The sequence below is a fragment of the Hydrogenophaga borbori genome (genome assembly GCF_003417535.1).
Classification (GTDB): Bacteria; Pseudomonadota; Gammaproteobacteria; order Burkholderiales; family Burkholderiaceae_C; genus Hydrogenophaga; species Hydrogenophaga borbori.
Genome location: NZ_QVLS01000010.1, coordinates 1 through 108,426, shown reverse-complemented (window position 1 = coordinate 108,426; position 108,426 = coordinate 1). Strand labels below are relative to the sequence as shown.

At 70.3% G+C, this 108,426-nt stretch carries 113 protein-coding genes and 3 pseudogenes (1 of these 116 only partly in view); 73 read left to right on the top strand and 43 right to left on the bottom strand.

What is annotated here, in order from left to right; all coding sequences use genetic code 11:
* On the top strand, positions 1–26 hold the 3' portion of the coding sequence (locus DY262_RS15675; protein WP_070399803.1) for a MarR family winged helix-turn-helix transcriptional regulator. It extends 451 nt beyond the left edge of the window; 26 of the gene's 477 nt are visible here — the last part of the coding sequence; its start codon lies off the left edge, out of view; its stop codon occupies positions 24–26.
* A gap of 21 nt (positions 27–47) precedes the next feature.
* On the opposite strand, the gene DY262_RS15670 is transcribed toward DY262_RS15675, so the two are convergent.
* Both DY262_RS15670 and DY262_RS15665 read right to left on the bottom strand, forming a co-directional pair.
* Positions 48–935 (bottom strand): alpha/beta fold hydrolase, encoded by an 888-nt coding sequence (locus DY262_RS15670; protein WP_116960040.1) that lies wholly within the window; start codon positions 933–935, stop codon positions 48–50.
* A gap of 71 nt (positions 936–1,006) precedes the next feature.
* Complete coding sequence (locus DY262_RS15665; protein WP_070399805.1) at positions 1,007–1,609, bottom strand: TetR/AcrR family transcriptional regulator; 603 nt, start codon at positions 1,607–1,609, stop codon at positions 1,007–1,009.
* 116 nt (positions 1,610–1,725) lie between these two features.
* On the opposite strand from DY262_RS15665, the gene DY262_RS15660 reads away from it, so the two are divergent.
* Both DY262_RS15660 and DY262_RS15655 read left to right on the top strand, forming a co-directional pair.
* Positions 1,726–2,217 (top strand): hypothetical protein, encoded by a 492-nt coding sequence (locus DY262_RS15660; protein ID WP_245981043.1) that lies wholly within the window; start codon positions 1,726–1,728, stop codon positions 2,215–2,217.
* 10 nt (positions 2,218–2,227) lie between these two features.
* Positions 2,228–3,598, top strand: a complete 1,371-nt coding sequence (locus tag DY262_RS15655; RefSeq protein WP_116960038.1) for a GAF domain-containing protein — start codon at positions 2,228–2,230, stop codon at positions 3,596–3,598.
* A gap of 8 nt (positions 3,599–3,606) precedes the next feature.
* Here DY262_RS15655 and DY262_RS15650 read toward each other — a convergent pair whose 3' ends face one another.
* From DY262_RS15650 to DY262_RS15635, 4 genes are all read right to left on the bottom strand, one after another.
* Entirely contained in the window at positions 3,607–4,350 is a 744-nt protein-coding gene (locus tag DY262_RS15650; protein WP_116960037.1) for a hemerythrin domain-containing protein, read from the bottom strand.
* A 175-nt stretch (positions 4,351–4,525) separates the two neighbouring features.
* Positions 4,526–4,936 carry an alternative ribosome rescue aminoacyl-tRNA hydrolase ArfB gene (gene arfB, locus DY262_RS15645; RefSeq protein ID WP_116960036.1) on the bottom strand — a complete coding sequence of 137 codons (411 nt, stop codon included), beginning with the start codon at positions 4,934–4,936 and terminating at the stop codon, positions 4,526–4,528.
* A 35-nt stretch (positions 4,937–4,971) separates the two neighbouring features.
* Complete coding sequence (locus DY262_RS15640) at positions 4,972–5,502, bottom strand: cytochrome b/b6 domain-containing protein (RefSeq protein ID WP_116960035.1); 531 nt, start codon at positions 5,500–5,502, stop codon at positions 4,972–4,974.
* Positions 5,499–5,762: a PepSY domain-containing protein gene (locus DY262_RS15635; protein WP_116960034.1), complete on the bottom strand. Its 264-nt coding sequence runs from the start codon at positions 5,760–5,762 to the stop codon at positions 5,499–5,501. Before DY262_RS15635 ends, DY262_RS15640 begins: the two co-directional genes overlap by 4 nt.
* 127 nt (positions 5,763–5,889) lie before the next feature.
* On the opposite strand from DY262_RS15635, the gene mnmA reads away from it, so the two are divergent.
* Both mnmA and DY262_RS15625 read left to right on the top strand, forming a co-directional pair.
* Complete coding sequence (mnmA, locus tag DY262_RS15630; protein WP_116960033.1) at positions 5,890–7,107, top strand: tRNA 2-thiouridine(34) synthase MnmA; 1,218 nt, start codon at positions 5,890–5,892, stop codon at positions 7,105–7,107.
* A gap of 178 nt (positions 7,108–7,285) precedes the next feature.
* Positions 7,286–9,304, top strand: a complete 2,019-nt coding sequence (locus DY262_RS15625; protein WP_181936528.1) for a sensor histidine kinase — start codon at positions 7,286–7,288, stop codon at positions 9,302–9,304.
* On the opposite strand, the gene DY262_RS15620 is transcribed toward DY262_RS15625, so the two are convergent.
* Complete coding sequence (locus DY262_RS15620) at positions 9,191–9,664, bottom strand: NUDIX hydrolase (protein WP_116960031.1); 474 nt, start codon at positions 9,662–9,664, stop codon at positions 9,191–9,193. The two genes, DY262_RS15625 and DY262_RS15620, sit on opposite strands and share 114 nt — an antisense overlap.
* 88 nt (positions 9,665–9,752) lie before the next feature.
* Between DY262_RS15620 and DY262_RS15615 the strand changes: the two genes are divergently transcribed.
* The 6 genes from DY262_RS15615 to DY262_RS15590 are packed head-to-tail and all read left to right on the top strand — an operon-like array spanning position 9,753 to position 15,508.
* Positions 9,753–10,898, top strand: a complete 1,146-nt coding sequence (locus tag DY262_RS15615; RefSeq protein ID WP_116960030.1) for a Re/Si-specific NAD(P)(+) transhydrogenase subunit alpha — start codon at positions 9,753–9,755, stop codon at positions 10,896–10,898.
* Positions 10,895–11,269, top strand: a complete 375-nt coding sequence (gene panD, locus DY262_RS15610) for an aspartate 1-decarboxylase (protein ID WP_116960029.1) — start codon at positions 10,895–10,897, stop codon at positions 11,267–11,269. Before DY262_RS15615 ends, panD begins: the two co-directional genes overlap by 4 nt.
* A gap of 9 nt (positions 11,270–11,278) precedes the next feature.
* Positions 11,279–11,599 (top strand): NAD(P) transhydrogenase subunit alpha part 2, encoded by a 321-nt coding sequence (locus DY262_RS15605; RefSeq protein ID WP_070399816.1) that lies wholly within the window; start codon positions 11,279–11,281, stop codon positions 11,597–11,599.
* Complete coding sequence (locus tag DY262_RS15600; RefSeq protein ID WP_116960028.1) at positions 11,596–13,017, top strand: NAD(P)(+) transhydrogenase (Re/Si-specific) subunit beta; 1,422 nt, start codon at positions 11,596–11,598, stop codon at positions 13,015–13,017. Before DY262_RS15605 ends, DY262_RS15600 begins: the two co-directional genes overlap by 4 nt.
* A gap of 38 nt (positions 13,018–13,055) precedes the next feature.
* A complete protein-coding gene (locus DY262_RS15595; protein ID WP_116960027.1) occupies positions 13,056–14,741 on the top strand; it encodes a long-chain-fatty-acid--CoA ligase in 1,686 nt (561 codons plus the stop codon).
* A gap of 14 nt (positions 14,742–14,755) precedes the next feature.
* Positions 14,756–15,508 (top strand): 5'-methylthioadenosine/adenosylhomocysteine nucleosidase, encoded by a 753-nt coding sequence (locus DY262_RS15590; RefSeq protein WP_116960026.1) that lies wholly within the window; start codon positions 14,756–14,758, stop codon positions 15,506–15,508.
* On the opposite strand, the gene corA is transcribed toward DY262_RS15590, so the two are convergent.
* Together corA and DY262_RS15580 are read right to left on the bottom strand one after the other, a co-directional pair.
* On the bottom strand, positions 15,500–16,486 hold the full coding sequence (gene corA, locus DY262_RS15585) for a magnesium/cobalt transporter CorA (protein ID WP_070399820.1): 987 nt from the start codon (positions 16,484–16,486) through the stop codon (positions 15,500–15,502). The two genes, DY262_RS15590 and corA, sit on opposite strands and share 9 nt — an antisense overlap.
* Before the next feature lie 195 nt (positions 16,487–16,681).
* Positions 16,682–17,932: a patatin-like phospholipase family protein gene (locus tag DY262_RS15580; RefSeq protein ID WP_116960025.1), complete on the bottom strand. Its 1,251-nt coding sequence runs from the start codon at positions 17,930–17,932 to the stop codon at positions 16,682–16,684.
* Positions 17,933–18,231: 299 nt separating this feature from the next.
* Between DY262_RS15580 and DY262_RS15575 the strand changes: the two genes are divergently transcribed.
* From DY262_RS15575 to hprK, 4 genes are all read left to right on the top strand, one after another.
* A complete protein-coding gene (locus DY262_RS15575; RefSeq protein ID WP_245981041.1) occupies positions 18,232–19,464 on the top strand; it encodes an MFS transporter in 1,233 nt (410 codons plus the stop codon).
* A 147-nt stretch (positions 19,465–19,611) separates the two neighbouring features.
* Positions 19,612–19,941, top strand: coding sequence for a ribosome hibernation-promoting factor, HPF/YfiA family (gene hpf / locus DY262_RS15570; protein ID WP_070399823.1), 330 nt, complete (start codon positions 19,612–19,614; stop codon positions 19,939–19,941).
* Positions 19,942–20,084: 143 nt separating this feature from the next.
* The gene (locus DY262_RS15565; protein ID WP_116960023.1) at positions 20,085–20,555 is read left to right on the top strand and encodes a PTS sugar transporter subunit IIA; all 471 of its coding nucleotides are present in this window, start codon (positions 20,085–20,087) and stop codon (positions 20,553–20,555) included.
* Between the two features lie 13 nt (positions 20,556–20,568).
* Positions 20,569–21,519 (top strand): HPr(Ser) kinase/phosphatase, encoded by a 951-nt coding sequence (gene hprK / locus DY262_RS15560; protein WP_070399825.1) that lies wholly within the window; start codon positions 20,569–20,571, stop codon positions 21,517–21,519.
* A 12-nt stretch (positions 21,520–21,531) separates the two neighbouring features.
* Here hprK and fur read toward each other — a convergent pair whose 3' ends face one another.
* Positions 21,532–21,984: a ferric iron uptake transcriptional regulator gene (gene fur / locus DY262_RS15555; protein ID WP_070399826.1), complete on the bottom strand. Its 453-nt coding sequence runs from the start codon at positions 21,982–21,984 to the stop codon at positions 21,532–21,534.
* A gap of 102 nt (positions 21,985–22,086) precedes the next feature.
* Between fur and DY262_RS15550 the strand changes: the two genes are divergently transcribed.
* The 5 genes from DY262_RS15550 (at position 22,087) to holA (ending at position 27,815) form a co-directional block, all read left to right on the top strand.
* The gene (locus DY262_RS15550) at positions 22,087–22,614 is read left to right on the top strand and encodes an outer membrane protein assembly factor BamE (protein WP_116960022.1); all 528 of its coding nucleotides are present in this window, start codon (positions 22,087–22,089) and stop codon (positions 22,612–22,614) included.
* A complete protein-coding gene (dapB, locus tag DY262_RS15545; RefSeq protein WP_116960021.1) occupies positions 22,611–23,435 on the top strand; it encodes a 4-hydroxy-tetrahydrodipicolinate reductase in 825 nt (274 codons plus the stop codon). The genes DY262_RS15550 and dapB overlap by 4 nt, the downstream gene beginning before the upstream one ends.
* Positions 23,436–23,558: 123 nt before the next feature.
* Entirely contained in the window at positions 23,559–26,276 is a 2,718-nt protein-coding gene (leuS, locus tag DY262_RS15540) for a leucine--tRNA ligase (RefSeq protein ID WP_116960020.1), read from the top strand.
* Between the two features lie 2 nt (positions 26,277–26,278).
* On the top strand, positions 26,279–26,758 hold the full coding sequence (locus DY262_RS15535; protein ID WP_116960019.1) for an LPS-assembly lipoprotein LptE: 480 nt from the start codon (positions 26,279–26,281) through the stop codon (positions 26,756–26,758).
* Between the two features lie 4 nt (positions 26,759–26,762).
* On the top strand, positions 26,763–27,815 hold the full coding sequence (holA, locus tag DY262_RS15530; RefSeq protein WP_070399831.1) for a DNA polymerase III subunit delta: 1,053 nt from the start codon (positions 26,763–26,765) through the stop codon (positions 27,813–27,815).
* Here holA and DY262_RS22040 read toward each other — a convergent pair.
* From DY262_RS22040 to DY262_RS15515, 3 genes and pseudogenes are all read right to left on the bottom strand, one after another.
* A complete protein-coding gene (locus DY262_RS22040) occupies positions 27,721–28,356 on the bottom strand; it encodes a 7TM-DISM domain-containing protein (protein ID WP_245981039.1) in 636 nt (211 codons plus the stop codon). The two genes, holA and DY262_RS22040, sit on opposite strands and share 95 nt — an antisense overlap.
* 53 nt (positions 28,357–28,409) lie before the next feature.
* Positions 28,410–28,682 (bottom strand): annotated as a pseudogene (locus tag DY262_RS22220) (7TMR-DISMED2 domain-containing protein); the annotation flags it as partial.
* 269 nt (positions 28,683–28,951) lie between these two features.
* The gene (locus tag DY262_RS15515; RefSeq protein ID WP_425459299.1) at positions 28,952–29,917 is read right to left on the bottom strand and encodes an AraC-like ligand-binding domain-containing protein; all 966 of its coding nucleotides are present in this window, start codon (positions 29,915–29,917) and stop codon (positions 28,952–28,954) included.
* Between the two features lie 198 nt (positions 29,918–30,115).
* On the opposite strand from DY262_RS15515, the gene DY262_RS15510 reads away from it, so the two are divergent.
* The 8 genes from DY262_RS15510 to DY262_RS21635 all read left to right on the top strand — a co-directional run bounded on the left by DY262_RS15510 (position 30,116) and on the right by DY262_RS21635 (position 37,466).
* Positions 30,116–31,312: an amino acid ABC transporter substrate-binding protein gene (locus tag DY262_RS15510; RefSeq protein ID WP_116960016.1), complete on the top strand. Its 1,197-nt coding sequence runs from the start codon at positions 30,116–30,118 to the stop codon at positions 31,310–31,312.
* Positions 31,312–32,214 carry a branched-chain amino acid ABC transporter permease gene (locus tag DY262_RS15505; RefSeq protein WP_116960015.1) on the top strand — a complete coding sequence of 301 codons (903 nt, stop codon included), beginning with the start codon at positions 31,312–31,314 and terminating at the stop codon, positions 32,212–32,214. Before DY262_RS15510 ends, DY262_RS15505 begins: the two co-directional genes overlap by 1 nt.
* A gap of 6 nt (positions 32,215–32,220) precedes the next feature.
* Positions 32,221–33,249 (top strand): branched-chain amino acid ABC transporter permease, encoded by a 1,029-nt coding sequence (locus DY262_RS15500; protein ID WP_116960014.1) that lies wholly within the window; start codon positions 32,221–32,223, stop codon positions 33,247–33,249.
* A gap of 7 nt (positions 33,250–33,256) precedes the next feature.
* The gene (locus DY262_RS15495; RefSeq protein WP_245981036.1) at positions 33,257–34,126 is read left to right on the top strand and encodes an ABC transporter ATP-binding protein; all 870 of its coding nucleotides are present in this window, start codon (positions 33,257–33,259) and stop codon (positions 34,124–34,126) included.
* Entirely contained in the window at positions 34,123–34,935 is an 813-nt protein-coding gene (locus tag DY262_RS15490; RefSeq protein ID WP_116960013.1) for an ABC transporter ATP-binding protein, read from the top strand. Before DY262_RS15495 ends, DY262_RS15490 begins: the two co-directional genes overlap by 4 nt.
* 50 nt (positions 34,936–34,985) lie before the next feature.
* The gene (locus DY262_RS15485; protein WP_116960012.1) at positions 34,986–36,440 is read left to right on the top strand and encodes an aldehyde dehydrogenase; all 1,455 of its coding nucleotides are present in this window, start codon (positions 34,986–34,988) and stop codon (positions 36,438–36,440) included.
* Between the two features lie 177 nt (positions 36,441–36,617).
* Positions 36,618–36,860: a hypothetical protein gene (locus DY262_RS15480; RefSeq protein ID WP_116960011.1), complete on the top strand. Its 243-nt coding sequence runs from the start codon at positions 36,618–36,620 to the stop codon at positions 36,858–36,860.
* 237 nt (positions 36,861–37,097) lie between these two features.
* The gene (locus DY262_RS21635) at positions 37,098–37,466 is read left to right on the top strand and encodes a hypothetical protein (protein WP_147326243.1); all 369 of its coding nucleotides are present in this window, start codon (positions 37,098–37,100) and stop codon (positions 37,464–37,466) included.
* 50 nt (positions 37,467–37,516) lie between these two features.
* Here the strand turns inward: DY262_RS21635 and DY262_RS15475 are convergent, their stop codons facing one another.
* Entirely contained in the window at positions 37,517–38,146 is a 630-nt protein-coding gene (locus DY262_RS15475; RefSeq protein ID WP_245981034.1) for a hypothetical protein, read from the bottom strand.
* A 1,007-nt stretch (positions 38,147–39,153) separates the two neighbouring features.
* Between DY262_RS15475 and DY262_RS15465 the strand changes: the two genes are divergently transcribed.
* On the top strand, positions 39,154–39,372 hold the full coding sequence (locus DY262_RS15465; RefSeq protein ID WP_116960009.1) for a SlyX family protein: 219 nt from the start codon (positions 39,154–39,156) through the stop codon (positions 39,370–39,372).
* 140 nt (positions 39,373–39,512) lie between these two features.
* Here the strand turns inward: DY262_RS15465 and DY262_RS21810 are convergent, their stop codons facing one another.
* The 5 genes from DY262_RS21810 to DY262_RS15440 all read right to left on the bottom strand — a co-directional run bounded on the left by DY262_RS21810 (position 39,513) and on the right by DY262_RS15440 (position 45,394).
* Entirely contained in the window at positions 39,513–39,911 is a 399-nt protein-coding gene (locus DY262_RS21810) for a hypothetical protein (RefSeq protein ID WP_181936526.1), read from the bottom strand.
* 522 nt (positions 39,912–40,433) lie between these two features.
* Complete coding sequence (locus tag DY262_RS15455) at positions 40,434–41,075, bottom strand: lysoplasmalogenase (protein WP_116960008.1); 642 nt, start codon at positions 41,073–41,075, stop codon at positions 40,434–40,436.
* A gap of 94 nt (positions 41,076–41,169) precedes the next feature.
* On the bottom strand, positions 41,170–41,637 hold the full coding sequence (locus DY262_RS15450; protein WP_116960007.1) for a GNAT family N-acetyltransferase: 468 nt from the start codon (positions 41,635–41,637) through the stop codon (positions 41,170–41,172).
* 90 nt (positions 41,638–41,727) lie between these two features.
* Positions 41,728–43,212: an indolepyruvate oxidoreductase subunit beta family protein gene (locus DY262_RS15445; RefSeq protein ID WP_116960006.1), complete on the bottom strand. Its 1,485-nt coding sequence runs from the start codon at positions 43,210–43,212 to the stop codon at positions 41,728–41,730.
* A 61-nt stretch (positions 43,213–43,273) separates the two neighbouring features.
* Positions 43,274–45,394, bottom strand: a complete 2,121-nt coding sequence (locus DY262_RS15440) for a thiamine pyrophosphate-dependent enzyme (protein WP_116960005.1) — start codon at positions 45,392–45,394, stop codon at positions 43,274–43,276.
* Positions 45,395–45,504: 110 nt separating this feature from the next.
* Between DY262_RS15440 and DY262_RS15435 the strand changes: the two genes are divergently transcribed.
* The gene (locus tag DY262_RS15435; protein ID WP_181936525.1) at positions 45,505–46,413 is read left to right on the top strand and encodes a LysR family transcriptional regulator; all 909 of its coding nucleotides are present in this window, start codon (positions 45,505–45,507) and stop codon (positions 46,411–46,413) included.
* A 595-nt stretch (positions 46,414–47,008) separates the two neighbouring features.
* Here DY262_RS15435 and DY262_RS15430 read toward each other — a convergent pair.
* Genes DY262_RS15430 through iaaH form a run of 5 tightly spaced genes read right to left on the bottom strand, consistent with a single transcriptional unit; the run spans position 47,009 to position 52,968 of the window.
* Positions 47,009–47,713, bottom strand: a complete 705-nt coding sequence (locus DY262_RS15430) for an ABC transporter ATP-binding protein (protein WP_181936524.1) — start codon at positions 47,711–47,713, stop codon at positions 47,009–47,011.
* Positions 47,710–49,470 carry a branched-chain amino acid ABC transporter ATP-binding protein/permease gene (locus DY262_RS15425; protein WP_116960003.1) on the bottom strand — a complete coding sequence of 587 codons (1,761 nt, stop codon included), beginning with the start codon at positions 49,468–49,470 and terminating at the stop codon, positions 47,710–47,712. The genes DY262_RS15430 and DY262_RS15425 overlap by 4 nt, the downstream gene beginning before the upstream one ends.
* 16 nt (positions 49,471–49,486) lie before the next feature.
* On the bottom strand, positions 49,487–50,341 hold the full coding sequence (locus DY262_RS15420; RefSeq protein ID WP_116960002.1) for a branched-chain amino acid ABC transporter permease: 855 nt from the start codon (positions 50,339–50,341) through the stop codon (positions 49,487–49,489).
* A gap of 6 nt (positions 50,342–50,347) precedes the next feature.
* Positions 50,348–51,502 (bottom strand): substrate-binding domain-containing protein, encoded by a 1,155-nt coding sequence (locus DY262_RS15415; RefSeq protein ID WP_116960001.1) that lies wholly within the window; start codon positions 51,500–51,502, stop codon positions 50,348–50,350.
* 56 nt (positions 51,503–51,558) lie between these two features.
* A complete protein-coding gene (iaaH, locus tag DY262_RS15410) occupies positions 51,559–52,968 on the bottom strand; it encodes an indoleacetamide hydrolase (protein WP_116960000.1) in 1,410 nt (469 codons plus the stop codon).
* Between the two features lie 168 nt (positions 52,969–53,136).
* Between iaaH and DY262_RS15405 the strand changes: the two genes are divergently transcribed.
* A complete protein-coding gene (locus tag DY262_RS15405) occupies positions 53,137–53,940 on the top strand; it encodes a helix-turn-helix transcriptional regulator (RefSeq protein ID WP_116959999.1) in 804 nt (267 codons plus the stop codon).
* Between the two features lie 33 nt (positions 53,941–53,973).
* Here the strand turns inward: DY262_RS15405 and DY262_RS15400 are convergent, their stop codons facing one another.
* Complete coding sequence (locus DY262_RS15400) at positions 53,974–55,164, bottom strand: alpha-hydroxy acid oxidase (protein WP_116959998.1); 1,191 nt, start codon at positions 55,162–55,164, stop codon at positions 53,974–53,976.
* A 122-nt stretch (positions 55,165–55,286) separates the two neighbouring features.
* On the opposite strand from DY262_RS15400, the gene DY262_RS15395 reads away from it, so the two are divergent.
* Positions 55,287–55,787, top strand: a complete 501-nt coding sequence (locus tag DY262_RS15395; RefSeq protein WP_245981032.1) for a CreA family protein — start codon at positions 55,287–55,289, stop codon at positions 55,785–55,787.
* Positions 55,788–55,805: 18 nt separating this feature from the next.
* Here the strand turns inward: DY262_RS15395 and DY262_RS15390 are convergent, their stop codons facing one another.
* Together DY262_RS15390 and DY262_RS15385 are read right to left on the bottom strand one after the other, a co-directional pair.
* Positions 55,806–56,306 carry a TspO/MBR family protein gene (locus tag DY262_RS15390; protein ID WP_116959997.1) on the bottom strand — a complete coding sequence of 167 codons (501 nt, stop codon included), beginning with the start codon at positions 56,304–56,306 and terminating at the stop codon, positions 55,806–55,808.
* Positions 56,307–56,343: 37 nt separating this feature from the next.
* On the bottom strand, positions 56,344–56,655 hold the full coding sequence (locus DY262_RS15385) for a cupin (RefSeq protein WP_116959996.1): 312 nt from the start codon (positions 56,653–56,655) through the stop codon (positions 56,344–56,346).
* Between the two features lie 127 nt (positions 56,656–56,782).
* On the opposite strand from DY262_RS15385, the gene DY262_RS15380 reads away from it, so the two are divergent.
* A complete protein-coding gene (locus DY262_RS15380) occupies positions 56,783–57,820 on the top strand; it encodes an AraC family transcriptional regulator (protein WP_116959995.1) in 1,038 nt (345 codons plus the stop codon).
* Between the two features lie 15 nt (positions 57,821–57,835).
* Here DY262_RS15380 and DY262_RS15375 read toward each other — a convergent pair whose 3' ends face one another.
* Positions 57,836–58,717, bottom strand: a complete 882-nt coding sequence (locus DY262_RS15375; protein WP_116959994.1) for an alpha/beta fold hydrolase — start codon at positions 58,715–58,717, stop codon at positions 57,836–57,838.
* A gap of 173 nt (positions 58,718–58,890) precedes the next feature.
* Here DY262_RS15375 and DY262_RS15370 point away from each other — a divergent pair, with 173 nt between their 5' ends.
* Positions 58,891–59,151, top strand: a complete 261-nt coding sequence (locus DY262_RS15370; RefSeq protein WP_116959993.1) for a DUF2789 domain-containing protein — start codon at positions 58,891–58,893, stop codon at positions 59,149–59,151.
* A 10-nt stretch (positions 59,152–59,161) separates the two neighbouring features.
* Here DY262_RS15370 and DY262_RS15365 read toward each other — a convergent pair whose 3' ends face one another.
* The 5 genes from DY262_RS15365 to DY262_RS15345 all read right to left on the bottom strand — a co-directional run bounded on the left by DY262_RS15365 (position 59,162) and on the right by DY262_RS15345 (position 64,599).
* A complete protein-coding gene (locus DY262_RS15365) occupies positions 59,162–59,674 on the bottom strand; it encodes an OsmC family protein (protein ID WP_116959992.1) in 513 nt (170 codons plus the stop codon).
* A gap of 120 nt (positions 59,675–59,794) precedes the next feature.
* Positions 59,795–61,408, bottom strand: coding sequence for a DHA2 family efflux MFS transporter permease subunit (locus DY262_RS15360; RefSeq protein WP_245981030.1), 1,614 nt, complete (start codon positions 61,406–61,408; stop codon positions 59,795–59,797).
* A gap of 2 nt (positions 61,409–61,410) precedes the next feature.
* Positions 61,411–62,643, bottom strand: coding sequence for an HlyD/EmrA/EmrK family protein (locus tag DY262_RS15355; RefSeq protein ID WP_116959991.1), 1,233 nt, complete (start codon positions 62,641–62,643; stop codon positions 61,411–61,413).
* Positions 62,644–62,665: 22 nt separating this feature from the next.
* On the bottom strand, positions 62,666–64,099 hold the full coding sequence (locus tag DY262_RS15350) for an efflux transporter outer membrane subunit (RefSeq protein ID WP_116959990.1): 1,434 nt from the start codon (positions 64,097–64,099) through the stop codon (positions 62,666–62,668).
* A complete protein-coding gene (locus tag DY262_RS15345) occupies positions 64,096–64,599 on the bottom strand; it encodes a MarR family winged helix-turn-helix transcriptional regulator (RefSeq protein ID WP_116959989.1) in 504 nt (167 codons plus the stop codon). The genes DY262_RS15350 and DY262_RS15345 overlap by 4 nt, the downstream gene beginning before the upstream one ends.
* Before the next feature lie 206 nt (positions 64,600–64,805).
* Here DY262_RS15345 and DY262_RS15340 point away from each other — a divergent pair, with 206 nt between their 5' ends.
* Positions 64,806–66,188, top strand: a complete 1,383-nt coding sequence (locus tag DY262_RS15340; RefSeq protein ID WP_116959988.1) for an FAD-containing oxidoreductase — start codon at positions 64,806–64,808, stop codon at positions 66,186–66,188.
* A gap of 12 nt (positions 66,189–66,200) precedes the next feature.
* Here DY262_RS15340 and DY262_RS15335 read toward each other — a convergent pair whose 3' ends face one another.
* Positions 66,201–67,316, bottom strand: coding sequence for a threonine aldolase (locus DY262_RS15335; RefSeq protein ID WP_116959987.1), 1,116 nt, complete (start codon positions 67,314–67,316; stop codon positions 66,201–66,203).
* A gap of 94 nt (positions 67,317–67,410) precedes the next feature.
* Between DY262_RS15335 and DY262_RS15330 the strand changes: the two genes are divergently transcribed.
* From DY262_RS15330 to DY262_RS15220, 22 genes and pseudogenes are all read left to right on the top strand, one after another.
* Complete coding sequence (locus tag DY262_RS15330; protein ID WP_116959986.1) at positions 67,411–68,403, top strand: Bug family tripartite tricarboxylate transporter substrate binding protein; 993 nt, start codon at positions 67,411–67,413, stop codon at positions 68,401–68,403.
* A gap of 4 nt (positions 68,404–68,407) precedes the next feature.
* The gene (locus tag DY262_RS15325; RefSeq protein WP_416186978.1) at positions 68,408–68,881 is read left to right on the top strand and encodes a DUF3237 domain-containing protein; all 474 of its coding nucleotides are present in this window, start codon (positions 68,408–68,410) and stop codon (positions 68,879–68,881) included.
* 39 nt (positions 68,882–68,920) lie between these two features.
* Positions 68,921–69,817 (top strand): LysR family transcriptional regulator, encoded by an 897-nt coding sequence (locus DY262_RS15320; RefSeq protein WP_116959984.1) that lies wholly within the window; start codon positions 68,921–68,923, stop codon positions 69,815–69,817.
* Between the two features lie 149 nt (positions 69,818–69,966).
* Positions 69,967–71,016: pseudogene (locus DY262_RS22035) on the top strand (porin).
* Positions 71,017–71,020: 4 nt separating this feature from the next.
* Entirely contained in the window at positions 71,021–72,574 is a 1,554-nt protein-coding gene (locus DY262_RS15305) for a sulfatase family protein (RefSeq protein ID WP_116959981.1), read from the top strand.
* 14 nt (positions 72,575–72,588) lie between these two features.
* On the top strand, positions 72,589–73,554 hold the full coding sequence (locus DY262_RS15300) for a Bug family tripartite tricarboxylate transporter substrate binding protein (RefSeq protein ID WP_116959980.1): 966 nt from the start codon (positions 72,589–72,591) through the stop codon (positions 73,552–73,554).
* Positions 73,555–73,680: 126 nt separating this feature from the next.
* Positions 73,681–74,961 (top strand): glutamate-5-semialdehyde dehydrogenase, encoded by a 1,281-nt coding sequence (locus DY262_RS15295; RefSeq protein WP_070400878.1) that lies wholly within the window; start codon positions 73,681–73,683, stop codon positions 74,959–74,961.
* Positions 74,962–75,046: 85 nt separating this feature from the next.
* Positions 75,047–75,436 (top strand): DUF488 domain-containing protein, encoded by a 390-nt coding sequence (locus DY262_RS15290; protein WP_116959979.1) that lies wholly within the window; start codon positions 75,047–75,049, stop codon positions 75,434–75,436.
* A 24-nt stretch (positions 75,437–75,460) separates the two neighbouring features.
* On the top strand, positions 75,461–75,850 hold the full coding sequence (locus DY262_RS15285) for a YciI family protein (RefSeq protein WP_116959978.1): 390 nt from the start codon (positions 75,461–75,463) through the stop codon (positions 75,848–75,850).
* 178 nt (positions 75,851–76,028) lie between these two features.
* Positions 76,029–76,505: an anthrone oxygenase family protein gene (locus DY262_RS15280; RefSeq protein ID WP_220377568.1), complete on the top strand. Its 477-nt coding sequence runs from the start codon at positions 76,029–76,031 to the stop codon at positions 76,503–76,505.
* Positions 76,502–76,951, top strand: coding sequence for an SAM-dependent methyltransferase (locus tag DY262_RS15275; protein WP_070400874.1), 450 nt, complete (start codon positions 76,502–76,504; stop codon positions 76,949–76,951). The genes DY262_RS15280 and DY262_RS15275 overlap by 4 nt, the downstream gene beginning before the upstream one ends.
* A 34-nt stretch (positions 76,952–76,985) precedes the next feature.
* On the top strand, positions 76,986–77,348 hold the full coding sequence (locus DY262_RS15270; RefSeq protein ID WP_116959977.1) for a DUF1304 domain-containing protein: 363 nt from the start codon (positions 76,986–76,988) through the stop codon (positions 77,346–77,348).
* A gap of 1 nt (position 77,349) precedes the next feature.
* Positions 77,350–77,736, top strand: coding sequence for a RidA family protein (locus tag DY262_RS15265; RefSeq protein WP_116959976.1), 387 nt, complete (start codon positions 77,350–77,352; stop codon positions 77,734–77,736).
* 148 nt (positions 77,737–77,884) lie between these two features.
* Complete coding sequence (gshA, locus tag DY262_RS15260) at positions 77,885–79,177, top strand: glutamate--cysteine ligase (protein ID WP_070400871.1); 1,293 nt, start codon at positions 77,885–77,887, stop codon at positions 79,175–79,177.
* 146 nt (positions 79,178–79,323) lie between these two features.
* On the top strand, positions 79,324–81,195 hold the full coding sequence (locus tag DY262_RS15255) for a potassium transporter Kup (protein ID WP_116959975.1): 1,872 nt from the start codon (positions 79,324–79,326) through the stop codon (positions 81,193–81,195).
* A 107-nt stretch (positions 81,196–81,302) separates the two neighbouring features.
* Complete coding sequence (locus DY262_RS15250; protein ID WP_116959974.1) at positions 81,303–81,719, top strand: group III truncated hemoglobin; 417 nt, start codon at positions 81,303–81,305, stop codon at positions 81,717–81,719.
* 13 nt (positions 81,720–81,732) lie between these two features.
* Complete coding sequence (locus DY262_RS15245) at positions 81,733–82,155, top strand: RrF2 family transcriptional regulator (RefSeq protein ID WP_116959973.1); 423 nt, start codon at positions 81,733–81,735, stop codon at positions 82,153–82,155.
* 3 nt (positions 82,156–82,158) lie between these two features.
* The gene (locus tag DY262_RS15240; protein ID WP_181936522.1) at positions 82,159–82,569 is read left to right on the top strand and encodes a SirB2 family protein; all 411 of its coding nucleotides are present in this window, start codon (positions 82,159–82,161) and stop codon (positions 82,567–82,569) included.
* Between the two features lie 57 nt (positions 82,570–82,626).
* Entirely contained in the window at positions 82,627–83,817 is a 1,191-nt protein-coding gene (locus DY262_RS15235; protein WP_116959972.1) for a benzoate/H(+) symporter BenE family transporter, read from the top strand.
* A complete protein-coding gene (gene gshB / locus DY262_RS15230; protein WP_116959971.1) occupies positions 83,814–84,764 on the top strand; it encodes a glutathione synthase in 951 nt (316 codons plus the stop codon). The genes DY262_RS15235 and gshB overlap by 4 nt, the downstream gene beginning before the upstream one ends.
* Before the next feature lie 60 nt (positions 84,765–84,824).
* On the top strand, positions 84,825–85,619 hold the full coding sequence (locus tag DY262_RS15225; RefSeq protein WP_181936521.1) for a trypsin-like peptidase domain-containing protein: 795 nt from the start codon (positions 84,825–84,827) through the stop codon (positions 85,617–85,619).
* A gap of 72 nt (positions 85,620–85,691) precedes the next feature.
* Positions 85,692–86,126 (top strand): hypothetical protein, encoded by a 435-nt coding sequence (locus DY262_RS15220; protein WP_116959970.1) that lies wholly within the window; start codon positions 85,692–85,694, stop codon positions 86,124–86,126.
* 11 nt (positions 86,127–86,137) lie between these two features.
* Here DY262_RS15220 and DY262_RS15215 read toward each other — a convergent pair whose 3' ends face one another.
* Positions 86,138–86,797 (bottom strand): peroxiredoxin, encoded by a 660-nt coding sequence (locus DY262_RS15215; RefSeq protein WP_116959969.1) that lies wholly within the window; start codon positions 86,795–86,797, stop codon positions 86,138–86,140.
* A gap of 78 nt (positions 86,798–86,875) precedes the next feature.
* Here DY262_RS15215 and DY262_RS15210 point away from each other — a divergent pair, with 78 nt between their 5' ends.
* On the top strand, positions 86,876–87,283 hold the full coding sequence (locus tag DY262_RS15210) for a carboxymuconolactone decarboxylase family protein (protein WP_116959968.1): 408 nt from the start codon (positions 86,876–86,878) through the stop codon (positions 87,281–87,283).
* Between the two features lie 14 nt (positions 87,284–87,297).
* Here the strand turns inward: DY262_RS15210 and DY262_RS15205 are convergent, their stop codons facing one another.
* From DY262_RS15205 to DY262_RS15170, 8 genes are all read right to left on the bottom strand, one after another.
* Positions 87,298–89,328 carry a TonB C-terminal domain-containing protein gene (locus DY262_RS15205; protein WP_116959967.1) on the bottom strand — a complete coding sequence of 677 codons (2,031 nt, stop codon included), beginning with the start codon at positions 89,326–89,328 and terminating at the stop codon, positions 87,298–87,300.
* A gap of 53 nt (positions 89,329–89,381) precedes the next feature.
* Entirely contained in the window at positions 89,382–90,209 is an 828-nt protein-coding gene (locus DY262_RS15200; RefSeq protein WP_070400851.1) for an ABC transporter permease, read from the bottom strand.
* A 28-nt stretch (positions 90,210–90,237) separates the two neighbouring features.
* Positions 90,238–91,050, bottom strand: coding sequence for an ABC transporter ATP-binding protein (locus DY262_RS15195; protein ID WP_116959966.1), 813 nt, complete (start codon positions 91,048–91,050; stop codon positions 90,238–90,240).
* A 1-nt stretch (position 91,051) separates the two neighbouring features.
* Positions 91,052–92,077 carry an ABC transporter substrate-binding protein gene (locus DY262_RS15190; protein ID WP_116959965.1) on the bottom strand — a complete coding sequence of 342 codons (1,026 nt, stop codon included), beginning with the start codon at positions 92,075–92,077 and terminating at the stop codon, positions 91,052–91,054.
* Positions 92,078–92,205: 128 nt separating this feature from the next.
* Positions 92,206–92,970: a class II glutamine amidotransferase gene (locus tag DY262_RS15185; RefSeq protein WP_116959964.1), complete on the bottom strand. Its 765-nt coding sequence runs from the start codon at positions 92,968–92,970 to the stop codon at positions 92,206–92,208.
* A 29-nt stretch (positions 92,971–92,999) separates the two neighbouring features.
* On the bottom strand, positions 93,000–94,538 hold the full coding sequence (locus tag DY262_RS15180; RefSeq protein ID WP_116959963.1) for an MFS transporter: 1,539 nt from the start codon (positions 94,536–94,538) through the stop codon (positions 93,000–93,002).
* Positions 94,535–94,765 carry a cysteine-rich CWC family protein gene (locus DY262_RS15175; protein ID WP_116959962.1) on the bottom strand — a complete coding sequence of 77 codons (231 nt, stop codon included), beginning with the start codon at positions 94,763–94,765 and terminating at the stop codon, positions 94,535–94,537. The genes DY262_RS15180 and DY262_RS15175 overlap by 4 nt, the downstream gene beginning before the upstream one ends.
* Positions 94,766–94,814: 49 nt before the next feature.
* The gene (locus DY262_RS15170; protein ID WP_181936520.1) at positions 94,815–95,735 is read right to left on the bottom strand and encodes a LysR family transcriptional regulator; all 921 of its coding nucleotides are present in this window, start codon (positions 95,733–95,735) and stop codon (positions 94,815–94,817) included.
* 267 nt (positions 95,736–96,002) lie between these two features.
* Between DY262_RS15170 and DY262_RS15165 the strand changes: the two genes are divergently transcribed.
* The 15 genes and pseudogenes from DY262_RS15165 to DY262_RS15095 form a co-directional block, all read left to right on the top strand.
* Positions 96,003–96,575 (top strand): cupin domain-containing protein, encoded by a 573-nt coding sequence (locus tag DY262_RS15165; RefSeq protein WP_116959960.1) that lies wholly within the window; start codon positions 96,003–96,005, stop codon positions 96,573–96,575.
* Positions 96,576–96,578: 3 nt separating this feature from the next.
* Entirely contained in the window at positions 96,579–97,364 is a 786-nt protein-coding gene (locus tag DY262_RS15160) for an alpha/beta fold hydrolase (protein ID WP_116959959.1), read from the top strand.
* A gap of 22 nt (positions 97,365–97,386) precedes the next feature.
* Entirely contained in the window at positions 97,387–98,439 is a 1,053-nt protein-coding gene (gene dctP, locus DY262_RS15155) for a TRAP transporter substrate-binding protein DctP (RefSeq protein ID WP_181936519.1), read from the top strand.
* 6 nt (positions 98,440–98,445) lie between these two features.
* Entirely contained in the window at positions 98,446–98,949 is a 504-nt protein-coding gene (locus tag DY262_RS15150; protein WP_116959957.1) for a TRAP transporter small permease, read from the top strand.
* A 13-nt stretch (positions 98,950–98,962) separates the two neighbouring features.
* Complete coding sequence (locus DY262_RS15145; protein WP_116959956.1) at positions 98,963–100,261, top strand: TRAP transporter large permease; 1,299 nt, start codon at positions 98,963–98,965, stop codon at positions 100,259–100,261.
* 110 nt (positions 100,262–100,371) lie between these two features.
* Positions 100,372–100,776, top strand: a pseudogene (locus DY262_RS15140) (EscN/YscN/HrcN family type III secretion system ATPase); the annotation flags it as partial.
* A 327-nt stretch (positions 100,777–101,103) separates the two neighbouring features.
* Positions 101,104–101,532 carry a CopD family protein gene (locus DY262_RS15135; protein WP_116959955.1) on the top strand — a complete coding sequence of 143 codons (429 nt, stop codon included), beginning with the start codon at positions 101,104–101,106 and terminating at the stop codon, positions 101,530–101,532.
* A gap of 11 nt (positions 101,533–101,543) precedes the next feature.
* Positions 101,544–102,659 carry a VanZ family protein gene (locus DY262_RS15130; protein ID WP_116959954.1) on the top strand — a complete coding sequence of 372 codons (1,116 nt, stop codon included), beginning with the start codon at positions 101,544–101,546 and terminating at the stop codon, positions 102,657–102,659.
* 9 nt (positions 102,660–102,668) lie between these two features.
* Positions 102,669–103,022 (top strand): (2Fe-2S) ferredoxin domain-containing protein, encoded by a 354-nt coding sequence (locus DY262_RS15125; protein WP_070400841.1) that lies wholly within the window; start codon positions 102,669–102,671, stop codon positions 103,020–103,022.
* Between the two features lies 1 nt (position 103,023).
* The gene (locus DY262_RS15120) at positions 103,024–103,647 is read left to right on the top strand and encodes an alpha/beta hydrolase (RefSeq protein ID WP_116959953.1); all 624 of its coding nucleotides are present in this window, start codon (positions 103,024–103,026) and stop codon (positions 103,645–103,647) included.
* Between the two features lie 39 nt (positions 103,648–103,686).
* Positions 103,687–104,865, top strand: coding sequence for a D-alanyl-D-alanine carboxypeptidase family protein (locus tag DY262_RS15115; RefSeq protein WP_116959952.1), 1,179 nt, complete (start codon positions 103,687–103,689; stop codon positions 104,863–104,865).
* A gap of 119 nt (positions 104,866–104,984) precedes the next feature.
* On the top strand, positions 104,985–105,362 hold the full coding sequence (rpsL, locus tag DY262_RS15110; protein WP_009516237.1) for a 30S ribosomal protein S12: 378 nt from the start codon (positions 104,985–104,987) through the stop codon (positions 105,360–105,362).
* Positions 105,363–105,512: 150 nt separating this feature from the next.
* Entirely contained in the window at positions 105,513–105,983 is a 471-nt protein-coding gene (gene rpsG, locus DY262_RS15105; protein ID WP_070400838.1) for a 30S ribosomal protein S7, read from the top strand.
* Positions 105,984–106,072: 89 nt separating this feature from the next.
* Positions 106,073–108,175: an elongation factor G gene (fusA, locus tag DY262_RS15100; protein ID WP_116959951.1), complete on the top strand. Its 2,103-nt coding sequence runs from the start codon at positions 106,073–106,075 to the stop codon at positions 108,173–108,175.
* A 158-nt stretch (positions 108,176–108,333) separates the two neighbouring features.
* Positions 108,334–108,426 (top strand): GTP-binding protein (locus DY262_RS15095; protein ID WP_018003793.1); only part of this gene is annotated, 93 nt, incomplete at its 3' end.

Here is a 108,426-nt window from a genome sequence, read left to right as displayed (position 1 = left end):
GCGCGCCGAGCGAAGCGGCGAAGTGAAGGGGGCGCGCCGCCGCGCGCTCAGCCCTGCAGGTGCGCCACCACCGCCTGCACCACGGCCTCGTCGCGCAGCAGGCGTGTGTGGCCCAGGCCGCGGGTCTCCATCAGTTGGGCGCCGGGGATCGCATCGCGGAAGGCCTCGGCGTCGGCGAAGCGGTTGATGCGGTCTTCGCGGTCGTGGACGATCAGTGTGGGCTGGGCCACGCGCGGTCCCACGGCGGCGGGCTCGAACTGGCGCATCAGGATGCCCTCGCGCGTTTCCACGCGCTGCTGCAGGCGCGCGCGGGTGTCTTCGCTCAGGCCGAACACGGAAGCGAACAGCCGCGTGTAGGCATGGGGCGAGGCCGGCGGCGCCAGCAGCGCCAGGCGCGGCACGGCCAGGCCGCGCGCCGCCGCATAGGTCAGCGCGTTGGCCGCCAGCGAATGCGCCACCACCGCGCGCACCTCATGGCCCTGCTGCTGCTGGCGCGCGACGAGGTAGTCGATGGCGCGCGCGAACTGCGGCAGGTTGCTGGTGCTGCCTTCGCTGCGCCCATGCGCCGGCAGGTCCACCAGCAGGGGCCGCAGGCCCTGCGCGCTCAAGGCCTGCGCCAGCGGCAGCATCTGCGCGGCGTAGCCGCCCCAGCCGTGCAGCAGGACCACCACGGGACCGTGCGGGCCGGCAGGCGGCTGGTAGAGCGTGAGGCTGGCGTCCTCGAAAGGCAGGCGCGCGATCCGCCAGCGCGCCAGGTCCGGCTGGCGCCGATGCAGCCACTTGGACGGCAGGGGGGTGCCGAACACGCGGTAGGCGCCGCGCACGGCGAGCGCCGGCCACACGCGCTCGGACACGGTGAGCGCCCAGCGCAACCAGCGCGTGCCGCGGTTGGCCTGGTAGTAGGCCGAGGCGGTTTGCAACGAGGTGCTGTTCATCGTCGATCTCCTGAAATCGCACGGATGTGCGAAATGTAGCCAAACAAAAAGTAGCGGCAAGGCACCGCTTCTCAGCTTTCGTAGGTCTTGAGCAGCCGCGCCCAGGTGGCCTGGGCGCGCTCGGCGGCACGGGGATCGCGCAGGAAGCGCACGTCGTGGACCAGCCCGATCGCCAGGCTGCAGATCTCTCCAACCAGCTGCTCCGGGTCAGTGTCGGCCTTCAGGTGGCCGGCCTCGATGGCCTGCAGCACGGTGCGACGCAAGGCGGCGCGCCAGCGCGTCACCTCGCCCAGCAGCAGCTCGCGCAACTCGCCCTCGCGGTCGTCGAGTTCGAAGGCGCCGGAGGTATAGAGGCAGCCCGTGTGCGCCTCCACGTCGCGCAGGCGGATCAGCCAGCGCCGCACGATCTCGCCCAGGCGCGGCAGGCCCTTGGGTGATTGCATGGCCGGCACGAAAACGTCGGCCAGAAAACGGCGGCCGAATTCCTCGATGACGGCCTTTTGCAGCGCCTCGCGCGAACCCACGCGCGAGAACACGCCGCTCTTGGACAGGCCGATGCGGTCGGCCACCGCCTGCAGGGTGATGGCCTCCAGGCCCTCGGCCGAGGCGAGGTCGAGCGCGGCGCCGACGATGGCGGCGCGCGTCAGTTCGCTTTTCTGGGTCCGGGCGTCCATGGCGGCGAAATTTAGCACGTCCGTGCGAAATTCGGAACATCCCCCGCTGGCTGTGGCCTGGCTTGGTCGATGAAAGGTCGCTGGCTATGATCCGCGCGTCCCGCGCCGCTGGCCCCATGAACCCCTCCCTGCCCCCGCTCAAGCCCGAGTTCCTGACCATGCTGGTCAAGGGGGTGTCGCTCATGCTCAGCAGCTGCGACCTCGAGCTGACGCCCAGCGTGATGCGGGCCGTGGGCAGCCGCATCGACGACGGAGGACGGCGCATCACCGCCTATCTGGGGCGCGCCCAGTCGCGCCAGCTGTTGGCCAATATCGCGGCCAGCGGGCGGCTCGCGGCGGTGTTCAGCCAGCCCAGCACCCACCTGACGGTTCAGTTCAAGAGCCGGCGCGTCCGGTTGCGCGAGCCGCGGGCCGACGACCAGCCCTACCTTGAGCGCTACCGGCAGTCGCTGGAGCAGGAGCTCTCGGTGCTCGGTTTCGCGCCGCTCTATGTGCAGGCCTTGCTCGCGCATGCGCCGGACGATCTGGTGGCCGTCGAGTTCGAGCCCGACGAAGCCTATGACCAGACACCCGGCTCCCGTGCGGGCAGCCCACTGATGGCCGCTTGAACCCTTCTTCATGAACGCCACCGCCGCCATCGGTCCCGAGCAGCTCGCCACCATGGCCGAACTCAGGCCCTGTCTGGAAGGCGCGATCCCTGCCGTGATGGCCACCGTGGCGGCCGATGGCACGCCCAACGTGGCTTACCTCTCCCAGGTGCACCATGTGGACGAGCACCATGTGGCGCTGTCCTTCCAGTTCTTCAATCGCACCCGGCAGAACCTGCTGGCGCATCCGCGCTCCACGGTGCTGGTGACCAACCCCCTGAACTTCCACTTCTACCGCCTGCACCTGAAGTACCTGCGCACGGAAGACGAGGGGCCGGTGTTCGAGCGCATGAAGGCGCAGTTGGCGGGCATCGCCTCGCACGAGCGCCTGGAGGACGTGTTTCGCCTGCGCGGCGCCGACATCCACCAGGTGCTGGCCATCGAGCGCGTGCCGGTGGGCAAGGCGCCGCCCTTGCCCGCACCGCGCCAGCGCCCCGAGCCCCTGGCGGTGCTGCGTCGCCTCAGCGGGCGTTTGGCGCGTGCGCGCACGCTCGACGCACTGCTGGACGCCGCGCTGGATGGACTGCAGCAGGAGCTGGGCCTGTCGCAAGCCATGGTGCTGATCGCCGACACCGCCTCGGGGCGGCTCTACACCGTGGGCAGCCGGGGGTACCCGACCTCGGGCGTGGGCTCGGAAATCGCGGTGGGCCACGGTGTCATTGGCGTGGCCGCGCGCGAAGGCACGCCGGTGCGCATCAATCACATGACGAGCGCCGCGCGCTACAACCAGGCCCTGGCCGTCAGCCTGGGCCGGCGCGAAGCGGGCGCCGAGATTCCTTACCCCGGCCTGGCCCGGCCGGGCAGCCAGCTCGCGGTGCCGCTGCTGTCCGCCGGCCGGGTCCTGGGGGTGCTGTTCGTGGAAAGCGAGCACGAGATGCACCTGAACCACGACGACGAGGACTTGCTGGTCGCGCTCGCCGGCCAATTGGCGGCCGGCATCGACCTGATGCACGAGTCCGAGGAGCCTTGCGGTGACGACGGCGTCGCGGCCGCCAGCGCGGCCGTCGCCGCCAGCGCGGCCCCCTTGCTGCGCGTGCGCCGCTACCGGCGCGACGACAGCATCTTCGTGAACAACGCCTACCTCATCAAAGGCGTGGCCGGCGCCATCCTGTGGAAGCTGCTGAACGACCACCGCGGCGGCCGCAGCGAGTTCACCAACCGCGAGCTGCGGCTGGACACCACGCTGGGCTTGCCCGACGTGAGCGACAACCTGGAGGCGCGCCTGCTGCTGCTGCACCGCCGCCTGGGCGAGCAGTGCCCGGCGCTGCGGCTGCAGAAGACCGGGCGCGGCAGTTTCCGCTTCGATGCCTTGGCGCCGGTGGAGCTGACCGAGAGCCCCTAGCGCGCGGTTCAGGCGCTCACCAGCCCGGGCACCGGCGGCAGGTTCATGCCACGCGCCAGCTTGGCCCAGTCGCGTGGGCCCAGGTGGGCGCGCGCCAGGTCCAGCACGGCGGCCACCGCCGGCGCGGGCGCCTTGGCCTGCATGTCGTTCACCATCAGGCAGCGCTCCATGGCGTTCGACGCGGGCAGCATCCAGCGCGCGACGGTCATCATCTCCTGCGGCGGGATGCTGGCCACCAGCTCGTCGTGCAGGGCCAGCAGCTCGAAATCGTTGTAGGTGGCCCAGAGCGCGCCGTTGTGCACCGTTTCCTCGGCGTGCATGTGCCGCAGGTTGTCGGCCACGAACAGGGCCAGCGCCAGGTACAGCGCGTGCATCGCGCCGGCGCGTTCGTCGGCCGGCACGGCGGCCAGGGCGCGCGCGGCCCCGCGCAGCTGGGCGGTGTGGCGCAGGTGGTCTTCGTGCTCCTCGGCGACGGCATCGCACACGCCGGGGCAGCGCGCCCGCAGCGCGGGGTGGATGAACCGGTTCTCGTGCTCCAGGTGGCGCTCGAACATCTCCATCAGTTCGATGGTGCGGTCACCGGCGTCGTGCACCTCGGCCTCGTCGGTGGGGTCGGCGCGGCCGAGGGCGAGCAGGGTGTCGGCCATCATGGCGCGCAGCGCCTTGTGAATGCCGGCATACAGGTTGAAGCGGCCTTCGCCCGCGCGGGCGGCGGCGGCGATGGCCGCGATTTCGATCGAATGGGAATGCATGGTGGGAGGTCCTTGGGCACCGGTGACGCCCGGCGCTCGGCGGTGGCGGCGGCGCCCCATGCGCCGCTCGTCCATGCCCGCCAGTCTCGTGAAAGCCCCCCGGTCGCGCCGCTAAATAGCGCTTAAGCGCTTCCTAAAAGGACCTTAAGCCTCCCCCAGGTGGGGGGCGAAACGCTCAGTCCAGCCCGCGCGGGCGGCCGCGCGCCTGCTTGATGGCCGATCGCTGCGCCTTGCCTTCCAGGCGCCGTTCGCGCGAGGCGCGCGTGGGCCGCGTGGCGCGGCGCGCCTTGGGGGGCACGGCCACCGCGTCCACCATGGCCTGCAGCCGCGCCAGGGCCTCGGCCTTGTTCTGCTCCAGGCTGCGGCTGCCCTGGGCCTTGATAACGATCACACCGTCCTGCGTCAGGCGGGTATCGCTGAGCGCCAGCAGGCGCGCCTTCACCGCCTCGGGCAGCGAGGAGGCGCGCACCACGAAGCGCAGGTGCACGGCGTTGCTGACCTTGTTGACGTTCTGGCCGCCCGCGCCCTGGGCGCGGATGGCGGAGAAGGCCACCTCGTCGGGGGCGATGGTCGGGCGCTCGGGCATGGCGGCAGTCTAGGCCCTGGGCCGCCGCGACCGGCTCAGTAGCGCTCTTTGACGCCGGTGACCATGGCCTTGATCAGGCGGGTGCGTTCCAGGCGGCCCATCACGAGGGCCGCCGCGGCGTGCAGGCCGGCCAGCCCGATCAGGCCGTCGGCCAGGCTTTCATGCGCGTCGCGCAGGGCCTCGTTGCCCCAGAAGCGGTCGGTGCCCTGCAGCCAGCCCGTGAGGGCCAGCAGCAGCACCAGCAGCATGAGCGCCAGCATCATCAGCGCGCCCAGGGGGTTGTGACCGGGAACGTGCATTTCATCGCCCCGGAACCAGGCGCGCAGGTGGTGGCGCAGGCGCGTGGGCGTGGGCCAGAAGTCGCTGAAGCGCGCGTAGCGCGGGCCGATGAAGCCCCAGACCACGCGCAGCAGCACCAGGACCGCGGCCGCATAGCCCAGCCAGCGGTGGGGCCCTTCGCCTTCTTCCAGCACCCATTGGTTCAGCACCACGGTGCTCACCAGGGACCAGTGGAAGACGCGCACGAACGGGTCCCAGACCCGCTCGGCGCTCGGCGGCGTGTTCATTGGGACTTGACCGGTTTGCCCGACACCGGGTCGAAGTAGATCTCGACCTTCTTGCCGGCCTTGTCGTGGCCGTAGATTTCGTAGCAGTTGCCCTTGGTGACCTTGAAGGTCTTGATCTGGTAGCCCTGGGCCTGCAGGTCCTTCTTGAAATCGGCCTCGGGCTTCCAGCCCTCTTTGCTGGGCGCGCAGGTGGGGCCAGCGAGGGCGTTGCCGGCGGCGAACAGGGCCAGGGTGGTGGTGGCGATGGCGAGAGCTTTCATGGAGGTGCTGAGAGTGACGCCCGCACATGCGGGCGCCGCCATTGCAGCCGGGCCGGCTGAAATGCGCCTTAAGCGGCGCGGCCCCGTGCGCGCCAGGGTTGCCGGGCCGCTGGGATAATCCCGCCCCATGGCAGCGAAGCATCGGGTGGTGGTGGGTTTGAGCGGGGGCGTGGACTCCGCGGTGAGCGCGTACCTGCTCAAGCAGCAGGGCCACGAGGTCGTCGGCATCTTCATGAAGAACTGGGAGGACGACGACGACAGCGAGTACTGCTCCAGCCGCCAGGACTGGCTGGACGCCGCCAGCGTGGCCGACGTGATCGGCATCGACATCGAGCACGTCAACTTCGCCGTCGAGTACAAGGACCGCGTGTTCGCCGAATTCCTGCGCGAGTACCAGGCCGGGCGCACGCCCAATCCCGACATCCTCTGCAACGCCGAGATCAAGTTCAAGGCCTTCCTGGACCACGCCATGCGCCTGGGCGCCGAGAAGATCGCCACCGGGCATTACGCCCGTGTCCGCCGCGTGGCCGCCGACACGGGCGAGCCACTGGGGTCGGACGGCACCTCGCGCGCCAGCGCGCGCGATGGCGCCGGTGTGCGGCACCAACTGCTCAAGGGCCTGGACCCGCTGAAGGACCAGAGCTACTTCCTGCACCGCCTCACCCAGGCCCAGCTCGCCAGGACCATGTTCCCCGTGGGCGAGCTGCCCAAGACCGAGGTGCGCCGCCTCGCGGCCGAGATCGGTCTGCCCAACGCCAGGAAGAAGGACAGCACCGGCATCTGCTTCATCGGCGAGCGGCCCTTCCGCGAGTTCCTCAACCGCTACATCGCCAGCGCGCCCGGCCCCATCAAGGACGAGCGCGGCCGCACCATCGGCGAGCACGTGGGCCTGAGCTTCTACACCCTGGGCCAGCGCCAGGGCCTGGGCATCGGCGGCGTGCGGCCCAAGGGCGCGCAAAAGGGGGGCAGCGAGCACGAGCCCTGGTTCGTTGCGCGCAAGGACATCGCGCGCAATACCTTGTGGGCCGTGCAGGGGCACGACCACCCCTGGCTGCTGACGTCGCGCCTGCGCGCGCACGACGCGAGCTGGGTGGCCGGCGAGCCGCCGCCGGCCGGGGCCATGGCCGCCAAGACGCGCTACCGCCAGGCCGACGCGCCCTGCGCCATGGAGCCCCTGGGCGGGACCGGTTTCGTGTTGCGCTTCGAACAGCCGCAGTGGGCGGTCACACCCGGCCAGAGCGCGGTGCTGTATGACGGCGAAGTCTGCCTGGGTGGTGGCGTGATCCTCACCGAGGCGGCCTCGGGCGACGAAGCCTACGGCCCGGCCGCGGCACTGGCGGCCTGAAGCCCCATCCGCCCGGCGCGCATACTCCCCCCGGAACTAGTGCCGTCGCAGTATTGAGGCGGCCGCGCGCGGCCCGAATACTGGTCCCTGCTCGGTCGGCCCGCCCCCCGCGGGCCGCGCGTGTCGCGGGGTGACGATGCACGGTGGGGCGCCAGTCGGTCAGGGATGGCGGCGGGGCATGGCCTGGGTCTGGCTGTGGCTCATGCTGCTGCCCTGCGCCGCCTCGCCACCGCCTGAGCGGGTGGCGCTGGGCGCCCCGGACAACGCCGTCGCCCTCACGCCCGCACTGCAGTTCCTCGACAACCGCACGCACCCCTGGCGCCCCGACGCCGCCGACGCGGCCAGCGCCGACTTCAAGCCCCTGCCGCCGGCCTGGCAAGCGGGCAACCTGGGCCAGGGCTCCTTCGATCTGTGGTTTCGCGTGGTGCTGCACGCCAGCGCCGACGCGCCCGCCCATTGGATGTGGGTGGTGGACAACGCCAATCTGGACCTGGTCGAACTCTGGTCCGGCCCACCGGGCCAGGCCGTGCGCCTGGGCCTCAGCGGCGACAGCCTGCCGCCCGGGCGGCGCGCCCACTCACACCGCCTGCCGGTGATCCCGCTCACCCTGGCGCCCGGCGCCGACACCCCGGTCTACATGCGCGTGCGCACCGACGGCATGGCCCAGTTGCCGGTCAAGCTGTGGCCGCGCGAGGCGCTGGCCCGTCAGGACCAGTGGGTCTATGGCCTGCACGGTGTTTTCTTCGGCCTGCTCGCCGGCCTGATCCTCTACAACGCCATGCTGTACTTCAGCATCCGCGACCGCGCCTACCTCTACTACGTGGGCCTGGTCAGCGCGTTGGGGGTCTGGCAGTTCGGCAACCAGGGCTTCCTGGCCCAGTACCTGTGGCCCGGCGGGGCGCTGCTGCAGCACTACGCGGTCAACCTGTCGCTGGCGCTGGGCGGCGGCCTCTTGCTGCCCTTCGCGCGCCGTTTCCTGCAGACCGCCGCGCACGCGCCGCGGCTGGACTGCGCCGCGCGCCGGCTCACCTGGGGCTGGGTTGTGGTCTTCCTCCTCAACCTGCTCCCGCCGCTGTCGCCCGGCCAGCGCCTGGTGCCCTGGGCGGTCGCCGTGACCACGCTGATGCTGGTGGCCATGGCGTACGACGGGCTGCGCGAGCGCCGCCCGGCCGCGCTGCCCTTCACCGTGGCCTGGGCCTGCCTGTGGGTGAGCGCGCTGCTCTACGTGTTCTACCGCCTGGGCTGGCTGCCGGGCCATCCCCTGGTCGTCAACGCGCTGCCCATGGGCGCCGCGCTCGAGATGGTGCTGCTGTCCTTCGCGCTGGCGGACCGCTTCCGCGTCGAGCGCCAGGCCGCCGAGCGCGCGCAGGCCGACCGCCTGCGCACGGAGCTCGAGCGCGACATGGCGCGCCGCGCCACCGATGAAAAGTCGCGCTTCCTCGCCGCCGTGAGCCACGACATGCGCCAGCCGCTCTACGCCATCACGCTCGCGGCCGAATCGCTGGAGCGCCAGCGCCCCCTGCGCCACCCGGGGCCCATGCTGCAGCAGATGAAGGCCGGGCTGGAGACGGCCGATCGCCTGCTCGACGCGGTGATGACCGTGGCCCGGCTGGAGACCGGTTCGCTGCGGCCGCAGTCCGCGACCTTTTCGCTGGAGCCCCTGCTGGAGCAGGTGGACGGCACCTTCGGGCCGCGGGCCCGGGCCAAGGGGCTGCGCTGGTCGGTCACGCCCTGCCTGGCCTTGGTCAGCACCGACGCGCCGCTGCTGCAGCGCATGGTCTTCAACCTGGTGAGCAACGCCGTGGCCTACACCGAGGCGGGTGGCGTGCTGGTGTCGTGCCGCGTGCGGCGCCGGGGCGCCTTGCTGCAGGTGTGGGACACCGGCGGTGGGCTGCCGCCGGAGCCCGAGGCGCAGGTGTTCCAACGGCACTTCCGGGGCGAGCCCGGCACCGAAACCGACAGCGGGGTCGGGCTGGGCCTGGTCATCGTCAAGCAGACCGCGCTGCTGCTGGGGCTGGAGCTGTCGGTGCGCTCGCGCCCCGGGCGCGGCAGCTGCTTTTCCCTCTGGCTGCCGCTGGCGCCGTCAGCCGCCGAACACGCTGGGGTGGGTGTGCAGTCCGTCCAGTGGCAGCCGGCGACCGGCCAGGTGGTCCTCGATGCAGCGCAGCACCAGGGGGCTGCGGTGCCGCGCGGCTGACGCGCGCACCTCGTCCGGCGTGAGCCAGCAGGTGCGCACGATGCCGCGGTCGAGCGCGCGGCCGGCCACGGCCTCGCCCACGGCGCCGCAGAACGCGAAACGCAGGTAGGTGATGGGCTCGCCGGCCCGCTCGAAGCGGGCCAGGTACACGCCCACCAGCGCCTCGGGCGTGAAAGGGTGCGCGGTCTCCTCCAGCGCCTCGCGCGCCGCGGCCTGCACCAGGCTTTCGCCCGGCTCCAGGTGGCCCGCCGGGTTGTTCAGGCGCAGGCCTTCGGGGGTGTGCTCTTCGACCAGCAGGTAGCGGCCGTCGCGCTCGGCGAGGCAGGCCACGGTGACGCTCGGTGCCCAACGGGAAGTCATGGGCGGCGATTATGGGCGGGGGCCGTTGGGGACGGGCTTTCAGTTAAGCTCGCCCGTTGATTTCTGAACCGAGCGCGAGGAGACACCCATGCTCATTGGCGTACCCGCCGAAACCCTGGCGGGCGAGACCCGTGTGGCCGTGACGCCGGAGACGGCAAAGAAACTGGTGGCCCAAGGCCATGTGGTGCGAGTGCAGGCCGGCGCCGGCTTGCACGCCAGCGCCACCGACGCCGCGTACGAAGCGGCGGGCGCGCAGATCACCGACGCCGCCGGCGCCTTGGGCGCCGACCTCGTGCTCAAGGTGCGCAGCCCGCAGGCCAGCGAGCTGCCGCTGATGAAAGCCGGCGCCACCCTGGTGGGCATGCTCAACCCCTTCGACGCCGAAGGCCTGCGGGCCCTGGCCGCCGCCGGGCTCACCGGCTTCGCGCTGGAGGCCGCGCCACGCACCACGCGCGCGCAGAGCATGGACGTGCTGTCCTCGCAGGCCAACATCGCCGGCTACAAGGCCGTGATGCTCGCGGCCAACGCCTACCCGCGCTTTTTCCCCATGCTCATGACGGCCGCCGGCACCGTGAAGGCCGCGCGCGTGGTCATCCTGGGCGTGGGCGTGGCGGGTCTGCAGGCGATCGCCACGGCCAAGCGCCTGGGCGCGGTCATCGAGGCCAGCGACGTGCGCCCCAGCGTGAAGGAGCAGATCGAGTCCCTGGGGGGCAAGTTCATCGACGTGCCCTACGAAACGCCGGAGGAGAAGGAAGCGGCCGAGGGCGTGGGCGGCTACGCCAAGCCCATGCCGCCGAGCTGGCTGCAGCGCCAGGCCGCCGAGGTGGCCAAGCGCGTGGCGATGGCCGACGTGGTGATCTCCACCGCGCTCATTCCCGGCCGCGCGGCGCCCACGCTGATCACCGAAGAGATGGTCAAGAGCATGAAGCCTGGCTCGGTGATCGTGGACATCGCGGCGGGCAAGGGGCCCGGCAATGCCGATGGAAGCGTCGGCGGCAACTGCCCGCTCACCGAAGCCGACAGGACGGTCGTCAAGCACGGCGTGACGATCATCGGCGAGACCAACCTGCCCGCGCTGGTGGCGGCCGACGCCTCCGCGCTGTACGCGCGCAACGTGCTCGACTTCCTGAAGCTCGTGCTGCCCAAGGACGCCAGCGCCGTGCAGGTGCCGATGGACGACGACATCGTGGTCGCCTGTCTGATGACCCAAGCCGGCGAGGTCAAGCGCAAATGAGCGATGCCGCCAGCCGCGTGATGCTGCGGGCCAAGCTGCACCGCGCCACCGTGACCGAAGCCGACCTGCACTACGAAGGTTCCTGCGGCATCGACGAAGACCTGCTGGACGCCGCCGACATGCGTGAGTTCGAGAAGATCGAGCTCTACAACGTCAACAACGGCGAGCGTTTCTCCACCTACATCATCAAGGCCGCGCGCGGCTCGGGCGCCATCTCGCTCAACGGCGCGGCCGCGCGCAAGGCCCATGTGGGCGACCTGCTGATCATCTGCACCTACTCGCCGGTGGCCGACAGCGCGGTGCCGGGCTGGAAGCCGCGCGTGGTGCTGCTGGGTGAAGGCAACCGCATCACCGAGATCAAGAAAACCTAGGAGCCGCCCATGGACGCCGTCTCTCCCACCCTCATCAACCTCATCATCTTCGTGCTGGCCATCTACGTGGGCTACCACGTGGTGTGGACGGTGACGCCCGCGCTGCACACGCCGCTCATGGCCGTGACCAACGCCATCTCGGCCATCGTGATCGTGGGCGCCATGCTGGCCGCCGCGCTCACCGAAACCCCGCTGGGCAAGACCATGGGCGTGCTGGCCGTGGCGCTGGCGGCGGTCAACGTCTTCGGCGGCTTCCTGGTCACGCGCCGCATGCTGGAGATGTTCAAGAAGAAAGAGAAGAAGGCCCCGGCCGCGGGAGACAAAGCATGAGCATGAACCTGGTCGTCCTGCTGTACCTGATCGCTTCGGTCTGCTTCATCCAGGCCCTGAAGGGTCTGTCGCACCCCACCACCTCCATCCGGGGCAACGTCTTCGGCATGACGGGCATGGCCATCGCCGTGCTCACCACCGCCGCGCTCATCGTCGAACTCTCGGGCGGCAAGGCCCAGGGTATGGTCTACGTGCTCGGCGGCCTGGTGGTCGGCGGCGGCGTCGGCGCCTATATGGCCAAGAAGGTCGAGATGACCAAGATGCCCGAGCTGGTGGCCTTCATGCACAGCATGATCGGCCTGGCGGCGGTGTGCATCGCGGTGGCCGTGGTGGCCGAGCCCTGGGCCTTCGGCATCGCCGCGCACGGCGAGCCCATCCCGGGCGGCAACCGCATCGAGCTGGCCCTGGGCGCCTTCATCGGCGCGGTCACCTTCAGCGGCTCGGTCATCGCCTTCGGCAAGCTCTCGGGCAAGTACAAGTTCCGCCTGTTCCAGGGCGCGCCGGTCACCTTCGCCGGGCAGCACAAGCTCAACCTGCTGCTGGGCCTGGCCACGGCCTTCTTCATCTTCGGCTTCTGGCACTCGCAGAGCTGGATGGACATCGTGCTGGTGATCGCCCTGGGCTTCATCCTGGGCGTGCTCATCATCATCCCCATCGGCGGCGCCGACATGCCGGTGGTGGTGTCCATGCTCAACAGCTACTCGGGCTGGGCGGCAGCGGGCATCGGCTTCAGCCTGAACAACAGCATGCTGATCATCGCCGGCTCGCTGGTGGGCAGCTCGGGCGCGATCCTGAGCTACATCATGTGCAAGGCCATGAACCGCTCGTTCATCAGCGTCATCCTGGGTGGCTTCGGCGGCGAGGCCGGCGCGGTGGCCAGCGGCGGCGTGCAGCGCACCGCCAAGAGCGGCAGCGCCGACGACGTGGCCTTCATCCTGGGCAACGCCGAAACCGTGGTCATCGTGCCGGGCTACGGCCTGGCGGTGGCGCGCGCGCAGCACGCGGTGAAGGAGCTGGCCGAGAAGCTCACGCACAAGGGCATCACGGTGAAGTACGCCATCCACCCCGTGGCCGGGCGCATGCCGGGCCACATGAACGTGCTGCTGGCCGAGGCCGAAGTGCCCTACGACCAGGTGTTCGAGATGGAGGACATCAACGGCGAGTTCGGGCAGGCGGACGTGGCCATCGTGCTGGGCGCCAACGACGTGGTCAACCCGCTGGCGCTGCAAAAGGGCAGCCCCATCTACGGCATGCCCATCCTGGAGGCCTACAAGGCCAAGACCGTGATCGTGAACAAGCGCTCCATGGCCGCGGGCTATGCGGGCCTGGACAACGAACTGTTCTACATGGACAAGACCATGATGGTCTTCGGCGACGCCAAGAAAGTCGTCGAGGACATCACCAAAGCCGTGGAGTGAGACCTCGCCCATCGGGCGCACAACGAGAGGAGACCTGCATGCCGACCGCCACCGCCGACCGTCCTTGGCTCGCCGCTTACCCCGAAGGGGTGCCCGCCGACATCGACGTGAACCAGTACCCCTCGCTGGTGCACCTGATGGAGGAGAGCTTCCGGCGCTTCGGCGATCGGACCGCCTACAGCTTCATGGGCAAGGACGTGAGCTTCGCGCAGACCGACGCGGCCTCTCAGTCCGTGGCGGCCTACCTGCAGGGCCTGGGCCTCGTGAAGGGCGACCGCGTGGCGATCATGATGCCCAACGTACCGCAGTACCCGGTGGTCGTCGCGGGCATCCTGCGCGCGGGCCTGGTGGTGGTGAACGTGAACCCGCTGTACACCGCGCGCGAACTGGAACACCAGCTCAAGGACTCGGGCGCCAAGGCCATCGTCATCATCGAGAACTTCGCCCGCACGCTGGAACAGTGCATCGCGGCCACGCCAGTGAAGCACGTGGTGCTTGCGGCCATGGGCGACATGCTGGGCTTGCTCAAGGGTGGCCTGGTGAACTACGTGGTGCGCAAGGTCAAGAAGATGGTGCCGGCCTTCAACCTGCCGCAGGCCGTGCGCTTCAACGACGCCCTCGCGCGCGGCGCGCGCGGCGCGTTCAAGAAGCCCGAGATCAAGGCCGACGACATGGCCGTGCTGCAGTACACCGGCGGCACCACGGGCGTGAGCAAAGGCGCGGTGCTCCTGCACCGCAACATCATCGCCAACGTGCTGCAGTCCGAGGCCTGGAACGACCCGGTGATGAAGAAGGTCCCGGCCGGCGAGCAGCCCACCAGCGTGTGCGCGCTGCCGCTGTACCACATCTTCGCGTTCACCGTGAACATGATGCTGAGCCTGCGCGTGGGCGGCAAAACCATCCTCATCCCCAACCCGCGCGACCTGCCGGCGGTGCTCAAGGAGTTGAGCAAGCACCGCTTCCACAGCTTTCCCGCGGTGAACACGCTGTTCAACGGCCTGGCCAATCACCCCGACTTCAACACCGTGGACTGGAGCCACCTGAAGGTTTCGGTGGGCGGCGGCATGGCGGTGCAGGGCGCGGTGGCCAAGCGCTGGCTCGAGAAAACCGGCTGCCCGATCTGCGAGGGCTATGGCCTGTCCGAAACCAGCCCCTCGGCCACCTGCAACCCCACCACCAGCACCGAGTACACCGGCACCATCGGCGTGCCCCTGCCCAATACGCGCCTGAAGTGCCTGGACGACGAGGGCCGCGAGGTGCCCGTGGGCCAACCCGGCGAGATTGCGATCCACGGCCCGCAGGTGATGGCGGGCTACTGGCAGCGCCCGGATGAGACCGCCAAGGTCATGACGCCCGACGGCTTCTTCAAGAGTGGCGACATCGGGATCATGGACGAGCGCGGCTACTTCAAGATCGTGGACCGCAAGAAGGACATGGTGCTGGTCAGCGGTTTCAACGTCTACCCGAACGAGGTCGAGGACGTGGTCGCGCAGCTGCCCGGCGTGCTGGAGTGCGCCGTGGTGGGCGTGCCGGACGACAAGACCGGCGAAGCCGTGAAGCTGGTGATCGTGAAGAAGGACCCGTCGCTCACCGAAGAGCAGGTGCGCGAGTTCTGCCGCGCCAACCTCACGGGCTACAAGCAGCCGCGCGTGATCGAGTTCCGCACCGATCTGCCCAAGACGCCGGTGGGCAAGATCCTGCGCCGCGAGCTGCGCGACAAGTGAAGGTCTGAGCCGGCATGACGCTTGCGCTGGTCAGCGCCCTGCCGCAGGAGCTCGAGGCCGTGCTCGCGCTGCTGCCCGACGAGCAGCGCACCGCGTTCGCCGGGCGCGGTTTCTGGCGCGGCCACCTGCATGGGCAGGAGGTGGTGGCGGTGCTCTCGGGCATCGGCAAGGCCGCGGCGGCCACCACCACCGCGCTGCTGATCGCGCGCTTCGGCGCCAGCGCGGTCGTGATGACGGGCGTGGCCGGTGGCCTGGGCGCGGGCGTGAAGGTGGGCGACGTGGTGGTGGCGGCCGAGCTGCTGCAGCACGACATGGACGCGTCGCCGGTCTTTCCGCGCCATGAGGTGCCGGGCTACGGGCGCTCGCGCTTCGCTTCCGACGGGGCCCTGAGCGATCGACTGGCGCGCGCCTGCGAGGCCACGCTGCGCGAGGCCCCGGCTGCCCTGGGCGCCGCGGCGGTCGAGGCCTTCGGCCTGGGCGACTCGCGCGTGCACCGGGGCCTGCTCCTGACGGGCGACCGCTTCGTTTCGCGCACCGCCGAGAGCGAGGCCCTGCAGCGCGAACTGCCGGACGCGCTGGCCGTGGACATGGAGAGCGCGGCCGTGGCCCAGGTGTGCGCGGATTTCGGCGTGCCGCTGGCGGTGGTGCGCACCATCTCCGACCGCGCCGACGACGCGGCCCACGTGGACTTCCCGCGCTTCCTCACGCAGGTGGCGAGCCGCTACAGCGCGGCCATCGTCGAGCGCCTGCTCGGCGAGTCAGCGTAGCCAACCCCTTTTCCTGAAGTAGAGCATCGGCACCACGGCCGACAGCACCATCAACCCGATCGCCAGCGGGTAACCGAAGCGCCAGGTCAGTTCGGGCATGAACTGGAAGTTCATGCCGTAGCTGCTGGCCACCAGCGTCGGTGGCAGCAGGGACACGCTGGCCACCGAGAAGATCTTGATGATCTTGTTCTGGTTGATGTTGATGAAACCGACCGTGGCGTCCATCAGGAAGTTGATCTTGTCGAACAGGAACGCGGTGTGGCCGTCGAGCGAGTCGAGGTCGCGCAGGATCTGGCGCGCGTCCTCGAACTGCTCGGCGCTCAGCAGGCGGCTGCGCATCATGAAGCTCACCGCGCGGCGCGTGTCCATGACGTTGCGGCGGATGCGGCCCGACATGTCCTCGTGGCGCGCGATGGCCGACAGTGCCTCGCCCAGGGCCGAGTCGCTGGCCTCGCTGGAGAGCACCTTGGCGCTCACCGTTTCCAGGTCGTCGTAGATGTCCTCCAGCGTGTCGGCGCAGTACTCGGCGTCGGCGTCGAACAGCATCAGCAGCACGTCCTTGGCGTCGTCGATCAGGCCGGGCATGCGCCGCGCGCGCATGCGCAGCAGGCGGAACACGGGCACGTCTTCGTCGTGGATGGAGAACAGCACGCCGCGGCTCTTGAGCGAGTCGTTGTGCTCGTTGAGGATGAAGGCCACGCGCACCGCGCGCGGGTCTTCGTCGTCGTCGATGAGGAAGTCGCTGCGCACGTGCAGCTCGCCGTTGTCCTCCTCGAAGAAGCGCGCCGACTCCTCGATGTCCTCGTCCATCGCGTCTTCCGGGATGGACAGGCCGAAATGCTGCTTGACCCAGCGGCGTTCTTCGGGGGTGGGGTCTTCCAGGTCGACCCAGATGGGCTTGAACTTGGCGAGCTCTTCCAGGGACTCGATCTCTTCCTGGAAGAGGCGGCCGTTGGCCAGGGTGAAGACATTGAGCATGGCGCGCTCCTGCGTGTCGGTGGCGGTCTGGCGGTGGCCGGGAATCCGGCCGGCGGGTTCGGTGGCGCTTTCAGCCAGCCGCCCGTCCAGGCCGCAGCGTCAGGGCGCTGCTCAGACGGTCGCGGGGAGGGCTGAAAGCACACGACTGGGGGGTGTGCTGTCCATCAAGGGCTCCGTGTGCAAAAACGGCCGCGATTATCGCACCGGGCCTGGTGCGGCGGGGCTGCCAGCGGGCGCCAGGAAGGCCTTCAGCTCGTCCTGGCGGCGCCAGGCGTCGTGCTCGCCCAGGGCCATGAGCGCGTGCACGAAGCCGGGCTCGAACAGCAGGTAGCTGGCGAGGGCGGCGGCGCTGGCGTTGGCGCCGCGCCGCGTGTCCAGCGCGCCCAGGCCGATGAGCGTGTGGCGCGTGGTCACGGGCAGTTCGTTCACGTGCTTGAGCGCGAGTTCGTCGAGCGACACGCTGGGCTGGATGGCCATCACCTCCACCGGGTGGTAGGGCAGAAGGGTCGAGACCTCCGGCGGCAGGCGCGCCAGGGTCTGGCTCACGCGCATGGTCTGCTCCACGTCGGCCTGAAGGGTGTCGTGGAAGACGCTGGCCATGGCGTGGCCGGCGATGGTGCCCGCCGTGAGTTCGGCGGTGTCGTGCCGCCCGGCCAGGCCCGCGCGCTGCGGCTGGCCCACGCCCACGACCAGGATGCGGCGCGCGCCGAACTGGATGGCGGGCGACAGGGGCGAGAGCTGGCGCATGGAGCCGTCGCCGAAGTGCTCGCGGTGGCCGCTCACCCACAGGGGCACGGCCGGAAACAGGAAGGGAATGGCGCTGGAGGCCATCAGGTGTTCGATGGTGATGGGCTGGAACTCGGCGCGTCGCCCGGGCCGGTGCCAGGCCGGCACGGTGCTGTCGGCGCGGGTCTGGCAGAAGGTCCAGTGCTCGCCGGTGGAGTAGCTCGACGCGGTCACGCCGAGCACGTCGATCGCGCCGCGCTCCAGCGCCGTCTCCAGCCCTTGCAGGTCGATGTGGCGGTGCAGGGTGTTCACCAGGGGCAGGGTGTCGAGCAGGGCGCGGTGGCGCTTGACCTGGCGCGCCAGCGTCCAGCCCGCGAGCACGCGGCTGGCGCGCACCCAGTTGGGTGCGTCCAGGCGGTAGACCTGGTCGGAGCGCAGCTTCAGCCAGAACTCGCCGAGCGCGGGCAGCGCGGCGGCGCCATCGCCCGCGCGGCAGGCCAGGAAGCTGGCGTTGAGGGCGCCGGCCGAGGTGCCGAACAGCCAGCGGAAGGGAAAGGCCGCGCCGCCCTCGGGCAGCATGGCGGCCACGGCCTTGAGCACGCCGGCCTGGTAGGCGGTGCGCGCGCCGCCGCCCATGAGCACGAGGGCGCAGCCGTCGGCCCTGGGCCCGCCGGGGTGGCGCAAGGGAATGCTGTGGCTGAGGACGGTGTCGAGCGACATGCCGGGCCCGCGGGTCGTGCTCAGCGTGACCGGGAGGAGGGGGCCTGCAGGGCCAGGCGGGCGCGGCGCGCGACCGGCGCGGCGAGGGGGCCATGGGTGGGGGGCATGCGGGGCTCCTGTCGAAGTCGTTCGGCCCGCTACGCTATCACGGCGATTCGGCCGGCGGCTGGGTGGGCAGGGCCTCCTTGATCGCGCGCGATGCGCCGCCAGGGCGTTGTCCATGGGCGGGAGCACAGGGGCGCATGGGCGCCGCGACACGGCATCGGCGACACTCGGCCACCCTGCCTCGACCGCTGCCCGTGACCGATCCCTCGCCCCTCAGTCCCACGCGCGAACGCTGGCTGCTGCTCACCGTGGCCGGCATCCAGTTCACCCACATCCTGGACTTCATGATCGTGATGCCCCTGGGGCCGCAGTTCACGCGGCTCTTCGGCATCAGCGACGCGCAGTTCGGCCTGCTGGTGTCGGCCTACACGCTGTCGGCCGGTGCCTCGGGCCTGCTCGCGGCCACCTACGTCGACCGCTTCGACCGCCGCACGCTGCTGCTGGGTCTTTATGGCCTGTTCGCCCTGGCCACGCTGGCCTGCGGCCTGGCCCCGGGCTACGGTTTTCTCATGGGCGCGCGCATCGCCGCCGGCGTGTTCGGCGGCGTGCTGTCGGCGCTGGCGCAGACCATCGTGGCCGACGTGGTGCCTTTCGAGCGGCGCGGTCGCGCCATGGGCATCGTCATGTCCGCCTTCTCGTTTTCCACGGTGGCCGGGGTGCCGCTGGGCCTGTGGCTGGCCGGCTGGGCGGGCTGGCACGCCACCTTCATCGCCATCGCGCTGCTGTGCGCCGTGTGCCTGGCCGCCGCCAGCCTGACCCTGCCGCCGCTGCGCGGCCACCTGCGGGCCGGCCCGCCCACGGTCTGGCGCGGCCTGGCCTCGGCGCTGGCCGAGCGCAACCACTGGCGCGCCTTTGCGATGTCGGCGCTCATGATGTTCACGGGCTTCACGGTGATCCCCTTCATCACCATCTACATGCAGGCCAACGTGGGTTTGGGCGACGCCGACATCCCATTGCTGTACCTGGTGGGCGGCGCGGTCACCCTGCTGACGGCGCGCTGGTTCGGCCGCATGACCGACCGGCACGGCAAGGTGCCCACCTTCACCCGCCTGGCCCTGCTCGTGGCGCTGCCGCTCATGGCCACCACGCTGCTGCCGCCGGCGCCGCTGTGGGTCGCGCTGCTCGTGTCCACCGGCTTCTTCGTGCTCATGTCGGGCCGCATGATCCCGGGCATGGCCATCATCACCTCGGCCGCCGAGCCGCGCCTGCGTGGCACCTTCATGGCGCTCAACGCCGCGGTGCAGTCGGCCGCCATGGGCCTGGCCTCGCTCGTCGGCGGGCTGATCATCGTGCGCGACGCCGCCGGTCGGGTGGAGCACTACTGGGTGGCGGGCCTCATCGGCGTGGTCGCCAGCTGCGCCAGCGTGGTGGTGGCGCGGCGGCTTCGCCTGCACGGCGCGCAGCAGGGGCCCGACCGCCGGTCCTGAAGGCGATCCGGAAGTCACGATTTCTGACGGTTTCGGCTTGCGTGCTCAGGGCATCGTCGGCATAGTGGGTCTCAAGCCATCCCGTGGTCGCCGGATGGCCCTGCCGCCGGCGGCCTGTGTCAACCCGGAGCAATTGGAGGCTCATCCATGAACCTGACGATCAACGGTCACGACCTCGAGGTCACCCCCGCCCTGCGCGGCTACGTCACCAGCAAGCTCGAACGCATTTCCCGACACTTCGACCAGGTCGTCGACATCCGGGTGCTGTTGAAAGTGGACAACCTCAAGGAAAAGGCCCTGCGGCAGCGTGCGGAATGCAACATCCACGTGAAAGGCCGGGACCTGTTCGCCGAGAGCGCCCATGCCGATCTGTACGCCGCCGTCGATGAGTTGGCCGACAAGCTCGACCGCCAGGTGCTGCGTTACAAGACCAAGACCCAGGAACACAACCACGAAGCCGTCAAACGCCTGATGTGAAAACGGTCACAACCCGCGCCGTTAGCGGGTTCCCGGTCGTGCTGCACTGCAACAAGCCGCTTGAATTGTCAAGCGGCTTTTTTGTCCTTTTCATCTAGGCGTAGGAAAGCAGAAGCGCATAATCCGCGCCCGAAAGGGCCCCCATGAACCGACTGTCTGCCATATTGCCCGCCGCGCAGGTGCTCGTCGCCGTCGACGCCAGCAGCAAAAAGCGCGCCTTCGAGGAAGCGGGCCTGCTGTTCGAAACCCTGCACGGCCTCAACCGCGCGCTCATCACCGACAGCCTGTTCGCGCGCGAACGCCTGGGGTCCACCGGCCTGGGCCATGGCGTGGCCATTCCGCATGGCCGCATCAAGGGTCTCAAGCAGCCGTTGGCGGCGGTGTTCCAGCTCGCCAGTCCCATTGGCTTCGACGCCCCGGACGAGTTGCCGGTGCAGCTCATGATCTTCCTGCTGGTGCCCGAGGCGGCCACGCAGAAACACCTGGAAATCCTGTCGGAGATCGCCGAGCTGCTCAGCGACAGCGCCTTGCGCGAGCGCATGAAGTTTTCGTCCGACGCCGGTGCGCTGCACGGGCTGATTTCCAACTGGCAGTCCGCGCACGCCGCGGCCTGAACCCCGTTCTCCATTGAAACCCACCGTCGTCAGCGCCGACGTCCTCTTCGAGGACCACCGGGACACGCTGAAGTGGCAGTGGATCGCCGGCCTGGGGGCCTCCGAGCGCCGCTTCGACGAGGTGGCGATCCGCGCGGCGCGCTCGGGCGCCGACCTGGTCGGCTACCTCAACTACATCCACCCCTACCGCCTGCAGGTCATCGGCGAGCGTGAGGTGGCCTACCTCACCAGCCCCAGCACCGAGGACAACAAGCGCCGCGTGGCGCGCATCGTGACGCTGGAGCCGCCGGTGCTGGTGGTGGCCGACGACAAGCCCGCGCCCGACGAACTGCTCGCGATGTGCGAGCGCGCGCAGATCCCGATGTTCGCGACCCACGAGTCCGCGGCCTTCGTGATCGACGTGCTGCGCGCCTACCTGTCGCGCCATTTCGCCGACCGCGCCACCATGCACGGCGTGTTCATGGACATCCTGGGCATGGGGGTCCTGATCACGGGCGAATCGGGCCTGGGCAAGAGCGAGCTGGGGCTGGAGCTCATCTCGCGCGGCCACGGCCTGGTGGCCGACGACGCGGTGGACCTGTACCGAATCAACCAGACCAGCGTGGAAGGCCGCTGCCCCGAGCTGCTGCAGAACCTGCTGGAGGTGCGCGGCATCGGCCTGCTCGACATCAAGGCGATCTTTGGCGAGACGGCGGTGCGCCGCAAGATGCGGCTGCAGCTCATCGTGCACCTGGTGCGCCGCGAGACCATGGAGCGCGACTACGAGCGTATGCCCTATGAGCCGCTGTACCAGGATGTGTTGGGCGTGCCCGTGCGCAAGGCCGTGATTCAGGTGGTGGCGGGGCGCAACATCGCCGTGCTGGTGGAGGCCGCCGTGCGCAACACCATCCTGCAGCTGCGCGGCATCGACACCTACCAGGAGTTCGTGCAGCGCCACCGCGCCGCGATGTCGCGCGACGAGTGACGAACGCCGCGCCTAGCGGTGGCCGCCGGGGACCTTGCCGGCGCCGCGGTGCGGGCAGTCGCCCTTGGTGCAGTTCGCGTAGAGCGACAGCGCGTGCTCCTGCAGCGCGAAGCCGCGCGACTTGGCCACCATCTGCTGGCGCTTCTCGATCTCCGCATCGAAGAATTCCTCGACGCGCCCGCAGTCCAGGCAGACCAGGTGGTCGTGGTGCTGGCCCTCGTTGAGTTCGTAGACGGCCTTGCCCGACTCGAAATTGCTGCGCGTGAGCAGGCCAGCCTGTTCGAACTGCATCAGCACGCGGTAGACGGTGGCCAGGCCGATGTCGCTGCGCTCGTCGAGCAGCACGCGGAACACGTCCTCGGCCGTCATGTGGCGCTGCGTGGCGTTCTGAAAGACCTCCAGGATCTTCAGGCGCGGCAGCGTGGCCTTCAGGCCGGTGCTCTTGAGGTCTTCGATGTTGGACATGGCGCTCGCTTCGGGCTCACTACAATGGCCGACCGATTATCGTCCGCCTTGCGCCGGCCGCGCCAGTGCAGGGCCAGCAGGCCCCCACCCCGGGTTTTCGCCATGTCCTTCTCCAAGTTCCGAATCTCGCTCGCGCTGGTTGCCCTGCTGGCGCTGGGCGGTTGTGGCAGCGTGGCCAACTGGGTCACGCCATACAAGATCGACATCCTTCAAGGCAATGTGATCACCCGCGAGCAGGTCGAGGCGCTCAAGCCCGGCATGCCGCGCGAACAGGTGCGCGACATCCTGGGCTCGCCGCTGCTGGCCAGCGTGTTCCACGCCGACCGCTGGGACTACGTCTTCACCCTGCAGCGCCGGGGCCAGGAGCCGCTGCGCCGCCGAGTGACCGTGTTCTTCAAGGACGGCGTGCTCGAGCGCCACGAGGCCGACGAGCTGCCCACCGAGGCCGAGTTCGTGGCCTCGCTGGACGTACGCCGCGACAAAAAGGCCAAGCCGCCCGTGCTCGAGGCCACCGAGCAGCAGCTCAAGGACTTCGCCGAGCGCAACAAGCCGCAGGCCCCGCCGCTGCCCGCCAGCGCCGCGCCCGCACCCGCCACCACCAACTTCCCGCCGCTGGAGTCGGGCCGATGAGCGTTGCAACCACCCCCCACCGCGTCTGTGTCGCGGGGGCCAGCGGCCGCATGGGCCGCATGCTGATCGAGGCCGTGCGCGACAGCGGCGACTGCCGGCTCAGCGGCGCGCTCGACGTGGCCGCCAGCCCCGCCATCGGGCAGGACGCCGGCGCCTACGCCGGCCAGCCGACCGGTGTGCCGATCACCGCCGATCTCGCCCAGAGCCTGCAGGGCAGCGACTGCCTGGTCGATTTCACCCGCCCCGAGGGCACCATGGACCACCTGGACGCCTGTGTGGCGCAGGGCGTCAACCTGGTCATCGGCACCACCGGCTTCAGCGAGGCGCAGAAGGCCCGCATCGCCGAGGCGTCCCAGCGCATCGCCATCGTGATGGCGCCCAACATGAGCGTGGGCGTGAACGTCACGCTCAAGCTGCTGGAAATGGCGGCCAAGGCCCTGTCCACCGGCTACGACATCGAGATCATCGAGGCCCACCACCGCCACAAGGTGGACGCGCCCAGCGGCACCGCGCTCAAGATGGGCGAGGTCATCGCCGATGCCCTGGGCCGCGACCTCAAGGACTGCGCGGTCTACGCGCGCGAGGGCGTCACCGGCGAGCGCGACCCGTCCAGCATTGGCTTCGCCACCATCCGCGGCGGTGACATCGTGGGCGACCACACCGTGCTGTTCGCGGGCACCGGCGAGCGCATCGAGATCACGCACAAGTCCGCCAGCCGCAGCACCTACGCCCAGGGCAGCCTGCGCGCGGTGCGCTTCCTCGCCGGCCGCCGCGCCGGGCTGTTCGACATGTTCGACGTGCTGGGGCTGCGCCAGACCTAGCCGGCCGGTGGCGGTTCACCGACGAGGGCGCGCGCCGGCGGCGCCCGCCGGGCGCGCGGCCTAAAATCCCCGCTCCCACGGGCGAGCCGCGCCCGTCCGGCTTCCCTGGTCTTCCCCGTTCCCATGCAAGACAAATACGCCCACCAAGACGTCGAGCGCGCCGCGCAGGCCCACTGGACCGCCCGCGACGCCTACCGCGTCACCGAAGACGCCGGCAAGCCCAAGTTCTATGCCTGCTCCATGCTGCCCTACCCGAGCGGCAAGCTGCACATGGGCCACGTGCGCAACTACACGATCAACGACATGCTCACGCGCCAGCTGCGCATGAAGGGCTACAACGTCCTCATGCCCATGGGCTGGGACGCCTTCGGCCTGCCGGCCGAGAACGCGGCGATCAAGAACAAGGTGCCGCCCGCGAAGTGGACCTACGACAACATCGCCTACATGAAGCGGCAGATGCAGGCCATGGGCCTGGCCATCGACTGGAGCCGCGAGGTCGCCACCTGCTCGCCCGACTACTACCACTGGAACCAGTGGCTGTTCCTCAAGATGCTGGAAAAGGGCATCGCCTACCGCAAGACCCAGGTGGTGAACTGGGACCCGGTGGACCACACCGTGCTCGCCAACGAACAGGTCATCGACGGCCGCGGCTGGCGCACCGGCGCGCTGGTCGAGAAGCGCGAGATCCCGGGCTACTACCTCAACATCACCTCGTACGCGGGCGAGCTGCTCGACCACGTGCAGATCGGCAACCCCAAGGCCACGCTCAGTGGCTGGCCCGACAAGGTGCGCCTGATGCAGGAGAACTGGATCGGCAGGAGCGAGGGCCTGCGCTTCGCCTTTCCGCACCAGATCCAGGACGCCAGCGGCGCCCTCATCGGCGACGGCCGCCTCTACGTCTTCACCACGCGCGCGGACACCATCATGGGCGTCACCTTCTGCGCCGTGGCGCCCGAGCACCCGCTGGCCACGCACGCGGCCGCCAGCGACCCGGCGCTCGCCGCCTTCATCGAGGAATGCAAGAAGGGCGGCACCACCGAGGCCGAGCTGGCGCTGAAAGACAAGGAAGGTCTGCCCACCGGCCTGAGCGTCACCCACCCCATCACCGGCGCGGCCGTGCCGGTGTGGGTCGGCAACTACGTGCTCATGGGCTACGGCGACGGCGCCGTCATGGGCGTGCCCGCCCACGATGAGCGCGACTTCGCCTTCGCCAGGAAGTACGGCCTGGCGATCCCGCAGGTGGTGGCGGTCGAAGGCGAAACCTTCAGCGCCGACGCCTGGCAGGAGTGGTACGGCGACAAGCAGCGCGGCGTCTGCGTCAACAGCGGCTTCCTCGATGGCCTGGGCTACCAGGCCGCCGTCGACAAGGTCGCCGAGGCGCTGGCCGCCCAGGGCCTGGGCGAGAAGAAAACCACCTGGCGCCTGCGCGACTGGGGCATCAGCCGCCAGCGCTACTGGGGCACGCCCATCCCCATCATTCACTGCCCCGAACACGGCGCCGTGCCCGTGCCCGAGAAAGACCTGCCCGTGGTCCTGCCCGAGGACTGCGTGCCCGATGGCAGTGGCAACCCGCTCAACCACCACCAGGGCTTCCACGCCGGCGTGGTCTGCCCGGTGTGCGGCGCGGCGGCGCGGCGCGAGACCGACACCATGGACACCTTCGTGGACTCGTCCTGGTACTTCATGCGCTACTGCGACCCGAAGAACAGCGAGCGCATGGTGGCCGAGGGCACGGCCTACTGGATGCGCGACCAGAAGCTGGCCACCGGCGGCAGCGGCATGGACCAGTACATCGGCGGCATCGAGCACGCCATCCTGCACCTGCTGTACGCGCGCTTCTGGACCAAGGTCATGCGCGACCTCGGCCTGGTCACGGTGGACGAGCCCTTCACCCACCTGCTCACGCAGGGCATGGTGCTCAACCACATCTACAGCCGCCGCACCGACAAGGGCGCCAAGGAGTACTTCTGGCCGCACGACGTGGACAACGTGCTCGACGAGGGCGGCAAGATCGTCGGCGCGAAGCTGAAGAACGCCGTCGGTGACCTGCCCGTGGGCACGCCCATCGACTACGAGGGCGTGGGCACCATGTCCAAGTCCAAGAACAACGGCGTCGACCCGCAGGACCTGATCGAGAAGTACGGCGCCGACACCGCGCGCCTGTACACCATGTTCACCGCGCCGCCCGAGGCCACGCTGGAGTGGAACGACGCCGCGGTGGAGGGCAGCTACCGCTTCCTGCGCCGGGTCTGGGGCTACGGCCACAAGCGCCGGGCGCAGGGCCCATCCGGTGCGTCGCAGGGCGCGCTGGCCGCGGGCGTGGGCCAGGCCACGCTGTCCCAGGCCGCCAAGGCGCTGCGACTGGAGATCCACACCGTGCTCAAGCAGGTGGACTACGACTACCAGCGCATGCAATACAACACCGTGGTCTCGGGCGCCATGAAGATGCTCAATGCGCTGGAGGGCTTCACGCCCGAGGGCGCGGGCGACGAGGCCGCCGCCGCCGAGGGCTTCGGCATCCTGCTGCGCTGCCTGTACCCGGCCACGCCGCACATCGCGCACACGCTCTGGAACGAGCTCGGCTACGCCGCGCAGGCCGGCGAGCTGCTGGACGCGCCCTGGCCGCAGGCCGACGCGTCCGCGCTGCAGCGCGATCAGATCGAACTGGTGCTGCAGATCAATGGCAAGCACCGCGGCAGCGTCACCGTGCCGGCCAGTGCCGACAAGGCCGCCATCGAGGCCGCCGCGCTCGCCAGCGAGGCCTTCGTCAAGCAGGCGGCCGGCGCCGCGCCCAAGAAGGTCGTGGTGGTGCCGGGCCGCCTCGTCAACGTGGTGGTGTGACCATGAACAGGCGTCTCCTGCTCGGCGGTGCGGCGGCCCTGGCCTTGCCGGCCTGCGGCTTCAAGCTGCGCGAGGCGCCGCACTTCGCGTTCGATGCCGTGCAGCTCACCGGCGTGGCCGGCTACGTGACCGTGCAGCTGCGCCGCGAGATGCAGGTCAACGGACTGCGTGTGGACGGCAACCCGCTGCCGCCGGTGATCCTCACCGCCCAGGTGGACCAGCGCGAGCGCGTGGTCGTGGGCCAGACGGCCGCCGGCCAGGTGCGCGAACTGCAGCTGCGCGTGCGCTTCCGCTTCAACCTGCGCACGCGCGAAGATCGCATGCTGATCGACGACAGCGAGCTGCTGCTCGAACGCGACCTGAGCTTCAACGAAACCGTGGTGCTCGCCAAGGACGCCGAAGAACAGATGCTCTACCGCGACATGACCACCGACATCGCGCAGCAGGTGATCCGCCGCCTCGCGTCGGTGCGCCAGCTCTGACGGCATGCAGCTCGCCGCGAACCAGCTCCAGGCCCAGCTCCAGAAGGGCCTGCGCAGCCTCTACACCCTGCACGGCGACGAGCCGCTGCTGATCCAGGAAGCGGGCGACGCCATCCGCGCCGCCGCGCGCGCCCAGGGCCACACCGAGCGCACCGTGCACACCATGGCCGGCGCGCACGCCGACTGGTCGGCCGTGCTGGCCAGTGGCGCCTCGTTGAGCCTGTTCGCCGACAAGCAGATCGTCGAGGTGCGCGTGCCCTCGGGCAAGCCCGGCAAAGACGGCTCGGCCGCCCTGCAGCAGCTGGCCGAGTCCGCCGACGGCAATGACAGCACGCTCACCCTGGTGGTGCTGCCGCGCCTGGACATGGCCACGCAGAAGAGCGCCTGGTTCGCCGCGCTCGACGCCCACGGCGTGACCGTGCGCGTCGACCCGGTGGACCGCAAGGCCCTGCCGCAGTGGATCGCCACGCGCCTGCAGGCCCAGGGCCAGCGCGTGGCCGCGGGCGAGGAAGGCCAGCGCACCCTGGCCTTCTTCGCCGACCGCGTGGAAGGCAACCTGCTGGCCGCGCACCAGGAGATCCAGAAGCTCGCGCTGCTGCACCCACAGGGCGAGCTGGGCTTCGAGCAGGTCGAGTCGGCCGTGCTCAACGTGGCGCGCTTCGACGCCTTCAAGCTGGCCGAGGCCGTGCTGGCCGGCCAGGTGGCGCGTGTGCAGCGCATGCTCGACGGTTTGCAGGCGGAGGGCGAGGCGCCCGTGCTGGTGCACTGGGCGCTGGCCGAGGACATCCGCACGCTCAACCGCGTGCGCGGCGCGGTGGACGACGGCCGCCCGCTGCCCATCGCCCTGCGCGAAAGCCGCGTCTGGGGCGTGAAGGAAAAGCTGGTCGAGCGCGTGCTGCCCACGCTGGGCACGGCGCAGCTGGCGCGCTGGCTGGACGACGCCCACACCGTGGACGGCATCGTCAAGGGCCTGAAGTTCCCCGACTGGCCCGCCGAGCCCTGGCAGGCCCTGCACCAGCTGGCGATGAAGGTGGCGCGCGCCTGCGCGCCGCGCTGAAACGGCAGCGCCGAAACGCCTGCTCAATGCACGGCCGGCGCCAGCTGGGCGGCACACGCCAGCGCAGGCCGGCCTGCTGCGCGCGCGTGGCGAACAGGGCGTCGATGCGTTCAAGCATGCTCTGCACCGAGAACACCTCGAACTCGGGCAGCAGGTTCTCCCGGTCCAGGCGCACGTTCATGGCCAGCGAGGCCATCAGCTCGTCGGCGGAGAACAGGGCCGAGCGCATCTGGGTCAGCGCCTGCGATGGCATGGGCTGGGTGTTCTGGCGCGCCAGGCTTTCGGTGGCCAGGCTCAGCGCGTAGAGGGGCTGCTGCAGGTCGAGGGTGATGGCGGCCATGAGGGGAGGCAGCACGCCCATGCGCGCGTGCCGCGACCACAGGAAGCTCGGCCCGAAACCGGTGCTGCTGAGCTGGAAAACGCCCAGGCCAATGCCGAAGGCGATGCAGTAGCCATAGGCGGGGTCGCGCAGGCGCAGCGCCAGGAAGCCGTTGTAGGCCAGCAGGCCCGCCAGCAGGCCGAAGTAGCCGCCCAGCAGCACGTGCGCGCGGGTTCGGGGTTGTCGGGCCGCGTGCCTTGGGTGGGGCCCAGCCCGGCCTCGGCCCGCCCGACCACTCGGCCTTCGCGCATCTGCACCCATTCCACCCACTCGAGCTGCGGCGTGCCGACCACCCAGGTCCGCTCGATAGGGCGGGCCGAGCGCAGCGTCAGCCGGAACCAGATGGGGTGCGGCACGAAGCCGAAGTTGCCCTGGTTGAGCCGGCGCTCGCGCAGGGGCCGCCAGCCGCCCGGCGGGGCTTCGCCGGACTCGGGCCGCCAGCGGCCCGTCTCGTCGATGAAGTACTCCAGCTCGTCGGTCAGCGGCACCGAGGCGGCCTGCGTGGGCACCTCGAACACCGGCTGGGCCTGGGCCGCCGGGCAGAGCCACCAGAGGCTCAGCAGCAGCCAGCACCCGCCGATGCACCGCCAGACCTTGGTCCCTCGCCGACGCGGCGGGCGCGTCGACGGCGGCGAGGTCGAGGGGGTTGCCACGGGGCTTGGTATACGGGCGGGGGGTAGCCCATGAGAGGTCGGCCGGCCCGCTCCCGCCTGCGCCGATTGGCCGCGGGCGCCACGGCCATTCGACCGATGGCCCTTCAGCCGGTGGTGCCGGCCTGGGCCCGTTCGCGGTAGGCCGACGGCGTCTGTCCCGTGTGCTCGCGGAACACGCGGCTGAAGTGCGCGGTGTTGTTGAAGCCCCAGGAAAACGCGATCTCGGTGATGGTGCGCGTGGCGCTGGCCGCGTCGCCCAGCTCGCGCATGCAGCCCTGCAGGCGCTGGCGCAGGATGTACTGCGCCAGCGTGTCGTCCTCGGCGCTGAAGGCCTTGTGCAGGTGGCGCTTGCTGCAGTTCATGGCGCTGGCGATGTGGTCCAGCGACAGGCCGGGGTCGCGCAGGTGGCGGCCGATGTGCACGCGGATGCGGTCGCGGAACGCCTCCAGCTGCGTGCGCCCGTCGCCGCGCCCGGCCAGCTCCAGCAGCGACAGCCGCACCAGCTCCACGATGGCTTCGCCCGCGCCGCGCGCGGCCGACTCGCTCATGCCGGGCAGCTCCTGGTAGGTGGTGCGCATGGTCTCCAGCGCCACGCGCGCGATGCCCGAGACGCCGCCGATCTGCCGCGCCATCAGCGGCTCCAGCGCCAGGCCGCGCTCGGCCAGCTGGGCCTTGGGCAGCATCACGATCAGGTGCTCCACCTGCTCGGGGTTGGCCACGGCGTAAGCGTCGGTGGTGTCGTAGATGGCCCAGCCGCCGGGCCGCACCCAGGCCTCGCGGCCCGATTGCTGCACGCCCGCGCTGCCGCGCCAGGGCGCCACGATCTTGAGGTAGGGCCGCTCGCCCGCGCGCGCCTGGCGGTCGCTCTTGATCACACGGTGCCGGTTGGCCTCCAGCCGCGTCAGCACCACGTCGCCCGCCTGCGAGGCGCTCATGTGGCCCTCGAAGTCGGTGTCGCCGTAGAGGTCGGAGTCCAGGCCGCCGAAGTGCGTCCACACCCACTCGCGCCAGATCGCCGCGCGCTCGGCGGGCGCCACGGCGTCGGTGCTCATCGGGGTGGGCTTGCTCACGGGGCTTGGGGGGTGGCGGGGCGGGGCTGCCATTGTTGCGTGATGTCCCCGCCTGCGCGAGGGCGTGGCATTGCGGGTAAACCCGCATCGCCATGCGCGATTGGTCAAGCGGACCGTGCACCCACGGTACAGCGGCGCGCGGGGGCTTTTCCTACCATGGCCGCGTCCGAGGACACCCCCCAACACCAGGAGACGAGCATGGCCATGAGCAACCGCCGAGTGATGATCCAGCAGACCGCCGCCGCCGTGGGCGCCATGGCGGTCGCCCCGCAGCTGATGGCGCAGAGCGCGCCGGTGCGCGTGGGCTACAGCATGTCGCGCACCGGCCCGTGGACGGGCGGCGCCCAGACCAGCCAGGAGCCCAACTTCCTGCTCTGGGCCGAGCAGCAGAACGCCGCCGGCGGCCTGGACGTGAAAGGCGTGCGCCGCAAGATCGAGCTCATCAGCAGCGACGACCGCAGCGACGTCGAGACCGTGGTGCGCACCTACGAAAAACTCATGGGCAGCGACAAGGTCGACCTCATCCTGCCGCCCTGGGGCTCCAACGCCAACTTCGCCGTCGCGCCGCTGGCCAACCGCTTCGGTTACCCCTTCCTGGCGCCCACCGCGCTGTCCAAGCGGCTGGTGGACCTGAAGCTGCCCTACTTCTTCCTGCTGCTGCAGCAGCCCAAGCCCATGTGCGACGCCCTGGTCGACATGCTCAAGGCCAGCGGCGCCAAGACCGTGGCCTGCATCTACGTGGACGACCTGTTCGGCCTGGAGAACTACGCCGCCCTCAAGGTGGCGCTGCAGGGCAGCGGCATCAGCCTGGTGCAGGACACCAGCTACCCCGGCGGCGTGAAGGACCTCAGCCCCACGCTGCGCGCCATCAAGGACAAGAACCCCGACGCGTTCGTGGGCTTCACCTACCCGCCCGACACCATCCTCGCCAGCCGCCAGGCCAAGGAGATCGGCTTCAACCCGAAGTTCTTCTACGCCTCGGTGGGCACGGCCTTCCCGCTCTACAAGAACGTCATCACCGCGGCCGGCGCCGAAGGCGTGCTGGGCATGGGCTCCTGGAACAGCAAGACCAGCCCCGGCGCCAAGGCCTACTTCGACGCCCACGTGGCCAGCCAGAAGAAGGAGCCCGACCGCTGGGCCAGCGGCGCCTGCTGGGCCGGCATGGAGATCCTCACCAATGCCGTCAAGCAGCACGGCCTGGACCGCAAGGCCATCCGCGACTACGTGGCCAACACCACGCACAAAACCATCCTCGGCGACATCAGGTTCCAGGGCAGCGAGAACGTGGGCACGCCCGGCACCGTGGGCCAGTGGCAGAACGGTGAGTTCGAGGTGGTGTGGCCGCAGCAGGTGGCCACGGCCAAGCTGAACCCGAACAAGCCCGCCTGGAAGTGATGTCGTTTTCCGCCTGGATCGAGCTGATCGCCTCCGGTCTCATCACCGGGGGCATCTACGCGCTCGTCGCGCTGGGCCTGAACCTGCAGTACGGGCTCATGCGCATCCTCAACATCGCGCACGGCGAGTTCCTGATGGTGGGCGCCTTCATCACCTGGATGGCGGCCGCCACCTTCGGCCTCTCGCCGCTGTGGATGATCCCGGTGTCCTTCGCGCTGCTCATGGCTATCGGCGTGGCCGTGCACTGGCTGTGCTTTCGCCGCCTCACCGCCACCTCGCCCAACCTCGACGTGTTCGAGGCGCGCGGCCTCATGGTCGCCTTCGGCCTGATGTTCTTCGTGCAGAACGCCATCTCCTGGATCTGGGGCGGCGACCTGCGCGGCTACGACTACCTCACCCAGCCCTTCGCCATTCCCCTGCCTGGCGGGCAGGCGCAGTTCGCGGTGAACAAGCTGCTGGTCTTCGGTCTGGCCCTGCTGTTTGCGGGCGCGCTCATCGTGCTGCTGCGCACCACCCTGCTGGGCAAGGGCGTGCGCGCGCTCATGCAGTCGCCCACCGGCGCGATGCTCGTGGGCATCGACACCAAGCGCCTGCACCCGCTCATGTTCGGCATCGGCCTGGGCCTGTCGGGCGTGGCCGGCTGCCTGCTGTCCATGGCCTACACCATCAGCCCGTCCATGGGCGAGCCCTACACCGTGACGGCGCTCATCGTCATCACCCTCGGCGGCTTCGGCAGCATGGGCGGCGCGCTCGCGGGCGGCCTGCTGCTGGGCGTGATCGAAGCCATCGGCATGCACTTCACCAACCCCTCGCTCAAGGCCTTGCTGAGCTACATCGTGTTCATCGGCGTGCTGTTGCTGCGCCCCGAAGGGCTGTTCTCGCGCAAGACGCGAAAGGCCTGACCCGTCATGACCTCCCGACAGTTCCTCATCCGCGACCTGCTCGTGCTCTTCGGCCTGACCGGCTGGGCCGTGGCCCTGCCCGGCTTCGGCAGCGACTTCGTGATCTCCATGGCGCTCACCTGCCTGATGTACATCGCGCTGTCCTCGAGCTGGGCGCTGTTCTGCGGCAGCACGCGCTACCTCTCGCTCGCCACCTCGGCCTTCTTCGGCATCGGCGCCTACACCAGCGCCATCGGCCTGGAGACCTTGAGCTGGCCCGTGGCCATCGCGGCCGGTGCGGGCCTCGCGGCCGTGGTGGCGGTGGTCATGGGCCTGGCCGTTCTGCACCTGCGCGGCACCTACTTCGCCGTGCTCACCTTCGGCATGACGGAACTCATCCGCCACGCCATCAGCTACTTCGAGAAAAGCGTCACCGGCACCGTGGGCCGCGTGCTCATGGTGGTGCCCGAGCGCGACACCATCTACTTCACCGTGCTGCTGCTGGCGGTGCTGGCGGTGTTCCTGTCGATCGGGATCCGCCGCACGCGCTTCGGCCTGGCCATGCAAGGCATCGGCGCCGACGAGCAGCGCGCCCAGACCCTGGGCGTGAACACGCGCCTGGTCAAGACCGCCGGCTTCGCGCTCACCGCCGCCATCGCCGGCGCCGTGGGCGCGGCCATGAGCGTGCGCTGGACCTACATCGACCCGCACACGGTCTTCAACCCCTTCATCGGCTTCCAGACCGTGCTCATCGCGCTCATCGGCGGCGCCATGACCCTGTGGGGCCCGCTGATCGCGGCCATCGTCTTCAGCGTGCTGGCCGAAACCCTGCGCCTGCAGGTGCCGCAGGTCTACATGATGTCGCTGGGCCTCTTGCTCATTCTCTCGGTGCTCTACCTGCCGGGCGGGCTGGCCTCGGTGCGCGCCGACACCTTCAAGGGCTGGTGGCGTGACCTGAAGGCCTGGTGGAAGCAAACCAAAGACGACCTGAGTGGCGAGACCGCGCGCCGCAAGCGGCGCGAGAAGCAGCAGCGGGAGGCGCGCCATGTCTACTGAGGCCAACATGGAGCCCCCACGCTCCGCCGCTGCGCGGGTCGCTGCCCCCCAAGGGGGCGCGGCCGAGCTTGGGGCGGCCCGGCGCTCGACCCAGCCCCTGCTGGTGGCGCAGGACATCACCGTGCGCTTCGGCGGCCTCACCGCCGTCGACCAGGTCAGCGCCAGCTTCATGCCCGGCGAGCTGGTCGGCATCATCGGCCCCAACGGGGCCGGCAAGACGACCTTCTTCAACGCCATCTCCGGCGTCACCCAGCCCACCAGCGGCCGGCTGGCGCTGCACGGCCGCTCCCTCGCGGGCCAGGCGCCGCACCGCTTCGCGGCCCGGGGCCTGGCGCGCACCTTTCAAACGCCGCGCACCTTCGGCGACATGCGGGTGCGCGACAACATCGCCTTCGGCCTGAAGTTCGCCGGCCGGCGCCGGCGCGAGTACCTGTTCTGGGGCGACGAGGTCGGCGTGCCCTGGGTGCTGCGCACGGCCGACAGCATCCTCGGCCTCATCGGCCTGGGCGCGCAGGCCGAGCTGCCCGCCGCCGCCATCACGCCCTCGCAGCAGCGCCTGCTCGAAATCGGCATGGCCCTGGCCACGCGCCCGCAATTGCTGCTGCTCGACGAAGTGGCCGCCGGCCTCACCGAGAACGAGGTGGAGGACATGGCCCGCCTGATCCGCCGCCTGCGCGACGAGCTGGACCTTACCGTGGTCTGGATCGAACACGCCGTGAGCACCCTGCTGCGCCACGTGGAGCGCGTCATCGTGCTGCACCAGGGCCGCAAGATCGCCGACGACGTGCCGCGCGCCGTCATCCGAAACCCCGAGGTCATCGAGGCCTACCTGGGCGACGAGATGGGCGACGCCGAAGCCGAAGGGGCCGCCGCATGATGTGGTACCGCCAAGACCCCTTCCGCCTGGGTGGTGCGAACCAGGCCCAGCTCAAGATCGACGGCCTGAGCGCCGGCTACGGCGCCTTCCTGGTGCTGCGCGATTTGAAGCTCGAAGCCCGGCCCGGCCTCACCGTGGTGCTGGGCCCCAACGGCGCCGGCAAGACCACGCTGCTCAAGGCCATCAACGGCCTCATCCCGCGCCAGGGCGCGGTGCTGCTGAACGGCGAAGAGCTGCCCGAAAAAACGCATGAGATCGTGCAGGCCGGCGTGGCTTTGGTGGCCGAGGGCCGCCAGCTCTTTCCGCAGATGAGCGTGACCGAGAACCTGGAACTCGGCGGCTGGCTGGTGCCCAAGGCCGAGCGCGCGCGCCGCATCGAACAGGCCTTCAGCGACTTTCCCAAGCTGCGCGAGCGCGCCCACCAGCTGGCCGGCACCATGAGCGGTGGCGAACAGCAGATGGTGGCCGTGGCGCGCGCCATGATGTGCGCGCCGCGCCTGCTCATGCTCGACGAGCCCTCGCTGGGCCTGGCGCCCAGGATGGTGGACGAGCTGCTCGGCATCGCGCGCCGCATCGCCGACGCCGGCACCACCGTGCTGATGGTGGAACAGAACGTGAAGAAGGCCCTGGCCGTGGCCGACCGCGGCTACGTGCTGGAGCGCGGCGCCATCGTCGCCAGCGGACCCGCGAAATTGCTGGCGCGCTCCACCGTCATCCGCGAGGCCTACCTGGGCGCCGACAAAGACCCGGCCACGGGCACCACCAACGCCGCCGACGCCGTGCAGCGCCGCAAGGCCGTCGCCGCCTGATCGAACCCCACACACGCCAACTCACGACCGCACACGCTCAAGGAGAACCCATGTCCGACCTGTCCATGCTCATCAACGGCCTGAAGGTCACCGCCGAAAAAGGCGCCACCTTCGAACGCCGCAACCCGCTCGACGGCAGCGTGGCCACGCGCGCGCCCGCCGCCAGCCCGGCCGATGCCGTGATGGCCGTTGAAGCCGCCGCCGAGGCCTTCAAGACCTGGAGCGAAACCGGCCCCGGCGAACGCCGCGCCCTGCTGCTGAAAGCCGCCGACGCGCTCGAAGCCAAGACGCCGAAGTTCATCGAAGCCGTGGCCAGCGAAACCGGCGGCACCGGCATGTGGGCCGGCTTCAACTGCATGCTCGCCGCCGGCATGATCCGCGAGGCCGCCGGCCTCACCACGCAGATCTCGGGCGAGCTGATTCCCTCCGACGTGCCCGGCTCGCTCGCCATGGGCGTGCGCCAGCCGGCCGGCGTGGTGCTCGGCATCGCGCCCTGGAACGCACCCATCATCCTGGGCGTGCGCGCCATCTGCGTGCCCCTGGCCTGCGGCAACACCGTGGTCTTCAAAGGCAGCGAGAACTGCCCGCGCACCCACCAGCTCATCGTCGAAGCCTTCCAGGACGCGGGCTTCCCGCCCGGCGTGGTGAACTACATCACCAACGCCCCGGCCGACGCGGGCGCCGTGGTGGAAGCCATCGTGGCCCACCCGGCCGTGCGGCGCGTGAACTTCACCGGCTCCACCAAGGTCGGCAAGATCATCGCCATGACCTGCGCCAAGTACCTCAAGCCCGTGGTGCTGGAACTGGGCGGCAAGGCGCCCATGGTCATCCTCGACGACGCCGACATCGACGACGCGGTGAACGGCGCGGCCTTCGGTGCCTTCGCCAACAGCGGCCAGATCTGCATGAGCACCGAACGCCTCATCGTGGACAACAAGATCGCCGATGCCTTCGTGAAGAAGTTCGGCGACAAGGCCAGCAAGCTGCCCGTGGGCGACCCGCGCAAACCCGAGCCCGTGGTGCTGGGCTCGGTCATCGGCATGAACACGGTGAACTTCTGCAACGAGCTCATCGACGACGCCCTGGCCAAGGGCGCCAAGCTGGTGTGCGGCGGCAAAAGCACCGACACCCTGATGCCCGCCACCGTGCTCGACCACGTGACGCCCGACATGCGCATCTACCGCGAAGAAACCTTCGGCCCGGTGAAGTGCGTCGTGCGCGTGAAGAGCACCGAGGAAGCCATTGCCTGCGCCAACGACAACGAATACGGCCTGAGCGCATCCGTCTTTGGCAAGGACATCGCGCGCGCCTACAACGTGGCCCGCAAGATCGACAGCGGCATCTGCCACGTCAACGGGCCCACGGTGCACGACGAAGCGCAGATGCCCTTTGGTGGGGTGAAGGGCTCGGGCATCGGCCGCTTTGGTGGCAAGGCCGGCATCGCCGAGTTCACCGAGCTGCGCTGGATCACGGTGCAGACCACGCCGCGGCACTATCCGTTCTGATTGGGGTACTGCGGAGGGGGAGGGCAAAGGCCCTGGAGGCGGGAGCTTCCAGGGCCTTTGTTTTGGTGGGTGATTCCGTCTTCACACAAAGGATGTCAGCGGTGTGCCTCAAACACCGCCACGGGTTCACCGCTCAACTCAATACTCACTCCCTTCACATCACCCGGGAGTTGAGCGATGAGCCTATCCAGACATGTCATCAAGGCGAGCTTTCAGTCGCTGCACGAGTACCGAGAGAAGGCCTCCGCCCTGGCCAATGCCGCGCTGACGGTGATGCGCGAACAACGCGAGAACCAGCCGCCGTCCGATGGAGAGTTGATCGTTGGGGTTCTTCTGGGTTTGTTGGAGCGGAGGGACGATCTTCTCGACGCCGAGGCCGGCTTGGGCAGCATGTTGGATCGGGTGGCATCGGGGGCTTGAGATCGGGTCGCGAAGGCGAGGGTGGCTGTACGACGGCTTGAGACTGGACGTGGTCACTCAATCTCTGAGTCTGGCGGACCGCTTCGCAGCGGGTGCGCCCGGTCGATCTGCTGCGCTGAATGTGCGCTCTACGCCACGTTCCGGTCGTTCGCCCTCGATACGACTAGATCGACGACTCGCAGTTGGCTTGGTGAGGGCTAGACTGCCGCAATCGGCCAGAAGCGGACGGACCTCTCAATGCTCAAACTCATCGCGATATTGGTGCTATCAGGCAATCTTCAGGTCGCTGTTGAGCAATCCAACGGCTACGCGGAAGCAACTTTCAGCAACTCCGAAGCTGGGGCACAGGAACTTATCGAGTTTGCGGAACGGACTTTAGGAGATACGCCTGATGGCGTCCGCATCGTGGTTGGATGGCTCGATGATGCGGACAACGATGAGTACATCATCGCTGCCCTCGCAGAGCTCGACATCAAACACGGACTGGTAGTGCCAGACGATGTCAACAAGGCGGCGTTGGAGTTGCAACTTCCCCAGCCGAATGCTCGCGCTGTGGCGGTAGCCGACGAGAAACGATTTGGCTTCCTCTACCGGAAGAAGCGGTAGGAATCGAAGTCCGCTCTGGGCCCAAAGCTGACCTATGTGGAGTCGTCGTGCTAGAAAACTCCGGCCCGGCCTGCAAGAAACTCCTGCCGCCAACGCTTGTAGCCTTCGAGTTCCGCCTCCTTGACTCCAGCATTCCCTACAAGCGTCTGCCCCTGTGCGGCACCAGATGCTCGATTTGGAACGTGGTCGATCTCGACTCGCCAACTTCCGCTCTGCGCCGCAGCACTCGCTTCCTCCATTGAGGAAAACTGTGTGGCGCCATAGGCGGCGCTCACGATCAGCAGGTAGTCGTCCTCCGTCGCCGTAAACAACTTTCCTTGAATGAGGATCGACTCGCCTGCTCTCATCTGATGGCGGTCCACTTTCAGGATTTTGTTAACTGCGAACTTACCTTCGCCCCTCATGCTCACGAGAAGATCGCCTTCTTTGAATGCAAACACCTTGAAGTCAGGCGGGAAGTAGCTTCCCGCTTCAACAGACATGGACATGAGAATAAAGAGTGCTGTAAGGAAAATGCGCATGGAGGAGCCAAGGCCTATGGATTCAATGCCCGCTTCTGGCCGATAGCGCCATGCTAGCTCAAGCTGGACCGTGCCCAAAGCAGCTGTCGAGACACGCGTCGATTGCGTATGCGGGTCAACGCGAACAACTTTTAAGCGGCTCTGATCGAACAGGTACACGTGAGGGAGCCGGCAGGTGAGGCGCTAGTCTTGTCAATGATAGTGAGCATCTACGACCATCGATATTGAACATCGCCTCATAGTCAGCACCTGCCTCTGGAATGAACTGAAGACCGGTAATGCAGTATGTTTCGGTCGTACCAATTACGTTGGAGCCAGCAAACGAGGCAGTGAAATTGACGGCAAGGGAAAATGGCTTTCCGGCCAACACCGTGGTCTCCACCATGTCCCCAGGCAGAACAGGGGGTAAAGGCATGCCTAGCAGAGGTCTCGATTGAGTTTGCAGATGCTTTACCGAGCCTTCAAGTATCGCAATCTTCTGGCCGAACCCATCGCTGTTATGCGGTCCCAAGCAGCCTTCCGGCGCGGCCAAAACCATCGTTTGAACCCCTCTCGAGGCCTGCGCAACCCGTAAGCGCGCCGTCTCCGAATTGGATTGAGGGGGTGTATAGGTTGCTATGCACCCGGTGAGTAAAAAGGTGCTGGAGACAAAAATTATTGAGCGAAACACCTTCCCCATATTGATCATCGTCTCTCCTCGCATGTATATAAATCCAATGACCGCTCATGGCCGAAGACCGTCATGCTAGCTGAGACTGGCTCAGTTGATGAGCCATCGCTTCCGGAAGGCCCGACCCTACTGGTTGTAGAGAAACCAAGCCAAGAAGCACAGGCCCACGATGAACAACAACAGACAGGTCACTGCGATGCGGTCTGCTGCTTCTTGACTCAGTGCGAAGTGGCGACGGAGCACCTCGCTGAGTGCAGTCGCTGGGGCGTCGAATAGCAGTGAAAGCAAGCCCTCCTCGATTGCCATGGCGCCTCCTGTGACAACTTCCGCTTCTGGCCGATGGCCGCCATGCCAGGTGAGACTGAACTGAGCCCGAAGCGGCTGATGTGGGACCCAAATCCAGCAGGAGAGGCGTGGGCATCGACCCAGGAGGTTGCCGCTCCGCCCAAGCCTCCTAGCGCGTTGGTCAACCGCGTGACGCGAGACAATACTGCCGATGGAACCCACCGACGCTGATGCCCGCCTCACCCATCTCGAGATCAAGGCGAGCTTCGCCGAAGACCTACTGGACACGCTCAACGAGATCGTCGCGCGCCAACAGGCCCAGATCAATCGCCTCACCGCTGAGCTCTCCACGCTGCGCAACCAGATGCCCACGGCTGACGGCGCCCCCGTCTTTCGCAGTCTGCGCGACGAATTGCCACCGCACTACTGAGCAAGCCCAGTAGCCCGCAAATACGGTCTTTGATGGCGATCTGCGGGCGCTCTAGACCGTTCAAGTTGCTCTTCGTTGCACACGCTGAACGACCGCTTGATGTCAGAGTTCGGTCGCTGCAGAAGCAGCCGCTTACCCCCTCAAACCTTCATCGCCCCCCAAGTCGTCGTCTTCGCAAACGCCGCAAACTCACGCTTCGTCGCCCCCACCTTGCTCTTGCGGCTCCAGGTTTCACCCGTGGGCAATTGGTAGGTCACACCGATCTCCGGTGCATTCCCCTCGCTGTCCAGATCGCCGCGCTCCTTGGCCCGTCGGGGGCTGGTGAAGCCCGCGCCTTCCGCCAGCTCGGCCAGCGTCTCCTCCGCCTCGTGGGACTTCATCATCTTGATGAGATGGATGACGGCGTCCTTCTTCGTCTTGCCCATCAGACTGAGCTTGTCCGACAGGAAGTTGAGCGTGGATTCGAATTCCTTCGTCGCCTGTTCCTCGGCCTGTTTCATCAAGCGCTCCGCGTATTCGCGGAGTTCGGTCGAGCTCATCTTGGACGTGTCTTTGTGGGGTGGGTTGGACACAGGCGCTCCTGCAAATGGGGGGGGGTGGCGGTGGGGTGGGTTGCGCGCACCGGCCGTGGCATGGCGCTTCAGGCCGCGCGCGGTTCAGCGGCAGAGGTGAGAGTCTAGTGGTGTGGAGAAGGGCCGCCGCCATGGGCGCGGCCGACACGAAGCTAAGGCCCGCATCCTTGGCCACCTGTGGCACGCCCTTGGCACGGGCGATGCCGGCAGCGTCGTCGGGTGCTTCGGCGAGCCAGGCGTCCAGGTAGGCGGCCATGTCTTCGGGACTGTTGAGGTACGCCACCACGTCGTACGGCCTGGTTTTGGTCTTGCGCTTGTTGGCGGGTTCGGCTTTTCGCATGGCGTTCACTCCTCGTGGCCTTTGGCCATGGCAATGGCCTGGGCGATGTCTTTTGCCTGGGTGGATGGGACACCACCGATCCAGAACTCCAGCAGCACTTTGCCGGGCCTGCCCCTTGGCCTGAGAGCGGGGTATCTGGATGGTGCGCGTCATGGCGTTGCGACCGACCACGCCAACAGCACCTGCGCCCCAAAGTACGTCGGCCACCCCCACAGGTGGTTCGTCGGCGAGGACCGAACGAAGCGCTCCCGCCCCACCGCGATGTCGGAGATGGCGAACAGCACCGCCCCCAGCAGCACGATCCAGCGCCCCGTCGCCACCGCATGCCCCGTGGCCGCCACGCACATCGCCAGGATCACCCCCACATAGGCCAGCACCGGCCCCTTGAACGCGCCCGGCGTGTGCGGCAGCAGCCAGCGCAGCACCCCGAAGCCCGCCGCCACCGCGAGCAGCAGCGCCACGCCCATGGCCGGCCAGCTGAGCGGGCCGGCCGCAAAAGCCGTGGCGTACAAGCCGTGCGACAGCAGGAAGGCCGCCAGCCCGGCCATGAAGGCGGCCGATCGCTGCCCCAGCAGCAGCGCGTCCCCCAGCCAGCCCAGCAGCAGCGCGCCCAGCACCCATTGGCCGTAGCGCGATTCCATCGCACCCAAGGCAATCGCCAGCGCGACGAAGCACGTGCTGGCCCCCAGCTTGGTGATCATCCGCGCCAGCGGCCATTGCAGCCGGTCGACCACCAGCTGGGCGATCACGAACATTGCGCAGGCAGCGGTCAGGGCGGTGGGCAGGGTCATGGGAAGCAGGTCGCCAGGCCAAGGGCGGTGCGAGCTTAGCCGCCCGCCGGCCACCCCATGCAAGGGCTGACCCTCAGTGCGTGGTGCCTGGCGATCAACGCACCGCCTTCGACATGGGTTGTCCGCGCAAGCCAAAGGCTTGAACGGCAGGCCCCGTCGGTAGGAAGCCGTTGCGGCGGTAGAAGGCTTCCGCGGTTCGGGTGCTGTCCAGGCGAAGCGTCGACAGGCCTTGCGCGGCGGCGCGCCGTTCGAGGGTTTGCAACAAGGCCTTGCCAAGGCCGGTGAAGCGCGCCTCCGGCGTCACATAGCAGAGCAGAATCTGGTCGCCGCGCGACATGCCGAATCCGTGGACCGCGCCGTCCCGCTCGCCCACGATGCAATGGGCCTCGTGGTCCCTCAGCCAGGCTTCAACGCTGGCCACGGTCTTGTTGCGAAGCCAGCTTTTCAACAACTCGGCGTCGCCTTGGTGGTCGTCGACGCAGCATTCGGTGATGGACCGTCGGATCACGGCGCAGATGTCGGCGGCGTCGTTGGTGGTTGCAGAGCGGATGTGAGGGGCCATGGCGTGGTGAAGGATGGACAGACAGTTTGGTCCGCCCGAATGATGGCCTCTGGTCCACCCGCGCGGCAGGGGCGGTATCGGAGCCCGCCCTCAGGCCTGCGGCCGCCGCACGATGCGGATGGGCTGCGCCACCACCGGCCGGCCCAGCGCGCCCGAGAGCTGTTTGCCCTGCGGGTCGGCCAGCGCGGCGAGCCGGATCTCGCGCAGCCGCTGCGCCGGGGTGCCGGGCTGTGCCGCGTCGAGCAAGGCCGTGAGGTTGCGGTGCCCGCGCCGGTTCGTTTCACCGTAGCCCTTCACCAGGTTGCCGGCCAGCGCGATCTCCAGCGCCGCCGCCGGGTCGGGCAGGTGGCTTTCGATGGCGTCGAGCCAGCGCTGGATGGCGGCCTGTTCCTGCGCATAGCGGAATCCATGGCGCCGAAAGACCTTGAACGAGCGCAGCGCGCACAGCACCAGGAAGCCGCGCAGCGTGTCGGTGCGCACCAGCAGGCCCCGGTGCCAGGCGCGGCCCTCGGTGGCCTTGAGCAGCGCACGGGCCAGCACCGGCGGCAGCAGCGAGGCGATCTCGTCGATGCCGGGTTTCAGGTACTCGGTGGTGCGCAGGGCGTCGCTGGGCTTGGCGCCCACCTCGCGGCGCACGCGCTCCAGGCGCTCGCGCCGGGTCTTGAGCTGGGCCACGCGCACCACGTCCTCGTAGCACATCCACAGGGCCAGGTAGCGCGCGGCCTCGCGCGTCACGGCCCAGTCGCTCTGGCCCAGGCGGCGCTGCGCGTCCAGCAGGCGCTCCACGGCGTCCAGGTACTGCTCGGCGTAGCGCGCATCCTGGTAGTGGGTGGTGAGCTCGACGCCCGAGGCCACCACCTCGTGCAGCGCGGCCGGCCAGGCGCGGGCGCGCGCGGGCAGGCGGTCGGTGCCCTGCAGGCGTTCGGTCAGTTGGGTGCTGGCCTGCACGCGGCCCGAGGCGGCCTCGAAACCGGCGGCGAAGCCGCGCAGGCTGGCCTGCACCGCCTTGCCGGAGCGCTCGATGGCCTGCTCGCATTGCTCGCGCGAGAAGGGCAGCACGCCCGAGCCGGCCATGGCGCCGAACAGCACGGTGTTGATGACGGTGCCGTGCTGCTGCGCCAGGGCGCGCATGTCCAGCAGCACGGCGGCGCGGGCCTGGGCCTGCGCGGCCTGCAGCACGCGCTCGCTGTCGAAGCGGCCGTCGCCCATGGCGGCCTTCTCGGACACCGCGTACTCGCGGTGGGTGGAGGCGATCAGCAGGGTCTTGGCCGGGTGCACGTAGCCGTTCTGGATGGCGCGGCCGGCCTCCACCAGTTCGGACGCCACCATCAGGTCCACCTGGCCCGCCGTGGGCGTGAGCGAGAGCACGGGCTCGCGCCCGCCGAGTTCGGCGCGGCGCTGGGGAAAGATCTCCACGTAGTAGGTGGTGGCGCCGGTGCGCTGGGCCACGCCGGGCACCGAGGTGCTTTGCACCGGGAAGCCGGCCTGCATGGCGGCGTCGACCAGCCAGTCGGACAGCACGCCGCCGCCTTCGCCACCCATGGCGCCGATGAGGATGCACAGGGCCTGTGTCATTGGATTTCCTTTCGTGCAGCGCACTGCAGGGCTGAGCGCCTGGGGAGCGGCCCGGCGGCGCTCATGCCGCCAGCCTTTCGATGAGGGCGCCGCGCACGCGGGCCATGAAGCGTTCGAACGCCGTGGGGTTCTGCACCACCTCGGCCTTGTAGAAAGACGGGCAGAGCACGGCGGCGTGCGCGTTTTCGCCGCACAGGCCGCAGCCCACGCAGGCGCTGTTGACGCTGGCCACCGGGTCGGTGCGCAGCGGGCTGGGGTTGGGCTTGATGGTGAGCGAGGGGCAGCCCGAGAGCCGGATGCAGGAGTGGTCGCCGGTGCAGGTGTCTTCGTCGATGCCGAAGCGCGTGCGCACCACGCGCTCGCCGCGCTTGAGCTGTTCGGCCTGCTTCGGCTTGAGGCGGCGCTGGCGCTCCAGCTGGCATTCGCCGTCGGCGATGATGACCTTGAGCCCGCCCTCGGGCGTGGACATGGCCTCTTCCAGCGTGTCGCGCATCTCTTCCACGTGGTAGCTGCCCACCTTGCGGATCCACTTCACGCCCACGCCATGCAGGGCTTTCTCGATGTCCAGCGTGAGCGGCTTGGACAGCGGCTGCGAGGGCGAGGACGGGATCACCTGCGTGCCCGTGGCCGAGGTGTAGCCGTTCTGCAGGATGACCAGCACCGAGTCCTGGCCGTTGTAGACCGCGTTGACCACGCCGCTGGTGAAGCCGTTGTGCCAGAAGCCCCCGTCGCCCATGATGCTGAGGGTGCGATTGGGCAGCAGCGGGCCCACGCCCGATGAGCTGGCCAGGCCCAGGCCGTAGCCCAGCACGGTGCTGCCCACGTTGAAGGGCGGCAGGGTGCCGAAGGTGTGGCAGCCGATGTCCGCGTTCACGTGCACCTGGCCCAGCTTCTCCTGCATCTGCTTGATGGCCGAGAACACCGGCCGCTCGGGGCAGCCGATGCAAAAGCCCGGCGGGCGCGTGGGCACGGGCGCGCCGATGGCCTGGCTGGCCTGGGCCTTGTGCTCGCGCAGGGCCTTGGCCATCGCGGCGATGGGCGCGGCGACGAGGCCGGCGGGCGCGGCCTGTTCGACGAAGCGCGCCAGGGCCTCGACCATCACGTCGCCGGTGTACTCGCCGGCCATGGGGAAGATGTCCTTGCCGTGCAGGCGCGTGTCGACGCCGGCCTTGCGCAGCACGGCGTGCAGCGCGTCCTCGATGTAGTTGGGCTGGCCCTCTTCGACCAGCAGCACGGCCTTCTTGTCGCGGCAGAAGTCCAGCACCTCGTCGGGCACCAGCGGGTAGACCACGTTGAGCGCGTAGATCGGCAGGCGCGAGGCGCCGAAGGCGTCGGCCAGGCCCAGGCTCTGCAGGCCGCGGATCACGCCGTTGTACAGGCCGCCCGGCACGATCAGGCCGACGTCGGACAGGTCGCCGTCGAAGCGCTCGTTCAGGCCGGCCTCCTGGATGTAGCGCAGGGCGGCGGGCCAGCGCTGCTCCACCTTCTGGCGCTCGTGCTGGTAGATGGAGGGCGGCAGGTTGATGCGGCCGTAGTCGTAGGCGGGCTGTTCGATGGGCTGGCGCATGGACACCGCCGGCGAGCGGTTGTCCTTGCAGGCGAAGCTGCCGTGCACGTGGCAGGCGCGGATGCGCAACTGCAGCAGCACCGGTGTGCTGCTGGCCTCCGACAGCTCGAAGCCGCGCTCCACCGCGTCCACGATGGAGCCCAGGTTGGGGCGCGGGTCCAGCAGCCACATCTGCGACTTCATGGCGAAGGCGTGGGTGCGCTCCTGGATGATGCTGGAGCCTTCGCCGTAGTCCTCGCCCAGGATCACCAGGGCGCCACCGGTGACGCCGGCCGAGGCCAGGTTGGACAGCGCGTCCGAGGCCACGTTGGTGCCCACCGTGCTTTTCCAGGTGACGGCGCCGCGCACCGGGTAGTGGATGGACGCGCCCAGCATGGCGGCGGCGCCGGCCTCGGAGGCGCTGGCCTCGAAGTACACGCCCAGCTCGTCGAGCAGGCCGCGCGCGTCGCCCAGCACGTCGATCAGGTGCGACACGGGCGCGCCCTGGTAGCCGCCGATGTAGCTGACGCCGGACTGCAGCAGGGCCTTGGTGACGGCGAGAATGCCCTCGCCGTGAAAAGTCTCGCCGGCGCCCAGCCGCAGGGACCGGACTTCGGCAGCGAACGATCGCTCCATTCTTGAATGCCTCCAGGGGTGGCGCGCGGGCGCCGGACAATCCCGGGATGCTAGGGAGCGGCCACCGGAAGACCTATCCATGGCATCCTTGTTACATATCGACGGACAAGATGGACCACCACCCCACGCGCTTCGACCTGAACCTGATCCGGGCCCTCGTTGCCATCTACGAGACCCGCAGCGTGACCCAGGCCGCCGAACGCCTGGGCCTCACGCAGCCCACCATCAGCCATTCGCTGGCGCGGCTGCGCGAGGTCTATGGCGACCGGCTGTTCTCGCGCGGCAGCGCCGGCCTGGTGCCCACGGCGGTGGCCGAGCGGCTGTACGAGCAGCTCAGTGTGGCCCTGCACGCCATCGAGGGCACGCTGGACGCGAACGCGGCCTTCGACCCGTTCAGCTCCACGCGGCGGTTTCGCATCGCGCTGTCGGACATCGGCTCGCTATTCTTCACGCCGCCGCTGCTGCGGCGCTTCCAGACCATCGCGCCGCGCATCCAGGTGGAATTCGTGCAGCTGTCCGGCGGCCTGCAGGACGACCTGGCGCGCGGCACCCTGGACCTGGCCATTGGCAACCTGCCCAGCCTGCACACGCACACGCGCAATCAGCTGCTGTTCCATGAGCGCTACGTCTGCCTGATGGCGGACAACTACCCCGGCGTGGGCGAGTCCATCGACCTGGAGACCTTCAGCCGCGCGCGCCATGTGATGGTGAGCTCGCCGGCCTCGGGCCATGCGCTGGTCGACGGCGCGCTGGCCGAGCGCGGCGTGCAGCGCAATGTGGTGGCATTGGTACCGCAGTTTTCGGTGCTGCCCAGCCTGCTGGAAGACAGCGACCTGGTGGTGGTGCTGCCCTCGCGCGTGGCCCAGCTCTACGCGCGCGAGCGCCGGCTGCGCACCGTGGAGCTGCCGGTGCCGATCGCGGGCTTCGAGGTGCGGCTGCACTGGCACGCCCGCCAGGACGCCGCGCCGGCCCACCGCTGGCTGCGCGAGGAGGTGATGCGGGATCTGAGCGGGCTTTGAGGGACTGTTTGCATTGGGCCGGCCATGGTGGTTGGCGTGTCAGGGGCGGGCCCAGGGCCGTGGCGGCTTCAATGCGGCGCCCCTCGCTGCGCGCCCTCCAGGCGCTCCGCTCAGACAGCCGCCGCGAGTCAGTTCACCAAGCGCGCTGCGCGCGCCGCCGCAGTCCCTGCGCTTCTCGGCACCGCATAGGCGCCGCCAAGGCCCTGGGCCCACCCCTGACGGGTGGTACCTGGGTTCGCCTGCAAGGGAAGCGCATGTCCGCTTTCCTCTTCCTTCCTCCTTCTTCCCCTTTCGTTTGCCAGTCACGTCGCTGGCCGAGGGCCCGGGGTGCGCTGCGGCGGGCGCCTATGCGCAGGCGAGGAGCGCAGGGTGAGTGGCCCGCGCGCGCAGCGCGCTTCGTGAACTGACTGGCGGCGGCTGTTTGAGCGGAGTGGGCAAAGCCCACGCAGCGAGTTCCGCCGCGGGGCCGCTCACCCGAGCACCGCAGCGAACCCCTCGCGCAGCGAGGGGCTGTGCATTGAAGCCCGCCGCAGCGCACCCCGGGCCCTCGGCTCGCCCATCCGCTGCATCTGAAGCAAAAAAACCCGAGAGAGCCTCAGACAGTCAAGTGCGCCTCCAGCCGCTCGCGCCCCAGCTCCGCCATCGCCCCTTCGAGCACGCATTCCCCGCGGTCCAGCACCAGCACCTCGTTGGCCACGGCCTCCAGGAAGGACAGGTTCTGCTCCACGATGAGAAAGCCCGCGCCCTGGCGGCGGCGCTCGGCCACGCAGGCCGCCATGCGCTGAATGTTCTCGGGCTGCACGCCCTCGGTGGGCTCGTCCAGCACGCTCAGCGCCGCCGCCGCGCCCAGGGTGCGCACGAAGGACAGCAGCTTGCGCTCGCCCCCGCTGAGCGAGCCGGCGCGCTGGGCCCGGCGCTCCCGCAGGCGGGGAAAGGCGTCGAGATAGGCCTCGTAGGCCTCCAGGCCACGCGTGCGCCGGTGCAGCCAGAGGTTCTCCTCCACGCTCAGGTCGCCGAACACCACGTTCTCCTGCGGCGCCAGCGCGATGCCCAGGCCCCAGCGGGCGTGCGCCGGCACCCGCGCCAGGTCGCGGCCCTGCCAGTGGATCCGGCCTTCGCGCAGCGGCAGCTGGCCCGCCAGCGCGCGCACCAGCGTGGTCTTGCCCACGCCGTTGCGGCCCAGCACGCCCAGCACCTGGCCCGGCCGCACGCGGCCGCTCAGGCCGCGCACCACCATGGTGTCGCCATAACCGCAGACCACGCCCTCGAAGCGCAGCCCCTCGCCCGCCGTCGCGCTCATTTGTGCCCTCCCGCGTACACCGCGCGAACCTGGGGATCGGCCTGCACCTCGCGCAGGCTGCCGCGCGCCAGCAGCCGCCCCTGGTGCAGCACAAAAACCTCGTCGGCCAGGGCCGCGACGGCGTCGATGTCGTGCTCGATCAGCAGCGCGGCCGCGCCCAGGCGCCGCACCGCCGCCTGGATGGCGTCCGCCATGTGCCGGGTCTCGGCGCTCGACAGGCCCGCGCAGGGCTCGTCCAGCAGCACCAGGCCGGGCTCGGGCAGCACGGTCATGAGGAACTCCAGCGCCTGCCGGTGGCCCTGCGACAGCGCGCCGGCCGGCACCCCCCACTGATCGAGCAGGGCGGGGAAGCGCGCCAGCAGCTCGTCCTGCAACGGGGTGGTCCATTGGTGCGGCGCCAGGCTCAGCGTGTCGCGCGCCGACAGCCGCCCGGCCCAGACCGCGATCAGCAGGTTGTCGCGCACGCTCAGCTCGCGGAACACGGTCGGCACCTGCATCTTGCGGCCCACGCCCTGCGCGGCCACGCGCCAGGTGGGCCAGCCGGTGACGTCTTCGCCGCCCAGCCGCAGGCGCCCGCCGCGCACCGGCAGGCGCCCGGTGAGCGCGTTGAAGCTGGAGGTCTTGCCCGCGCCGTTGGGGCCGATCACCGCGCGGATGCCCGGGCCTTGCAGGTCCAGCGAGAGGCCGTCGAGGATGCGCACGCCGTTCTGCGCCACCGACAGGTCCTCGAAGGCGAGCGACAGCCCCGGCGTGGGCGCGCGCCGCGCCGGCGCGGGCGTGCGCGGGCCCTCGGCCGGGGCGGCGGTGGCCCGGCGCGCGCGCCGCGCCGCCACCAGGCCGGCCAGGCCCTCGGGCAGGTAGCGCACCACGAGGATGAAGACCAGGGCCACCAGCACCTCCCAGAAGGCGATGCGGTCGCGCAGCTCGGACGAGGCGTAGCCCACCACCACCGCGCCCAGCAGCGCGCCCAGCGGGCTGAGCTTGCCGCCCACCGCGGCCCAGATGACGAACTCGGTGGCCAGCACGAAGCCCATGGCCACCGGCGTGACGATGCCCTGGTGCGCGGCGAACAGCCCGCCGGCCAGCGCCGCCAGAGCGGCCGCGAGCGCGAAGGCGGCGGCCTTCATGCGGTCGGTGGCGTAGCCGAACAGCTGCAGGCGCTCCTCGTCCTGCGCGATCGCGTGCCACAGCACGCCGATGGGCCGGCGCAGCAGCGCGCCCAGCAGCGCCGTGCTGGCCAGGGCCGCGGCCGCCACCACCCAGTAGAGCGTGCTGAATCGCTCGGTGCCGGGCAGGTCGGGCACGCCGGACAGGCCGTTGAAGCCGCCGGTGACCGAGGACCACTGCTGCGCCACCAGGAAGCCCAGCATCGATGCGGCCAGGGTGATGAGCGAGAAGTACGGCCCGCTGCGCTGGCTGCGCGCAAACACCAGCCGCGCCAGCACATAGGCCAGCAGCGCGGGCAGCAGCACCGCCAGCGGCAGGGCCAGGGTCCAGGCGGCCTGCGCCTCGGCGGCCTTGAGCGCGCCGCCCGCCAGGTAGGCGCCCAGGCCGAAGAACAGCGACTGCCCCAGCGGCAGGAAGCCCAGGCGCCCCCAGCACAGGGCCACGCCCTGGGTGGCGATGCCGTAGATCAGGAACAGCGCGACCTGGTAGGCCAGGAAGCCGTCGCCCAGCACCGGCACGGCGATCAGGCCCAGCGCGAGCAGGGCCAGGGGCAGCAGCGGGCGCGGGCCCGGGCGTGTCGTCGACGGCATGGCGGTGGGGGCGGCCTCAGCGGCGCGAGAAGAGTCCATTCGGTCGCAGCCACAGGAAGAGCATGGACAGCACCAGCACCACCGCGTAGCCGCTGGTCTGGCCCGAGACGCTGCTTACCACCGACTGCGTGCCGCCGATGACGCCCACGCCGCCGACCAGGCCGCCCAGCGAACCCAGGCCGCCCACCACGAGCACGAAGAAGGCGTCGAGCAGGTAGTCCACGCCGATGCCGGGCTCGATGCGGATCAGCGGCGCCAGCAGCACGCCCGAAAGCCCGGCCATGACCACGCCGGCCACGAAGGCCTGCGAGGCCAGGCGGCGCGTGTCGATGCCCAGGGCCTGGGCCAGCAGCGGGTTGCCCACCATGGCCCGCACGCGCAGCCCCACGGCGCTGCGCCGGTACCAGACAAACAGGAACAGGATCACCCCCACGCTGAAGGCGATCAGCCCCAGCCGGTAGGCCGGGTACTGCAGGCCGGCCAGGTTCATGGGCATGGCCAGCTCGCTTTCGACGTTGCGGTAGCCCTTGCCGAACACCGCCTCCACGCTCTTGCGCATGAGCATGGCCAGCGCCCAGGTGGCCAGCAGGGTGTCGAAGGGGCGCTGGTACAGCGGGCGGATCAGCCAGCGCTCGACCCCATAGCCCAGCGCCGCGCAGACCGCCATGGCCAGCGGCGCGGCCGCCAGCAGCGGCCAGCCCCAGGACTGCACCGCGACCACGGCGTAGGCGCCGAGCATCACGAACTCGCCGTGCGCCATGTTCATCACCCCGAGCAGGCCGAACACCACGGCCAGGCCCAGCGTGGTCAGCGCCAGCGTGGCCAGTTCGTAGGCGATGTTGAGCAGGTGCAGCAGCAGGCCCGGGTCCATGCGCGGTCAGACCTTGCAGGTTTGGCCCGCGCCGATGCGCGGGAAGGTCTTGACGACGCGAAACCCCTTGTCGGTGACATCGGCGACGAACACGTCCTGCTCCACATGGCGCGCGCGCATTGTGACGGTGCCGCGCGGGCCCTGGTAGCTCGCGCCCTCGCTGGCGGCGTCCATCTTGGCCACGTCCAGCGACTTGGCCTTGGTGGCGATGGCCTGCAGCATCAGGAAGCCTTCGTAGACCGATTCGGTGAGCGTGCTCAGTCCCGGGGCCTGGGCGCTGAAGCGCTGGTTGAAGCGGTCCAGGAAGGCCTTGGCCGCGGGCGCGGTGGAGCTGGCGAAGTAGCCGGTGCTGGCGTACAGGTTGCGCGCGTTGGCGGCGCCGATGCCGGCCAGCGTGTTCTCCTCGATCAGCGTGCCCAGTCGCAGGGCGCGATCGCTCATGCCCAGCCCGGCGAAGGCCTTGTTGAAGCTGACCGAGGCGCCGCCCACCAGCGAGACCAGCACCGCGTCGGCGCCGCTGTCGCGGATGCGCGCCAGGCTGGAGTCGAAGTTGTCGACGGTGAACGGCAGGTACTCGTCGCCCACCACCTCGGCGCCGGTCTTCTGGATGTAGCCCTTGGCGGCGGCGTTGGTGTTGCGGCCCCAGACGTAGTCGTTGCCGATCAGGTACCACTTCTTGGGCTTGCGCTCGGCGGCGATCCAGGGGATGACCGGCTCCAGCTGCTGCGAGGGCGTCTCGCCGTTCATGTAGGTGCCCTTGGCGCACTCGCCGCCTTCGTAGACCGGCGTGTAGAAGTAGGGTACCTGGCCCTTGAAGAGGTTGACCAGCGCGCCGCGCACCGCGCTGTCGTGCATGCCGATGACGGCGCCCGCGCCCGCGCCGCGCCACAGCTTGAGTGCCGACTGCGCGGCCTCGGCCGGCGCGGCGCCGGCGTCGCCGAAGGCCAGCTTGAGCGGTCGGCCCAGCACGCCGCCCTGGGCGTTGATGACCTCGGCGGCGAGCTCGGCGCAGGCCTTGGCGGTGGGGCCGAAGAGGCCGGCGGGGCCGCTCTGCGGGATCATGACGGCCACCGTCAGGGGGCTGGCGGCCATGGCCGCGCGGCCCAGGCCCAGGGTGGCGGCCAGGCCGGCGGTGGCTTGCAGGAGGGCGCGACGGTCCATGGGGAACTCCTCGGAAGAATGGGATGGGACGGTGGGGTGGGGAAGCGCCCGGGCGTTCAGGGCGCCGGGGACGCGATGGGGCGCGCTGGCGGGAACAGGTCCTCGACCGACGCCGCGATCGCCAGCAGCGCGCGGTCCGCGCCGATGGGCGCGTCCAGCGCCAGGCCGATGGGCAGGCGGCCGTCGAAGCCGATCGGCAGCGTCACGCCGGGCAGGCTGGCGTTGCTGCCGGGGTCGGTGTTGCGGATGAAGGTCGGGAAGGTCGGCAGGCGCTGGCCGTTGAGTTCGACGGTCTCGTCCTCGCCGATGGGGGCGGCGGTGCGCGGCGTGGTGGGGAACACCAGGGCCTGCACGCGCGCGGCGCGCCAGGCCTCGGCGTAGAGGGACTGCAGGCGCCGGCGCGAGGCCAGCGCCTGTTCGTACAGCGCGGGTGGGATGGCGCCGCCGGCCAGCAGCGGCTGGCAGGCCGCCGCCACGTCGGGGCTGGCGATGGCGGCCACCAGCGCCTCCAGGCCCACGCCGCGCTGCGTGGTCTCCAGGTAGGCGCGCATGTCGCGCACGAATTCGTACAGGGCGATGGGGAAGCCGGCCGCGTCATTGGCTTCGCCGAGGCCGGGCAGGGCCACGTCGACCAGCTCCACGCCGACCTCGGCCAGGGCCTGCAGGGCCTGCTCGGCGCAGGCCCGCACGGCGGGCTGCAGGTCGTCCCAGAAGCGCTCGCGCGGCACGCCCAGGCGCAGGCCGCGCAGTGGCGTGGGCACCAGCCCGGGGTCGGTGCCGGTGAGCACCGCGTCCAGCGTGGCGCAGTCGCGGATGTTCAGCGCCAGCGGCCCGGCGGTGTCGCGCGTGCTGGAGATCGGTGCCAGGCCCTGGCCGGGCACGCGGCCCACCGTGGGCCGCAGGCCGGCCACGCCGCACAGCGCGGCCGGCACCCGCACCGAGCCGCCGGTGTCGGTGCCGATGGCCGCCGGCACCACGCCCGCCGCCACCGCCGCGCCGCTGCCGCCGCTGCTGCCGCCGGGGATGCGGGACGGGTCGCGCGGGTTGTGCACCGCCTGCGTGACGGCGTTGTTGTTGGTGATGCCGAAGGCCAGCTCGTGCATGCCGACCTTGCCGGCGATGAGCGCGCCGGCGCCGCGCAGGCGCGCCACCAGCGCGGCGTCCTGGCGCGGGTGCTGGCCGTGCAGCGCGCGCGTGCCGGCGCCGCAGGCGAAGCCCAGGGCGTCGATGTTGTCCTTCAGCGCCACGGGGATGCCGAGCAGCGGCAGGCGCTCGCCCGCGCGCAGCCGCCGGTCCGCCGCGTCGGCCTGCGCCAGCAGCGCGGCCTCGTCGAAGTCCACGTAGATGTTCAGGGCGCGCGTGGCCTGTGTGCGCGCGATGCAGGCCTGCGCCAGCTCGCGGCTCGACAGTTCGCGGGCGTCGAGCGCGCGCCGCAGCGCGTCCAGGGATTGACCGATGGGTTCCATGCCTACTCTCCAACGATGGCCCGAGGCTACGTGGCACCGCCGCGGGCCGCACCTAACAGGATTGCTAGGCCGGCGGGTCGGTGGGCGGGCCGACCCTCGGGTCAACCACGATGACGCCGGCCCGGGGCGCCGCTAGGCTTGCGCATGCTTCTTGCATGAGCGCGCGCCATGTTCCTGTCCTCGTCCCAGACCAAAGCCCTGTCCCAGGTGATGTGCCTCGCGGCCGAAGCCACGGACGCCGACCTGCTGCGCGAGCAGCTGGCGCTGCCCATGCTGTCGCTGCTGAACGCCGACACCTACGTCTCCATGGCCTGGAACACCGGCATGCGCCGCTTCGAGCGCGCCAAGGCCTTGAACATGTCGCTGGAGCACCTGCGCTCCTGGGACGACTACTACCGCTTCATCGACCCGCTGACCCAGCCCATGATGCAGCGGCGCCGCCCCACGGTGGCCACGCAGGTGATGCCGCAGTCCGAGCTCTCGCGCACGGAGTTCTTCAACGACTTCCTGCAGCGCGACCGCATGCACTGGGGCGTGAATGTCTACTTCCACGCGGGCGACACCTGCGTGGGCGATTTCCGCATCTGGCGCCACAAGGACCGCGGCAACTTCACCAGCCACGAGATCGAGGCGCTGCGGCTGGTGGAGCCGGCGGTGACGGCCGCGCTGGCGCGCACGCGCGTCGAGGCACCCGAGGAGCCGGCGCCGCGCCTGGCCGACCAGATCGACCGCCTGATGCGCCAGCCCGCGCAGCTGAGCCGGCGCGAGGCCGAGGTGGCCTGGCTGGTGAGCAGCGGCTGCCCCGACAAGGAGATCGCGCGCCAGCTCAAGGTGCAGTTCCCCACGGTGCGTTACCACCTGGGCAACGCCTTTCGCAAGCTGCAGGCCGACAACCGCGCCTGCCTGGCCGCGCGGGTGCAGTGCCTGCTGGACGGCGACCCGCTCGCGCACGCGGGCTGGGAGCCGCGCTGAGCGCGGGTTTCCTTTTGTTGGCCAACCCAGGTATCACATGCCGGGGGCGGGTCCAGGGCAGAGGGCCTGGAAGGGGGACGGATTCCAGGGGAGGCTGAGGTTGGCGGGGCCCAGGTCCCGCAGCGAGGCGGCGCCCATCAGGGTCAGCGTGCGTTCGATCTCGGTGCCGATCAGGTCCAGTGAGCGCGCCGCGCCGGCCTCGCCGTCGGCGGCCAGGCCCCACACGGCGGGGCGGCCCACGAACACGCCGCGCGCGCCCAGCGACAAGGCCTTCACCGCGTCGCTGCCGCGACGGAACCCGCTGTCCACGAACACCGGCAGACGGCCGTCGACGGCCTGCACGATGCCCGGCAGCACCGAGATGGTGGAGGGCGCCGCGTCCAGCTGGCGCCCGCCGTGGTTGGAGACGATGAGGCCGTCCACGCCCTCGCGCGCGGCGCGCGCCGCGTCGTCCCGGTGCAGCACGCCCTTGATCAGCAGCGGCCCCTGCCAGAGGCGGCGCAGCCAGGCCAGGCTGTCCCACACCAGGCTGCGGTCCATGGCGCGCGCCAGCAGGGCCGCCTGCACCTGGGCCGACGCGGCGCCGCCGGTGCTTTCCGACAGGTTGACGAAGCCCGGCGCGCCGTGGCGCGCCATGCCCAGGGACCAGCGCGGGTGGCTGGCCAGGTCCCACAGCGTGCGCGGGCCGGGGCGAAAGGGCAGCTTGAAGCCGTTGCGCACGTCGCGCTCGCGCATCCCGCTCACGGGCACGTCGACGGTGAGCACCAAGGCCTCGAAGCCGGCGGCGGCGGCGCGGCGCACGATCTGTTCGGCGATGGCGCGGTCGGACATCACGTACAGCTGCATCCACTGCGCGGCCTCGGGCGCGGCGGCGCGCACCGCCTCCAGGCGCGCGTTGGAGGCGGTGGACAGCACGAAGGGCAGGCCCTGCGAGGCCGCGGCGCGCGCCAGCAGCACGTCGCCATTCGGCCGCACCAGGCCGTTGAAGCCCACCGGCGCCACGCCCAGCGGGCGCTTCCAGGTGCGCCCGAAGACCTCCACCGAGGTGTCGACGGCGCGGGTGTCGCGCAGGCAGTGGGGCACCAGGCGCAGCGCGGCCAGGTCGCGGGCGTTGTGGTCCAGGCAGCGCTCGTCCTCGGCGCCGCCGTCCACGTAATCGGCAACGAAGCGCGGCAGGTAGCGCCGCGCGCGCTCGCGGACATCGTCCATGCGCAACCAGCTCATTCTTGTTCTCCTCGAATCCCGGGCCCAGTCGGCCGGCGGCGCGATGGTACGGAGCCGCCGCGCGCCGCCGTATCGATGGCTCAGCTGTTGCACATCGACGCGGGCCATGGGCACGGCGCACAATGCGGCGCACCCCCACCCTGCGAAAGCCCCGCGTGCGACGCCTTGTTCTGCTGCTCCTTCTCGCGCCACTCGCCACCGCCGCCGCGGCCGACGAGATCGGCTCCGTCGACACCGTGTTCAAGTTCATCGGCCCCGACCACAAAATCGTGGTCGAGGCGCACGACGACCCCGGCGTCCAGGGCGTGACCTGCTACATCTCGCGCGCCCGCACGGGCGGCATCAGCGGCGCCCTGGGCCTGGCCGAGGACAAGTCCGAGGCCTCCATCGCCTGCCGACAGGTCGGGCCGATCGCCATTCCCAAGCCGATCAAGGCGCAGGAAGAAATCTTCAGCGAGCGAACCAGCCTGGTCTTCAAGCGCCTGCGCATCGTGCGCATGGTGGACCCGAAGCGGCACTCGCTGGTGTACCTCACCTACTCGGACCGCCTGATCGAGGGCTCGCCCCAGAACTCGGTGGCGGTGGTGGCGGTGGACCGCGGCACGGCGATTCCGCTGCGCTGAGCGCGGTCCCGCGCGCCGCTACAGCAGGCCCGGGTTGCGCTGCCAGACCGAGAAGCTGAGCGCGGCGGCGAAACAGACCCAGGCCAGGTAAGGCGTCAGCAGCACGGCCGCCAGCGGCCGGATGCGCGCGAAGACCGTCATGGTGGCGACGATGAGCGCGACGAGGAGCAGGATCTCGATGAAGGCCCACTGGCCTTGCCGCCAGCCGAAGAAGAGCCAGGTCCACGCCGCGTTGGCGACGAGCTGGGCGAAGAACAGCACGTAGGGCGTCGCGCCCGCGTCAAGGCGGCGCGCGCGCCACACCAGCCAGGCCGACAAGCCCATCAGGACGTAGAGCAGCGTCCAGACCGGACCGAACAGCCAGGGCGGTGGCGCCCAGGCGGGGCGATCCAGGCTGAGGTAGAAGGCCGGCGCGCTGGCCGAGGCGATGGCGCCGACGCCGCCCGCCGCCAGGGTCAGCAGCAGCCAGAAGGCCAGGCTGGGCAGGCGGGAGCCGGTGTCCGGGGCGGTGGTGTTCATGGGGGTTGGGGGCAATCGGCGTGCCGGCTTTGGGGGCTCACACCGAGCCGGCGTGTTCCACCACCAGGATGCGCGCGGCGCCGCGCGGATGCGCCACGTGCTCGCAGCCCACGTCGGCGAAGAACACGTCGCCCGTCTCCAGCACCGCCACGGATTCGGCGCCATCGACGCGGTAGTGCATGTCCACCACGCCATCGAGCACGGCGAAGACCTCCTGCCCGTCGTTGACGTGCCAGCGGTAGGGCTGGTCCGTCCAGTGCAGGCGGGTGGTGATGCCGTTCATGCAGGCGATGTCAAGCGCGCCCCAGGCGCGCTCGGCGCGGAATTCTCTTGCGCGGACGATCTTCATGTGGGGCTGCTCCTTCAGGCGCCAGGGGCGGATTCTGGCGGAGCCTGTCCGCCGGCCACAGACCGGGGCGATTTGTCCGAGCGCCCCGCCGGGGTGATGGGAGAAATTGTTCGACACTGCGGGGTCCATGCCCACGCCACCGCACCCGCCCACCGTTCTGGCCCGCATCGGCGGATTCATCCTGGACGCCGCGCAGGCGCGCGGGGTGGAGCTGCCTGTGCTGCTGGCGCGCACGGGCTTCGATCCGGCCGTGCTGCGCGATGCCGACGCGCGCATCCCGCTCGCGCAGGAGAACGCGCTGTGGGACACGGCGGCCGAACTGGCGGGCGATGCCTGCTTTGGTCTGTGGGCGGCCACGCGCATCCGCCCTGGCGCCTTCGACGCGCTCGACTACGCCGTGCGCACCGCCCCGGACCTGCTGAGCGCCCTGCAGCGCCTGGCGCGCTACAACCGCCTGGTGCATGACCTGGCGAGCTTTCGCGTGATCGACGAGGGCACGCGCGTGGCGGTGGAGCACGGCTTTGCCGCGCCGGGCCTGGTGCCGGGCTGGCAGGCCGGCGACTTCACCCTGGCCTCGCTGCCGGTCGTGGCCTCGCAGATGCTCGGCCAGCGCGTGGGCGCGCTGGCGGTGGAGGTGGCGCACGCGGCGCCGATCGATGCGCGGCCCTATGTGCAGGCGTTCGGCGTGACGCCCCGGTTCGGCGCACCGGTGTCGACGCTGGTCTTCGACACCGCCCTGCTGCGCCGGCCGCTGCCCGATTCGGACCCGGGCCTCTCGCGCATCGTCACGGCGCACGCCGATCGCCTGCTGGCCGAGCGCGCGCCCGGCGGTATGGACGGCGGCGTGGTGGCGCAGGTGGGCCAACTGATCGGCGAGCGAATCGCCAACGGGCCGCCCAGCCTGGGCGAGATCGCGCGCGCCCTGCACACCAGCGAGCGCGGCCTGCAGCGGCAACTCGAGGCGCAGGGCACGCGGTTTTCCGAACTGGTGGACCGGGTCCGGCATGAGCTGGCCTGGCGTTACCTGGCCGACCATCGCCTGGCCTTGGGCGAGGTGGCCTACCTGCTGGGCTACGCCGAGCCCAGCCCGTTCCACCGGGCATTCAAGCGCTGGACCGGCATGACGCCGGCCGCGGCGCGGCGGGAAGGCCCGCGGCGACGCTGAGGGCCCGCGCATGGCTCAGCGGGCGCGCGCGGCCAGGCGGGCGCGCACGAAGTCCAGCACGCGCGGGGCGACCTGGGCGGCGCATTCCAGGTGCGGGTAGTGCCCCGCGCCCTCGACGAGCATCAGCTCGGCGCCGATGCCCTGGGCAAGCCAGCGCGCCTCGGCCGTGGCGTCGGCGAAGTCGGGGTCGCGCGTGCCCATCACCACCAGGGCGGGCACGCGGCTGCTGGGCAGCATCGCCTCGGTGTCGGCCTTGGACAGGTCCACCATGGCGCGCAGCGCGGCCATGCGGCCGGGTTCGCGCAGGTTGCGGCGCAGGGCCGCCTGGGCTTCGGCATGGTCTGGCGGGCGGCGCAGCGGGAACAGGCTGTTCCAGTAGGCCATCCAGAAGGCCACGCGCCAGGGTCCGGCGAAGCCGATGCGCAGCACGGCCCGCATCAGCGGATTCGGCGGCGCATCGCGCACGATGGGGCCGAGCAGCACCACGCCGTCCACGCGTTGCGGCGCCTGCCGCGCGGCCCACAGCGCGGCACCGGCCGCGAAGGAGTTGCCCAGCACGATCGCCGCATCGACCTGCAGGTGCTCGATGAGCCGCACCACGTCGCGGCCGACGGCGCGGGCCGACAGCTCGGACCAGTCGGCGGAGGATTCGCCGAAGCCGCGCACGTCCAGGGTGAGCACGCGGCAGCCCGCGGCCACCAGGGCGGGGCGCAGCGCGCGGTACTCGCCGCGCAGGTCGCCCATGCCGGGCACGCAGACCACCACGGGGCCCGCGCCACCGGTGTCGTCATAGGCCAGGCGCCCACCTTCGGTGTCGAGAAAGCGGGTGGGCCGCGTGGGGTCGGCGCTCGCCGCCGGGGCGTCCATCGTCGGGGCCAGGGTGCTGCGGGAAAGCATGTCGATCTCGGTGTGTGTCTGGAGGGCCCCAGTGTGAGGCGCGGCGGCCCGCCCGGCGATGACCTCGGGCGCCAGACCCTTGACGCGAGACGACAAGGCGCGGCCTTGGCCTACACGGCCGGGGCCCGGCGGTGCCCGACAATCCCCCCATTCAAGCGCTCAGGAGATTGCCGATGGACGAGACCACCCCCCGGATGACCAACCTGTTCCTGCAGCTGGGGCTCGACGCCGGCGAGCGGGAGATCGCGGGCTTCATCCAGGCCCACCAGCTGGCGGCGGATGTGGCCCTGTGCGACGCGCCGTACTGGAACGAGGCCCAGCGCCAGTTCCTGAGCGAACAGATCAAGGCCGACGCACCCTGGGCCCTGGTGGTGGACCAGCTGAACGAAGCGCTGCACGAAGACGCCGTCCAGCGCCGGGCCGAGCGCGGCTGAGGCGCGCCGCTCAGCCCACCTGGATAGCGGCCTTCACGTTCAGGGCCCGCCGCAGCGCATCGCCCACCGGCGAGTGGGCCTCGGCCCAGTGAACCAGCTCGCGCAGCGTGGCCTCGGGCACGCCCGGCGCGGCGATGCGCACGCTGAGCATCACGTCCAGCGGCCCCGCCGCCACGCCCTCGGCGCCGAGCAGGCCGCGGTTGTCCGAGCGGCTGCCCACGGTCACTTCCAGCTGGTCCAGCTCGATGCCGAGCTGGGCCGCGCGCAGGGCGATCATGGTGGCGTCGCAGTTCGCGAGCGCGGCCCGCAGGTACCAGCCTGGCGTGGGCGCGCTGCCGCCGCCACCGATGGGCGCCGGCATGTCGGTGATGAGCGTTTCACCCTTGGGGCCCACGGCCTTGCAGCGCAGGCCCGACTCGAGCGTGGCCACGGCCGGTTTGTCCTGGGACAGCGCGTCCTGCGGGCGGTCCGCGAAGTGCTTCGCGAGCTGTTCCACGGACTGGCGGATGTGTGCTGCGCTCATGGGTCCACTCCTGGCGGCGCGGCGGCCGGTTGGGGAACGTGCGGGGAGAGCCGGCCCGGATGATGGCAGCAAGCGGCGGGCGGGCCAAGCCCGCTCGCCGGCGCATGGCCTCGCCCGCGCTCAGTGCGCGCCCGCCGCCGCTTCCGCCGCGGCCGCCGAGGGCGCGCCGTCGCGCCGGGGCACGCGCGTCAGCCACACCAGGGGGATCAGCGCCAGGAACAGCATGGACGACAGCCAGAAGATGTCGTTGGCGGCCATGGTGAAGGCCTGTTGCTGCAGCAGCCGGTCGATGGCGGCCAGGGCCTGCGGCTGCGTCATGCCGCCATTGGCCAGGCCGGACAGCGCCGCCTGCGCGGCCGGGCTGCCGTGGTTGATGGCCTCGGCCAGGTGCGCATGGTGCAGGGCGGCGCGGCTTTCCCACACCGTGGTGGCCACCGAGGTGCCCACCGCGCCGAAGGTGATGCGCACGAAGTTCGACAGGCCCGCCGCGGCCGGGATGCGGTCGGGCGTGAGGCCCGAGAGCGTGAGCGTGTTCAGCGGAATGAAGAAGAAGGCCACCGCCACGCCCTGCACGATGGTGGGGATGAGGATGGTGTTGAAGTCCGCCTGCGTGGAGAAGTGCGAGCGCATCAGCATCACCACCGCGAACACGGCGAAGGAGAAGGTCACGTAGCGGCGCGCGTCCACCTTCGCGATGGTGCGGCCCACGAAGGGCGAGAGCACGATGGCCAGCAGGCCCACGGGCGCGGTCACCATGCCGGCGTCGGTGGCGGTGTAGCCCATGAACTGCTGCAGCCACAGCGGCAGCAGCACGACGTTGCCGAAGAACAGCCCGTAGGCCACCGACACGGCCATGGTGCCGGCCCAGAAGTTGCGGCCCTTGAACAGCTTCAGGTCCACCACCGGGTGTTCGTCGGTCAGCTCCCAGGCGATGAAGAAGGCGAAGCCGACGATGGCCGTGAGCGCCAGGCCCACGATCAGCGGCGAGGCGAACCAGTCGTGCTCCTTGCCCAGGTCCAGCACCATCTGCAGGGCGGCGATCCACACGATGAGCAGCGCCAGGCCGATGCGGTCGATGGGCAGCTTGCGCACCACGCTTTCGCGGCGGTGGTAGATGCGCCAGATGAAGAAGGCCGCCAGCAGGCCCACCGGCACGTTGATGTAGAAGATCCAGGGCCAGGCGATGTTGTCGGTGATCCAGCCGCCCATCAGCGGGCCCATCACCGGCGCCACCAGCGTGGTCATGGCCCAGGCGGCCATGGCGCGGCCGGCCTGCGCACGCGGGTAGCTTTGCAGCAGCAGGGCCTGCGACAGCGGGATCATGGGGCCGGCCACGAAACCCTGCAGCACGCGGAACGCGATCAGCGTGGGCATGTTGGGCGCCAGGCCGCACAGCAGCGAGGCCAGAACGAACAGCAGCACGCTGGCCACCATCAGCCGCACCTGCCCCAGGCGTTGCGTGAGCCAGCCGGTGAGTGGCACGGCGATGGCGTTGGCCACCGCGAAGCTGGTGATGACCCAGGTGCCCTGGTTGGGGCTGACGCCCAGGTCGCCGGCGATGGCGGGCAGCGAGACGTTGGCGATGGACGTGTCGAGCACGTTCATGAACGTGGCCGCCGAGATGGCCAGCGTGCCCCACAGGCGCGCGCTGCCCTCGAGCGGCGGGTGCGCGCCCGCGGGCGGCGTGCCCGGCTTCGCGGGGGCCGCGCCGGGCGCGGCGGCGGTGTCGGCCATGGTCAGAGCGCGCGCTGGGCGAGGGTGGAGGCGCCGAGGTTGGCCTGGATGATGCGCCGCACCAGCGCGTCGGCGTCGGCGCCGGTGTGCTCGAAGGCCTGGGTGGTGGCGTGCGCGGCGGTGGGCGCGCTGGCCAGGGTCTTGCCGTCCTGCTGGCGCACGTTCACCGTCGCTTCCATCGACAGGCCCACGCGCAGCGGGTGCTGGTCGAGCTGGCCGGGGTCGAGCGCGATGCGCACCGGCACGCGCTGCACCACCTTGATCCAGTTGCCGGTGGCGTTCTGCGCCGGCAGCAGGGCGAAGGTGGAGCCGGTGCCCACGCCCAGGCCCACCACCTGGCCGGTGTAGCGCACGTCCTTGCCGTAGACGTCGGCGGTGAGCTCGACGGGCTGGCCGAGGCGGATGTGGCGCAGCTGCACCTCCTTGAAGTTCGCGTCCACCCACACCTGCTGCAGCGGCACCACGGCCATCAGCGGCGTGCCGGCGGCCACGCGCTGGCCGAGCTGCACGGTGCGCTTGGCGACGTAGCCGTCCACCGGCGCGGGCAGCGTCAGGCGCTGGGTGGCGAGCCAGGCCTCGCGCACCTTGGCGGCGGCGGTCTGCACCTGCGGGTGCTGCTCGACCGAGGTGCCCTCGGTCATGGCGCGGTTGCTGGCGAGCTGTTCGCGCGCGGCGGCCAGGGCGGCCTCGGCGGCCGACTGCACGCTGCGCGCGGCCGCGAGCTGGGCCTCGGCGTGCTGCAGCTCTTCCTTGGAGACGGCGCCGTTGCCAGCCAGCGACTGGCGGCGGTTCAGGTCGTCGCCGGCGCGCGCCACCTCGTTGCGGGCCTTGGCCACGTCGGCCTGGCGTGCCGCCACCTGGGCGTCGAAGGCGCCGTTGTCGGCGTAGAGCTTGCGCACCTGGCGCACGGTCTGCGCGAGCTGCGCCTCGGCCTGTTCGAGCGCCAGCGTGGCGTCGGCCGGGTCGAGTTTGACCAGGGGCTGGCCGGCTTTCACGAAGTCGGTCTCGTCGGCCAGGATGGCCTGCACGGTGCCGCCGATCTGCGGTGTGATCTGCACCACGTCGCCCTGCACGTAGGCGTTGTCGGTGGTTTCGTAATGGCTGGCGATCAGCCACTCGTAGGCGCCGGCGGCCAGGCCGCCCAGCACCACCACGGCGGCGATGGCGAGCAGGGCTTTCTTGCGGCGCGGGTTGCCGGCGGGGGCGTTCGGGGCCGTTGCGGTGTTCGTGCTCATGGTGAAAGAGGGGTGTTGGGCTTCAGGGTTGTTCGGTGGACGCGCGCCAGCCGCCGCCCAGGGCCTGGGCCAGGTTCACCTGGGCCTGCAGGGCGCGCGTGCGCAGGTCGACGTCGAGGCGGCGCTGGGCCAGCACGGCGGTTTCGGCGCTCAGCAGCTGCAGGTGGTTGGACAGGCCGGCGCGGTAGCGCTGCTCGGCGATGGAATAGGCCGATTCGGCCGATTGCAGGGCCTGCTGCTGCTGGGTGCGCTGCAGGGCCACCGAGCGCGCGGAGGCGAGCTGGTCGGCCACCTCGTGCACGGCCTCGATGACGGCGGCGTTGTAGCTCTCGATGGCGGTGTCGAGCTCGGCGTTCTTGCCGCTCAGGTTGGCGCGCAGGCGCCCGCCGTCGAAGATCGGCAGCCGCACGGCCGGGCCGATGCCCCACTGCCGGGCGCCGCCGCTGAAGAGCTGGTCGAGCCCGATGCTGGACAGGCCGACATAGGCCACCAGGTTGATGTTGGGATAGAACTGCGCGCGCGCGCTGTCCACCTCGCCGCGCGAGGCCTGTACGCGCCAGCGCGCGGCGGCCACGTCGGGGCGGCGGCCGAGCAGGTCGGTGGGGATGGCTTGGGGCTCGGGCAGCGGGCGCAGGCCGGCCAGGCGCGGCGCCTGGGGCGCCGGGTCCTGCGTGGGCTGGCCGCTCAGCGCGGCCAACGCGTGGCGCGTGAGCTGCATCTGCTCGCCGATGGCCTCGATCTGTTGGCGCGCCTCGGGCACGGCGCCCTCGCTCTGGCGCTGTTCGAGCACGCCGTCCAGCCCGGCCGACACGCGCTGCCTGACCAGGGCCAGCATGCCCTCGCGCTGCGCGAGCGCGCGCTGCGCCAGTTCGTACTGGTCCTGCAGGCGCGCCAGCTGCACGTAGCCGCGCACCACGTTGGTGGCCAGCAGCGTGCGCGCGGCGGCGGCCTCGGCCTGCGCGGCCTGGGCCGTGCCCAGGGCGGCGTCGAGCGCGGCGCGGTGCTTGCCGAAGAAGTCGATTTCCCAGGAGCCGTTGAGCTGCAGCGTGGCGGTGTCCTCGACGCTGCCGGCCAGCGGCGGGGGCACCATGCCCTTGGCGGTGAAGCGCTGGTGCGTGGCGTCGAACTGGCCATTGAGCTGCGGGCCGCTGGTGGCGTCGACGCCGTCGGCGGCGGCCATGGCCCGGGCCACGCGCGCCTGCGCCACGCGCAGGTTCGGGTTGCCCTGCAGGGCCTGCTCCACCAGGCGGTCGAGCTGCGGATCGCCGAGCGCGCGCCACCACTGGGGCTCCACCGGCGCCACCTCGGCGGCGGCGCGCGATTCGCTCAGGCCCAGCGAGGCGGCGTCGCGCAACTGCGCGCTGGACGGCGTGGTGCCCTGCATGCTGGCGCAGCCCGCGAGCGCGGCGGCGGCCAGGGGCGCGAGCAGCCAGCGGCTCTTGAAAGCACGGTTCATGCGCGCTCCTTCGTGGCCGCCAGCGCCTGGGCGTTGGCCAGCATGCGCCGCAGCAGCGCCTTCAGCGTGTCGAACTCCTCGCGCGTGAAGCCGGCCAGCAGCTCGTTCTGCACCTTGCACAGCGCGGTGGGGATGTGTCCGGCGGTGGCGCGCCCTTCGGGCGTGAGCTCCAGCTTCACCACGCGGCGGTCGGCGGCCGAGCGCTCGCGCTGGATGAAGCCCTTCTCTTCGAGCCGGTCGATCATGCGCGTGGTGGCGCCGGTGTCGATGCGGCATTCGCGCGCCAGCTCGGACGAGGTGCTGGCCATGGCCATGTGCAGCTTGAACAGCGGCATCCACTGGGCCTCGGTCAGGCCCAGGGGGGCGAGTTCGCGCTCCACCTCGTTCGCGCTGGCGACGAGGATCTGCCGCATCAGCCGGCCCACGGAGTCGTCCGGGCGCAGGGTGTCGGGGTGGTAGAAGGCCGTGGCGCCGGCCGGGGAGGGGGAGGGGTGTGTCATGGCAGGGCGGGAATTTAACTGCCTAGGCAGTTATTGACCAGGCATTAAATCACTGTGGCCAGGGTTTTTCCGGCCGGCGGGCGGCAATGACGGCCTTGCGATCAGGGGCTTTCTCGGCTACTTAATGGCTGGCGCGCGGCCGGCACGCGACTTGCCGGCCGCCACGCCAGCCGGGGAGGCCCTCAACACAGCCACAGGAGACGCCCATGCCCATCGACACCTTCGATGCCATCGTCGTCGGCGCCGGCCAGGCCGGTCCGGCCATCGCCGCGCGCTGCCACCGCGAAGGCCTGCGCACCGCCGTCATCGAGCGCGCCGAATTCGGCGGCACCTGCGTGAACGACGGCTGCATCCCCACCAAGACGCTGGTGGCCAGCGCGCGCGCCATCCACCTGGCGCGGCGCGGCGAGGAGTTCGGCTTCGCCACCGGCCGGCTGCGGGTGGACTTCGCGCGCGTGATGGCGCGCAAGGAAGCGGTGGTGGCCCAGTCGCGCGAGGGCGTGGAGCAGTGGATGCGGGGCCTGGACAAGGTCGAGGTGATCCTGGGCGAGGCCCGCTTCGTGGCGCCCGGCCGCCTGCGCGTGGGCGAGCGCGAGCTGCGGGCGCCGCGCATCTTCCTCAACGTCGGCGCGCGCGCCGCGCGCCCGCCGCTGGACGGCATCGACCGCGTGCCCACGCTGGACAACCACTCCATCCTGCGGCTGGACACGCTGCCCCGGCACCTGGTGATCATCGGCGGCAGCTACATCGGCCTGGAGTTCGCGCAGGTGATGCGCCGCTTCGGCGCCAAGGTGACGGTGGTGGAGAAGTCCGCGCGCCTGCTGCCGCGCGAGGACGAGGACGTGGCCCAGGCGATCCGGGAGATCCTGGAGCGCGAGGGCGTGCGCTTCGAGCTGGGCGCGGAGTGCATCGCGCTGGCGCCGCGCCAGAGCGGCATCGCGGTGGGCGCGCGCTGCGAGCGCCGGCCGCCGCGCCTGGTGGGCAGCCACGTGCTGCTGGCCGTGGGGCGCCAGCCCAACACCGAGGGGCTGAACCTTGGCGTGGCCGGCATCGAGACGGACCCGCGCGGTTACATCCGCGTGGACGAGCAATGCCGCACCAGCGCGGAAGGCGTGTGGGCGGTGGGCGAATGCAATGGCCGAGGCGCCTTCACGCACACCGCCTGGAACGACCACGAGGTGGTGGTGGCCAACCTGTTCGACCAGGACCCGCGCCGGCTGTCGGACCGGGTCGAGGCCTACGCGCTCTACACCGACCCCCCGCTGGGCCGCGTGGGCCTGGCCGAGGCGAAGGCGCGCGAGAGCGGGCGGCCGCTGCTGCGGGCCACCCTGCCCATGCACCGCGTGGGCCGCGCGCGCGAGGCCGGCGAAACGCAGGGCCTGATGAAGGCGGTGGTGGACGCGCAGACCCGCCAGCTGCTGGGCGCCAGCCTGTTGGGCTACCGCTGCGACGAGGCCGTGCACGGCCTGCTGGACCTGATGAGCCTGAAGCAGCCGGTGGACGGCCTCATCCGCTCGATGCCGATTCACCCCACGGTGTCGGAGCTGCTGCCGACGCTGCTGCAGGCGCTGCAGCCGGTGAAGGACTGAGCGCCCGGGGCCTCAGGCCAGGCCGCGGCGCAGCGCCCCGGTCAGGGCGTCCACCTCGTCCGCGCGCAGGGCGATCAGTTCCAGGGTGAGCACGCCCTCGGCCACGCCGTGTTCCATTACCCAGACCGGCGGGTCCTGCCGCCGCAGCGCCTGCGCGGCGCGGCGCGCCGCCTCGGCGCCGCCCGCGAAGCGCAGCCGCACGCGGGGGACGGGCGCGCCCAGCGGGTCGGGCACGCGCAGGGCCTGCACGCCGGCCAGGCCGCCCAGGGCGTCCACCGCCTGGCGCACCTTGGCTTCCTGCTCGCGCCACCAGGCGCCCAGGTCCAGCGCGCGCCGCTCGTGCAAGGCCGCGAGCACGCCCACCAAGGCTTCCTTGCTCGGCTTCATGGCGCGGCCGATGCCCTTTTGCTGCGCGCGCACCGCCTCGATGAAACCGGCCTCGCCCACCACCAGGCCCGCCGTCGGCGCGGCCAGGTACTTCTGCGCGCTCAGCACCACGGCGGCCGGCTGCAGCGCCACCAGCTCGCGCACGCGCAGGTCCTGCGCGGCGCCGTCGATGACCACGGGCACGCCGGCCGCGCGCGCGGCCTCGGCCGCGGCGGCGAAGTCGAACGCCGGGTCGCGCGTGAGGCGCGAGGACACCAGCAGCAGGCAGCCCACCTCGGGCGCCGCCAGCGCGGGCAGCAAGTCGTCACCCGTGCAGCGCTCGGGCCGGCCGCAGGCGCGCACCGTGCCGCCGGCCAGGCGGATGTCGGTGGCCAGCGGGTGGCCGTAGTCGATCAGGTGCGGCGCGGGCACCACCACCACGCGGCGCAGGCCCTCGCTGTCGGGCAGTTGCGCGATGCGCTGCGGGTCCGTGCCCGCCATGGCCGCCGCCACGCTCAGCGTCAGGCCCGCCGCCGCGCAGTGCACCACCGTGCCTGCCGCCGCGCCGCTGAACGCGGCAAGCTCGCGCGAGGCCAGGTCTTGCCATTCGTCGATGACCAGGAAACGCTGCAAGGCCCAGGCCGTGGCCTCGGCCACCGCGGGCGAGGCGCGCGACACGCCCACGGGCGTGAAGGTGCCGGCGGCGTTGAGGGGCTGGCCGAACGGCGGCCGTCCGTGGAGAAAGGCGGGGGTGGTGGTCATGGCAGCTAGGGGATTCCCCAAGAACGATTCGCTTTGTCAATCATTCTGACAAGCCTAGATTGCGCGGTTCCCCTCAATTCACCGGAGACCCGCCATGACCCCCCGCCCCTCCACCGCGCTGCGCCGACTCGGCCAGTGGCTGATGCCGCTGCTGGCCCTCGGCGGCGCCATGCCCCTGGCCGCGCAGACCTGGCCCTCCCGCCCAGTGACGCTGGTGGTGGGCACGCCGGCGGGCGGCGCGGTGGACGTCTATGCCCGCACGCTCGGCGACCAACTGGCGCGCCAGACCGGCGGCACCTTCGTGGTGGAGAACCGCGCCGGCGCCAACGGCAACCTCAGCGCCGAGCAGGTGCGAAAGGCCGCGCCCGACGGGCACACGCTGTGGATCAGCACGCAGGCCATGTTCACCATCAACCCCTCGGCCTACCCGTCGCTGCCGTGGAAGCCATCGGACTTCAAGCCCATCGCCAAGGGCGTGGAGAGCCCGCTGGTGCTGGTCGTGCACCCCTCGGTGCCGGTGGACCGGCTGGCCGATCTGGGCCCCTGGCTCAAGGCCCACGCGGACAAGGCCGCCTACGCCTCGTTCAGCCCGGGCACGCCGTCGCATTTCCTGGGCTTTCAGTTCAGCGAGCGCCTGAAGGTGCCCATGGTCCACATCCCGTACAAGGGCTCGGCACCGCAGATCACCGACCTGCTGGGTGGCCAGGTGCCGCTGGGCTTCACGCAGCTGCAGAGCGCCCTGCCGCATGTGCAGAGCGGCAAGCTCAAGGCCCTGGCGGTCACCTCCGCCCAGCGCTCGCGTTTCCTGCCGCAGGTGCCCACGCTCGCGGAACTGGGCCACGGTGACCTGAACACCACGGTGTGGTTCGGCCTGATGGCGCCCGCCGGCACGCCCCCGGCGGTGACCGACGCGATCATGGCGGCGGCGGTGAAGGCGCAGGCCGACCCCGGCTACAAGGGCAAGCTCGAGGCCCAGGGCTTCGACGTGCCGACCGAGAGCGGCGCGGCGTTCGAGAAGACCATCGCCGCGGAAACCGCGCGCTGGGCGCAGGTGGTCAAGGCGACGGGGTTCAAGGCGAATGACTGAGCGCGTGCACAACGCCGCCCCGGCCGCCCCGGGGCTCGACTTTTTTGCGCAGCTCAGCGTGCAGGTGGGGCCGGTGCACGAGATCGGCCCCACGCCGGCCGGCAACCGGCGCGTCATTCCCATCACGGGCGGAACGGTGAGCGGCGACGGCTGGACGGGGCGCGTGCTGCCGGGCGGGGCCGATTTCCAGGCCATCGTGACGCCCTCGCTGGCGCGGCTGGACGCGCGCTACGTGCTCGAGACCGACGGCGGCGACCTCATCTACGTCAGCAACCAGGCGATCCGCGTGGCGCCGCCAGCGGTGACGGCGAAGCTGGTGCGTGGCGAGCCGGTCGATCCCTCGCAGGTGTACTTCCGCTGCGTGCCCGCGTTCGAGACCTCGTCGGCCGCGCTGGGCTGGATCAACGAGCGCCTCTTCGTCGGCAGCGGCGTGCGCCACCCGGACCGCGTGGACATCGCCTGCTTCGCGCTGCGCTAGGCTCACGCGCGGCGCGCCGCGCCGGACCAAGGACCGCCGATGGACATCCGCCAGCTCAAGTACTTCGTCGGCATCGCCGAGGCCGGCAGCCTGACCGAAGCCTCGCGGCGCCTGCACATCGTGCAGCCCGCGCTGAGCCAGCGCCTGGGCGACCTGGAGCGTGGGCTGGGCGTGAAGCTGGTGGTGCGCGGCCGCGTGGGCACCGCGCTCACGCCGGCGGGCACCGAACTGTACGAACGCGCCAAGCGCATCCTGCGGCAGATCGACTACGCGGCCGCGGCCACGCGCGAGAAGGCCGGCGTGGTGGAAGGCGTGCTCAGCATCGGCCTGCTGCGCAGCCTCTCGCCCCTGCTCAGCGCGCGGCTGTTCGGGGCCATCCGCGAAGCGATGCCGGGCGTGCAGCCGCAGCTCCGCGTGGGCTACTCGGCCGAACTGGAACGCCTGCTGCACAAGGGCGAACTGGACATGGCCACGCTGGTGTCGGCCACGGCCGTCGAGGGCGCGCGGGGCACGGTTTTTTCGGAGCGCTTGTCCCTCGTGGGCTCGCGCGAGCGGCTGCGCGCGCTGCCGCGCCGGCCGCGGCTTCAGGACGCGCTGGCGGTTGAGCTGCTGCTGTCGCCCATGCAGCCGGCGCACCGCCTGGTCATGGACGCGTCCGAGCGCCTGGGCCTGTCCCTGCGCATCCTCGGCGGCATCGAGGACCTGTCGTCGATGCTGGAGCTGTGCGAGCAGGGCGTGGGCGCGACCATTCTCTCGACCTTCGCCGCGCGCCGCGCCGTGCAGCGCCCGGGGCTGATCGCGCTGCCCATCGCCGAGGGGGGGCTGGAGCGGCACGTGCGCATCGCCATGGCGCCCGAGGCCGGCTGGTCCGAGGCCATGCTGGTGGGCGAGTCCCTGCTCGCGCGCCTGTTGTCCGAGGCCGTCAAGCGCTCTTGATGCTCTCATTCGGGTAGCAAGACGTCCATTGGCGGCAAGGCACCCGGTCGATCCATTGCGCAACGCAATGGCGGCCTCATGACAAAGTATTGGCCGCGCGGACACCGCGCTGACACAGTGCGAGCTCCCGATCACCCAGAGGAGACACTGTGAAGCACCCCATCCGCCAGGCCCTGACGCTGGGCCTTCTGGCCGCCCCGGGCCTGAGCGCCCTGGCCCAGGACGTCGGCCTCTACGGCATCGCCGACCTCTACGTCGGCAGCATCCGCGGCAGCGACTCGCGCACCGTGGTGAACGAAGGCGGCAACGCGGTCTCGCGGCTGGGCTTTCGCGGCCGGGAGGACCTGGGCGGGGGGCTGTCGGCCCACTTCGTTCTGGAGATGGGCCTCACCATGGACAACGGCACCATCCCCCTGGGCGGCGGTTTTGGCCGCCAGTCCTTCGTGGGCCTGCAGGGTCCGTGGGGCACCGTCGAGGCCGGGCGCCAGTACACGCCGCTGTTTTTCAACCTGCTGGCCACCGTGCCGTTCGGTATGAACGCGAACTGGGCGCCGGTGCAGCTCGCGGGCAGCGTGGACGGCCAGCCCGCGGCCGCGCGCACGGTGGGCCTGGCGATGCGCCAGTCCAACCTGCTGCGCTACCGCTACGGCGGCGGCCCCCGGGCCAAGGGGCTGCGCGTGGACGTCGCGGTGGCGCCGGACGAAGGCGCCGCCGGTGTGGGCGGCATCCTGGCCTTCGGCGCCAGCTACCGCGGCGAGCGCTACTTCATCGGCTACGCGGCCCAGCGCCTGGACAGCGGCAGCGCCGCGGCCACGCCCTTCCACAACTAGACCCAGGGCCTGAACGGCAGCTACGCGATCGGCGGCCTCACCTTGTCGGCCGCCTACCTGGTGTCGGACAGCACCGCCCCCGGCGCGCGCCGCGCGGCGCACACCGTGCTGGGCGCGGCCTACGACCTGGGCCCGCACCGCTGGATGGCCGAGCTCAACCGCCGCGACCTGCGCAACAGCCCGAACGACGCCCAGGCCATGGCGGTGGGCTACGACTACCGGCTGAGCAAGCGCACCACGCTGTACGGCCGTCTGCTGCGCCTGAACAACCAGGGCACGGCCGCGAACACGCTGGCGCTGGCCCCGGTCACCGCCGGCAGCGGCGACGACGTGCGCGCCCTGGCACTGGGCATCCGCCACAACTTCTGAGCCCATGCGCCGGCCCAATTTCCTGGTCATCGTCACCGACCAGCACCGCGCCGACCACCTGGGCTGCTACGGCCACCCGGTGCTGCGCACGCCGCACATCGACGCGCTGGCCGCACGCGGCACGCGCTTCGAGCGCTTCCATGCCGCCAGCCCGGTGTGCATGCCCAACCGCGCCTCGCTGCTCACGGGGCGTTACCCCTCGGCGCACGGGCTGCGCGTCAACGGCGCGGCGCTGTCGGTGCGCGCCACCACCTTCGTCGAACAGCTGCGGCGCGCCGGCTACCGCACGGCCAGCATCGGCAAGAGCCATGTGCAGCCCATGACGGACCGGCCGGCCGAAGGCGGCGCGGCGGCGCCCGCCGTCGACGCCTGGAAAGACGACGGCGGCGACTACACGCAGGAACAGCCGGGCCACTACGCGGGCCTGGAGCGCCACCCGTTGCGCACGCCGTACTACGGCTACGACGAGGTCGACCTGGTGACCTTCCATGGCGACCAGGCGGGTGGCCATTACCTGCAGTGGCTGCGCCGCCACCTGCCAGAGGCCGATCGGCTGCGCGATCGTTCGAGCCAGTTGCCGCACGGCTACGTGTGCCCGCAGGCCCACCGCACCGCGATCCCCGAGGCCTTCTACCCGACGAGCTACATCCGCGACCGCGCGGTCGACTTCCTGCGCGGCACGCGCGGGCAGGAACAGCCCTTCTTCGCCTTCGTGTCCTTCCCCGACCCGCACCACCCCTTCACCCCGCCCGGCCGCTATTGGGGACTGTACGACCCGGCGGACTTCGTGCTGCGGCTGCCCTACGAGGCGCACCACAACCCGCCGCCGCCGATCGCCTGGTGCCGCGAGCGCTTCCTGGACGGCAGCCGCCAGCGCCAGGGCCCGCACGACGCGTTCTTCGCCACCGAGCGCGAGATCCGTGAGGCGATGGCGCTGAGCGCCGGCATGATCGCCATGATCGACGACGCGGTCGGCGACATCGTGCGCGCGCTCGACGACAGTGGCCAGCGCGAGGACACGGTGATCGTCTTCACCTCGGACCATGGCGACTACCTGGGCGACTTCAACCTGATGCTCAAGGGCGCGCTGGCTTCGCGCGGCATCACGCGCGTGCCCTTCATCTGGTGCGATCCGCGACAGGGCGAGCCGGCGGTCAGCCAGGCGCTCGCCTCCACCATCGACATTGCGCCCAGCGTGCTGGCGCGCGCGGCCGTCGAGGCCTACGGCGGGCTGCAGGGCCGCTCCCTGCTCGACTGCCTCGACGGCCGGGGCCGCGGGTGGGACGCGCTGCTGATCGAGTACCAGGACAGCCGCACGCGCCAGGGCTTCCAGCGCCCGGCCTGCGTGCGCAGCCTGCTGACCGAGCGCCACCGCCTCAGCGTTTACCAGGGCGAGTCCTGGGGCGAGCTGTACGACCACCACCAGGACCCCGGCGAAACCCACAACCTCTGGGAGGCGCCCGGGCACCGCGACACCCAGTCCCAACTGATGCAACAACTGCTGCGCAAGATGCTCGCCGCCGTGGACACCAGTCCACCGGCGCGCTACGCGGCCTGAAGGAGACAGCCAGCATGCAACGCCGCCATTTCATCGCCGCCTCGGCCCTGGGCCTGGCCAGCATTCCATCCGCCTGGGCCAGCGATTGGCCTTCGCGCCCGGTCCGCGTCATCGTGCCCGGCGGCCCGGGCTCGCCCGCCGACGTGGCCATCCGCGCCCTGCAGGACGTGCTCGCCCGCCAGCTCGGCCAGGCCATCGTGGTGGACAACCGCCCCGGCGGCCAGGGGATCATCGGCGTGGAGGCCCTCGCCAAGGCGGCGCCGGACGGCTACACCGTCGGCCTCATCAACCTGCAGTCGGCGGTCACGCCGGCCCTGCGCGCGAAGACGCCCTTCGACCTGCAGCGCGACTTCGTGGCCGTGACCCAGCTGACCACCGAGTCGCCCGTGCTGCTGGCGCGCCAGGGCCTGGGCGTGAAGACCCTGGCCGAGCTGGTGGCCCTGGCCAGGCGCCAGCCCGGGCAGCTCACGCTGGGCAGCGCGGGCGCGGGCACACCGTCGCACCTGGGCATGGCGCTGCTGCAGCGGGCCGCCGGCATCGAGCTGCGGCACGTGCCGTACCGCACCATCGCCGCGGCCGTCACCGACCTGACGGGCGGCACGGTGGACGTGGTGCTCTCCGGCTCGGCCGCGGCGCAGCAGGGCCTGAACGCGGGGCGGGTGGTGGCGCTGGCCATTGCCGCGCCGCAGCGCAAGAAGGCCTTCCCCGGCCTGCCCACGCTGGCCGAGGCAGGCTACCCCGGCATCGACCTGCGCGGCTGGACCGGCGTGGCCGCGCCCGCCGGCACGCCCGCGCCCATCGTGGCGCGGCTGGAGCGCGCCCTGGTCGCGGCCCTGGCCGACCCGCACGTGGCCTCGCGCATCGAGACCTCGGGCGCGGAGCCCGGTGGCGCGCAAGGCGCCGCCTTCGGTGCCTTCGTGGCCAGTGAGTCGAAGCGCTGGCGCAAGGTGGTGCTGGACGAGAAGATCACCCAGGATTGAGGGCGCCGGGCGCCGGGCGCCGGGCCGCGCCTCGCCGAGGACGGCCCAGGCCCATGACCCCGGCGGCCTGGGTGCATGGCGCGGGCGCCCGGGCGGTTGTCGGCCCCCGGTGCGAAAATCCCGTCCATGAACGCCAGCAACACCACCGAACTCATGCACACCCTGGGCCAGCAGGCCCTGGCGGCGTCGCGGCTCATGGCCAAGGCCAGCGTCGCGGCCAAGGCGCAGGCGCTGCGCCGCCTGGCCGCGCTGCTGCGCGAGGCCGGTGAACCGCTGGCGCTGGAGAACGCCAAGGACCTCGAGCGCGCCCGCGCCAACGGCCTGGCCGAGCCCATGGTGGACCGCCTGAAGCTCACGCCCAAGGTGATCGAGACCGCCGCCCAGGGCTGCGAGCAGCTCGCCGCCATGCCCGACATCATCGGCGAGCTGATGGGCATGCGGCAGATGCCCAGCGGCATCCGCGTGGGCCAGATGCGCGTGCCCATCGGCGTCTTCGGCATGATCTACGAGAGCCGCCCCAACGTGACGATCGAGGCCGCCTCGCTCGCCATCAAGAGCGGCAACGCCGCCATCCTGCGCGGCGGCTCCGAGGCCATCGACTCCAACCGCGCCCTGGCCGCCCTGGTGCAGCGCGCGCTGATCGACGCCGGCCTGCCGGCCGACGCGGTGCAGCTGGTGCCCACCACCGACCGCGCGGCCGTGGGCCAGCTCATCGCCATGCCGCAGTACGTGGACGTGATCATCCCGCGCGGCGGCAAGGGCCTGATCGAGCGCATCAGCGCCGAGGCCAAGGTGCCCGTCATCAAGCACCTGGACGGCAACTGCCACACCTATGTGGACGACCCCTGCGACATCGCGCTCGCGGTGAAGGTCACCGACAACGCCAAGACGCAGAAGTACAGCCCCTGCAACGCCACCGAAAGCCTGCTGGTGGCGCGCGGCGTGGCGAAGGACTTCCTGCCGAAGATCGGTGCCGTCTTCGCGGCCAAGGGCGTGGAGATGCGCGCCTGCCCCGAGAGCAAGGCCCTGCTGGCCGGCGTGGCCGGCGCGACCCTGGTGGACGCCAGCGAGCAGGACTGGTTCGAGGAGTACCTCGCGCCCGTCATCAGCATCAAGCTGGTGGACGGGGTGGACGAGGCCATCGCCCACATCAACCGCTACAGCAGCCACCACACCGACGCCATCCTCACCACCGACCACGGGCACGCCCAGCGCTTCTTGCGCGAGGTCGATTCGGCCAGCGTGATGGTGAACGCCAGCACCCGCTTCGCGGACGGCTTCGAGTACGGCCTGGGCGCCGAAATCGGCATCAGCACCGACAAATTCCACGCGCGCGGCCCGGTGGGCGTGGAAGGCCTGACCTCGCTCAAGTACGTGGTGCTGGGCGAGGGCGAGGTGCGCGGCTGAGCGCCGCCCCCCAGGCGCGGCGCGGTTTGCGTGCCCGGGCCTGAACCGGCTACGCTGTCGCCGGTCCACGGAACCGGAGACAGCCATGGCGATCAGGGTGGTGCGGCTCGGCAGCCCGCGAGCGAACAACGAGGGCCTGCGCATCGGCACGGTGCGGCGTCCACCGCGCGGCGTGCCCAAGAGCGAGTTCGCCCGCCAGGACTGGTACGACGTCTGGTTCCCCAACCTCGCGCCCAGCCTGCAGACCATGAAGCAGGCCCAGCAGGCCAAGACGCCGGCCGAGTGGACCGCGTTCACACGCCGTTACCGCGCCGAGATGGCCACGCCCGAGAATGCCCATGCCATCGCGCTGCTGGCGGCGATGTCGCACGGCAGCGACTTCTCGGTGGGCTGCTACTGCGAGCACGAGTCGCACTGCCACCGCTCCGTGCTGCGCGAGCTGCTGGCCGCGGCCGGCGCGGACCTGGCCCACTGACCCCCCCGTCTGGAGACACCGCCCATGAGCGAATTCCTGCTGCTGTCCCGAGGCCGATGGGACGCCGACCGGTCCCCCGAACAGATCCAGGGCGCCATCGACGCCTTCTACGCCTGGTTCGACGAACAGGCCGCGGCCGGTGTGCTCCGGGCCGGCAGCCGCCTGGGCACGGGCTGCCGGCTGGTGACGCGCGAGCGCGTGCTCGACGGCCCCTTCACCGAGGCCAAGGAGATCATCGGCGGCTACTGGTTCATCACCGCCGCCAGCCTGGACGAGGCCGCGCGCATCGCCTCGCGCAACCCCTGCCTGGCCTTCGGGCTGAGCTTCGAGATCCGGCCGCTGGAAGCCGAGCGCGCGAGCGCGTTCCGCGAGGGCAACGAAACGCCCACCGGGCGAGCCGCGGCGGCGCGCTGAGCCCGGAGGCGTCGGGGTTTACCCGGGGCGCGTCGACCACCGGGGGTCTCGGCCGTCGTTTGGGTTTCCCCCGCCCCAGAAAGGAGCTGTCCATGAGCACCCCACCGCAACGCCTGAACCGCCGCACGCACCTCCACGCCCCCCTCGAAGCGCCCGCGGCGCGCGCCTGAGCGGTCCCATGGTCACGCTGCTGCAAGGGATCGCCATCGCCGCCATCGTGGGCGGGGGCCTCGTCACCGGCCTGCTCTACGCCTTCTCCCTGGTGACCATGCGCGCCCTGCTCGAACAGCCGGCCGAGGCCGGCATGAGCACCATGCAAAGCATCAACCGGCTGATCATCCGTCCGCTGTTCCTGCTGCCCTTCCTGGGCACGGCCGTGCTGTGCCTGCTGCTGCTGATCGGCGCGCTGTGGCAGGGCGGCGCCGGGGCGATCGCCTGGTGCGCGGGCGCGCTGACCTACCTGGTCGGCCCGCTGGGCGTGACCATGGCCTGCAACGTGCCGCTCAACGACCGCCTGGCGCGCACCGACCTGCGCGAGGCGCCGGTGCTGTGGCCGCGCTACGTGCGCGACTGGCTGCGCTGGAACCATGTGCGCTGCGCGCTCGGCACCGCGTCGCTGGCGCTGTTGGCGCTGGGCCTGGCGCTGAAGGCATGAGCGCGCTCTCGCCACGGCTCGCCGCGATCGTCGACGCGCTGCCGCTGCGCCCGGGCCTGCGGGTGCTGGAGATCGGCTGCGGCCCGGGCGTGGCCGCGCGCGCGGTGGCCGAGCGCCTGGGGCCTTCGGGGCACGTGCTGGGCATCGACCGCTCGGCCAAGGCCATCGCGCAGGCCCTCGCGGGCTCGCGCGAGGCGCTGGCCTCGGGGCGCCTGGCGTTTCGCGAGGTGGCGGTGGAGGACTTCGCGCTCGCGCCCGGCGAAGCGCGCTATGACATCGCCTTTGCCGTTCGCGTGGGCGCCCTCGACGGGCGCCACCCCGAGGCTGGCCGGCGCGCGATCGAGCGGCTGCGCGCGGCGCTGGTGGACGGCGGGCGCCTGTTCATCGACGGCGGCGACCCGCTGCGCGAACTGGCGCTCGGGGGCCGCGAGGCCCGCCCGCGTTAGCATCGCCCGGTCCGATTCCCCGGAGACCCCGCCCATGCTTGCCACCCTCGCCAACGCCGTCGTGCTGCTCGTGGCCCTGCTGCACGTCTATATCCTCGTGCTCGAGATGTTCCTGTGGGACAAGCCCAAGGGCATGAAGGCGTTCAATCTCACGCCCGAGTTCGCGGCCCAGACCAAGACGCTGGCGGCCAACCAGGGCCTCTACAACGGCTTCCTGGCGGCGGGCCTGTTCTGGGGCCTGGCGCTGGGGCCGGCGGGCTTCGCGGTCAAGGTCTTCTTCCTGCTGTGCGTGCTGGTGGCCGGCCTCTACGGCGCGGCCACGGCCAGCAAGCGCATCCTGTTCATCCAGGCGGTACCGGCCACGCTCGGCCTGGTGCTGCTCTTTCTGGGCCGTTGACATGCCACGCACCCTCATCTCATCGGGCTCCACCTTCGAACAGGAGATCGGCTACTCGCGCGCCGTGGTCCAGGGCGACTGGGTCTTCGTCTCAGGCACCACCGGTTTCGACTACGCCACCATGGACATCGCGCCCGGCATCGAGGCGCAGACCGAGCAATGCCTGCGCAACATCGAGGCCGCGCTGCAGCAGGCCGGCGCCAGCCTGCGCGACGTGGTGCGGGTGACCTACGTGCTGCCCGACGGCGGCGAATTCCCGAAGACCTGGCCCGTGCTGCGCCGCTTCTTCGGCGAGGTGCGGCCGGCGGCCATGATGATCTCGGCTGGCCTGGCCGACCCGCGCATGCGCATCGAGATCGAAGTGACCGCGCTCCGGTCGTCGGGCTGAGGCCCCTCGGGCGCGGGCTGGCATCGCCCGCTCGCCGGGGCGGGCCGAAGCCTTGCCCGAGCCGCCGGCCGGGCGCCGGCGGGCGCTTGGAATGCCCGTCACCGTCCCCATTTACACTGGCCCTCCCGCCTGGTTCTCCCGCCCCGCCATGGTCCCCCACCTCGTCACCGCCCTCACCGGCCCGATCAACGAACTCGAGCAGCGCATCCTTGAATCCACGCCGGTGATCGAGCGCTGGTTCCGGCTGGAATGGATGGAGCACACGCCGCCGTTCTACTGCTCGGTCGACGTGCGCAACGCGGGCTTCAAGCTCGCCCCGGTGGACACCAACCTCTTTCCCGCCGGCTGGAACCACCTCACGCCCGAGATGATTCCGCTGGCGGTGCAGGCCGCCATGGCCGCCATCGAGAAGATCTGCCCCGAGGCCAAGAACCTGCTGCTGGTGCCCGAGAACCAGCGCGACAGCTTCTACCTGAGCAACCTGGCCACGCTGCAGAAGATCTTCTACATGGCCGGGCTCAATGTGCGGCTGGGCTCGCTGTCGAACGAGATCACCGAGCCCACGCGCATCGACCTGCCCGACGGCGGCCACGTCACGCTGGAGCCCCTGCAGCGCGGCAAGCGCCGCCTGGGCCTGAAGAACTTCGATCCCTGCACCATCCTGCTCAATAACGACCTGAGCGCGGGCGTGCCCGGCATCCTGGAAGAGCTGCACGAGCAGTACCTGCTGCCGCCGCTGCACGCGGGCTGGGGCACGCGGCGCAAGAGCCTGCACTTCAAGGCCTACGAGGAAGTGTCCAAGCGCTTCGGCAAGCTGCTGGGCATGGACCCCTGGCTCATCAATCCCCTGTTCGCGCAATGCGGCCAGGTGGACTTCGAGGCCGACGCGGGCCTGGAATGCCTGCGCAGCAACACCGATGCGCTGCTCACCAAGGTGCGCCGCAAGTACAAGGAATACGGCATCAACGAGAAGCCGTTCGTGGTGATCAAGGCCGACAACGGCACGGGCGGCATGGGCATCATGACGGTGCGCGACGCCAAGGACATCGACAAGCTCTCGCCCAAGACCAAGGCGCGCATGGCCACGGTGCAGGCGGGCCAGGCGGTCAGCGAGGTGATCATCCAGGAGGGCGTGCTCACGCACGAGCGCATCAACAGCGCCGTGGCCGAGCCCGTGGTCTACATGATGGACCGCTACGTGGTCGGCGGCTTCTACCGCATCCACGCCGACCGCGGCGAGGACGAGAACCTCAACGCCCCGGGCTCCAGCTTCGTGCCCCTGGCCTTCGAGCAGAGCGCCCAGCTGCCGCAGCCCGGCGTGAAGCCCGGCGCCAGCGTGCCCAACCGCTTCTATATGTACGGCGTCATCGGCCGCCTGGCCATGCTGGCGGCGAGCTACGAGCTGGAAGCCACCGACCCCGAGGCCGAAAACCTCGACTGACAGGCCGGTCGGGGTTGTTGCGGTGCAACAAAATCCACGCAGACCATGGCTTTAGGCGCCCCAGCCGGTGGTGCCCTGCGTCTGGCGGGCGCAGAATCCGCCTCTTCTGAGTTCACGCCCCGCGGCAACCCGGCGGGGCTTCTCGCTTGAATTCCCGCGCTCCGTCCTCGCTGGCCGCCCTCACGCTGGGCGCCATCGGTGTGGTGTACGGCGACATCGGCACCAGCGTGCTGTACGCCGTGAAAGAGATCTTCGGGTCCGGCCACGTCCCCTTCACGCACGGCAACGTCTATGGCGTGTTGTCCATCATCTTCTGGACGCTGACGACCATCGTCTCGCTCAAGTACGTGGTGCTGGTGCTGCGCGCCGACAACGCGGGCGAGGGCGGCCTCATCGCCATGCTCGCGCTGGCCGCCAATGCGGTGAAGGACAAGCCGGCGCTGCGCCGCGCGCTGATGGTGATCGGCATCTTCGGCACCTCGCTGTTCTATGGCGATGGCGTCATCACGCCGGCGATCTCGGTGCTCTCGGCGGTCGAAGGCCTGACGGTGATTTCGCCCGCGCTGCAGCACTACGTGATCCCGCTGACCCTGCTCGTGCTGCTGGTGCTGTTCTGGGTGCAGAAGCGCGGCACCGGCGGCATCGGCCGCTATTTCGGGCCGATCACGCTGCTGTGGTTCCTCGCGGTGGCCACGCTGGGCGTCTCGCACATCGTGCACCACCCCGAAATCCTGGGCGCGCTCAGCCCGCACCACGCGCTGCGCTTCCTGTGGCAGCAGCCGGGCACCAGCTTCATCATCCTGGGCGCGGTGGTGCTGGCCGTCACCGGCGCCGAGGCGCTGTACGCCGACCTCGGCCACTTTGGCAAGAAGCCGATCCGCCTGGCCTGGTTCTCGGTGGTCATGCCCTGCCTCACCCTGAACTACTTCGGCCAGGGCGCGCTGCTGCTGGCCGACCCGGGCGCGGTGAGCAACCCCTTCTTCCGCATGGCGCCCACCTGGGCGCTGCTGCCGCTGGTGGTGCTGGCCACGGCGGCCACGGTGATCGCTTCGCAGGCGCTGATCTCGGGCGCCTTCAGCGTGACCAAGCAGGCCATCCAGCTCGGCTACCTGCCGCGCCTGAACCTGCGCCACACCAGCGTGCGCGACACGGGGCAGATCTACATCCCCTTTGTCAACTGGGCGCTGTTCACCGCCATCGTGCTGGCGGTGGTGATGTTCAAGTCCTCCAGCAACCTGGCCTCGGCCTACGGCATCGCCGTCACGCTGGACATGCTCATCACCACCACGCTCACCTTCTTCGTCATCCGCTACGGCTGGAAGTACCCGCTGTGGCTGTGCGTGGGCGCCACGGGCCTGTTCTTCGTCATCGACCTGGCCTTCTTCAGCTCGAACATGCTCAAGCTGTTCCATGGCGGCTGGTTCCCGCTGGTCATCGGCGGCGCGGTCTTCACGCTGATGATGACCTGGAAGCAGGGGCGCCGCCTCATGTCCAAGGCCCAGCAGGCCGAGGCACTGGAGCTCAATGGCTTCCTCGACGCGGTGTTCGTCGAGCCGCCGCTGCGCGTGCCCGGCGTGGCGGTGTTCCTCACGGCCGATCCGGGCATCGTGCCCAACGCGCTCTTGCACAACCTCAAGCACAACAAGGTGCTGCACGAGCAGAACCTGTTCGTGACCGTGCGCTCGCACCAGGTGCCCTGGATCGGCATGAGCGAGCGGCTGGAGGTCGAGCCCCTGGGCCACGACTGCTGGGCGGTCACCATCCACTACGGTTTCAAGAACGACCCCGACGTGCCCGCCGCGCTGGAGCCGCTGCGCCTGCGCGGCTGCGAGATCGAGCCCATGACCACGAGCTACTTCCTGTCGCGCGACGTGGTCACGCCCACGCTGGGCAGCGGCATGGCGCCCTGGCGCGAGAAGCTCTTCGCCGCCATGCACCACAACGCCGCCGGCGCCGCGGCCTTCCTGCACCTGCCGGCCAACGCGGTGGTGGAGCTGGGCTCCAAGGTCGAGATCTGAGGCCTTCGAGGCCCGCGAGGGCAGCAGGGATTTGGCCGTCCTATAAGATCGAAATAAAATAGATCTTATTGATCGCTGTCCTGCGGCAGCAGCAACGAGGACGCCCCATGACCACGACCGATCTGTGCACCGAGGAAGAGCTGAAGGTGCTGGTGCACGCCTTCTATGCGCGCGTGCGCCAGGACGCGGTCCTGGCGCCCATCTTCAACGCCCGCATCGACGATTGGGACCACCACCTCGACAAGCTGGTGGACTTCTGGTCCTCGGTGCTGCGGCGCACCGGGCGCTACACGGGCAACCCCATGCAGAAACACGCGGCCCTGCCCGAACTGAGCGCCGAGCTGTTCGAGCGCTGGCTGGCGCTGTTCGGGGAAGTGGCCGACGCGCAGCCCAACCGCCGCCTGGCGGTACAGGCCCGCGCGCTCGCCGGGCGCATCGCCCAGAGCCTGTGGATGGGCTGGCAGATGGGCCGCGACCCCCAGGCCCTGCCCCATGGCCTGAACCCGGCCGGCGCCACGCCCTGAGGCGGTTGACACCATGCGCCTGACCACGCTGACCGACTACGCGCTGCGCCTGCTGATGTACGTGGCGCGCCAGCCCGGGCGGCTGTGCACCATCGCCGAGGTCGCGCAGGCGCACGGCATTTCCGAGGCCCACCTCATGAAGGTCACGCACCTGCTGGGCCGCCAGGGCTGGATCGAAACCGTGCGCGGCAAGGGCGGCGGCATGCGGCTGGCGCGCGCGCCGGCCGACATCAACCTCGGCGCGGTGGTGCGGGGCATGGAGCCGGACTTCCTGCTCGTCGAGTGCTTCGGCGAGGACAGCCGCTGCGCGCTCACCGGCCGTTGCGGGCTGGCGGGCGTGCTGGACGGCGCGCTTCAGCGCTTCCTCTCGCACCTGGACGGCCACACCTTGGCCGACCTGCTGCCCCCGGCGGCGGCGGTGCTGCGGCGGGCCTGAGCCATGGACCTGCTGCTGGCCTACCCCTGGATCAAGGCCGCGCACGTCGCGCTGGCGCTCAGCAGCGGCGGGCTGTTCGCCGCGCGCGGCGTGGGCGTGTTGCTGGGCTCGGCCGCGCCGCTGGCCGCGCCGGTGCGCCGCCTGAGCCAGTTCATCGACACCGCCCTGCTGATGGCAGCCCTGTTGCTGCTCGCGGCGCTGCGGCTCAACCCCTTCGCCACGCCGTGGCTGCAACTCAAGCTGGGCCTGCTCGTGGCCTACATCGTGCTCGGCACGCTGGCCCTGCGGCGGGCGCGCACGCCCACGGGCCGGGCCATTGCCTTCGCGGCGGCCCTGGCCTGTTTCGCGGCCATGGTGACGGTCGCGCGGGCGCACGATCCGGCGGTGCTGCTGCGCCTGCTGCCGGCGGGCTGAGGCCGCCGGCCGGTCGGGCCCGCGCCAGCGCCGGGCCTGTCCCGGCAGAATCGCGCGATGCGATTCTTCAAGGACCTCAGCCTTTCCGCCGCCACCGCCGGCTTCGTCGCGGTGCTCGTGGGTTTCACGAGCTCGGTGGCGATCGTCTTCCAGGCCGCGCAGGCCTTCGGCGCCACGCCGGCGCAGATCACGTCCTGGATGTGGGCGCTGGGCCTGGGCATGGGCCTGTGCTCGGCGATTCCCTCGCTGCTGCTGCGCCAGCCCGTGATGGTGGCCTGGAGCACGCCTGGCGCGGCGGTGCTGGCCAGCGCGGGCCTGGCCGGCGGCTTCTCGATGTCCGACGCCATCGGCGCCTTCCTGGTCTGCGGGGCGCTCATCACCCTGGCGGGCGCCACCGGCTGGTTCGAGCGGGTGATGAACCGCATCCCCATGGCCATCGCCGCGGCGCTGCTGGCCGGCGTTCTGGCGCGCTTTGGCCTGCAGGCCTTCGGTGCGGCGCAGACCGCGCTGGGCCTGGTGGTGCTGATGCTGCTGGTCTACCTGGTGGCGCGCCGCCTGGCGCCGCGCTACGCGGTGGTGTTCACGCTGCTCGCGGGCGTGGCGCAGGTGCTGGCCAGCGGGCGCTTCAACGCGGGCGCGCTCAGGCTCGAATGGGCGGTGCCGGTGTTCACCGCGCCGAGCTTCAGCCTGGCGGCGCTCACCAGCCTGGCGCTGCCGCTGTTCATCGTCACCATGGCTTCGCAGAACCTGCCGGGCGTGGCGGCCATCCGCGCGGCGGGCTACGACATGCCGATCTCGCGCATCCTCACCGTCACGGGCATCGCCACGCTGGTGCTGGCGCCCTTCGGCGCCTTCGCGCTCAACCTCTCGGCCATCACGGCGGCCATCTGCATGGGCCCCGAGGCCCACCCCGACCGAGACAAGCGCTACACCGCCGCGGTGGTGTGCGGCGCGCTGTACGTGGCCATCGGCCTGGTGGGTGCGCTGGTCACGGGCCTGCTGATCGCCTTCCCGCGCGAGCTGGTGATGGCCATCGCGGGCATCGCCCTGCTGGGCAGCATCGGCGGCGGGCTGCACGCCGCGCTCAAGGACGATGAGCACCGCGAGGCCGCGCTCATCACCTTCCTCGTCACGCTCAGCGGCGTGGTGATAGCCGGCATCGGCTCGGCCTTTTGGGGGGTGGTGGCCGGCGCCGCCGCGCTCTTTGTGCAACAGTACGGCCTCGCGAAAAAACACCTCCGCCCATGACGAAGAAGATCCTGGTCGTCGCCGACCCGCTCGAAGCTTTCAAGACCTACAAGGACAGCACCTTCGCGATGATGCGCGAGCTGCAGCGCCGCGGCCACGCGCTCGCGGCCTGCGAGCCGCGCCACCTGCAATGGGTGAGCGGCGGCCGTGTCACCGCGCAGGTGCGGCACCTGCGCCTCACCGGCGAACTCGACCACTGGTTCGACGTGAGCGGCGAGGGCCGCGAGGCCCTGGCCACCTTCGACGCCGTGCTCATGCGCAAGGACCCGCCCTTCGACAGCGAGTTCTTCTACGCCACCCACCTGCTGGAGCAGGCCGAGCGCGAAGGCACGCGCGTGTTCAACAAGCCCGCCGCGCTGCGCGACCACCCCGAAAAACTCGCGCTGATGGAGTGGCCGCAGTTCGCGCCGCCCACCCTGGTGACGCGCTCGGCCGACGCCGTGCGCGCCTTTCACGCCGAGCAGCGCGACGTCATCCTCAAACCGCTCGACGGCATGGGTGGCATGGGCATCTTCCGCGTGCGCGAGGACGGCCTGAACCTGGGCTCCATCATCGAGACCCTGAACCAGGGCGGCGCCACCAGCGTGATGGTGCAGCGCTACCTGCCCGAGATCGTGGAGGGCGACAAGCGCCTGCTGCTCATCGGCGGGAAGGTGGCGCCCTTCGTGCTCGCGCGCATCCCGCAGGGCAGCGAGGTGCGCGGCAACCTGGCGGCCGGCGGCAAGGGCGTGGCCCAGCCGCTGTCCGATGAGAACCGCGCCGTGGCCGAGGCCATGGCGCCCACGCTGGCCGCGCGCGGCCTGCTGCTGGTGGGCCTGGACATGATCGGCAACCGCGTGACCGAGATCAACGTCACCAGCCCCACCTGTTTCCAGGAGATCCAGCAGCAGACCGGCTTCGACGTGCCGGCGATGTTCGTGGACGCACTGGTGGCGGCGCTGGGCTGACGCGATGGCTGGCCATCGCGGCCGGTGGCCTGGGCGCCGCCAAGCCCTCACACTGTGGCGATGAACACCCCCCCCAAGACCCCCGCCGCGCCGGCCTCGCCGCCGGTGGACCCCTTGTTCCTTGCCACGCCGAAGGTCGGCACCTTCCAGGGCGAGCAATCGCTCACCAACGCCAGCGGCTTCTTCTTCGCGCGCGACGAACACCTCTTCCTCGCGACCAGCCGCCATGTCTTCATCGACGAGGGCAGCGAACACCGACCGGACCGCATCGAGATCACCCTGCACCTGGACCTTCAGGACCTCACGCGCTGCACCGGCTTTTCCATGCCGCTGTACGCCGACGGCACGGCGCTGTGGCGTCAGGGGCAGGACAGCGGCGGCGACATCGACGTGGCCGTGCTCGAAATCGACCGCGAGGCCTTGCCGAAGGAGGCGGTGCTGTTCGCCTTCACGCCCGCGCACATCGTTCACGACTTCGACGCCGTGCCCGTGGACGCCACGCTGTTCATCGCGGGTTTTCCGCTGGGCTTTCACGACGAGGTGCACCAGCTCCCGGTGCTGCGCCGCGCCGCCATCGCCTCGCCCTTCGGCATCCGCTTCCAGGGACAGGGCACCTTCCTCACCGACGGGCGCGCGCACCGTGGCATCAGCGGCGCACCGGTGGTCATGCGCGACCCCGTGCCCGCGACCGGCGTGCTGCCCTGGCGGCTGTTGGGCGTGCACTCCTCGCGCCTGGACATGGGCAACCGCGACCAGGCGCTCGACGAATCCCTGGGCCTGAACTGCGCCTGGTACGCGGACATCCTGCTCACGCTGACGGAGCCGCCCGCGGCGGGGCTGGCCAGTCCCGCGTAGAGAACGACAGGGGGTATGCCCCCGCCGCGCTGTGCACACTGGCGGGCCGTTCACTTCCCGCCCTCGTCGCCCATGCACCTCCATCGAATCGTCCTGATCGCCGCCCTCACCATCCTGGGCGCCTGCTCGTCCCCCGCGACGCGCCCATCGGCCCAGTCCACCACGCCCGCCGCCGACGGCACCCAGAGCGCCACCTCGCGGGACGGCTCCTTCCAGGGCGAGATCACCGGCAAGGCACGGCCCGGCAGCCGGTTCGCCCGGCTCCAGATCGGCATGGGCATGGACGAGGTGCAGACCTTGATGGACCGTGCGCCCGACCGCTCGCATTCCTACGAATCGGGCAAGCGCTGGATTCCGTTCTACTTCGGCAACGACGCGCGCCGCCTGCAAGCGCTCTACAAAGGCGAGGGCTGCCTGATCTTCACCGGCGGCAACGTCTGGGGCAGTGCCGGAGGCGACCTCATCGCCATCCACCACGACGCCACGGGCGCCTGCTACCAGCCCTGAGGCGCCCCCGCTCAGCGCGGCTGCTTGACGATGCGCAGGTAGGGCTTGAGCGCCTTCCAGCCATCGGGGAACAGGGTCTTGGCGTCCGCGTCGCTCACCGAGCCCGCGATGATCACGTCCTGCCCCTGGGTCCAGTTCGCGGGGGTCGCCACCTTGTGCTTCGCGGTGAGCTGAATCGAATCGAGCGCGCGCAGAATCTCGTCGAAGTTGCGGCCCGTGGTCATGGGGTAGGTCATCATGAGCTTGATCTTCTTGTCGGGCCCGATGATGAAGACCGAGCGCACGGTGGCGTTGGTGGCGGCGGTGCGGCCCTCGGCGCTGCCGGGTTCTTCGGCCGGCAGCATGTTGTAGAGCTTGGCCACCTTCAGATCGACGTCGCCGATCATGGGGTACTTGACCGTGGCGCCCTGCGTCTCCTCGATGTCGGTGACCCACTTGCCGTGGCTGTCCACCGGGTCCACCGACAGGCCGATGAGCTTGGTGTTGCGCTTGGTGAACTCGGGTTCGATGCGGGCCATGTAGCCCAGCTCGGTGGTGCAGACGGGGGTGAAGTCCTTGGGGTGCGAGAAGAGGATGGCCCACTGGTCGCCGATCCAGCTGTGAAAGTCGATGACGCCTTGCGTGGTCTGGGCGCTGAAGTTCGGTGCGGTGTCGTTGATGCGTAGGGACATGCCGGGCTCCTGGGCGGGTGAAAAGCCGCTAGTGTGCGCAGTCCGAAAGACCGTGTCCATGAAGGAGTTACCTGCACCATGACCACCGTTCGCCCCTTGGCCGAGCCCGAAGCCGATCCGCGCGTGAAGGCCGTCTTCGACGACATCCGCGCCACGCGCAAGACCGACTTCGTCAACAACCTGTGGCGCGCCCTGGCCTTCGACCCGGCGCTGCTGGAGGGCACCTGGGCCGAGGTGAAGCGGCTGATGGCCACGCCCTCGCAGCTGGACCCGCTGACCAAGGAACTGGTCTACATCGCGGTCTCCGTCGCCAATGGCTGCGGCTACTGCGTGCACTCGCACACGGCGGCGGCGCGCGCCAAGGGCATGACGGACGCCCAGCACGCGGAGCTGATGGCCATCGTTGGCCTGGCGGCCAAGACCAACCACCTGGCCACGGCCCTGCAGGTCGAGGTCGACCCGGTGTTCGACGCCGGCCGCGCCTGAGGTGGCGGCGCGCCTCAGTACAGGCGCACGGCGACGTCGAAGTGCCAGCTGCGGCGGATCTCGATCACGTCGAACTGGCGGGCCATGGCCGGCGGGAAGGCGGTGTGCGTCATGCCGTGCACCAGGCGTGGAATGGCCTCGTCGATGGCGGCCACGCCGCTGGTGCGCACCACCGTGACCGATTCGATCGTGCCGTCGCTGCGGATGGCGACGGTCACCACCGGGTCGGTGTAGCCCTGCCGGGCCGCCTCGCGCACCAGTTCCACCGGCATGTTCATCTCGATGCGCTTGGCCCAGGCCTCGGCGTAGAGGACCAGGTCGCGGTTGGGGTCGTAGCGGCCGAAGAGTCGGACGCGGCGCAGGCCGCTGGCGGACGGGTTGCGCTGCGCCTCGGCCTCGGCCGCCGCGCGGCGCTCGGCCTCTTCGTTGAGCTGGCGCCCGATGGCGCGGCGGCGCTCCTCGCGGGCCTCGTCCTCGGCCTGCCGTTGCGCCTGCAGGCGCGCGGCCTCGGCTTGGGCGGCCTGTTGAGCCGCTTGTTGCGCCGCGGCCTGCTGAGCGGCCGCCTGGCGTTCGCCTTCGAGGCGGGCGGCTTCGGCCTGCGCGGCGGCCTGCTGAGCGGCCGCCTGGCGTTCGCCTTCGAGGCGGGCGGCTTCGGCCTGCGCGGCGGCCCGCTGAGCGGCCGCCTGGCGTTCGCCTTCGAGGCGGGCCGCTTCCGCCCGGGCGGCGGCTTCCTGCGCGGCGGCCTGTTGTGCCGCCGCCTGGCGCTCAGCCGCCAGTCGCGCGGCCTCTGCCGCTCGCTCGGCCTCTGCCCGCTCGGCTTCGCGCTGCTCAGCGGCCCAGCGCTGCGCCTCGGCCCGGGCGGCGGCTTGTCTCGCGGCCTCGCGCTGCTGCGCCTCTTGCCGCAGAGCCGCCTCGCGTTCGGCCTGGGCCTGCTGACGGGCGGCCTCCTGCCGTTCGGCTTCCTGGCGGGCGGCCTCTTGCTCGGCCGCTTGGCGCTCGGCTTCGACTCGGGCCGCGTCGCGCTGCTCGGCTTCGCGCTGGGCCAGGGCCTGGCGGGCGGCCTCTTGCTCGGCCGCTTGGCGCTCGGCCTCCTGGCGGGTCGCTTCCGCGCGCTCGGCCTGCGCGCGCTCGGCCGCTTGCCTCAAAGCGTCCTGGCGCTCGACTTCAAGGCGCTCGGCCTCGGCCCGCTCGGCCTCGGCCCGCGCGGCATCGAGTGGTTCGGCCGGCGGGCGGGCCGCGGCCTGCTGAGCCGCTTCGCGCTGGGCCGTGGCCAGGCGCTCGGCCTGCTGGCGCTCCAGCTCCAGGCGCGCCATGTCGGCGCGGACCGCCGCCTGCCGCTCGGCTTCCTGGCGCAGCGCCTCCTCGCGCGCCGCTGCCTGGCGGGCGGCCTCCTGTCTCTCGGCCTCGCGGCGCGCGGCCGCCGCCTCCCGTTCGGCCAGCCGGCGCTGCGCCTGTGCCCGGGCCTCGGCCTGGCGCGCCGCCTCCGCCTGGCGCAGGGCCTCCTGTTGCTCGGCCTCTCGCTGGCGCGCTTCCAGTGCCGCGTGGTCGACCATGGCCAGCGCCGCGGTGTCGGCGCTGCCGGCGGGGGCCGGCGTTGCCGGTGCCGGTGCATCGGCGGTGGGTGCGGCCGTGGGCGCGGGAACGGTCCGGGTCTTGGCCTTCGGCGCGGCCGGGCGGACCTTGGAGCGGGCGGCCGGCGCCGTCGGTGCGCGGGCCACGGTCGCGTCGGCGGAGGGCTCGGGCGTTGCGTCGGCCGCCGCTGCCGGCGCGGCCGCGGGCACCAGGCGCACCCGCAGCGCCGGCACCTCGGCTCGCCGCTCCTTCCAGGGCAGCTCCAGGCCCGGCAGCCCGAAGCCGTCGCCGAACGTCAGGCTCAGCAGCAGCGCGTGCACCAGCAGGGAGATCGACCAGGCGAAGGCCTGGCGCCGGCGTTCGTTCACCAGCCAGCCGGGCCGCCGCCAGCGGTAGCCCAGCACCGCCGTCAGCGGGGGCAGCCTGCGCTCGGCGGGCGCAGGGCGCGGGGCGGGTGAGCCGGTGGCGTTCATGGGGGCCGATTGTCCGATCCAAATCCCGTGCCCCACCGGGAGGGCTCAATGCCTCAGAGCTTCTCCGTCTCCCCGGCCTTGGGCTGCCACTTCATCAACCGCTTCTCGATGCGCCCGACCATCGCGTCGAGCACCAGCGCGAAGGCGGTGAGCACCAGGATGCCCGCCATCACCGTGTTGATGTCGAACTGGCCTTCGGCCTGCAGGATGAGGTAGCCCACGCCCTGCGAGGAGCCCAGGTACTCGCCCACCACCGCGCCCACGAAGGCCAGGCCCACGCTGGTGTGCAGCGAGCTGAACACCCAGCTCGTGGCGCTGGGCAGGTAGACGTGGCGCAGCAGCTGCTTCTGGCTGGCGCCCAGCATGCGCGCGTTGGCCAGCACCACCGGGCTCACCTCCTTCACGCCCTGGTAGACGTTGAAGAAGACGATGAAGAACACCAGCGTGACGCCCAGCGCCACCTTGGAGCCCATGCCCAGGCCGAACCAGACCGCGAAGATGGGCGCCAGGATGATGCGTGGCATGGAATTGAGCGCCTTGATGTAGGGCTCCAGGATGGCCGAGGCCATGGGCGAGAGCGCCAGCCACAGCCCGCCCGCCAGTCCCGTGACGGCGCCGATGCCGAAGGCCATCAGCGTCTCGGCCAGCGTGATCCACAGGTGCACGTAGATGTCGGCGTCGCCGACGAACCAGGCCCAGATGCGGGCGAAGATCTTCAGCGGCTCGCCGAAGAAGAACGCGGCCTGGCGGTCGTTGTCGAACATGAAGGTCGGCACCAGGCCGGGCGTGGTCATCACGTGCCAGAACACGAAGATGAGCACGAGCAGCGCCAGCTGCCACAGGGTGAGGTTGCCCGGACGGGGCTTGATGAACTTCCACATGCGATGACGGGGCGGTAAAGGGCCGCGCTCAGGCGGCCTTGCGCAGTTGTTGCTGGTAGCCCTTGAGCACCTCGTCGCGCAGCACGGCCCAGATGGCGGCGTGCAGCTCGAGGAAGCGCGGCGTGGTCTTGACCTCGGCCACGTCGCGCGGGCGCGGCATGTCGATGGTGAAGTCGCCGATGGGGCGGCTGGCGGGGCCGGCCGACATCACCACCACGCGGTCGCTCATGGCGATGGCTTCGTCCAGGTCGTGGGTGATGAAGAGCACCGCCTTCTTCTTTTCGGCCCAGAGCTGCAGCACCTCGTTCTCCATCAGCTGGCGCGTCTGGATGTCCAGGGCCGAGAAGGGCTCGTCCATGAGGATGATGTCGGGGTCGAGCACCAGGGTCTGCGCCAGGCTGGCGCGCTTGCGCATGCCGCCGCTCATCTGGTGCGGGTAGCGGTCGCCGAAGCCGCCCAGGCCGACGCGGCGCAGCCAGCCGTCGGCCTGCTCACGCGCCTGGGCGGCGCCCACGCCGCGGAACTGCAGGCCGGCCATCACGTTCTCGAGCGCCGTGCGCCAGGGCATCAGGCTCTCGGCCTGGAACATGTAGCCCGCGCGCGCATTGATGCCTTTGAGTGGCTCGCCGAAGATGCGCGCGCTGCCCTTGCTCGGCTCCAGCAGGCCGGCCGCGACGTTGAGCAGCGTGCTCTTGCCGCAGCCGGTGGGGCCCACCACGCTCACGAACTCGCCCGCGCCGACCCGCAGGTCCACCTGGTCGACGGCGGTGTAGCGCTGGCCCGGGGCGTCCTTGCTGATGAAGGTGCAGGCGACGCCCTGCAGTTCGATCGCGGCGGTCATGTCATCCCTTCGGGTACTTGGCGTTGGCCTTCTGCGCGAAGCTGTTGGTGTAGACCGCGTTCAGGTCGAGCTTGGCCTTGGCGAGCGCGGCGTCCACGCTGCCCAGGGCCCGGAACGCGGTCTCGGCGCCCTTGGCGGGGAACATGCCGTCGGGCGACAGCGCCTTCTGCGCGGCCAGGAAGCCGTCGATGTAAACCGCGCGGTCGCCGAGCAGGTAGCTCTCGGGCACCACCTTGATGATGTCGCCCGGGCCGGCCTTCTGGATCCACTTGTTGGCGCGCACCATGGCGTTGGTCATGGCCTGCACGGTGTTGGGGTTCTTGTCGATGAAGGGCTGCGGGCAGTACAGGCAGCCGGCGGGCATGGGACCGCCGAACACCTTCTCCGCCTCGCTCACGATGCGCGTGTCCGAGACGATCTTCAGGTCGCCCGAGCGCTGCAGCAGGGTGATGACCGGGTCGAGGTTGCTGATGGCGTCGATCTGGCCCGCGCGCATGGCGGCCACGGCGCCGTTGCTCGCCCCCACGCCGACGATGCTGACGTCGCTGGGCTTGAGGCCGGCCTTGGCCAGCACGAAGTTCACCAGCACGTTGGTGGAGCTGCCCGGCGCCGTCACACCGATCTTCTTGCCCTTGAGGTCGGCCACGGTCTTGAAGTTGGCCATGGTCTTGGGGTTCACGCCCAGCACGATCTGCGGCGCCAGGCCCTGCAGCACGAAGGCGCGCATGGGCTGGCCCTTGAACTGCATGTTCACCGTGTGCTCGAAGGCGCCCGACACCACGTCGGCGCTGCCGCCGACCACGGCCTGCAGGGCGCGCGAGCCGCCGGCGAAGTCGACGATGGTCAGGTCCAGGCCCTCGTCCTTGAAGTAGCCCAGCTGCTCGGCGATGGTCAGCGGCAGGTAATAGAAGAGGTTCTTGCCGCCCACGGCGATGGTGCACTTGGGCTTTTCCAGGCCCTGCGCGGCGGCGAAACTGGGCAGGGCGGCGGCGGCGAGGCCGCCGGCGACGAAGTGGCGTCGTTGCATGTCGGGTCTCCTGAGGGGCGGGGCGGCTGGCCCCGCTGGGGTGGTGGCCCGGCGATGATAGACCGGGGGGTTTCCCCGTCGCGCCGCGCGGGACTGGGGATTGCCCTTAGCCCGGCCTCAGTCCGCCTTCAGCCCACCGGCAGCCCGTCCACGAAGACCTTGAGTTCTTCGGGAGCGAAGGGTGTCCACACCTCGTTGCTGGTGAGCGGCGTGGTCACGATCACCGCCGCGCGGTCGCCGGGGTGGTTGAGCTCGGCGAAGTTCACCGTCCAGTCGCGGTCTTTCAGCGTGGCCAGCGAGAACGGGTGCTGGCGCACCAGCCAATGCAGGTGGGTGCTGCAGTGCGCCCACAGGGCCTCGCCGTTGGAGAGCAGGAAGTTGAAGCTGCCGAAGCGGCGCACCTGCGGCACCAGTTCGCGCAGGGTGCGGGTGAGCTCGTCGACGCTGGGCAGGGACGCGTGCGACTTGGCCATTTCCTGCATCAGCCAGCAGAAGGCGCGCTCGCTGTCGGTGCTGCCCACGGGGCGGAAGTGGCTGTGCAGGTTCGGCTCGTAGTCCTTGAGGTCGCCGTTGTGCGCGAACACCCACTGGCGGCCCCAGAGCTGGCGCACGAAGGGGTGGGCGTTTTCCAATGCCACTTCACCGATGGTGGCCTTGCGCACGTGGGCGATGATGTTGCGGCTCTTGAGCGGGTAGCCCTGCAGGAAGGCCGCCATGGGCGAGTCGTGCGCGCTGCGGTGGTCGATGAAGAGGCGCAGGCCCTTGCCCTCGAAGAAGGCGATGCCCCAGCCGTCGGCGTGGTGGTCGGTCTTGCCGCCGCGGTCGCAGAAGCCCGTGAAGCTGAACGACGCGTCGGTGGGCGTGGCGCAGTTGAGTCCCAGCAGTTGGCACATGGCGCGAATTCTGCCTTTTTGCTGGCGGCCTAGCCCTGGGCAGTATGCCGCTCGGGCGGCGAGGGCGGCTCGGCGGGGCCCGGGGGCTTCAGGCGGGCGGCGGCCAGCAGGGCCAGCGCGCAGATGGCCGCGAGCATGAGGAAGGTTTCGTCGAAGGCCGCGAGGCGCGCCGGCGTGGTGGGTGAGGTGTCGAGCGGCGCGCCGTGCGCGGCCAGCCGCCATTCCAGGAAGATGCCGCACAGGCTCACGCCCGCCGCACCGCCCAGCATGCGCAGGAAGTTGATGACGCTGGCGCCCTGCGGGATGTGGGCGTGGCCCAGCCCGCGCATGGCGCCGATGTTGAGCGAGGGCAGGATGAAGCCCAGCCCGATGCGCCCGACGATGGCCCAGAGCACCAGCAGCGGGATGATGCGCGCCGCGTGCTCCAGCCGGATCGTGACCATCAGCGCGAACGAGGCCGCCAGCAGCACCAGGCCGATGCAGACCAGGCGGTGCGTGGGCTGGCGGTCGGCCAGGCGGCCGACGGTGGCGATCGTCACCGCCAGCACCAGGCCCGAGGGCAGCAGCACCGTGCCCACCACCGACGGCGAGAGCTGCAGGCCCATCAGCATGTACACCGGCAACAGGTAGGTGGAGCCGAACAGCGCCACGCCGTAGATGAAGGCCACCAGGCTGCCCATGGCGAAGCGGCGGTCGGCGAACAGGCTCAGGTTCATCAGCGGCTCGGGCCCGTGCGCGTGGCGGTGCGCCCGCAGCATGCGCCGCGCCAGCCAGACGAAAACCAACAGCAAGGCGCCGGCCGTCAGCAGCAGCGTGGCCGCGGTGAGCGGCGTGCCGCCCTGCAGTTCCACCAGGCCATTGAGCAGGCACAGCGTGCCTGCGGCGGCCAGCAGCAGGCCGCGCCAGTCGAGCGCGGCGCCCGCGCGGTTGGCGGCCTGGCCGCCGGGCGCAGAGGTGGGGATGAGCTTGCGCGCCATCCACAGCGAGGCGATGCAGAACGGCACCACCATGAAGAAGATGGAGCGCCAGCCGAACCAGTCCACCAGGATGCCGCCGATGCTGGGTCCCAGCGCCGGCGCCAGCACCACGCCCATGCCGAAGACGCCGCTGGCGCGGCCCTGCTCGCTGGGGTCGAAGGCGCGCAGGATGATGATGGCCGGGATGGGCTGCACCACGCCCGCGGCCAGGCCTTCGGCCACGCGCGCGGCCAGCACCAGGGGGTAGTGGTTGGCCAGGCCGCCGGCCATGCCGCCCACCAGCAGCAGCCACATGCAGCCCGAATAGGTGGCGCGGTAGCCATAGCGCGCCAGCAGCCAGGGCGTGGTGAGCATGGACACGGTCATCGCCGCCATGAAGCCCGAGCTGACCCATTGCGCGCGCTCCTGGCCCAGCGCGAAGTGCTGGCTCATGTCGGGAATGGCCACGTTGACCACGGTGGACGACATGATGGACGCCATGGTGCCCACCATGACGGCGAGCAGCAGCAGCCAGCGGTAGCGCGGCCCGTAGCGCTCGCGCAGCGCGGGCAGCCCGTGGGGCGAGGGCGGCGGTGCGGGCGGTTCGCTCATGGGCGGGGTGCCAGCGCCTGGCGCACGCAGGCCTGACAGACGCAGGCCTGGCGGCGCGCCGCCTCGGGGATGCGGGCGAGCAGCTCGGGGCTGAAGGTCTCGCTCACACACCAGCACGGTGGCTGCGGCTCGCCGGTGGCCTTCTCGATCTCCACCGCGCAGCGGTTGTCGCCGCCGCACAGGGGGCAGCGCGTCGCGTCGAAGGGGATGGGTGGGTTGGCGGGCATGGGAGGGGGTATCCGCGGCGCCATTGTCGCCGCTGCGGGACGGGCGCGATCAGGGGTGCTCGGGGCCCTGGAACAGCTCGATCACCAATTCGCGGAACCAGCGCTGCAGCGGGTTGTTGTGCGTGCGGTCGTGCCACAGCAGCACGACCCCGAACGGCTCCAGGTCCAGCGGCGGCTCGAAGATCTCGATGTCGGTGAACTGGGTGAACCCCTTGGCGACCTTCTCGGGCACGGTGGCGATCAGGTCGGTCTGCTCGATGATGAAGGGAATGCCCAGGAAGGTGGGCTTGGACATCACCGTGCGCCGGGGGCGGCCCGCGCGCTCGAGCGCCTGCTCGATCTGCGCGTTGTACATGGTGGCCTGGCCGGGCTCGACGATCACGTGGCCCTGGTCGCAGAAGCGCCGCAGGTCCATGGCGCCGGACAGCAGTGGGTGGCCGCGCCGGGCCACGCCCACCAGGCGGTCGCGGAACAGCGGGCGCACGCGAAGGCTGGCGGGGGGATTGGGGAAGTAGGTGATGGACACGTCCACTTCACCGCTGCTGAAGATCTCGCCAAAGCGCGTCGGGTTGGGGCCGACGATGCGCAGGATCACGTTTGGCGCGCGCCGCGCGAGCTCCTTCACCAGCGAGGGCACCACCACGAAGTCGATGTAGTCGGTGACGATCAGCGTGACGGTGTCGTGCGCCTGCGACGGGTCGAAGTCGCGGCGTTCGTGCATCAGCGCGTCGACGTGGCGCAGCGTGTCGGCCAGGCGCGGCGCGATCTCCTGCGCGCGCGCGGTGAGCACCAGGCCACTGCCGCTCTTCACCAGCAGCGGGTCGTTGAACACCGTGCGCAGCTTGGACAGGGCCAGGCTCATCGACGACTGGCTCATCTCCAGCCGTGCCGCGGCACGCGTGACATGCGCCTCGCGCAGCAGCGCGTCCAGCGCCACCAGCAGGTTCAGGTCCAGGTCGCGTAGCCTCATTGGGATCGTCTTGTCGATGGCGGCTATCGGTGTGGCGAATTGCGATCGAAGGCCTCGTTTGAGTTTAATCAAGGACAGCAGAGAACGACGGAGACAAGCCATGCATTCCCCACCGGCCGGTGGCGCCACGCGCCGCTAGCGCGCGCCCGCGCCACACGGCCTTTCCCTCCCCCTCACTTCGCGGCGTCGAGCCGCGCCCTTCGTGCGACACCAGGTCGCGCGCGGCCGCGCTTCGCCTGCGCGCCGCTTTCCTTCAGGAGACCCACCATGGAACAGAAGATCCCCACCATCCGCGTCACGCGAGAGCAGATGCGCCAGCGCGTCGCGCTGTTCAGCGAAATCCGCGGCCACGACGGCGGCCTGCCCGATAGCCGCCACCCGAGCGCGCTGCGCAAGCTCTACAACATCATCGGCTTCCAGCCGCCGAAAAAATCCGATGGCACGGTGGTCGTGTCCCCCGTGGGCGATGAGGCGGCCGAGGCCGCGCACATCAAGATCAGCGAGGGCTTCAACCTGGGCTTCTGCGAGGCCGCGCCGGGCAAGGGCCCGATGATGCACAACCACGACACCAACGAGACCTTCATGCCCATGACGGGGCAGTGGCGCTGCTCGTGGGAGGTGGACGGTCAGGTCGAGAGCTTCGACCTCGGTCCGTTCGACGTGATCTCCTTTCCCGCCGGAGTGCAGCGCCGGTTCGAGAACGTGAGCTTTGGCGAGCCGGACAAGACGCACTGGCTGATGTTCGTGATCGGCGGCGACGCGCCGCAGGCCGAGTTCTCGCCCGAGGCGCACGAGCGGCTCATCGCCGAAGGCTTCATGTCGGCCGACGGAAAGTACTGAGCCATGCAGGAGATGCTCGACCGGCTGGAAAGCCGCTACGCCTGGTCCTCGCTCGAGGTCGATGGCGTCGAGTGGCGCTGGCTCGACACCGCCGGCAAGGGGCCGGCGGTGCTGCTGCTGCCCGGCTCCGTGGGCGATGGCGCGATGTTCGTTCGCACCCTGCTGTCGCTGGGCGAGCGGCTGCGCCTGATCGCCGTGACCTACCCGGCGCTGCCCGAGGCCCCGCGCCTGTCCGATGGCCTGAAGGCCGTGGTCGATCACCTGGGTCTGCCACCCTGCGTGGTGGTGGGCTCGTCCTTCGCCGCCTGGTGGGCGCAGTTTTTTGCCCTGCAGTACCCGCAGCAGGTGCGCCGCCTGGTCATCGGCAACGGCTTCACGGACGCCAGCGACCTGGCCGCCAACCCGCTGTTCGATCCCGCCTGGGTGGCGAGCGTATCGCCCGAGGTGCTGCACGCCAGCTGGCTGGAGCGCGTGGCCGGCGCGCCGGTGTCGCCGCTGCAGCAGCTGCAGCGCGTGATGCTGGCCAAGCGCCAGTCGCCGGCCAGCCTGCACTCGCGCTTCGCCGGCGTGACGCAGGCGCGCGCCTGTCCGCCGCTGCCCCTGGAGCCGTCGCAGATCGTGGTGCTGGACTGCGCCGACGATCCGCTGATCCCGCCCGAGGCGCGCGATCGCCTGCGCGAGCGCTATCCCGGGTCGCGCCATGTGCGCCTGCAGACCGGTGGCCACTACCCGCACCTGCTCAACCCCGAGGCCTACGAGAGCCTGCTGCTCGACCTCAGTTTCGAATGACCCCCATCCGAGGAGACAAGCCATGAGATTCGCCCATTCCCTGCTGGCCGCCACGCTGGCCCTCGCCGCGTCGATCGCCCACGCCGACAACTTCACCCTGCGCATGGGTGGCGGACACACCACCGGCCTGACCTACATCAGCGTGTACGACGGCTTCTTCGCCGACGAGGTGAGCCAGCGCGTGAAGGCGCGCACCGGACACAACCTGCGCTTCATCAAGGCCTGGGGCGGCAGCGTCGCCAAGGTCGACGGCGTGCTGGAGGCCGTGCAAAAGGGGTCGCTGGACATCGGCCTGTCGCCGATCGGCTTCGAGCAGGCGCGCGCCGGCCTGCTGAACTACAGCGCCTACATGCCCTTCACCGCCGATGACCCGGTGCTGCAGCAGAAGGTGGCCTCGCGCATGCTCAAGGAGGTGCCGGCGCTGCAGGAGAGCGTCAAGCCCTACAACGCGCACATCCTGGCGCAGATGGTGACCGAGGCCTATGGCGTGGCCACCAGCTTCGACTGGCAGCGCGTGGACGAGCTCAAGGGCAAGCGCATCGCCATGGCCGGCACCAACGCGCCGCTGTTCATGCCCACGGGTGCGGTGCCCGTGACGCTGGGCATCGGCGAACACTACCAGGCCATGCAGAACGGCCTGGCCGACGGCAGCCTGTTCATGGTCTCTGGCATGGAGGCCTTCAAGCTGCGCGAGGTGGCCAAGGTCTGGACCAAGACCGGCTTCGGCTCCTACAGCACCTTCGTGTCGTTCATGAACCTGAACACCCGCGCGCGCCTGCCCAAAGAGGTGGTGGCCATCATCGACGAGGTGGCCGAAGAGGCGACCGCGAAGATCGCGGCCGCCAGCCGCCAGCGCGACCTGGACATCGAGGCCCGCCTGCGCGGTTCGGGCACGCAGATCCATGCGCTGTCCGATGCCGAGAAACGCCGCTGGGCGGAGCTCGTGAAGGACCTGCCGGGCCGCGCCGCCAAGGAGCTCGACGCCAAGGGGCAGCCGGCGACGCAGGTCCTCAAGACCTATGTCCGCTTCCTCGAGGAGGCCGGCTACAAGTTCCCCATCGCCTACCCGCTCTGAGCCACCGTGAAGACGTCCTTCGACACGCTGCTGAGGGCGCTGCACGCCATCGGCGCGGTGCTGCTCGCGCTGCTCACCCTGGTCATCGGCTATGACGTGGCGGGCCGGTTGCTGTTCAACCACCCGTTCGCGGGCACGGCCGAGCTGACCGGTGCCGGCCTGGTGCTGCTGACCTTCCTGCAGGCGCCCAGCGCCATGCGGCGCGGCAAGTTGCTGCGCGTCACCTTCCTGCTGGAGCGCCTGCCCACCCGCGCGGCCGGCGCGCTGGTGGGCGCCGCCTGGCTGATCGGCGCGCTGGTGTTCGCCACCTTCCTGGTCTCGGGCTGGGGGCCTGCCATCGAGGGCTGGCGAAGCGCGGAGTTCTACGGCAACGACGCGTTCCGCCTGCCCGCCTGGCCCCTGCGCTTCGGCACCTTGCTCCTGTGGTCCGTGGGCGTGCTGGTCTGCCTGCGCTTGTGCGTGGACGCCTGGCGCGGCCGAGGCGCGAGCGAGCCGGCCCCGGCCGATTGAGAGGAGATTCGCCATGTTCTTCGAAACCTGGGCCGCGCTGTTCGTGCTGGTGGCCCTTGTCATCCTGGGTGTGCCGGTGGTGTTCGCCTTCGTCGGCAGCGCGCTGTTCGGCCTGTACTTCGCGCTCGGCGGGGTGTGGCCGGCCATGGACCTGGTGGGCCAGACGGCGATCACCGGCATCAAGGACTACAACCTGGTGGTGATCCCCTGCTTCACGGTGATGGGCATGTTGATCGCGCACTCCGGCGCGGCGGCCGACCTGTTCAACGTCGTCAATCGGCGCCTGCGCGGCGTGCCCGGCCGCCTGGCCGTGGCCACCGTGGGCGGCAACGCGGTGTTCGCGGCCGTGACCGGCGTCGGCGTGGCCTCGGCGGCGGCCTTCAGCCACGTGGCCTACCCGGTGATGCGCGACCACCGCTACAGCCGCAGCTTCGCCACCGGCTGCATCGCGGGCAGTTCGGTGCTGGGCCTGCTCATCCCGCCATCGGTGTTCATGATCGTCTGGGCCATCCTCACCGAGCAGTCGGTGGGCAAGCTGTTTGCGGCCGGCGTGGTGCCGGGCCTGCTGCTGGCCCTGATGTACGCGCTGTACTGCGGCGTCTACGCGAAGCTGCGGCCCGACGCGGCCCCCGAGAGCGAGGACGCGGCAGCGCCGGCCGAGCGCGGCGCGGTGCTGGGCGCGGCCTACGTGGGGGCGCTCATCGTGGTCACGCTGGGCGGCATCTGGTTCGGCTACTTCACGCCCACCGAGGGCAGCGCGGTGGGCCTCATGGGCGCGCTGGTGGTGGCCTGGCTCAAGGGCATGCGCTGGGCCGGCATCCGGGGCGCCTTTGTCGAGGCCGGCCACACGGTCACGCCCATCATGCTGCTGCTGCTCACGGCCACCATGTTCAGCAAGCTGGTCGCGCTCAACGGCATTCCGCAGGAGGTGCAGGCGCTGCTGCAGGCCTGGGGCCTGGGTCCCACGGGCACCATGCTGTTCATGGTGGTGGTGTGGTTCGTGCTCGGCATGCTGATCGACAGCATCTCCATCATGCTGCTCACGGTGCCGATCTTCTGGCCCATCGCCATGTCCATGGGGTTCGATCCCATCGTGTTCGCCTTGATCGGCATCCTGGTGATCGAGGCCGGCGTGCTCACGCCGCCGTTCGGCATCAGCGTCTTCGTGGTGAAGGCGGCGGTGCCCGACCCGCTGCTCAAGGTGCAGGAGATCTTCCGCGGCGTGGCGCCCTACTGGATCCTCATCCTGCTGCTGGCCTGGACCATCCACACCTGGCCCGCGCTGGCGACCTGGCTGCCCTCGCGGATGTGAGCCCCAGGCCTGGGCTGGCTTGCCACGGCCGCGGGTGCGGATACCCCTGGGAGATCCGCTCCGGTCGGCTGTGGCAGGGCTTTGACCGTCATTCGGACTAGGTGACCGCCCAAACCGGTGGGGTCTACACCGTGCTGGTGGAGGGCGACGACATGACCGAACCGGTGGCCGACGAGACCCGGTCCATTCTCGACGGGCACATCGTGCTGTCGCGCAAGCTGGCGGCAGCCAACCACTACCCGGCCATCGACGTGCTGGCCTCGGCTTCTCGCGTGATGGGCGCCCTGGTGTCCCCGCAGCACAAGGCCGCGGCTGGCCGCGTGCGCGAACTGTTGGCGAAGTACGACGAGATCGAGTTGTTGCTGAAGGTCGGCGAATACAAAAAGGGCGCCGATCGGGTGGCCGATGTGGCGATCGAGCGCCGCGAGGCCATCAACGCCTTTCTGCGGCAGCCCACGCACGAGTTGTCGGGCTTCGACGCCGCGGTGAAGCAACTGCGGACCCTGGCGGCCTGAGCCGCCCAGCGGGCCCCTCCATTTCCGTTCCTGCCCGCGGCCGCAGGCCGCCGCATCGGTGGTACCGTTGTATCGATCGGGCGACCGACCGGTCGGATCATGTCTCCGTTGCATGGACTGTCAAATCTGACAGGGGTGAAGTTGGAGATTTCCAGGATTTGAGTTAGAGTAGAGGCGGGTGCCGAGAGGTACCTCCCGCTTTTCCTCCCTGAGCGGGTGCCTTAGTGTGTGACAGCAAAAAGGCTTCCCAACCCGGCCCCTGGCCGGGTTTTTTTTGCCCATTGGCCTGCAGCGAGGGTGGTGGATCGCGCGAACTACACTGCCCGGATGCTCTGGGTCAAAGCCTTCCACATCGTGTTCGTGGCCAGCTGGTTTGCTGGCCTGTTTTACCTCCCGCGCGTCTTTGTGAACCTGGCCATGGTGCCGCCCGAAAGCGTGGCCGAGCGGGCGCGCCTGCTGCTCATGGCGCGCAAGCTGCTGCGGTTCACCACCCTTCTGGCGGTGCCGGCGCTGGCGCTGGGGCTGTGGTTGTGGCTGGGGTATGGCATCGGGCGCGGGCCAGGCAATGGCTGGATGCATGCCAAGCTGTTCGTGGTGGTGCTGGTGCTGGGCTACCACCACGCCTGTGGTGTCTTGTTGCGGCGCTTCGAGCGCGGGGCGTCGCGGCACGGCCATGTCTGGTACCGCTGGTTCAATGAGGCGCCGGTGCTGCTGCTGGTGGCGGCGGTGGTGCTGGTGGTGGTCAAGCCCTTTTGAGCGCCGGCGCCATGGTCACGGGCTCTCGGACATCGGCCTGGCCTCTGGCCGTGCTGTACGCCAGCCTGATCGCCTACGCCAGTCTCTACCCCTTCACGGGCTGGCGTGTGCAGGGCGTGGAGCCATGGTCCTGGTTGTGGGCGCCCTGGCCGCAGTACTGGACGGGCTTCGATCTCTGGACCAATTTCGTGGGTTATGTGCCGCTGGGCGCCTTGATGGTGGGGGCCGCCCTTCGGCTGGGTTGGCGCCGCGGGGCGTTCTGGTGGGGGGCTGGCGGTGCCGTGGTCTTGTCGGGCCTGGTCGAGAGCCTGCAGACCTTCTTGCCAGGGCGTGTGCCGTCCAACGTGGACTTCGGTCTGAACTCGACCGGGGGCGCGCTGGGCGCTGGCCTCATGGTGCTGCTGGACCGCTGGGGCGTGCTGGCGCGCTGGGGCCGCTTTCGCGACGGTTGGTTCGCGCCCGGGGCGCATGGCGGGCTCGTGCTGCTGGCGCTGTGGCCGCTGGCCCTGCTGTACCCGGCTGCGGTGCCCTTTGGGTTGGGGCAGGTGGCCGATCGCCTGATGCTGGCGCTGGCCGACTGGCTGGGCGACACCCCGTTCCTTGCCTGGTTGCCGGCGCGCGCGGAGCCGGTGGTGCCGCTGAGTCTGTTGACGCAGGCATTCTGCGTGGCGCTGAGCCTGCTGGCGCCGCTGCTCATGGCCTTCGGCGACATGAAGGGCGGGTGGCGCCGGGTGCTGTTCCTGCCGCTGTTTTTTGGCGGCGCCACGCTGGTCGCGGGGCTGTCGTCGGCGCTGACGCACGGGCCGGTCCATGCCTGGGCCTGGCTCAGTCCTGTGGCTGTGGTCGGCATGCTCGCGGCCTTGGTGGTGGGGCTGGCCTGCCTGCCCCTTCCCCGGCGGCTGTGCCACGCCCTGATGCTGCTGTGTCTGGGGGTGGTGCTCACCCTGCTCAATCGCGCACCCGAGGTGCCTTACATGGTGCAGTCGCTCGAGGTCTGGGAGCAGGGGCGTTTCATCCGTTTTCATGGCCTGTCGCAGTGGCTGGGATGGCTGTGGCCCTTCGCCGCCATCCTGTTCGGGCTGCGGGCCGTGGCGCGTTCGCCAGGGCGCCAGGAGGCGGCCGCCTAGAATCGCGTCATGGCCGATGGCACCGCTACCCCTCCCGCTTCCTACTATCAGCGGCACATTTTTTTCTGCCTGAATCAGCGCGAGGGTGGCGAAGCCTGCTGCGCCGACCACAAGGCCGAAGACGCTTTTGCCCGCTGCAAGTCGCGCGCCAAGGCGCTCGGCCTGCTCGGTCCGGGGGGCGTGCGCGTCAACCGCGCAGGCTGTCTTGACCGCTGCGCGGGTGGCCCGATCGCGGTGGTGTACCCGGAGGCCGTCTGGTACAGCTACGTCGATCAGGCCGACATCGATGAAATCGTCGAGTCGCATCTGCGCGACGGCGTCGTGGTCGAGCGGCTGCTGACGCCTCCCGACGTGGGACGCTGAGGTGAACGCGCAGACCGAATCGCGTCTGATCGACGGTCCGGCCGGCGCCATCGAGCTCGCCATCGACCGGCCCGAGGGCGCGGCCCGCGCCACGGCCGTCATCGCCCATCCCCATCCCTTGCACGGCGGCACGCTCACCAACAAGGTGGTGCAAACCTTGGCGCGCGCGGCCGTGCTGGCGGGCATGGTGGCGGTGCGTTTCAACTTCCGCGGTGTGGGGCGCAGCGGCGGACAGTACGACGAGGGGCGCGGCGAGACCGACGACCTGATGGCCGTGGTGCAGTCCGAGGCGCCTGCCGGGCCCCTGGCCCTGGCCGGCTTCTCCTTTGGCTCCTATGTCACCAGCCAGGCCTTGCAGCGCCTGCACCCCGCGCGCGACGTTCGCGAGCTGGTGCTCGTCGGTACCGCCGCCAGCCGATTTCAAGTGGCGCCGATCCCGCAGGAACTTCACGCCCGAACGCTGGTCGTTCACGGCGAGCTTGACGACACGGTGCCGCTGAGCGCGGTCATGGACTGGGCTCGCCCGCAGTCCTTGCCCGTGGTGGTGGTGCCGGGCGGCGGCCACTTCTTCCATGGCCAGTTGCCCCTGCTGCGCGAGCTGGTGTGGCGCCATTGGCGGCCTTGAGCCGCGGTGGCGCCGAATTTTTTTGAGGACTTTGCGTTGATGACCCGTTTTCGTTCCCTGATCGCCGGCCTGGCGCTGTCGCTGGCCGCGCTGGTGCCCGCCTGGGCGCAGATGCCACAACCCCCCGAGATTGCGGCGCGTTCCTATCTTCTGCTGGACGTGACCACCGGTCAGGTGCTGGCCAGCAAGGAGCCCGATGCGCCGGTGGAGCCGGCCTCGCTCACCAAGCTCATGTCGGCCTACCTGGTGTTCGACGCGCTGCGCGCCGGCAAGATCACGCTCACGCAAACCTTCGGCGTGAGCGAGCGCGCCTGGAAGATGCCGGGCTCGCGCATGTTCATCGAGCCGCGCATGCAGGTCCCGGTCGAAGACCTGATCAAGGGCATGATCGTGCAGTCGGGCAACGACGCCACCGTGGCATTGGCCGAGGGCGTGGCGGGCTCCGTCGAGCGCTTCGTGGAGCTCATGAACCAGCAGGCCAAGGCGCTGGGCATGACGGCCACCAGCTACCGCAACGTCGAGGGCCTCACGGCCCCGGGCCACACCACCACCGCGCGCGACCTGGCCACGCTGGCCACGCGGCTGATGAACGACTTCCCCCAATACGTCGGCTACTACTCCATCCAGCGCTACCGCTACCCCGGCACGCCCGCCACCAACGACACGAACCGCAACCTGCTGCTGTTTCGCGACCCCACCGTCGACGGACTGAAAACCGGCCACACCGACGCGGCGGGCTACTGCCTGGTGGCCACCGCGCGCCGGCCGGTGCCCGGCCTGGGCGACGGGCCGGCCGGCCAGCGCCGTCTGGTGTCGGTGATGCTGGGCGCGTCGAGCGAGAACGCCCGGGCCGCCGAGTCGCAGAAGCTGCTCAACTGGGGATACACCGCGTTCGACACCGTGCGCCTGCTGGCGGCCAACCAGCCGGCGGCCGAGCCGCGCATCTGGAAAGGCAAGGCCGACACCGCCAAGCTCGGCCGCGCCGAAGGCGTGGTGGTGTCGGTGCCGGCCGGCCAGGGCGCGGGCCTGAAGTCCACGGTGGTGCGCCCGGACCCCCTCGTCGCGCCCCTGCAGAAGGGGCAGCCGCTCGGCACGCTGCGCGTGACCACCGCGGCGGGCCAGCCCGTCGTGGAGGTGCCGCTGACGGTGCTGGAGACCGTGGAAGAGGCGGGCATCTTCGGCCGTGCCTGGGACGCGATCCGCCTCTGGATCCAGTGACCTGCCTCCCTGGAGCGGGGGGCAGGCTTGGCGCGGCTGACGCGCCAGTGCTACACTAGTAGGCTTTTCGGAATTTTCCGAAAGGCTTTGTCGTTTTCAAACGTTTAGGGACGTTTTCAATGCCAACCATCAACCAACTCGTGCGCCACGGCCGGGAGGTCGAAAAGACCAAATCCAAGAGCCCGGCCATGGAAAACTCGCCGCAACGCCGCGGCGTGTGCACCCGTGTGTACACCACGACCCCGAAGAAGCCGAACTCGGCGCTTCGCAAAGTCGCCAAGGTCCGCCTGACCAACGGCTTCGAGGTCATCTCCTACATCGGCGGTGAAGGCCACAACCTCCAGGAACACAGCGTGGTGCTGGTTCGCGGCGGCCGTGTGAAAGACCTTCCCGGCGTGCGCTACCACATCGTGCGTGGCTCGCTGGACCTGCAGGGCGTGAAAGACCGCAAGCAGGCCCGCTCCAAGTACGGCGCCAAGCGTCCCAAGAAGGCCTGATCGGTCTCATTCGGTGCCGCCCGGTTTTGACGAGCCGGAACGGCGTAGTGGCCTTGAACAAAGGCCGAGTAAGTGCAGGCTCCTGATGGGTCTGCGGGGTGTCTGGATCAAGAAGGACGTCCGGACATCAACTGAAGCAAGAGGTGAAACATGCCACGTCGTCGCGAAGTCCCTAAACGTGAAATCCTGCCGGACCCGAAGTTCGGCAACGTCGAAGTCGCCAAGTTCATGAACGTGATCATGCAAGGCGGCAAAAAGGCTGTGGCCGAGCGCATCATCTACGGTGCGTTCGAGCAGATCGAGAAGAAGTCGGGCAAGGACCCGCTCGAAATCTTCTCGACGGCCATCAACAACGTCAAACCCATGGTGGAGGTGAAGAGCCGCCGCGTGGGTGGCGCCAACTACCAGGTGCCCGTTGAAGTGCGCCCGGTGCGCCGTCTGGCGCTGTCGATGCGCTGGATCAAGGAAGCGGCCAAGAAGCGCAGCGAAAAGTCCATGGCCCTGCGCCTGGCCAACGAGCTGATCGAGGCCACCGAAGGCCGTGGCGGCGCGATGAAGCGCCGCGACGAAGTGCACCGCATGGCCGAGGCCAACAAGGCCTTCAGCCACTTCCGCTTCTGATTCGGACCTTATCTTTCCGATCAACCTGACCCGAGAGCCCGCGGGCCCCTTCCAGGGGTGGCGGGCTCGAACCATTCCGGAGTATTTCCATGGCCCGCACCACGCCCCTTGAGCGTTACCGCAACATCGGCATTTCCGCGCACATCGACGCTGGCAAGACCACGACGACCGAGCGCATCCTGTTCTATACCGGCGTGAACCACAAGATCGGTGAAGTGCACGACGGCGCCGCCACCATGGACTGGATGGAGCAGGAGCAGGAGCGCGGCATCACGATCACGTCCGCCGCCACCACCTGCTTCTGGAAGGGCATGGACCTGTCCTACCCGGAACACCGCTTCAACATCATCGACACCCCCGGCCACGTCGACTTCACCATCGAGGTGGAGCGTTCCATGCGCGTGCTCGACGGCGCGTGCATGGTGTACTGCGCCGTGGGCGGTGTGCAGCCCCAGTCGGAAACCGTCTGGCGCCAGGCCAACAAGTACAAGGTGCCGCGTCTGGCGTTCGTCAACAAGATGGACCGCACCGGCGCGAATTTCTTCAAGGTCTATGACCAGATGCGCCTGCGCCTGAAGGCCAACCCCGTGCCGGTCGTCATTCCGATCGGCGCCGAGGACAACTTCAAGGGCGTGGTCGACCTGCTCAAGATGAAAGCCATCATCTGGGACGAGGCCTCGCAGGGCATGAAGTTCGAGTACCACGACATTCCGGCCGAGCTCGTCGAGACCGCCAAGGAGTGGCGCGAGAAGATGGTCGAGGCCGCGGCCGAAGCCAGCGAAGACCTCATGAACAAGTACCTCGAGGAGGGTGACCTCTCCGAGGAAGAGATCAAGCTGGGCCTGCGCACGCGCACCATCTCGACCGAGATCCAGCCCATGCTGTGCGGCACGGCCTTCAAGAACAAGGGCGTGCAGCGCATGCTCGACGCCGTGATCGACTTCCTGCCTTCGCCGGTGGACATCCCCCCGGTGGCGGGTACCGACGAGAAGGAAGAGCCCGCGACCCGCAAGGCCGACGACGGCGAGAAGCTGTCCGCGCTGGCGTTCAAGCTCATGACCGACCCTTACGTCGGCCAGCTCACATTCGTGCGCGTCTATTCGGGCGTGCTGAAGAAGGGCGACACCGTCTTCAACCCGGTCAAGGGCAAGAAGGAGCGCATCGGCCGGATCGTGCAGATGCACGCCAACAACCGCCAGGAAGTGGAAGAAATCCGCGCTGGCGACATCGCCGCCTGCGTGGGCCTGAAGGAAGTGACCACCGGTGAGACGCTGTGCGATCCCGATGCCGTCATCACCCTGGAGCGCATGGTCTTCCCCGAGCCCGTGATTGCGCAGGCTGTGGAGCCCAAGACCAAGGCCGACCAGGAAAAGATGGGCATCGCGCTGCAGCGCCTGGCCTCGGAAGACCCCTCGTTCCGCGTCAAGACCGACGAGGAATCGGGCCAGACCATCATTTCCGGCATGGGCGAGCTGCACCTGGAGATCATCGTCGACCGCATGAAGCGTGAGTTCGGCGTGGAAGCCAACGTGGGCAAGCCCCAGGTGGCCTACCGCGAGACCATCCGCAAGAGCGTGGACGAGGCCGAAGGCAAGTTCGTGCGCCAGTCGGGCGGCAAGGGCCAGTACGGCCACGTGGTGTTCAAGATCGAACCCAACGAGGCCGGCAAGGGCTTCGAGTTCGTGGACGCCATCAAGGGCGGCGTGGTGCCGCGCGAGTACATCCCGGCGGTGGAAAAGGGCGTGATCGAAGCCCTCAACACCGGCGTGCTGGCGGGTTTCCCGGTGGTGGACGTCAAGGTCACGCTGCATTTCGGTTCGTACCACGACGTGGACTCGTCCGAGCAGGCCTTCAAGATGGCCGCCATCTTCGGCTTCAAGGAAGGCTGCAAGAAGGCCAACCCCGTCATCCTCGAGCCGATGATGGCCGTGGAAGTCGAGACGCCCGAGGACTACGCCGGCAACGTGATGGGCGACCTGTCGTCGCGTCGCGGCATGGTGCAGGGTATGGAGGACATGGTCGGTGGTGGCAAGGCCATCAAGGCCGAGGTGCCGCTGTCCGAGATGTTCGGCTACTCCACCACGCTGCGCTCGATGTCGCAGGGCCGTGCCACGTACACGATGGAGTTCAAGCACTACTCGGAAGCGCCGCGCAACGTGTCCGAGGCCATCGTGGCCGCGCGCGCGAAGTAAAAGCAAGTCGGTTCGACGGGGTGGGGGCTTCGCGCGCCCGCCCGCCGATCCAGTCGGTCTGCGACGCCACGCCGTCCTGTGCCCGTGCGGGACGATCCAGCAGTGGCGTGCAGACCTTAAACCCTCACACGGGCTTTGTTCTTTTTTAAGGAATCGACATGGCTAAGGAAAAATTCGAGCGGACCAAGCCGCACGTGAACGTTGGCACGATCGGGCACGTGGACCACGGCAAGACGACGCTGACGGCGGCG

What these genes read in the sequence shown, in the direction of transcription:
- DY262_RS15635 (WP_116960034.1), bottom strand. Translation starts at nt 5,762, where the DNA reads ATGAAAGCTCTCGCCATCGCCACCACCACCCTGGCCCTGTTCGCCGCC.
- DY262_RS15270 (WP_116959977.1), top strand. Translation starts at nt 76,986, where the DNA reads ATGCTTGCCACCCTCGCCAACGCCGTCGTGCTGCTCGTGGCCCTGCTG.
- DY262_RS15215 (WP_116959969.1), bottom strand. Translation starts at nt 86,797, where the DNA reads ATGTCCCTACGCATCAACGACACCGCACCGAACTTCAGCGCCCAGACC.
- DY262_RS15285 (WP_116959978.1), top strand. Translation starts at nt 75,461, where the DNA reads ATGAGCGAATTCCTGCTGCTGTCCCGAGGCCGATGGGACGCCGACCGG.
- DY262_RS15580 (WP_116960025.1), bottom strand. Translation starts at nt 17,932, where the DNA reads ATGTCGCTCGACACCGTCCTCAGCCACAGCATTCCCTTGCGCCACCCC.
- DY262_RS15330 (WP_116959986.1), top strand. Translation starts at nt 67,411, where the DNA reads ATGACCCCCCGCCCCTCCACCGCGCTGCGCCGACTCGGCCAGTGGCTG.
- DY262_RS15245 (WP_116959973.1), top strand. Translation starts at nt 81,733, where the DNA reads ATGCGCCTGACCACGCTGACCGACTACGCGCTGCGCCTGCTGATGTAC.
- DY262_RS15495 (WP_245981036.1), top strand. Translation starts at nt 33,257, where the DNA reads ATGGAGCCCCCACGCTCCGCCGCTGCGCGGGTCGCTGCCCCCCAAGGG.
- DY262_RS15640 (WP_116960035.1), bottom strand. Translation starts at nt 5,502, where the DNA reads ATGAACACGCCGCCGAGCGCCGAGCGGGTCTGGGACCCGTTCGTGCGC.
- dctP (WP_181936519.1), top strand. Translation starts at nt 97,387, where the DNA reads ATGAGATTCGCCCATTCCCTGCTGGCCGCCACGCTGGCCCTCGCCGCG.
- rpsG (WP_070400838.1), top strand. Translation starts at nt 105,513, where the DNA reads ATGCCACGTCGTCGCGAAGTCCCTAAACGTGAAATCCTGCCGGACCCG.
- DY262_RS15295 (WP_070400878.1), top strand. Translation starts at nt 73,681, where the DNA reads ATGAACGCCAGCAACACCACCGAACTCATGCACACCCTGGGCCAGCAG.
- DY262_RS15280 (WP_220377568.1), top strand. Translation starts at nt 76,029, where the DNA reads ATGGTCACGCTGCTGCAAGGGATCGCCATCGCCGCCATCGTGGGCGGG.
- DY262_RS15450 (WP_116960007.1), bottom strand. Translation starts at nt 41,637, where the DNA reads ATGGCCCCTCACATCCGCTCTGCAACCACCAACGACGCCGCCGACATC.
- DY262_RS15455 (WP_116960008.1), bottom strand. Translation starts at nt 41,075, where the DNA reads ATGACCCTGCCCACCGCCCTGACCGCTGCCTGCGCAATGTTCGTGATC.
- DY262_RS15225 (WP_181936521.1), top strand. Translation starts at nt 84,825, where the DNA reads ATGAACACCCCCCCCAAGACCCCCGCCGCGCCGGCCTCGCCGCCGGTG.
- DY262_RS15200 (WP_070400851.1), bottom strand. Translation starts at nt 90,209, where the DNA reads ATGTGGAAGTTCATCAAGCCCCGTCCGGGCAACCTCACCCTGTGGCAG.
- DY262_RS15385 (WP_116959996.1), bottom strand. Translation starts at nt 56,655, where the DNA reads ATGAAGATCGTCCGCGCAAGAGAATTCCGCGCCGAGCGCGCCTGGGGC.
- DY262_RS21635 (WP_147326243.1), top strand. Translation starts at nt 37,098, where the DNA reads ATGCTCAAACTCATCGCGATATTGGTGCTATCAGGCAATCTTCAGGTC.
- DY262_RS15660 (WP_245981043.1), top strand. Translation starts at nt 1,726, where the DNA reads ATGAACCCCTCCCTGCCCCCGCTCAAGCCCGAGTTCCTGACCATGCTG.
- DY262_RS21810 (WP_181936526.1), bottom strand. Translation starts at nt 39,911, where the DNA reads ATGAGCTCGACCGAACTCCGCGAATACGCGGAGCGCTTGATGAAACAG.
- holA (WP_070399831.1), top strand. Translation starts at nt 26,763, where the DNA reads ATGCAGCTCGCCGCGAACCAGCTCCAGGCCCAGCTCCAGAAGGGCCTG.
- DY262_RS15430 (WP_181936524.1), bottom strand. Translation starts at nt 47,713, where the DNA reads ATGAGCGCGACGGCGGGCGAGGGGCTGCGCTTCGAGGGCGTGGTCTGC.
- DY262_RS15440 (WP_116960005.1), bottom strand. Translation starts at nt 45,394, where the DNA reads ATGGAGCGATCGTTCGCTGCCGAAGTCCGGTCCCTGCGGCTGGGCGCC.
- DY262_RS15345 (WP_116959989.1), bottom strand. Translation starts at nt 64,599, where the DNA reads ATGACACACCCCTCCCCCTCCCCGGCCGGCGCCACGGCCTTCTACCAC.
- DY262_RS15185 (WP_116959964.1), bottom strand. Translation starts at nt 92,970, where the DNA reads ATGTGCCAACTGCTGGGACTCAACTGCGCCACGCCCACCGACGCGTCG.
- DY262_RS15505 (WP_116960015.1), top strand. Translation starts at nt 31,312, where the DNA reads ATGTCGTTTTCCGCCTGGATCGAGCTGATCGCCTCCGGTCTCATCACC.
- DY262_RS15370 (WP_116959993.1), top strand. Translation starts at nt 58,891, where the DNA reads ATGGACGAGACCACCCCCCGGATGACCAACCTGTTCCTGCAGCTGGGG.
- DY262_RS15625 (WP_181936528.1), top strand. Translation starts at nt 7,286, where the DNA reads ATGGCCTGGGTCTGGCTGTGGCTCATGCTGCTGCCCTGCGCCGCCTCG.
- DY262_RS15365 (WP_116959992.1), bottom strand. Translation starts at nt 59,674, where the DNA reads ATGAGCGCAGCACACATCCGCCAGTCCGTGGAACAGCTCGCGAAGCAC.
- DY262_RS15320 (WP_116959984.1), top strand. Translation starts at nt 68,921, where the DNA reads ATGGACATCCGCCAGCTCAAGTACTTCGTCGGCATCGCCGAGGCCGGC.
- DY262_RS15390 (WP_116959997.1), bottom strand. Translation starts at nt 56,306, where the DNA reads ATGAACACCACCGCCCCGGACACCGGCTCCCGCCTGCCCAGCCTGGCC.
- DY262_RS15600 (WP_116960028.1), top strand. Translation starts at nt 11,596, where the DNA reads ATGAGCATGAACCTGGTCGTCCTGCTGTACCTGATCGCTTCGGTCTGC.
- DY262_RS15125 (WP_070400841.1), top strand. Translation starts at nt 102,669, where the DNA reads ATGGCCGATGGCACCGCTACCCCTCCCGCTTCCTACTATCAGCGGCAC.
- DY262_RS15210 (WP_116959968.1), top strand. Translation starts at nt 86,876, where the DNA reads ATGACCACCGTTCGCCCCTTGGCCGAGCCCGAAGCCGATCCGCGCGTG.
- fur (WP_070399826.1), bottom strand. Translation starts at nt 21,984, where the DNA reads ATGTCCAACATCGAAGACCTCAAGAGCACCGGCCTGAAGGCCACGCTG.
- DY262_RS15300 (WP_116959980.1), top strand. Translation starts at nt 72,589, where the DNA reads ATGCAACGCCGCCATTTCATCGCCGCCTCGGCCCTGGGCCTGGCCAGC.
- iaaH (WP_116960000.1), bottom strand. Translation starts at nt 52,968, where the DNA reads ATGGAACCCATCGGTCAATCCCTGGACGCGCTGCGGCGCGCGCTCGAC.
- DY262_RS15480 (WP_116960011.1), top strand. Translation starts at nt 36,618, where the DNA reads ATGAGCCTATCCAGACATGTCATCAAGGCGAGCTTTCAGTCGCTGCAC.
- DY262_RS15375 (WP_116959994.1), bottom strand. Translation starts at nt 58,717, where the DNA reads ATGCTTTCCCGCAGCACCCTGGCCCCGACGATGGACGCCCCGGCGGCG.
- DY262_RS15335 (WP_116959987.1), bottom strand. Translation starts at nt 67,316, where the DNA reads ATGACCACCACCCCCGCCTTTCTCCACGGACGGCCGCCGTTCGGCCAG.
- DY262_RS15510 (WP_116960016.1), top strand. Translation starts at nt 30,116, where the DNA reads ATGGCCATGAGCAACCGCCGAGTGATGATCCAGCAGACCGCCGCCGCC.
- rpsL (WP_009516237.1), top strand. Translation starts at nt 104,985, where the DNA reads ATGCCAACCATCAACCAACTCGTGCGCCACGGCCGGGAGGTCGAAAAG.
- DY262_RS15305 (WP_116959981.1), top strand. Translation starts at nt 71,021, where the DNA reads ATGCGCCGGCCCAATTTCCTGGTCATCGTCACCGACCAGCACCGCGCC.
- DY262_RS15340 (WP_116959988.1), top strand. Translation starts at nt 64,806, where the DNA reads ATGCCCATCGACACCTTCGATGCCATCGTCGTCGGCGCCGGCCAGGCC.
- DY262_RS15420 (WP_116960002.1), bottom strand. Translation starts at nt 50,341, where the DNA reads ATGGACCCGGGCCTGCTGCTGCACCTGCTCAACATCGCCTACGAACTG.
- DY262_RS15425 (WP_116960003.1), bottom strand. Translation starts at nt 49,470, where the DNA reads ATGCCGTCGACGACACGCCCGGGCCCGCGCCCGCTGCTGCCCCTGGCC.
- DY262_RS15360 (WP_245981030.1), bottom strand. Translation starts at nt 61,408, where the DNA reads ATGGCCGACACCGCCGCCGCGCCCGGCGCGGCCCCCGCGAAGCCGGGC.
- leuS (WP_116960020.1), top strand. Translation starts at nt 23,559, where the DNA reads ATGCAAGACAAATACGCCCACCAAGACGTCGAGCGCGCCGCGCAGGCC.
- DY262_RS15250 (WP_116959974.1), top strand. Translation starts at nt 81,303, where the DNA reads ATGACCACGACCGATCTGTGCACCGAGGAAGAGCTGAAGGTGCTGGTG.
- corA (WP_070399820.1), bottom strand. Translation starts at nt 16,486, where the DNA reads ATGCTCAATGTCTTCACCCTGGCCAACGGCCGCCTCTTCCAGGAAGAG.
- DY262_RS15165 (WP_116959960.1), top strand. Translation starts at nt 96,003, where the DNA reads ATGGAACAGAAGATCCCCACCATCCGCGTCACGCGAGAGCAGATGCGC.
- DY262_RS15290 (WP_116959979.1), top strand. Translation starts at nt 75,047, where the DNA reads ATGGCGATCAGGGTGGTGCGGCTCGGCAGCCCGCGAGCGAACAACGAG.
- DY262_RS15665 (WP_070399805.1), bottom strand. Translation starts at nt 1,609, where the DNA reads ATGGACGCCCGGACCCAGAAAAGCGAACTGACGCGCGCCGCCATCGTC.
- DY262_RS15415 (WP_116960001.1), bottom strand. Translation starts at nt 51,502, where the DNA reads ATGGACCGTCGCGCCCTCCTGCAAGCCACCGCCGGCCTGGCCGCCACC.
- DY262_RS15605 (WP_070399816.1), top strand. Translation starts at nt 11,279, where the DNA reads ATGGACGCCGTCTCTCCCACCCTCATCAACCTCATCATCTTCGTGCTG.
- DY262_RS15160 (WP_116959959.1), top strand. Translation starts at nt 96,579, where the DNA reads ATGCAGGAGATGCTCGACCGGCTGGAAAGCCGCTACGCCTGGTCCTCG.
- DY262_RS15550 (WP_116960022.1), top strand. Translation starts at nt 22,087, where the DNA reads ATGTCCTTCTCCAAGTTCCGAATCTCGCTCGCGCTGGTTGCCCTGCTG.
- DY262_RS15500 (WP_116960014.1), top strand. Translation starts at nt 32,221, where the DNA reads ATGACCTCCCGACAGTTCCTCATCCGCGACCTGCTCGTGCTCTTCGGC.
- DY262_RS15565 (WP_116960023.1), top strand. Translation starts at nt 20,085, where the DNA reads ATGAACCGACTGTCTGCCATATTGCCCGCCGCGCAGGTGCTCGTCGCC.
- DY262_RS15650 (WP_116960037.1), bottom strand. Translation starts at nt 4,350, where the DNA reads ATGCATTCCCATTCGATCGAAATCGCGGCCATCGCCGCCGCCGCCCGC.
- DY262_RS15115 (WP_116959952.1), top strand. Translation starts at nt 103,687, where the DNA reads ATGACCCGTTTTCGTTCCCTGATCGCCGGCCTGGCGCTGTCGCTGGCC.
- gshA (WP_070400871.1), top strand. Translation starts at nt 77,885, where the DNA reads ATGGTCCCCCACCTCGTCACCGCCCTCACCGGCCCGATCAACGAACTC.
- DY262_RS15670 (WP_116960040.1), bottom strand. Translation starts at nt 935, where the DNA reads ATGAACAGCACCTCGTTGCAAACCGCCTCGGCCTACTACCAGGCCAAC.
- DY262_RS15405 (WP_116959999.1), top strand. Translation starts at nt 53,137, where the DNA reads ATGTTCCTGTCCTCGTCCCAGACCAAAGCCCTGTCCCAGGTGATGTGC.
- DY262_RS15240 (WP_181936522.1), top strand. Translation starts at nt 82,159, where the DNA reads ATGGACCTGCTGCTGGCCTACCCCTGGATCAAGGCCGCGCACGTCGCG.
- DY262_RS15380 (WP_116959995.1), top strand. Translation starts at nt 56,783, where the DNA reads ATGCCCACGCCACCGCACCCGCCCACCGTTCTGGCCCGCATCGGCGGA.
- DY262_RS15395 (WP_245981032.1), top strand. Translation starts at nt 55,287, where the DNA reads ATGCGGCGCACCCCCACCCTGCGAAAGCCCCGCGTGCGACGCCTTGTT.
- DY262_RS15275 (WP_070400874.1), top strand. Translation starts at nt 76,502, where the DNA reads ATGAGCGCGCTCTCGCCACGGCTCGCCGCGATCGTCGACGCGCTGCCG.
- DY262_RS15465 (WP_116960009.1), top strand. Translation starts at nt 39,154, where the DNA reads ATGGAACCCACCGACGCTGATGCCCGCCTCACCCATCTCGAGATCAAG.
- gshB (WP_116959971.1), top strand. Translation starts at nt 83,814, where the DNA reads ATGACGAAGAAGATCCTGGTCGTCGCCGACCCGCTCGAAGCTTTCAAG.
- DY262_RS15400 (WP_116959998.1), bottom strand. Translation starts at nt 55,164, where the DNA reads ATGAGCTGGTTGCGCATGGACGATGTCCGCGAGCGCGCGCGGCGCTAC.
- DY262_RS15445 (WP_116960006.1), bottom strand. Translation starts at nt 43,212, where the DNA reads ATGACACAGGCCCTGTGCATCCTCATCGGCGCCATGGGTGGCGAAGGC.
- DY262_RS15145 (WP_116959956.1), top strand. Translation starts at nt 98,963, where the DNA reads ATGTTCTTCGAAACCTGGGCCGCGCTGTTCGTGCTGGTGGCCCTTGTC.
- DY262_RS15535 (WP_116960019.1), top strand. Translation starts at nt 26,279, where the DNA reads ATGAACAGGCGTCTCCTGCTCGGCGGTGCGGCGGCCCTGGCCTTGCCG.
- mnmA (WP_116960033.1), top strand. Translation starts at nt 5,890, where the DNA reads ATGGCAGCGAAGCATCGGGTGGTGGTGGGTTTGAGCGGGGGCGTGGAC.
- DY262_RS15130 (WP_116959954.1), top strand. Translation starts at nt 101,544, where the DNA reads ATGGTCACGGGCTCTCGGACATCGGCCTGGCCTCTGGCCGTGCTGTAC.
- DY262_RS15180 (WP_116959963.1), bottom strand. Translation starts at nt 94,538, where the DNA reads ATGAGCGAACCGCCCGCACCGCCGCCCTCGCCCCACGGGCTGCCCGCG.
- DY262_RS15355 (WP_116959991.1), bottom strand. Translation starts at nt 62,643, where the DNA reads ATGAGCACGAACACCGCAACGGCCCCGAACGCCCCCGCCGGCAACCCG.
- fusA (WP_116959951.1), top strand. Translation starts at nt 106,073, where the DNA reads ATGGCCCGCACCACGCCCCTTGAGCGTTACCGCAACATCGGCATTTCC.
- hpf (WP_070399823.1), top strand. Translation starts at nt 19,612, where the DNA reads ATGAACCTGACGATCAACGGTCACGACCTCGAGGTCACCCCCGCCCTG.
- DY262_RS15135 (WP_116959955.1), top strand. Translation starts at nt 101,104, where the DNA reads ATGCTCTGGGTCAAAGCCTTCCACATCGTGTTCGTGGCCAGCTGGTTT.
- DY262_RS15485 (WP_116960012.1), top strand. Translation starts at nt 34,986, where the DNA reads ATGTCCGACCTGTCCATGCTCATCAACGGCCTGAAGGTCACCGCCGAA.
- DY262_RS15265 (WP_116959976.1), top strand. Translation starts at nt 77,350, where the DNA reads ATGCCACGCACCCTCATCTCATCGGGCTCCACCTTCGAACAGGAGATC.
- DY262_RS15615 (WP_116960030.1), top strand. Translation starts at nt 9,753, where the DNA reads ATGCTCATTGGCGTACCCGCCGAAACCCTGGCGGGCGAGACCCGTGTG.
- DY262_RS15220 (WP_116959970.1), top strand. Translation starts at nt 85,692, where the DNA reads ATGCACCTCCATCGAATCGTCCTGATCGCCGCCCTCACCATCCTGGGC.
- DY262_RS15490 (WP_116960013.1), top strand. Translation starts at nt 34,123, where the DNA reads ATGATGTGGTACCGCCAAGACCCCTTCCGCCTGGGTGGTGCGAACCAG.
- DY262_RS15590 (WP_116960026.1), top strand. Translation starts at nt 14,756, where the DNA reads ATGACGCTTGCGCTGGTCAGCGCCCTGCCGCAGGAGCTCGAGGCCGTG.
- arfB (WP_116960036.1), bottom strand. Translation starts at nt 4,936, where the DNA reads ATGCCCGAGCGCCCGACCATCGCCCCCGACGAGGTGGCCTTCTCCGCC.
- DY262_RS15175 (WP_116959962.1), bottom strand. Translation starts at nt 94,765, where the DNA reads ATGCCCGCCAACCCACCCATCCCCTTCGACGCGACGCGCTGCCCCCTG.
- DY262_RS15170 (WP_181936520.1), bottom strand. Translation starts at nt 95,735, where the DNA reads ATGAGGCTACGCGACCTGGACCTGAACCTGCTGGTGGCGCTGGACGCG.
- DY262_RS15235 (WP_116959972.1), top strand. Translation starts at nt 82,627, where the DNA reads ATGCGATTCTTCAAGGACCTCAGCCTTTCCGCCGCCACCGCCGGCTTC.
- dapB (WP_116960021.1), top strand. Translation starts at nt 22,611, where the DNA reads ATGAGCGTTGCAACCACCCCCCACCGCGTCTGTGTCGCGGGGGCCAGC.
- DY262_RS15350 (WP_116959990.1), bottom strand. Translation starts at nt 64,099, where the DNA reads ATGAACCGTGCTTTCAAGAGCCGCTGGCTGCTCGCGCCCCTGGCCGCC.
- DY262_RS15205 (WP_116959967.1), bottom strand. Translation starts at nt 89,328, where the DNA reads ATGAACGCCACCGGCTCACCCGCCCCGCGCCCTGCGCCCGCCGAGCGC.
- DY262_RS15190 (WP_116959965.1), bottom strand. Translation starts at nt 92,077, where the DNA reads ATGCAACGACGCCACTTCGTCGCCGGCGGCCTCGCCGCCGCCGCCCTG.
- DY262_RS15435 (WP_181936525.1), top strand. Translation starts at nt 45,505, where the DNA reads ATGGACCACCACCCCACGCGCTTCGACCTGAACCTGATCCGGGCCCTC.
- panD (WP_116960029.1), top strand. Translation starts at nt 10,895, where the DNA reads ATGAGCGATGCCGCCAGCCGCGTGATGCTGCGGGCCAAGCTGCACCGC.
- DY262_RS15595 (WP_116960027.1), top strand. Translation starts at nt 13,056, where the DNA reads ATGCCGACCGCCACCGCCGACCGTCCTTGGCTCGCCGCTTACCCCGAA.
- DY262_RS15195 (WP_116959966.1), bottom strand. Translation starts at nt 91,050, where the DNA reads ATGACCGCCGCGATCGAACTGCAGGGCGTCGCCTGCACCTTCATCAGC.
- DY262_RS15620 (WP_116960031.1), bottom strand. Translation starts at nt 9,664, where the DNA reads ATGACTTCCCGTTGGGCACCGAGCGTCACCGTGGCCTGCCTCGCCGAG.
- DY262_RS15655 (WP_116960038.1), top strand. Translation starts at nt 2,228, where the DNA reads ATGAACGCCACCGCCGCCATCGGTCCCGAGCAGCTCGCCACCATGGCC.